The organism is Chitinophaga sp. HK235, from assembly GCF_018255755.1.
In the GTDB taxonomy this organism is placed as follows: Bacteria; Bacteroidota; Bacteroidia; order Chitinophagales; family Chitinophagaceae; genus Chitinophaga.
In genome coordinates, this window is sequence record NZ_CP073766.1 from 1,499,459 (window position 1) to 1,614,801 (window position 115,343).

Sequence of the window (115,343 nt, forward strand, 5' to 3'; positions counted from 1 at the left end):
AGCCGCAGAAAGGCTTTTATTTGTCGAATCCTTTACAGGTTCATTTGCCCTGTTGAAGGAAACCGTGAAAGACCTTGCAGCAGCAATCACCTGTTTGCCTCCCTCCTTCACCGTGACTTCCATTCTTATGCGTTTTTCCTCTGAGTACTGTGCGGAGACTGTTTCAACAGAAAGATAGAGAAAAGCCAGTACAAAACCCCAAAACTTAATTTTCATAGATGAATATTTTTAACAAGATTAAAAATTTGCATACAGGCCGCCTGTCATCAATTGGCATTTGTTCACTTTGATTTGTTGTTTGGAAGAATACCCCGGAAATCCGGTAAACGGAGAAATTCCGGCGTTTAATAGCCTGCAAAACATAACGCCGCTATATTTTGCAGGTCCTGATACAATCTATATCTTAGCCATTATTTGCCTATATGTCTGTAAAAAGATGCTTAAATATATGGTGGCTGTTATGCTGCAGCGTTATATACGGTATCCTGTTGTCCGGCACAGTCAGGGCGCAGGAAATTTCCATCTGTGAAAAAAATGCAAGAGAAGGTTATGCCAAACGGTTTACCGACTCAACTGCCAGCATACAAATACAGCTGAATGCCCTCCGGCTTGCCGAAGAAAAAAAGAGCAGCGCCGATCAGGCTATTTGTTACGCCTATCTGGCCATGACCCACAGGCGCCTGTTACACCTGAAGGAATTCACCCGATATGCCGAACAGTCCTGGCATATTGCCGGCACCACCACCGATGACCGGGCAAAAGCCTTTGCGTCCTGGGCTATGGGGGCGCTGAAGTCATACATAGACGACAAATCCGGGGCGCTGGATTATCTTCTGGAAGCCTATGGACGCTTTGTCCGGCTGGAAGCCTACGACCATTGTGCCAAAATCGGATCCGATATCTCCTACCTCTTCTCCCCTGGCTCAGAAGAAAAAGTAAAAAAGTATGCTGATACGGCACTCGCATATGCAGAGAAATCAGGCGATCCTGAAAATATACTTCATGCCCGCCTTGCAGTTGGCAGCTACCTGCTGGACCGTGTCGCTTCAGGCAACCCTGACCAATGGCTGGATGCCATTGCTTTTTTCAGACAGACCATAGCCCTCGCAGAAAAAGACGAAAAAAGGATCATCAGCAAGAGTAATATCGGCGTCGCATATATCAACCTTGCCGTGCTTTATATGAATGGCCCCAAGCCTATCGACGAGCCTGCATTTTTATCCTATCTGGAAAAAGCCACTGCCATCGCCCGGCAATTTGACCTTAAAAACATCTACCGGAGCGCTATCGGACTACGTGGACAGTATCACATGGAAAAAGGTGAATACAGAATAGCCGAACACCTGTTCAAGGAAGGAATCGCCTATCAACAGACCCTTCCCTATAAAGACAATTATATGCTGGCATCCTTCTACGGATCCCTCAAAGACCTTGCTGCCCGTGAAAAAGACTATGCTGCTTATCACACCTACGATATTCCGTTTGCCAGATATAACCAGCTCAAATATGATGAATCCACCCAGCGTATGTTACAAAATGCCGATGCCAGGTTTGAGTCTGACAAAAAGAACACCCGGATCAGACAATTGGAACAGGAAAATCAATTGCAGAAGAAAAACAAGCTGCTGGGATATGGTATTTCGGCGGTGCTGCTGATAGGACTTGTATTTATGTATCGGTCTTATTATTACCGGCAGCGGTATTATCAGAACAGGGAAGATGTTCTGCAGCAGCAACAGGCGAACGATCAGCTCAGGATGCAGCTCATGGAAAAAGAAACGCTGGAAAACCTTGCTGACAAACTTTCACTCGAAAGGCGATTGTTACAATCACAGATGGACCCCCATTTTATTTTTAATGCACTGGGAAATATTCAGGGCATGATCCTTCAGCAAGACAACACGCTGGCCGTTACCTATTTGTCCAAATTCGCGCGGTTGAGCCGGCAGGTGCTTGAGCACTCCCGAATGGAAAACATTACGCTGACGGAAGAAATCGAAACGCTGAAAAACTACATCGAACTACAACAGCTGCGATTGAACAAAAGCTTCGATCACCACATTACCTGCGACGAAGCCGTGGACCAGCAGCTGCGCATCCCGCCACTATTGATACAACCTTTTGTGGAAAATGCCATTGAACATGGATTAAAACCGCTGGCATCCCCGCATCGTGGCTTGTTGAACATACACTTTGAAGAAAACGCCACTGATCATATTCTTGTCTGTACCATTACAGATAATGGCATCGGGCTGACAGAGTCCAGACACCGCAAAACAAATAACGCACACCGTTCCCTGTCAACAAAGATAACGGATGAACGCCTGCAACTGATGCTTAGAGACAATCCACACACCCGTCTTGAGATCAGAGAACGGGATGTAACCACCGAAGGACAAGGCTGTATTGTAATATTATATATTCCCCTATCATAACATGATGTACAAAGCGATTATAGTAGAAGACGAATATCACCTGCGGGAAGCCCTTTCCATCCTGATAGAGATGGTGGCCCCGGAAGATGTACAGATCGTTGGATATGCCGAAAGGGCGGATGAAGCAGTGAAACTCATCGACAGGCTCAAACCCGATCTTGTATTTATGGATATTATGCTGAAAGAGGGAACCGGATTCGATGTACTCAACAACGTTTCCCACCGGGCATTTCATCTTATATTCACAACGGCCTATGAAGAACACGCTGTCCGGGCCTTTAAATTCAGCGCTATTGACTACCTGCTAAAGCCCATCGATGCAGAAGAACTTAAAATGGCGCTGGACCGGATTGCTAACCTACAGGAACGTTTTCTCGCAGAAAAGCAACTCACGGAATTAAACAGCAATCTGGATAAAACGCCGAAAAGACTCATCCTCCCTACGCAGGAAGCGATGCATGTGGTCAAGATCGATCAGATCCTGCGCTGCGAAACATCCGGCTCCTATACTACCTTCTATTTCACTGACGGAAAAAAAATTATCGTTTCCAGACCATTGAAAAACTATGAAGATATCCTGCTGCCACCGGATTTTTTCAGGGTACACCAGTCGCATCTGATCAATATCAATTATATCGTCAGCTATTCCCGGGAAGGCCTCGTGCAAATGGAAGACAATACAGCAGTTCCCATATCAAGGGGCAATAAAGAAGCTTTTTTCAAACTCATGAAAGACGGATAACGACGGATACAAAGCCAAAGCAGCAGAAATTAAAATGACGATACCCACATTTGCCGCCATGGCTACCTTTGGCAGCAAATGATCTAAACAATGAATAACAAAACCATTTCTATCCTGAGTTATGTGACAATTATCGGATGGGTAATTGCCTATGCCAAAAGCAAAGATCTCTCCCCTAAAAGTGATCTGGTCGCTTACCACCTTAAACAAGGCCTGGGCATTTTTATATTGTCAGTCCTCATCAACATTATCCTTACCGTCATTGTGGCGATGATACCTTCGCTTTACTTCCTTACCTATATCGGCCTCGCGTTGTTTATCCTCTGGATATTCGGTATCATCAATGCTGTCAACGAACAAAAGAAACCTATCCCGGTAGTGGGAAAAATATTTGAGGATAAGTTTTCCTTCCTCGACTAATAACAACACATCAACCGGCTTTCTCCATTTGTTGCCAAGGCTGTTCTATTAAGTGGATTTTCAACTAATAGAAACAGCCTTTTCTTTTTTCTCCAAAATCTTTAAACGAAATTTACGTCTCAGTTTGAAAGCTGTCTGTGAGCCTGTTCGGATTATTTCTCAAACCATTTTCCTATATCCTGCAATATCACAAATGGATCCATATATTACAGGCGAACTTTGTGCCTGCTGTTACAGGTGCTCCCCCATGCAAGGAATAGATCAGATCCTTGTTCTGTTCATCAAGATTTACAAAGGACAAAGCCATTCCCTTCTTAGGACTTACACTAAAACCTATTTCCGGGAATATTGTTTCCCCTCCTTCGAAATTATCATTCAGATAAACCAAAAGAGTAGCCTTGCGTTTCACTCCTGTTTCGAAAGAGTCAAAATGTGGTTTAAATTCCTGCCCTTCTCCATAACGTACACACTGTAAATCTTCAATGCGTGCTGTTTCCACTTCCATCAAGTCAGCCGCTCGTTCTATGATGTCATTAAATAATGAATCCTGTCTGCTGGTAGTAATAAACGCCGAGTAGCTGGTTCTGTTCCCCGTTATCTCGCTGGTACCGTCCGCAGCCCCGGTCATGCTTCTGTTGAACAAGTTGTGTTGTTCACAATAATCAATCATATAATTACACTCCTCATCTGACAAAAAATCTTCCACTGCAAAAATTGTATCAGCATAAGCTTCCCGCTCAGATAAATCTTCCTGCTCGCATGCTGCACAAAATTCTTTGTCAACAACAATTTCCTTTATGTCCAGGTATTGCAGCACTGTTAACTCAGTCACAGAACAGGTGACTGTATCTGCAAAAAAATATTGTAAGTGTATCTGTTGTTCTTCCACCTTTTCTATTATTGCCAATACCTCCTGCTCATGTATCCGGATAACAGCCATAGTTGGAAAAATAATGGCATCTGTAATGTTACAGGGGGCCGTTTTCAGCTCATGCCGGATACCCCATTCCTGTAATTCCATGCTTATATCCTGCATAGACGTTTCCGGGAACGCTTCTTTCTCGTATAGGGCAGTCCGTACTTTTAAGCGACCCATATTAATATTGTGCAAACCAAGGAAATGAATCACTAAATTAATAGCATAATGATGTGCTATAGTATGGAATTTGGGTTTCATAAATACTATACGTAATTGCTTTCTGTTTAATCATCATAACAATCAGAAGCAAATAACACCCCTGAAGGAATGTTATTTGCTTCTGATCCGGGTGTGCATCAAATAGGACAACAAGGGCCAACATTACCATTGCTGATTTGACAAGGAGATCCGTTACTGATCAGGCAGGGAGATCCTACCGGAGGCATTGGACCAGTGGGGGCTGTTGTATAACCACCACCTATGGTGGGAGGACCAGCAGGACCGGTACCAGTACCTCCCCACAAGTTTTTCTGTCCTTCAGGACTTAGACTCGCAATTTCCATTTTGCGCAGGCTGAGCTTTTTGAATGTTTGTTTTTTCATTTTTTACGCTATTTAAATGATAAGTAAAACGAATCCATAGTCTCCATGGTATACACTGACAATATCAGTTATACTGTTGATTAAATTGTATGGGAAAACCATCCGGCTTATACCTGATGTGTAAAAAGAATGCTACCTTATATATTAGTGAAGGGTTCCATAACGTAACGCGTGCTGTTTTTACGGAGAGCCGTTACCGTTATCCATTGATATTTTAAACGATTGTCTTTAATATACCGCTGGCATGAATCAAATAATATTTAGCTGTTAACATTTCGTACAATGAATGTAATATTACGACATCCCGTATAGGCTATATAGTTAGAAGTTAACCAGTTTTTCACCGATGTTAACAATCCCGGAAATTTCCGGTTACTCAATAGAAGGACGCTGTAGTAGACAATTAGTAAAATAAAAAAGAGGCTGCATCATTTATTTATGATACAACCTCTTTTTTCCAATATTGCTATATGCTATTTCGTTTTGTATTGCAGCACCAGGCGTGGGAATTTAGTATTATCTGCCTGGTCAGTTGAACAGAAAATTCTAATGTTATATTGCTCAGATTCATCTACCAGTTGTGCCATAAAACCAAGAGCACCAGATTTATCGCCATCTGCAATTACCTGTTTTACGATATCGGTTACATCAACTTCCAAATCCAGGTAACCCTGATTAGTATGTGGCACTAATACCTGATTGACAGTAGTGGTACCTGGTTGATTAAGCCAACCAATGGAGCTGATGGTGGTGATGTCCTGGTAGCCGTTTACTCTCCTGATGTAAAACGCATTGTTTGAGCCCAGGTTGGCAGCAGTACCGTCGCCATTGCCAGCAGGATGTGGGTCAGAATAGAGCTTCAGCTTAGCGGATTTCAGTACAGAAGAATCTTTTACAGGCAATGGGACAGTTGTATAAAACACACTTCTGTAGGTATACCAGGTACCATTTACAGTCCATCTGCCGGCAATGAAGGCTCTGTATGGGTAACTTGTTCCATTAAAGGCTGGCCTACCAAATAACATCACAGTTTTTTCTACATAAGGACCAGTCGGAATTACTGTACCATGTTTAGTAGTATCACGTTTAGTAGTATCGCAACAAGTTCTGCAGGAATCACTGTAGACGTTGGTGATATAAACTTTTTTACAACCGGTTGTTGCAAAATACAGCGGCACTGCAAGGAGTGACAGTTTACAGATTAACGAGAATTTCATTGGATCGGGATTTAGAATGACAGAAAATAAAATAGGCGTAATTTTAACCGCGCAAATGTAGAATAAACATCTATTATCCCCAACTATTTCACTTCACAAGGAAACTTTGCTTGATTTGGCGCAAATTGCTGTTAGCTTTACATTATGCAGGTCATGATAAAAATCTTGCCGGCTGCAAATGTCTCCTCTAATTTTTCTTCCATACAACTTTCGCCACCGCAGCGCCCCCGTTTGTGGGTGTAGTTACAGTATACGTCAGAACATTATTTTTCAATGAATAAGTACGCACTTGCGCAATTCCCTCCCAATTTGGATAAAAAGCATGTTGGACATTGAATACAATTACCTGTTTATTCTCATCAATAGTATAGGTTCCAAAATGAGAATTATTTCCTCGCACTAACGTCGCATTTTCTTCCGTTGTAGCTTTATCTTTATCATTGGCAAAAACTTTACTTCGATTAGCTTTTAATATCTGGATCGCGTACTTTCCTGCCTTTGTAAAAATGAGCATTCCTACGGGATGTTCGCCATAAGGAGAAATTTTACTGCCATCAGCATTTATATTTTCAACTGAGATAAGTGACCAGGTGCCCCAAAATCGCTGCTGGGTCTTATAAACTGACATTCCTTTATTATTTTGTCCCTGTACAAAAGAGAAGGACATTGTAAAGACGAGATATACTATATTCTTCATTTTAAATTACTGTTTATTATAACCTACTCTTATAATTTCCCCATTCATTTCTGTTTCAAGACATCTTACATAAGCTTCTATTAATTCATCCCCACCAATATCCGAAACTTTAGAAGGGCTGATAACATTTAGTCTTATTCCTCTGGGCATTTCCTGCGCCGCAGCCATTACAAAGCTATTGATCGCTCCATTGACAAATGCTTTTCCCGACGAACCTTTAACAGGAAATTCACCCATTTTTCCGGATATAAGTGTGAACGAACCATTATCCTTCAGATACTTCATACCGGAAAGTACCAGGTTAATCTGTAGCCATAGCTTCTGCTGAATACCAACCATGAATTGCTCTTTATTCATCTCTGACAGGTTATCTGTAACACTATCACCAGCGGTACAAATGACAGCATCAATATTTGATACTTGTTTAAATAAACTTTCCACGGCAGTTTCTAAAGAGATATCAGCCATAATAGTCCCGGTGTTTCTTCCCACTGTGATGACTTCATGCTCTTTCAGTGCCGCTGTAACTATCTTACCAATAGTGCCACCTGCACCAATCATTAAAATTTTCATTTTTATTAAAATTTATATTAGCAAAAATATACAAGGCGACTACTATTCCAGTTGTACATTGTTACACTAATTTTGTATTTTTATAACATGGGGCGGGAAACTTTACACCAACAATATGAAATCGAATGGAAGGAATTACAGCGCTTTGAAAAGCCTTTAAAACGCAATAATTTCTTTGAGCTCATCTATGTTATGGAAGGGACCGGCGTACAGTTTGTCAATGACCACCAGTTTAATTATCGGAAAGGAAATTTATTTTTATTAACCCCACAGGACATTTACTCCTTTGATATTGACCAAAAGACCAGTTTCTTTTTTCTAAGATTTAATGAATCATATATTAGAGAAAAATCAGGTAAGGATCAGGATACGGTGACGCATGTAGCGTACATTTTACAAAATGCCAGCCACAGGCCGGGATGTATCTTAAAAAACAAAACGGATAAACCTTTAATTTTTTCCCTGGTAAATGCTATCCTTGATGAACAGACCAGACAACAGATCTATTATACTCGTATTTCAGAACAGATTATTAGTACCATCATTAGTGTGGTAGCTAGAAATATTGCGTTAAAATTGCCCAAGAATATAAAGGAAAATACAGGTGAGCCTATTTTGGAAATATTGAATTATATACAACTAAACATTTTTGAACCCAAGAAACTTAAAACTGAAAATTTAGGCCGTCATTTTAATATTTCAACAAATTATCTGGGCAGGTATTTCAAAAAGCAAACCGGTGAAACGCTTCAGAGCTATATTACTCACTACAAAATCAGATTAGTGGAAACCAGACTATTACACAGTGATATGCGCATGAGTGAAATTGCCTATGAGCTTAGCTTTACGGACGAAAGTCATCTAAACCGTATTTTTAAAAGGTATAATGGAATAAGTCCCACGGAGTTTAAAAAAACAGGGAAGAAAATATAACAGGAAAGCAATTTTAGCATCTTCAACTCCAACCCAAATATCGCCGCCTGCGGCACCGGGATTCTTTGTTGAATTTTGCGGGGTCAACTTTGTAGCCCAGTGAAAAAAACATCCCGTGGAAAACCCCTTTTTGTATCCTTTCTGGTTCGTTTGATATGATTTATCTTTTTATCTCAAAAACAGAAAAGCCGCATAAATCCTACGATTTAAACGGCTTTAATTTTCTTTGATAATCTTGTTGTGAGCCTGTTCGGATTATTCTCGAACCATTTCCTCGAAAATTTAAAGCTATTGGCAGCGTTATACTCTAATCAAAAGCTTGATAATTTTAAGCAAATAACTGCTTTACTACCAATGTATTCATAAAATGGGGCATTATTCTCCAAGGAATTATAGGCAACAAATGGAATAATAACAATATCTCCATCTTTTATTTTCCTGTTGAAAATGGCTTCCTGCCGAAACTACCCCGCCCAATTCTTTGAATTTCACAATTATTGGTTTGATAAGACCAACCGGTAAAACAGCCTGAGGTCATACCTTTGTATCATCAAAACCAAACATGGTATATCACCGCTGCGTTCAAAGGAAATGCTATTGATCATCCCGATCCAGGCAGAACATTTACAGAAAGGGAGTTGAGCAATAGAGTTTTACAATTGGACAATCCTTTTCCTTAGGTTGTCATCACTTAGTACCGAATATACATTTGGAAAGTTTAAAAAAACAAATAACTTTTTGACAAAAATTATGAAAACTCTAGCAAGCAAAGTCGGCGTAGAAGACGAAAAGCATTTGATCCTACTTACTCTTAATGATTATCTTCAAGGGCGTCCGGTAAAAGACATCGAAAGGCTCCGGGGGGCGTTTCACTCCGATGCGTACATCAGGACCATCATAGAGGGAAAGTTGGTTCAGTGGACACTGCCACAATATCTGGACCTGGTTGCCCAGGCAACATTACAGGAATGCCAACCCGAACTCCTTTCATATACCTGGGATGGAGATACTGGGTCTGCTCACGTGCAATTGACTTTTGCCACCTTTCGGTTCATTGATCGGTTTAACCTGATAAAGTTAGACGGGAAATGGCTGATCGTGGATAAGATCTCGTATCGGGAAGAATTACAGTGAGAGGTCATTGAGTAAAGAGTTTAGTTTGAGATCATTTTGTGCATATCGAAAACAACCTATTTTAAAAATTATATTCATGAATACTGATAACCTGTGGGATTACACGCCACTAAAATCATATTTAAGTGAACTTGCAACATTTGAGGAGCAGGAATGGGAATTCCTGAATGAACTATTATATATCAAACAATTTGATACAAAGGAATATTTTCACAGAGCAGGCCGACAATGTAAAACAATCGGATTTATCTTAAATGGTTGCTTTCGATGGGTGAAAAACCTGAACGGTGTTGAACGCACATTTGATTTTGCGATTGAGAATGATTTTGTGACAGACTATGTAAGTATTATGATGCAAAAGCCGGGCGAAATGGATATTATTGCCGTTGAGAAAACCACTTTGATCTGTATGGATGCTGACCGTATGCTTAAGTTATTTGACAGATCTTTTTCATGGCAGAAAGCAGGCAGACATCTGGCAGAACACACTGCATGCTATGCAATGGAACGACTGGTAGCGTCTTACTATGAAACACCTCAAATTCGGTATGAGCGGCTAATCCAAACTTCCCCGGAGCTATTTCTGCGAATACCGCATCATATCCTTGCCAATTATCTCGGAATAACAAAAGAGACGTTAAGCAGATTGAGAAATACAAATAAGTAGGAGTTATTTGTTGATGCAAATCAACAATTCCTTTGCGGCCTGTCTGTAGTTTGGGCAAAAAATAAGTTATATGGAAAATAATTTGTCGCCCACGAAACAGGAGATGGAAGCCATTTTTACTACTCCCAATACTTTTCCAGGCTTAGCGATTCGAAAGACCGTTATACCTATCCCTTCTCCCAATCAGGCGCTGATAAAAGTGAAGACCTTTACCCTCAATCAAGGCGAAACCCGTACTGCACTGGCAACAACAAAAAGCTATATACCAGGATGGGATTTTGCTGGTGTTGTAGTGAAAGCGGCCGAGGATGGCAGCACACCAAAAGCAGGCGCGCGAGTGTTCGGCTACATAGCGCAAGGATCGTGGGCGGAGTATCTTGTTGCCCCTGGTGGTCTGATGGCTGAAATTCCGGAAGCCCTTACGGATGCACAGGCAGCCTGTTTGCCAATAGCCGGACTTACAGCCCTGGATTGCCTGGATGCCAGTGGTAATATTCGAAACCTACGTGTTCTAATAACAGGTGCTGCAGGCGGAGTTGGGCGTTTTGCGTGTCAGTTAGCTGCTATGGCTGGTGCAAAAGTATTTGCAATAAGCCGACGTGCGGGATTGGCACATCAACTGGAAATAGATGGAATAAATACATCCTGTGTTTTTAAGGATATAGAAGAAGCCAAAAACGCTGGCGAATATGATATAATCTGGGATTCTTTAGGCGGTGATGTATTAGCAACCGCACTCACTACGCTGACTCGTAACGGCATCTGCGTCAATTTTGGCAACTCTGCACGCCAGGCTACGAGCATAAACGTGCGTTCGGCTGAATGGCCGTTACATCGCGTACAATGCATATGGCTGGGGCGAGAACCAATGTATCCAAGCACGCCATTGTTAGATCGTCTTGCTGCCATGGTGAAAACCGGAAGCCTGCAGACACCTATTGACAGTGAACAGCCTTGGACCAGTATATCCAAAGCCGTTGACAAATTAATACAGCAGCAAGTGGATGGTAAGATTGTACTGTATGTGGAAAATTCAGGGAGAAGGAAAGACTTTGAATCATCCATTTTATAGCCCGGTAAAACAGACAACGATCGGTTCATAAGACCTTAAATCCTTTATTGAAAAGCCTTTCCCAGAAAAAAGGATACGGTAAACTTAGCTTTTTTCACTGTATCCTTTTTTGTATCTTCCCAGATATCGTTTGATATGGTTTACCTTTCTATGGTAAAAACAGAAAAGCCGCGTAAATCCTACGATTTAAGCGGCTTTAATTTCCTTTGATATTCTTGCAGTGATCCCGCTGGGATTACGCTTAGCCATATTCAACTGGCGGCCCTATTACGGAAGGCAAGCGATATTATCACCCATGCGGTGAAAAAGAAAGTACAAGACATACCCGCCTTTGTAAAGAAAACCTTTCACCCGGCCTTTGATACTGCCACACTGGAAGAAAAGGCCCAACAGGCGGCGGCCCTCAACCCAAAAAGCAACACCTGATAGCATTGAGAAAACAACAGCTAAATGGAATAAATTATAGGTAAAAACACAAAACCCGCCGTAGTGGCGGGTTTGCAAAAGTCTGTTACTGATCATTATCAGTTCTTAATAACTTCAAAGTTTTGTATTTGACCATCTGTTCCTGTGATTTTTACGACGTATACACCATTTGTCCAGTTGTCTGTACCAATGGTTTTCGTTGTTTCAGCAATTGTTGCCTGATAAATGCACACGCCAATACTGTTATAAACAGCAATTATCTTTTTGCCTGTCATTCCTGTAATGGTGAGCACATTATGCACAGGGTTAGGATACACTGATATTTTTTCCTTGGCATTGAGCAGGGAAGCTTGCGTACCTGCTAACCGTGCTGCTGATCCAACAGTTAAAGTAACGCTGTTGGAAGTAACCTTAGGGCAGGAACCATTGGTGACAGTGAGACGCCACTGCCGGCCATTTTGCGTAGCAGCATTCACTGTTTTCGTGAGCGTTGATGTGGTAGAACCGGAAGCAGTGCCATCAGACCAGGAGCCATCGGCTTCATTGTACCAATCGGATCCCCATTTGGTTTCCCATTGATAGGTATTGCCGGAACCAGCAACTCTAGCACTGAAAGTGGCTGTACTGTCAATAGGTACCGTTGCTGAAACAGGTTGTATAACGATGGCAGCACCTGCAAGGGTAAGCATTACCTCTCTGGAACTAATCGAACTACAAGATCCATTGCCAACCATCAGTCGCCGCAACTGGTTGTTTTGCGTAAAAGCATTCACTGATTTCACCAGGGTTGGTGTAGTTGAACCTGTAACGTCTCCGTCGTTCTTGGAACCATCGGTTTCATTAACCCAGATGCCATCACCTTGGTAGGCTTGCCATTGGTAACTAGTGGCTGTCCCCGATATAATTGCACTAAAGGTAGCATTGCTGCCCATGCATGTTGTTGCAGACACCGGATCTGATGTGATAGCAGCAGTACCGACCACGGTAAGCTTTACCGTATCAGAAGTAAGTGCACCACAAGTTCCATTGCCACTAATCTGGAGACGCCACAGCTGGCCGCATGGCGTAGAACCATTCACCTCTTTCACCAGGGTTGGTGTAGTTGAACCTATAACGTCTCCGTTGGTCTTGGGACCATCGGTTTCATTAACCCAGACCCCACCCTGGAGGGTTTGCCATTGGTAGGTAGTATTCCCCCCTGTAGCTGCACTAAAGACAGCATTGCTGCCCACGAGTGCTGCTGCAGACACCGGCTGTGATATAATAGAAGCATCGGCAAAGGTAAGCATCACCGGATTGGAAAGGATGGTGCCGCAAGTAGGATTATTAACCTGCAGGCGCCATTGCCGGCCATTTTGCGTAGAAGCATTCACTGTTTTAATCAGCGTTGCTGATGTTGAACCTGTAACAGCACCATCTCCCCAGTTGCCATCTCCTTCATTGCCACCGTCAATGCCTTGCCATTGATAGGTATTACCTGTTCCTGCCACGGTGGTACTAAAGGTGGCTTTGTTACCAATACAGATTGTTGCTGAAACTGGTTGTTTCGTGATCGCTATACAGGAAGACGAGATGCTCACACTGTCGAAAACAGCAGTTGCGAGCTGGCCGTTATAATGATTCGTAACAGCAAGGCCAATCCTTACAGCAGCATTCATTGTTACGGTAGTAGTATTAGTTAAGGTCCAGTTGATCCCATCGGGTGAACTGTAACCTGTGAACTGGTCACCTGCCCGTACAAGTTTTACCCAATATGGTGTAGGCGTGCTTGCAACCCCTTGTACGTTTGAAGAAGAACCACCGGTAGAAGCTCTGTGCTGCATATTAACACCGAAGCCTGGTGTTACTGTAATGAACACATATTTACTATCAGCACCGGTAGTTTCCCGGATCATCACACCAGCCTTTGACCAGACGTTGGCACCATTAAGGCTTACTACTTTTGCAGTAATTTGTCCGTTACCGTTCAGCGTAGTGTCATTGAACCTGAACTGGTCTGAATTATCCCACACATCAGCACCAGATGCATAAACCGTGAAACGTTTTTTGACTGACTGATAACAGGTTGATCCAGCTATTGCCGGGCTTCCAATATCTTCGGATGTCCAGCCTGGCGCACTGTCTTGACAGCAAATGGGATCATAAGTGATAAACTTGGAAAGTGTTTGTGTACTGGTTCCATACTGGTCTGTAACGGTTAATGTCACATCATAACTACCTGCCGAAGTAGCAGAATAGTTGACCACCGGTGTCTCTGAGGTAGAAGTAGATGGTGTGCCTCCGGGGAATTGCCAGGAATAGGTCGCCCCGGTACCTCCATTGCTCACCACACTGTAATCCCGGAATTGTACAGTTGGAGATTGGCAACTGGGATTTTTTGTACTGGCAGATATTTGTGCCTTCGTGGAAGAATGTTCGTACAGGTCATGATCCCAGGCACCTCTGGTGGTACCGATCAATAATTTTTCTTTGTAATAATTGATAAACAGGTTACTTACGTCCAGCATCGGTAGTCCTGTGCCTAGTTTCTGCCAGTCGGGCATACTATTATTCCTATAGAAAACACCTGATTTATTCCCCACATAAACACCGCCACTGGTGCCCCGTTGAAAAATTATTTTTGAAATAGGATCTGAACCAAGCCTATTTGTAGTGAGGTTAGTATAAGTAACACCACCATCTGTTGAATGTAATACTTTGCAGGTGCTCTGCACTCCCGAATAAGTTACCCATATCTCATTAGGATTCGCATCGCTCACTGCCACATCACTGATGTTCCTTACATCTGCGCCGGTTACTGATGTATTGGGTGTGATATCAGTCCAGGTTACGCCGCCGTCAGCAGTTTTCCATAAATAGTTACTGGAAGGGGAAACGATACAATAAATGCGATTGGTATCACTCATACAGATTTTTTCGCTCATTAACCTGTCGTTGAAAGTATACACCACCTTGCTGATAGTAAGGCCATTGTCGTCGCTTCTGATCAGGGACCTCTTCCAGGTTTCTCTGGTGCTGGCAGGAATAGTATTGGGGCTTTCCCCTTCAGTGTGGCTTACCATCGTATTAAACAGATTAGGATGATATGACAGGTTATTGATCCAGTACTTGCCAGGATCCACCTCGGAAGGAGCGGCTGTAAATGTCCCGATTCCTGTTCTTGTTACATAAGTAGCACCATATCCCCTGGTAATCACATGAATACTGTCGAGTGGGTTCACATCAGTACTTTGCTGATCGGCTCCCAATACAGTGTACCACCCCCCGTTCCCGGCATGATCGCGAATAGTAAGAGGGCCGTGATTACAGCCGGCAGCCAGAATATCAGACTTAAAGGAGGCACCAAAACCCCAAAGTTCAATATTTGAAATGCCGGCAGAAACATTATAAAAAGTGGCGCCTTTGTCGCTTGATACAACGGTTTCTCCATCAGTCCCCACCATCACTTTACCATTGACAATATGTATTGACCTGATATCGGCGTGCATCGCGTTGGAAGTAGCAAAAGTTTGCCCGTTATCTGTTGAATAATGAACTTTAGATTCGCCATAGGTACCATAAACGATGTTATTGGAATTATTGATATCCATGGCTATGGCTTCACATCCTGAATTATTGACCATATTTTTCCGCAGGAGCGTTGTAAATCCCGTGTTCACATCCGTTTGATACAACTGCATATAGGAATAATCGCAGTCTAAAAAAGCAAAAACAGCAGATGGTTGATCTGTTGCTGTCGCAATTGTTATGTATTTTAAGTTTTGACTCGGAATGTCTGATGGAATAGTAATACTTGCCAACATAGTAAAGTTCGCACCCTTGTCTGTGGATGCATAAATGGTAGCTTTGTTGCTATTCTCTGATCCATCTATAAAAAAAACATGGTTTTGGTCGTTATTGCTCCATTCCATGATTCCGCCGGCATTATTGGTATAGCCATCTGCCCTAATGTTATTCAGGGAAGATAAAACGGAAGTCCATGTGGTACCACCATCCGTTGACCGGTATACTGAATTACCCCAGCGAGCCACAACAATATTTGGATCGGAAGGAGACACTGCGACATCGGTTCCCTTGCCTGAAGAATAAGCAGCACTATTAAGTCCGGTCACAGCCCAGGTATAACCTCCGTCAATGGACTTGATGACTGCAGATTCTGAAATGGCATATACGATGTCTGTGTTGGCGCGGCAAACAACGATATCAAAATACCGGTTATTGGGCATGTTACCGTCTACAAGATGCCATGCAATTCCTCCATTGGATGATACCCAAAGGCCACCGGTCACAAAACTGATGAACATTTTTTGCTGGTTGGTTGGATCCATCCGTACACAATAAGAGTATCCTCCCCTTACAGATGCATAACCACCTGGTAATGTTTGATTACGCGGACCGATCATACGCCAGTCTCCCGCCATCGTGTCCGTAACATTGGAGGTTGGAGCAATACCTGCACGAAGGTGTTGATAGTCAAAAGCAGGAGGCGCCTGTACTCTTCCCTTACTATCCAGGTAATAAATATTTTTCCTGAACCACACTTCTCCCGTTTCCCTGGGGCCTTCCGCCTGCGGATGCCGCTTCATATACCGGTCAAATTTTTTCCGGATGCTGAAATAGTTGGCATGTGGCTTTTGCATTGATTTATACCATCGGGTTTTCTTAAATTCCTGGTCATGTTGCTCATCTTCTTCGGTTTCATGATTAGTCTGAACCGTTCGTTGTGAATGGGCAAATTGAAATACTCCCAGGCATAGTACAGTAAGGATAAAATTTTTGATCATGAGGGAACAAATTCGTAAGGTTGTGAAAATAGATTGTTTGATAAATACCAGCCTCAAACCGGCATAAGCGTAATGGCTGACAGTTTTTTGTTGAGACGATACAATACAGTATACTTTCAAGACGGGGGTCAATCCTAAGAAAGCAAGCCTACATCATTCATTGTGATTTTTTTGTGTGCAGTCGGGTTTGTCATTGTTTAAATTGTATTTAGGTAAAATAGTCACTGTTTTGTGCTCCGATACAAAATATTAATACTGATAAACTGAGATAGAGAATGAACAAACAAGAGGGCTTATCAACACTTCTTTTGTAATGATTCAATATCGCTTTTTAGATTGGGTAATCAAAGCCTGACATACCTTTTAGGGAATGTCAGAGGATTAGGGATTAGGGATATCAGATTCCCTACCGGAAAATAATATTTTTTTTTCTATTCCTATTCGATTTCTAAATATTTTTTTGAAAGCATGGACACATGATGGGGAATAGCCTGAGTGGCCACGATAACGATAACCATAACGGATGTACGTAATCCTGATAAGAGTATCTGGCAGTATTGAGAAAACAACGGCTAAATAGAATACATTATAGACAAAAACACAAAACCCGCCGTAGTAGCGGGTTTTGCAAAAGTCTGTTACAGATCTTTATCAGTTCTTAATAACTTCAAAGTTTTGTATTTGACCATCTGTTCCCGTGATTTTTACGATGTATACACCATTTGTCCAGTTGTCTGTACCAATGGTTTTCGTTGTTTCAGCAATTGTTGCCGAATAAATGCACACGCCAGTACTGTTATAAACAGCAATTATCTTTTTGCCTGTCAATCCTGTAATGGTGAGCACATTATGCACAGGGTTAGGATACACTGATATTTTTTCCTTTGCATTGAGCAGGGAGGCTTGCGTATTTGCTAACCGTGCTGCTGCAACAGTTAAAGTAACGATGTTGGAAACGACCTTAGGGCAGGAACCATTGGTGACAGTGAGACGCCACTGCCGGCCAGATTGCGTGTAGGCATTCACTGTTTTCGTGAGCGTTGATGTGGTAGAACCGGAAACAGCGCCATCAGACCAGGATCCATCGGCTTCATTGTACCAACTGAATCCCTGATTGGTTTCCCATTGATAGGTATTGCCGGAACCGGCAGCTGCAGCATTGAAAGTGGCTGTACCGCCAATGGGGACCGTTGCTGAAACAGGTTGTGTAGTGATGACTGTACCCGCAACGAAAAGCGTTACTATATTAGAAATAGCACTACAAGTTCCATTGTTAACCAGGAGGCGCCACTGCTTACCGTTTTGCGTAGAAGTATTCACCACTTTCACCAGAGTTGGTGTAGTTGAACCTGTAACATCTCCGTCGGTCTTGGGACCATCGGTTTCATTAACCCAGACGCCACCTTGGTTGGTTTGCCATTGGTAAGTATTGCCTGTCCCCGATGTAGCTGCACTAAAGACAGCATTATTGCCCATACAGACTGTTGCAGACACCGGCTGTGATGTAATAGTAGCACCGGTTACCGTAAGCGTTACCGGATTGGAAAGGATGGTACCGCAGGTAGAATTAGTAACCTGCAAGCGCCATTGCCGGCCATTCTGAGTATTACCATTCACTGTTTTAATCAGCGTTGGTGATGTTGAACCTGTAACAGCACCATCAGACCAGCTGCCATCACCTTCGTTGAACCAGCCATTACCGTTATTGCTTTGCCACTGATAGGTATTACCAGTTCCCAACACAGCGGCGGTAAAGCTGGCATTGTTGCCAATACAGGTTGTTGATGACATCGGTTGTGTGGTGATTGCTATACAGGAAGACGATACACTCACACTGTCGAAAACAGCAGTCGCGAGCTGGGTGTTATCATGATTGGTAACAGCAAGACCGATCCTTACTGCAGCATTCATCGTTATGGTAGTACTACTAACTACGCTCCAACTGATTCCATTGGGCGAACTGTAAGCAGTGAACTGGTCACCTGCCCGTACAAGTTTTACCCAATATGGCGTAGGCGTGCTTGCAGTCCCTTGTACGTTTGAAGTATAACTACCGGTAGTAGCCCTATACTCCATATTAACTCCGAAGTTTGGCGTTATTGTAACGTACACATGTTTACTATCAGCACCGGTAGTTTCCCGGATCATCACACCAGCCTTTGACCAGACGTTGGTACCATTAAGGCTTACTACTTTTGCAATAATTTGTCCGTTACCGTTCAGCGCAGTGTCATTGAACCTGAACTGGTCTGAATAATCCCATACATCGACACCAGATGCCTTAACCGTGAAACGGTTTATGCTTGACTGATAACAGGTTGATCCAGCTATTGCCGGGCCTCCAATGTCTTCGGATGTCCAGCCCGGTGCACTGCTTTGACAACAACCGGTTGGATTATAAGTGATAAAGTTGGAAAGTGTTTGCGCATTGGTTCCATATTGGTCTGTAACGGTTAATATCACATTATAACTACCTGCCGCAGCACCAGAATAGTTGACCACCGGTGTTTCTGAGGTAGAAGTAGATGGTATGCCTCCGGGGAATTGCCAGGAATAGGTGGCCCCGGTACCTCCATTGCTCACCACACTGTAATCCCGGAATTGTACAATTGGAGATTGGCAATTGGGACTTTTTGTACTGGCAGATATTTGTGCCTTCGTGGAGGAATGTTCGTACAGGTCATGATCCCAGGCACCTCTGCTGGTACCGATCAATAATTTCCCTTTATAATAATTGATAAACAGGTTTCGTACTTCCAGCATCGGTAGTCCTGTGCCTAGTTTCTGCCAGTCGGACATACTATTATTCCTATAGAAAACACCTGATCTATTCCCCACATAAACACCGCCACTGGTGCCTCGTTGAAAAATTATTTTTGAAATAGGATCTGAACCAATCGTATTTGTAGTGAGGTTAGTATAAGTAGCACCGCCATCTGTCGAATGTAATACTTTGCAGGTGCTCTGCACTCCCGAATAAGTTACCCATATCTCATTAGGATTCGCATCGCTCACTGCCACATCACTGATGTTCCTTACACCAGTGCCGGTTACTGATGTATTGGGCGTTATTTCTGTCCAGGTTACGCCACCGTCGGCAGTTTTCCATAAATGGTTATTGGAAGGGGAAACGATACAATAAATGCGATTGGTATCACTCATACAGATTTTCTCGCTCATTAACCTGTCGGTGAAAGTATACACCACCTTGCTGATAGTAAGGCCATTGTCGTCGCTTCTGATCAGGGATTTCTTCCAGGTTTCTTTGGTGCTGGCAGAAACAGCATCCGGGTAGTCACCTTTAGTGTGGCTTACCATCGTATTAAACAGATTGGGATGATATGACAGATTATTGTACCAGTCTTCCCTGCCAGGATCCACCTGGGAAGGAGCGTCTGTAAATGTCCCGATCCCTGTTCTTGTTACACAAGTAGCACCATATCCCCTGGTAATCACATGAATACTGTCGAGCGGGTTCACATCAGTATTTTGCTGATCGGCTCCCCATACAGTGTACCAGCCTCCGTTCCCGGCATAGTCGCGAATAGTGAGAGGGCCGTGGTTACAGCCAGCAGCCATAATATCAGACTTAAAGGAAGCACCAAAACCCCAGAGTTCAATATTTGAAATACCGGCAGAAACATTATAAAAAGTGGCGCCTTTGTCGTTTGATATAACGGTTTCTCCATCATTTCCCACCATCACTTTACCATTGACAATATGAATTGACCTGATGTCGTAGTGCATCGCGTTGGAAGTAGCAAAAGTTTGCCCGTTATCTGTTGAATAATGAACATTATATTCGCCATAGGTACCATAAACGATATTATTGGAATTACTGATATCCATGGCTATGGCATCACATCCTGAATTATTGACCATATTTTTCCGCAGGAGCGTTACAGCTTTCGTGTTCACATCCGTTTGATACAACTGCATATAGGAATAACCGCAGTTTAAAAAAGCAAAAACAGCAGATGGTTTATCTGTTGCTGTCGCAATTTTTATGAATTTTAAGTCTTGCTTCGGAATGTCTGATGGAATAGTAATATTTGCCAACACAGTAAAGGTCGCACCCTTGTCTGTGGATGCATAAATGGTAGCTGTGGAGCTACCCAATGCTGCATCTATAAAGAAAACATATCTTTGGTCGTTATTGCTCCATTCAAGGATCCCACCGGTACTATTGACATAGCCATCTGCATTAATGTTATTCAGGGAAGATAAAACGGAAGTCCATGTGGTACCTCCATTCGTTGACCGGTATACTGAATTTCCCCAACGAGCCACAACAATATTGGGATCGGCAGGAGACACTGCAACATCGATTCCCTGGCCTGAAGAATAAGCAGAACTATTAAGTCCGGTCACAGCCCAGGTATAACCTCCGTCAGTGGACTTGATGACTGCAGATTTTGAAATGGCATATACGATATTTGTATTGGCGGGGCAAACAACGATATCAAAATAATCGTTATCGGGCATGTTGCTGTCTACAAGATGCCATACAATTCCTCCATTGGATGATACCCAAAGGCCACCGGTCTGAAAACTGATGAACATTTTTTGCAGGTTGGTCGGGTCCATCCGTACACAATAGGAGTATCCTCCTCTTGTAGATGCAGCACCACCTGGTAATGTTTGATTACGCGGACCGATCATACGCCAGTCTCCCGCCATCGTGTCCGTAACATTGGAGGTTGGGGCAATACCTGCGCGAAGGCGTTGGTAGTCAAAAGCAGGAGGCGCCTGTACTCTTCCCTTACTATCCAGGTAATAAATATTTTTCCTGAACCACTCTTCTCCCGTTTCCCTGGGGCCCTCCACCTGCGGATGCCGCTTCATGTACCGGTCAAATTGTTTCCGGATACTGAAATAGTCGGCATGTGGCTTTTGCATTAATTTATACCATTGGGATTTTTTAAATTCCTGGTCATGTTGCTCATTTTCTTCGGTTTCATGATTAGTCTGAACCGTTCCCTGAGAATGGGCAAATTGAAATACTCCCAGGCATAGTGCTGTAAGGATAAAATTTTTGATCATAAGGGTACAAATTCATAAGGTTGTGGAAATAGATTGGTTGATAAACACCAGCCTTAAACCGGCATAAGCGTAATGGCTAAGCTAACAGGGTCTTGTTGATGCGATGCAAACAATATACTTTCAAAAAGGGGTCAGTCCTAAGAAAGCAAGCTTACATCGTTCATTGTAAATTCTTTGTGTGCAGTCGAGTTGGTCATAGTTTTAGTTGCATTTAGGTAAATAGTCACTGTTTTGTGCTCCGATACAAAATATTAATACTGATAAACTGAGATAGAGAATGAACAGACGAGAGGGGCTTATCAACACTTTCTTTTGCAATGATTTAATATCGCGTTGTAGATTGGGAAATCAAAGCCTGACACACCTTTTAAGGAATATCAGTGGATTAAGGGATAATGGATTCGATCGTATCAGATTCCCTACTGGAAAATAATAATTTTTTTCCTATTCTTATTCGATTCCTGCATATTTTTTTGATAGCATAGGCACATAATGGGGCTAAGCAATTATTCTGCAGATATATAACATAGTACACTACTGCTGGTTCTGTATTTCCCATAACAGCAACCGGTGCGAACATATCAGGGTATCTGAGGCTTAGATAAAAAGCATATCGATGTAGTGTATTAATGATATCTCCTGTATTAGCAGTGGGGGTAGTGCGCAGGCTGGCCATCAACATATGTGATACATGATGTTGACGCAGATTTTCTAACAATTGGGGGATCGAATAGATGACAATTTCCCGGTGGCTATTATTTTGATAATCTGATCCTTTTGCTGTAAAACCGGCTAACTGCACACTTTCCCTCTCCCATGAAAGTTTGAAATATTTTCTCTACATTCACTCAAACCTCTCCCTATGCGTTTAAAGTTGCTGACTTTATCGATCCTGTTATTCATAACCACCGAAAAAGCACACCCCCAATCCCCCATTCCGCCAGCCAAAGAAAAAGTCTTGCTGCAGATGGACTTCGACGATCCCGCTAATCCAATGGTGCCCAATATCATTCATGGTGATACTGCCTCCGCCGTCGTGCAGAACGGGTACTATGTCCTGGATGCCCAAAAGGCCAACCGCTTCTGGGCGCCGAGATTGAGTACACCTGCCGAATACGTGCCCACCTGCAACATCCTGGAAATGAAAATGAAGGTAGTTGCAGATTCTCCCCAGGCCAAATACGGGATCTTGTGGAATTCCGTCCAAAAGACACCCGGGATCTTCAATGAATTTGACTTTTGGGTCTATTCAACAGGTCAATATATCATATTTGCAAAGGCGAATGACTCCGCCTATAAGGTCTCTGAATTTACAGAATGCCCTTGTATAAATAAGGGAACTTCGGCATATAACACTTTACGCATCGAAGAAATACATAGCGGGGAGTTTCGATTTTTCATCAATGGTCAAATGGTACGCCAGGCAGTGTTAATGGTTCCCCAATTTACTACCTTTGGATTTTATTCAGATGCTCATACGACATTGTATGTTGACTATGTAAAATTTGCTGCGCGAGCCGATCAGAATAACTAAAACAACATTTACAGGGACAATCTATCCAATACTTCGGATCAATCCGTCCTCCACAACTTTTTGACTTAATCCTCTATTTTACATTTTTCTTCAAATGATCACATAATAGTAGGAAAGTGCGAAAATCTCCCTATGGATATTTCGTATCTAAATATGAGAAACAAATTGAGGTTATATAGAAGGAATTTGGCTAAACGCTCAACTAAAAAACAAAACCCCGCGCCATGCGCGAGGTTTGTAAGTTGTCTGTGATCCCGCTGGGACTATATCAAAGGCTTAATTAGCGCTGCTTTTCGAGGATTTATAAGCTAGTGTATCCGAATTTGTATCCTTCTGGAATAGTTTTCTTTATACCGGAGTGAAAACTCATGCTCAATTTTATACATCAATTATCATTTTTACATTAAAAAATGTTATTGGTGAGTTAACCTTCTTTTATTCACATAACGAAGAGATTTCCTGCACAACTACTTATTAATTTTCACCTGTAAGGACGACGATTGCTATCAAATGCAAAACAATTAAAATGACCAACAAAGCTTATAGAGAATGGCTGGTGGAAATAAAAAACAAGGTAAAACAAGCTCAATTAAAGGCAGTTTCCAATTTCAATATAGTTTTAATAGAACTTTATTGGGAGCTGGGAAAGGAAATTATCTCCAAACAAACTGAATACAAATGGGGAGAGAATTTTCTGGAACAATTGTCTATCGATCTCAAAAAAAGTTTCCCACAGATCAATGGTTTCTCTCGCAGAAATTTGTATACAATCAGACAATGGTATATTTTCTTTTCTCATCAATTTGAATTTGTGCCACAGCCTGTGGCACAATTGCCCTGGTCGTACCAACGACTGTTAATTTCTAAAATTAAAGACCTGGAAACAGTAGTTTTATATGCCAAAGCCACCCATAAAAATGGTTGGTCAAGGAATCAATTAGAAATTAATATTAAACATAATTATCATTTAAGACAAGGAAAGGCTGATCACAATTTCGAATCAACTCTTCCTAAACCACAGTCTGATCTGGCAGCAGAGACTATTAAAGATCCATACCATTTTGATTTTCTTGGATTGGAAGAGAATGCGCAAGAGCGAGAGATTGAACTTGCCCTAACGCAGAAGATTACCCACTTTATGCTGGAGCTGGGAAAGGGTTTTGCCTTTGTTGGCCGTCAATATAAATTAGAAATCAGTGATTCAGATTATTTCCTGGATTTGTTATTTTATCATCTGCACCTACGCTGTTTCGTAGTCATAGAATTAAAAGCAGGAAAATTTCTACCTGAATATGCAGGCAAATTGAACTTTTATCTTTCTGCGGTAGATAGTAAATTAAAACACATAACCGATAGCCCATCTATCGGAATAATATTATGCCGATTAAAAGATAAAATAGAAGTGGAATATGCGCTTCGCGATTTAAATAAACCTATTGGCATTAGTTCTTTTGAGTTATCAGAAATAATCCCTGATGACCTTAAAACTCAACTCCCCACAATTGAAGAAATGGAAAGGGAATTAATGGACAAGTAAGGTATTTTTCCTTATTTGAGACCAAGTAATATTCTTTGCTGATATGACTTTACCAGAAAAAGGGATACATTAGACGAGAATTATTTACTGTATCCTTTTTTGTATCCTTTCAGATTCGTTTGATATGGTTTACCTTTCTAAGGTAAAGCAAAAAGCCGCATAAATCCTACGATTCAAACGGCTTTAATTTTCTTTGATAATCTTGTGGTGATCCCGCTGGGACTCGAACCCAGGACCCATACATTAAAAGTGTATTGCTCTACCAACTGAGCTACGGAATCCTTTACTGTATTGCTGTTTAGCGGGTGCAAAAATAGGAATTAAATTATCACTTCCAAATTTTTTTCAAAAAAACACCCGTCTAAACGTCAGGCATATACGTTATTCATCCATACCGCCACTATCATCGCCGCCAGCGGTCTTACTGCTGGAAGCCACCATGGTATTGATATTGGCGACTTCTTCCTTAGTGAAGTAACGCCACTTTCCGGGAGCTAGATCTTTCAGTGTCATATTCATGATACGCACTCGTTTGAGTGTCTCCACATTATATCCGAGCACTTCGCACATACGGCGGATCTGTCGGTTGAGGCCCTGGGTAAGGATGATACGGAAACGGTTAGGACCTTCCTGCTGTACAAAACATTTCTGTGTAACGGTACCTAGGATCTTCACACCGTTGCGCATCGCCTTCACAAACTCCAGGGTAATAGGTTGGTCTACCGTTACGATATATTCTTTTTCGTGCTGGTTGCCGGCACGCAGGATTTTGTTGACGATATCGCCATCGTTGGTAAGGAAGATCAGTCCTTCCGAACGCTTGTCCAGCCGGCCGATGGGGAATATGCGGGATGGAAAGTTAACGTAGTCGATGATATTGGTTTTGTCTTTCAGGTCGGTGGTACAAGTGATACCTTTGGGCTTGTTGAGTGCGATGTACACAGAAGTTTTCTTTTTCTTCAGTGGCTCCCCGTCTACCTCTACCACGTCGCCGGCCTTTACCCTGTTACCTTTGGAGGCGATGTTATCATTGATGGTCACACGGCCCTGTTCAATGTATTTGTCTGCCTCTCTCCTGCTGCAGAAGCCGGTTTCGCTGATATATTTATTAATACTGATATCCATAAAGATGCTTAAAATGGAACGCAAATTACTTAAAACGATCCAGAATTACTTCCACACTCCATTCGCTGCCGCTGCCAATATGATAGGTTTCGGCCAGGGAGGCCATATTAAGGGCAAATGACAACTGCATCAGACTGTTCAGGTATGCGAGGGGTTTACCTTCGGGAACGGCTCCGAAAGTCTCGCTGTAGGGCGCTTTCAGGGTGGCTATTTTTTTATGTTGATGATAGAAGGTGACTTCCAGGATGTCACCGTACTTTGGATGCAGCTGTTCCAGCAGCGATGCGTTGATGTTGGTCCATACGTTTCCGTATTGGATATCGAGGATGGGAATATTGCCTTTCAGCACTTTCCCTTCCAGAGTGGCCTGCTGGTAGGGCAGCGTCACCACCTGTGCGGGCAATGCAGGCCCTACCTGTTCAAAGGTGATAGTACCTGCTGCCAGGCGGGCGGCGGTGTAGGCGTATACATCACGTCCATGGAAGGTGTAGGACTGACCGGAGCCTTTGCGCCGGTTGACGGCTTCGTCTATCTCCCTCACTTCAGCAATCCCTTCGGAGGCAGCCACCAGCGTGAGAGTGCCGTTATCCGGCGTGACAATAAAATGCCCTTTGCGTGTTTTCAGTACAACCGACTTGCGGCTGGTGCCTACACCAGGGTCTACCACAGAAACAAACACCGTCCCTTCCGGCCAGTAAGGTACCGTCTGTTCCAGCCGGAATGCGGCCTCCCAGATATTATAAGCCGGTATTTCATGGGTGAGGTCATACAGCTTCAGATCGGTGGACACGGTGTTCGCTACGCCTTTCATAGCAGATACGGCTCCGTCTTTTAATCCGAAGTCGGATTGAAAAACGACAATTTTATTTTGGGCCTTCAACGAATGGACCACCAGCAGCATACCCAGTGTTATCCAATAAGCGATAAATTTTTTCATCGTTATATATAGTTAGAATATAACGAATTTAACTGCTTTATCAACACAGCGCGCCTCTTCACGGAAAAATGAAATAACGTAAATTTAGATTGGAAGAAACAATCAACCGAAAAACCTCAATTCATAACGATGAGTAAAACAACACGCGACTACAACACTATCAGTCCCTCTGCCAGAAGCCTGCTGCTGATGAAAGGCCTGACAGACATCCCCTATGCCCGTGAAGCTGCCCAACTGATGATGGCCCCGGAACCGTACATCCCTGACTACAGCCGCACTGAGCCTGGCTTCTGGGCACGGGTGGTACATTTCGAAAACCGCTACCACAGCATCGATCAGCTACTGAATGGCCTCCCCGTGAAGAATATCCTGGAACTCTCTTCCGGGTTCTCTTTCCGCGGACTGGCTGTCACCCGGCAGCAGGATGTGCATTATATTGACACCGACCTACCTGATCTGATTGTTACCAAACAACGCTTTACCCAGGCGCTGCTGGAAAACCATCCGCCACTGACCGGCCAACTGGAAACACTGCCGTTGAATGCACTTGACGAACAGCAGTTCAGCGCTGTCATCAGCCGCTTTGCCCCCGGCCCCGTGGCGGTTGTCAACGAAGGACTGCTGATGTACCTCGACAATCAGGAAAAAACAGCACTGTGCAACATGATCCGGGGTGTGCTCGAAAAACGGGGCGGGTACTGGATTACAGCAGATGTGTATATCAAAAGGGACCGCGCCCTGGAAGCATTCCTGCCCGCCAACGATCAGCTGCACAACTTCTTTGAACAACATCATATTCACGACAACATGTTCGACAGCTTTGAGGCGGCGGCCGCATTCTTTGAAGAAGCCGGCTTTGTTATTGATCAGGAAGCACAGATTGATTATACCCGTCTCACCGCTTTCGATCATCTGCTTAAAAACACCTCCCCGGAAATACTGGGCAGAATGAGGCAGGGAGGCCGGACACAAACCACCTGGCGACTTAAACTTCCTTAAAAAAACCTAAATGATGGAAAAACATTTTAAGGTAGGCGATCACGTTACCTGGAATTCGGAAGCCGGCAGGGTCACCGGTACTATCATCCGCATACATACTTCCGACTTTCAGTACAAAGGATACACCCATCATGCGTCCCGTGAAGACCCGCAATATGAAATCAAAAGTGATAAAACCGACCATATCGCAGCCCATAAGGGCCAGGCCCTGAAGAAGCTGTAAGGCCGGTACTTTCATAAAGAACAAGTCACTTTCATGGAGGAAAGGGATAGTGAGCCTTCAGACACAATCTTCCATCTTTGTGGTGTCAATAAAAACATCCACATGAAAGCGATTAATATCAAGGCTTACGGCACCCCCGAAGTACTGGAGGTGACCGAACAGGAAATGCCCGTGCCTGCACCAGATGAAGTACTGGTGAAAGTAAAGGCTATCGGCATCAATTATGCAGACCTGCTTATCCGCAAAGGCATATATCCTATGATCCCACAGTTTCCGGCCATTATGCCCGGGGAGATAAGCGGAGAAGTAATACAAACCGGCAGTGCAGTATCCCACCTGCAGCCAGGTCAGCAGGTTACCGGATACGCTCCCGGCGGATATGCAGCCTATGCAGCTGTTCCCGCCGCAGGGCTCACTGTGCTGCCCCACGGTCTGGAACCATCCAGGGGCCTGCTCTCTCAGGCACTCACCGCGCAACATCTCCTGGAACAGGCAAGCGGGTATCAGTCAGTGGTGATCACGGCAGCAGGCGGCGGCGTAGGCTCCAATGCCGTACAGCTGGCCAGGATCAGAGGCGTAAAACAGATCATTGCCATCACAGGTAGCACCCATAAACATGACTACGTACGCTCCCTTGGCGCCACACATACCCTCAGCACTGAAGATCCATCCTGGCTTCAGCAACTCACTGCCATTACCGGCCACGGTGCCGATCTGATCCTCGACGCCACCGGCGGCGATACGACCTCCGCACTGGTACAGGCCCTCGCCGTCAACGGGACGCTGATCGTATATGGCAGCACTTCCACTCAGCCTGCCAACCTGAATCCGCAGGAGCTCATCATGAAATCCGCCAGGGTAATCGGTTCTACCGTATATAATATCCCTCCCGAACAACGGCAGCAATGGCTCGCCTATCTCATCGGACTGACAGAAGCGGGTCAGCTGAAAGGACAGGTCAACTCCTACCCTTTTACCGCTGTAGCCCAGGCCCATCAAGACATTGAGCAACGGCGCACTACAGGCAGAACCATACTGGTGTTTCCCGATTAAAAATTTTTTTCATCCTGCTGACATAAGGTTGTCACCACCCTTCAGTTACCTTTGGATTGTAAACAATATCACACTATCTAAAGACATTACAACTATGGAAAACACCATCGCTACCAACGAAAAGACCATCACCGCCCTCACCAGCAAAGGATTACGGGAACACTGGGAAGGACACCGCCGTCTCACCCGCCGCCTGCTGGAGGCTTTCCCGGAAGAACATTTCTTTAGCTATTCCATCGGCGGTATGCGCCCCGTTGCTGCGCTGGCCATGGAGCTCATTAACATTACCGGCCCTGGTATTCCCGGAGCGGCCACTGGCAACTGGAACCTTGTAGCCAGACACGACCTGCCCAGCACCAAACAGGCGATCCTCGACCTCTGGGACCAGAACACCGCCCTTATCAGCGAATACTGGCCACAGATCACAGAAGAACGATTCCAGGAAGAAGATGTGGCCTTCGGCAACTATCCCGGAACAGTCATCTCTCTCCTGATGTATTTCATCGATAATGAAATACACCACCGTGGTCAGATATATGTCTACTTCCGTGCTCTCGGACTGGAAGCCGCACCTTTCTACGAAAGATAAGTCAGTAGCGGAAACATGCATGCCGAGGACTTCACAGACCACACACCGGTCTGTGAAGTCTTCGGCATTTCAGATATAGAGCTATCCAAAAAGAAGCTGCCGGTAGTCTTCCAACTCGCGGAGCTGCATATTGATCACCCGTGCCGGTGCTTCCGATAACATATTCCCCTATCCCTTTAGCGGATCATAGGGAATAATTTCTCCTTACTGAATAATTATTCCCTTATTGTCCAGGGCTAATGGATGGCGCACTTTTGCATAGTAAAAATGAATCAGCTATGCAAACAAAAACAACCAACAAAGTGACTGTTATCGGTCTGGGTATGATGGGATCTACACTGGCACAACTGCTGCTCGACAGCGGCCATGCCGTTACTATATGGAACCGCAGCAGCAACAAGGCAGCGGCACTTATCGAACAGGGAGCTGTGCTGGCAGCCAGTCCGCAGGAAGCCGTGGCGGCCAGTCCCCTGGTAATCATCTGTGTAATGGGTTATGCGGCCACCATGAATATTCTGGATACACCAGCCGTGGCAGCCGCCCTTGCCGGGAAAACGGTGATACAACTCAGCAGCACCAGTCCCAACGAAGCACAACAAACCGCCGACTGGGCTATTGCACAGAGAGCTATTTATCTGGATGGCGCTATACAAGCGGCTCCCAGCCAGATGGGCCGGCCCGATACGCCTATCTTTTTCTCCGGCGACCAACAAGCCTTTGAAAAATATAACGACACCCTTCGTGTATTTGGCGGAGGTCTTACTTACCTGGGACCTAAGGCCAGCCAGGCTTCTGCAGTAGACCTGGCCACCCTCTCCTATATCTATGGCTCCGTGCTGGGATTCTTCCACGGCGCCCATATCATGGAAGCCGCCGGTCTTTCTGTGGACGATTACAGCACGCTGGTAGCGGGCATCACGCCTTCTTTCGGGGATTTCCTGCAACATGAAGGCAAAATGATACATCGTAATGACTTTTCTATTTCCGAAAGTCCGCTCAGTATTTCTATTGAAGCCGTAGGACGTATCCTGCAACAGGCCAGGGAAGCCGGTATCAACGACAGCTTCCCCCAATATGCCAACAATATGATGCAGCAGGGAGCTGCCGCCGGTTATGCAGGGGAAGAACTGGCAGCACTGATCAAAGTACTGCGCCAGTAATAAAAAAACCGTGTGCGTCCCTAAGTGAGGATGCACACGATTTTACGTATAGCCTTGACAGTGATAAGCCTACAGCTCCATTTCCAGCTTCACCAGATGCAACCCTGCCAATGGTCCACCGGGGAAATGCTGCATCACACCACCCTGCACCAGTCCGCCCAGGTCAACGCCGGCAAGCCCCATTTTGTCGAGTAACTGACCGGTGACTACTTTGGCATCCTGGTCATCTCCCGAAAAAAATATGACCCGCTTACCTTCCTGAGAAGCAGGCGTAGCACTGATCAACGCAGGAGGCAGGGTATTGAATATTTTCACCACTGCGGCTCCCGGTACATGAGCAGCCACGATTTCACTGGAAGTTTTACCGCCCAGGTCGGGGATAATAAATTCAGGGAGGATTACGGGATTGAGCGTATCCAGCACAATTTTGCCGCGGAGGTCCGGCAGTCCGGCCGTAGCCGCCTCCAGGTACTGCCATTGTACAGACAGCAAGATAATATCAGCAGTGGCAGCGGTGTGCCGGTCGGTAGCCGTTATGCCCGGATGTGAAGCTGCAAACTCCTGTAAGGAAGCCGGTCCCCGGCTGTTGCCGATCATCACTTCATAACCAGCTGCTGCAGCCGCTTTTGCAAAAGCCTGCCCAATGGCACCGGCTCCGATAACACCTATCTTCATACTTTTCATGGATAATTGATTAAAACAATACCGCAAAATTAGGAAGAGTGTGAGGTGGTGACCAATGATAAATGATAGGAAAAAACCTTGACAAATATCAAGACTTATGGCGGTTTTGAGTGGCACGGACACGGCTCAACGTTTCCGGCGTTACGCCCAGGTAGGAAGCAATCATATGTAGCGGCACCCGGTTCAACAGGCCGGGATATTTTTCCATAAACTGCCGGTAACGTTCTTCCGCACCCATACTGATAGCCGCCTGTATGCGGTCGTTGGCCGCCATCAGGCTCCGGTGGATGAGGGTTTCCGCCATCTTCTTCAGCTCCGGTATCTGTTGTTGCAGTCGTTCAAAATCTTCTCCCGTAAACATCACCACAGTAGTATCTTCCATCGCATCAATATTAATAGTGGCTGGAAGTCCTGACATCAGGCTTTGCCGGTCACCCGCCCACCAGTTTTCGGGTGAGAACCGCATGATACGTTCGATCCCCTTGTCATCAATAAAATAGGCTTTCAAACATCCCTTACATACAAAAGCATAGTGCTTCCATACTTCTCCCTGATGCAACAGAAACCGGCGCCGCCTCAGCAGCCTGACTGTGCTGCAGGATCTGATCAGGGCAATATCTTCCGGGGTGAAGGTACCTTTGTTTTGCAGGTATGTGGTGAATACGTCGAACATGATGCTGAATAAGAACCTCCAAATGTAAAGTTGATTTTACAAACAGCCAAGTATGCCGTACCTTTCAAGCGGAAAACCTACTGTATGCATACCCTTCCGGACATCCGGCAGCTGTTCAGGCCAGTACAGCCTGCAATAGATCAGGAGCAGGTCAGCTACCAGGAACAGCCACCTTCACTCCTGCTGTCAAAATATATTTACTGCTACTGGCAACTAAGCTCCTGTGGCCCGCTGGCTACTCCTTTCACCTATCGTGTGGTAGCAGATGGCTGCATAGATCTGTTTTTTAATACAGATACACCGGAAGATTTTTATATCATGGGATTTTCCACCACTTATACGGAGTTCCCGCTGGACAACCCTTTCAACTATATCGGTATTCGTTTTCTGCCTGCAGCCTTTCCTTTGCTATTTCGTATCGATGCAGCCGAACTGACCAACCGGTTTGAAGCGTTAAAAACCGTAGCACCGGCTTTATCAAAAGGGCTGACACAACAGGTACAGACCCATCAGCAGCTTTCCTCGCTGCAGCCATTGCTGGATAACTATTTCGGAGCTATACTATCCCAAACGTTTCATGAAGCAGACAGTCGTTTTTTTGATGCACTGGACCTGATCCTGAAAGCCCATGGTACCCTCAATCTCAATACCGATCTGCATACCGGTATCAGCCCCCGGCAGCTGCGGCGTCTGTTTGATTTTTATATCGGCAGCTCACCAAAGACTTTCAGTAAAGTAGTACGGTTCCAGCATATTCTGCATGCCAAACCTTCTGCGCGGAGTCTTCGGGAAAACAAATTTTTTTATGATGCCGGCTATTACGACCAGGCCCATTTCATCAAAGAATTTAAAACCATGTACGGCCTCACACCCACCATCGCACTCCGGTAAAGTTTGTCCGTTTTTTACAATACCAGCCAACGGGATTCCCGCAATTTTGTATCATCAACAAAAATGAACAAGATGAAATTAAACGCCGGTATCATTACCCACAAGATTAAAGAAAGCAAAGATTTTTATACACAGGTGCTGGACTTTGGTGTCACCTTCGAAAATGATTTTTACCTGCTGATGCATACCCCCGGCCATGAAGCAGCGCTTAGTTTCCTACTGCCGGAACACGCGTCACAACAACCGCTGTTCCAGCCAGCCTTTCAGGGAAAAGGTGTTTATCTCACCATTGAAGTGGAAGATGTAAAAAGTGTATATGAAACAATTCAGAAAAAGGGAGTACCGATCAAAATTGCATTGAGGGAAGAACCCTGGGGCGACCATCATTTTGCGATAGAAGATCCTAATGGTGTAGGTATCGACATCGTTCAGTATACCGCACCAGAAAACTGAATCAATTTTTTGGTACATTTAGCAGGACTGTAAAAACCTATGTCAATGCAACGTTTTATCCTCCTGCTCCACGTAATTATCTTGTATAGTCAACTGCCACTGAAAGCACAACAAACAGAAAAAGGATATTTCAACCCGAAAGATTCAGGCAATTGCTACCTGGCCATTCCTCCGCTTTCAGGAAAAATAAAGGGAACACTCGTGCTGTTTGCCGGTTTCACCGGCATGCTGTGGGTAAGTACCAGCTGGATACTACCCGCATTGCATTCGCCGGCTTTGGCATTCCGGGCAATCTAATTATCCGGTATGCAGAACTGTGCTTCGAAAAACCTGCACAATTTCCGGTACGCCCCAGGGCGGTGATCGGTGTGGACTGCAACCTGGACCTGCCCGAACTCTGGCGCTGGAGCGAACGACAGGCACAACAAAATTTTAACCAGGAAGATGTGGAGACAGGGAAATTTTTGCTGGGAATGCTGAAGGAGCAGCTAGGCTCCCCAACAGACAATCCCACTGCCTATGCGGCCGTTACACCCTACCAGCGCGCCATCAAAACCATCGGCCATGAACAATACCTGAAAAATGTGCCGGTGAGATTGTATTACGATACAGACATAGAATGGCGCATCACCAATAACCGCCAGGCTTATGATGACACCAACCTTCCTGAAGGTTCCGATTTTATTTGCCGCTTACGAGCCTTAGGCAATGCCGATGCAGCATTCGTCAGCGCCAAACATCCGGGTTACAAGAGTAATGGCATCAGAACGGTGACTACCTTATCTATTGTAGACGAAATTGACTGTATCAGATGGCTCAAAGAGAAGATGAATATTTTTGATGCCGCCACCTGGGTGCCGCCATACACTTTATCTGTCCCCGATAAATGGGGTACAGAACGTTTTGACTTTCCGGTGGAATTTGCACCTGGTATACCCTACAAAGGAGTGGAAGACCTGCGTTTTGCCCCGGGATGGGGAGAGACAAGCAGCCCCGAACACTGGAGCTACACCTTCCTCTGGTGGCTGGAAGGACAGCCAGTCATCAACGCAGCCAGTATCCGGCAACACCTTACGGAATACTACAACGGACTTGTAGGCAGAAATATCATCAGCAGAAAAATACCCGGGGATAAACTGGTGCCGCTCAAAGTGCAGATTACATCCACCCAAACCCAGCCCAATGATATAGCGACCTACACAGGCACTGTACATATGCTCAATTATATGGCCCAGACGCCCATCACACTGAACAGCATTATACATGTGCGGTATTGCAACACACAACAGCGCACTGCCGCATTCTTTGAAATATCACCCAGGCCTTACACAGATACTATTTGGCAAACCATGAACGGACTCTGGACGGGCTTCTCCTGCGGGAAATAAATTTTGTCGTTTTTTTCCAAAATCAGCCATCATCCACCTCCTACTTTTGTATAAAAAACAATATGGAAAAAAGATGGCACTTAAGCCTGGCCCTGCTCCTGTTGCTTTTCACCAGTACCAAAGCTCAAACAGTAAAAACGATTACAATGGCACTTCCCGCACAAACATTAAGCATTACTGTACTTCGTCCGGCAAACGACGTGTATACGTACCTGTCAGCGCCTGCTAATTTTTCCGAATGGGCTGCCGGCCTCTGTAAATCAATAACCCCTTCGGCACAGCCAGACACCTGGAACATTGTCATGGCCAATGGTAACAATGCCACGGTACGTTTTACACCATACAACGCATTCCGTGTTCTGGACCACTACGTATATCCTCCATCCGGACAGGAAGTGTATATGCCTATGCGGGTACTGGACAACGGCAACTCCAGTGAGATTCTGCTCACCGTCTACCGCCAGCCGGACATGACCGATGAGGTGTATGCATCAGATCTGAAGACTGTAAAACGGGACCTTGAAAAGCTCAAGACGGTATTGGAACAAAAAACACAATAACAGCCAACGGCGCTCTTCACGGGGCGCCGTTTTTATAATCCGTAAGTCATATAAAACGCTACTTCGCCGGGACAGGACACCGGATCATACAGCTTGAGGTGAACACCCGAAACCGAGAATCCATGCTTTTTATAAAATGTCACTGCCGGTACATTGGTGTTCTGCGTTTCCAGCTCCAGCAGCCTTACGCGCAGTTTTGCGGCATGTTGTATGATCGCCTGCATCAATCTGGAGCCAATCCCTTTTCGTCTTCCGGTGGCGGCTACCGTTAACTGTGCAATGTAGAGCGTATTGTTCCATTGCCGCTCTTCCCCGATGATGAAGCCCAACAATCCTCCTTCTTCATAGGCTGCAAAAGAATGTCCCTGCGCCAGCACTTCATTCAGTTCATCCAGCTCCTCATCGCTGGTATGCCAGGTTTTATGGACAGGCTTGTCCAATGTTGTCAACCGGAAATCAAAAACAATATGTTCATTGTCAGGCTGCGGCACAGGTATATACGCCAGTTCAGAGGTATAACCATTACGCCCCAACGATCGTATATCCGTAATGGTGAGGTTTTTAAGTGGTGAGATAGTAAGCATGAAAAGTCCTTTCCGTTTTCCTGAAAATTACATCATCCACTGCAAAAAAGAGTGATGAATAATTATTATAACTAAATTTTTAGTTTTAAAACTAAATAGTTAGTTTTATGATAAATCTCTCAGCTATGCGAAAAATCTTAGGGACCATCGGCCTGGTATTATTATGCATGATAACCCGGGCACAGGGCATAGACAGGAACAAAGTAATGGAATACCTCCAGGACCAGCAGTACGAAGAAGCTATTGCTTACCTGCAACCGGCGGTTAACAGTCAATCGCCGCGGGAAATGGCTTTGCTGGCCTATACCTACTATCAGTCCGGCAAGCTCGCCGATGCTGCCGCTACCTACGAAAAAGTATTACAGCTGGACAGTAATCACATACCGGCACTGCAGTACCTGGCCTCCATCCGTTCGCAGCAGGAACAATTTCCGCTGGCACTCACGCTGTATCAACGAATCACCCGGCTGCGGCCTAACAGCGCCCCGGCATGGAAACAGCTGAGTTTTACTGCATTCCTGGCACAGCAACCGGATTCCGGATTTACCTGGCTGTGCAAAGCCTATCTATTGAACCCGGCAGACCCCAAAGTGGTGTCCCGCCTCGCCGAAGAATGGATAGATAAAAAAGCCTATCCACAGGCCGACTCCATCGTTAAAGCCTTTCTGATAAGAGACTCCACACAGTCTACCGTACTGATGACTGCTGCCAAAACAGCTTATCTTGTGAAAGACTACCGGCGCACGGTTTCTATCGGAGAAAAGTTACAGGGCCTTAATATCGTTTCTCCCAATACGTTTATCTATGTGATAGCAGCCAGTTACAATCTGAAAAAATATACAGACTGTATCCGTATTTACGATTATATGCTGAGCGGCAACGCAGCGTCTGAAAACATTACCTATTATGCTGCCCTGGCTCATACCGCCCTCCGCCAGTATAGTGAAAGCAATGAGCTGCTGCAGCGGTGTATCACCATGGCCAAGTCTTCAAGCCTGGAGAATTATTACAACAGCACTTCCGTCAACTATGAGGGTATGCGTCAGTACAAGCCTGCACTGGCAGCGCTGGACACGTCGTGGTACCTATCGCACAAGCCTTTGCGCCAGTACAGCATGGGACGCATATACGAAACCGGGTTAAAAAATGACGCCGCTGCGATGAAGTATTACAAGCGTTATCTGCAGCTGTACAAACCCGGCTCAACGGATGAAGATGAGATCTATCGTTATCTACGGGACAGAGTGAAGGTTAAGACCCTGCCGGCTTTAATATCCGTTCATCAGAAGGATCAGCAAACAGCCAAACAACAACCTTAGGAATCAGTGGTTCAGCATACTGCCGCGTGCGGCCAGCGTAGCGTCTATCTTCACTTTCAGGTAACTGGTGTACATGACCATGGCGTGTTGTGCGCCCAGCTGATAGAAGTAGTCGGTTAGTGTATTATTCCGGTATCTGGGGTCCAGCGCTGCGCCAAAAACAATATAGTTCCGTTCCTGCCTGGTATACCCGTAGGCATACAGGATGCCCGCCAACAGTACATAAGCGTCCCACAGGCTTACCTCCAGACCTTCGTAGGTAACGATGATTTTATCGGAAGCCGGACTGGGCACATATAGTCTTGAAGCATTTATCAGACCGGATACAATCGGGCATTTCGGTATCACATCCTGTACATTTTCGAAATGCCAGGCCTCCGTGATTTTATTGTCCAGGTCGGTAGCAAAGCCGCTGTCGCCTGCGGCCGGGGCTGCAAAGGTAAACAGGTTGGTATTGTTGTAGTTAATACCTTCCTGTTTCAGCGCTGCAACGAAATAAGATGCATAAACATTGGCAGTGTTGCCTCCCAGACTATGCCCTGTGATGATTACTTTTTTATTTTTGGAAACAGCCTCGGTCTTCAGGAAATTGAAAATACGGGGAGAGCCCGGCCTGAGTCTGTCCTGCATTTCAGCCACATTGTTAAAAGCCCTGCTGGCTCCGGCACTGATCCTGGCAGCACCGCTGCTGGTATAATGCCAGGTAACCGTGGAGAGCACGTCCAGATCTTCCAGTATCCAGTTGGCAAAGGCATCCCAATCCTTGAAAATATCAATAGGTGACAATGAGCCCCTGATGGCCAGCCCATAAAACTCCCCGCTAGGATCAGACGCAATAAAGGCAAAGTTGCCGTCGGTCGTTTCAATACCTTCCCATAACAAGGTCCACCCCGGAAGATAGGTATTCAGATCAGCTCTTACATTTTGACTGTAGGAGATGGCAGACAGCAACACCGCTGTTTTGGCCAACGCTGGCACGGCTTCCACGGCAGAAAGGGTTTCTTGTAATTCCATGACTTTCGGGGTTTAGAGGTGATAAAATCCGGAGATAAAAAGATGGGGGCGTCTGGAGCTTTGTATAATCAGGATTTCATGGCCGGCATCTCCGCTCAACTAATTTACCAAGAATATACCGGAATAAAAAACGTTGCGGAACCTTTAGCAGCCTTTATTAACAGGCACTGCGGGCATTTGCAGTATGCTGATAAAATTATGAAGACTACTGTATCACCTGCTGCAATGCCAGAACAAACTCATTCCGCTCTACAGGGCTGATCACCAGCTTTTTTTTGTTTTTCAGGATGATCATCACCATACTGGTCCTATCGGTACACCACATTTCATAAGCACCCTGCTGCTGTGACGCAAAATATCCCAGATACCCAAACAGGCCTCCGGAACCAAAGGAGCGTATGCTACCCTTCAGCTCATCCGCCGCCAATGGGAAAACCTCCGCTATATCTGCCAATAAAACCCTCTTACGGGACAATGGGCGTATGATAATGAGTGCATCTGCCGTCAGTTCATATGCCAGCGGCTTTACCGACCAGGTAACGGTTACAATAACCACCAATATCAGTGCCGGCACAATAGAAGCCACTGCTCCTTCCCGCCCGGTAAAAACAGAAACCGTCAACAATACCAGACAAACTCCAATCAGTAAACTGGTAATAATTCTGGAAGTAGTATCCAATCGGGTTGAATATTTCATAGCAACAATATGTACAAGACAATTTACGCTAATTGCACCAATAACCGGCGAAGAAGCCGGGATCAGCCATGTTTACGTCTACCAACCCCGGCTATACGGCAACGAAATTTATGGAAGCGTGAAATGTTCCATGAAAGCTTTTGCAAAAGCAGAGGCAAAAAGATCTTTGTTGAGATTATTACGGAAGGGATTAAACATAGGCAGTATTTTCATGACATGATAAAAAGGGCGGCTCAGATCCTGAGAATTAGCCAGTATAATAAAAGTGAGATCTTTCTGCGGTATCCTGACAAACAGGGCCGAATAACCGGTCCACCAGCCAGTATGCCATATCACCTGTACACCTTTGTAGTCTTTAATAAACCAGCCCAGGCCATATTGAATGGTTTTTCCTTTCACCGTTACAAAAGGTGTAAACACTTTTTTCCAGGTGGCTGAATCCAGGAAACGTTTTTCATCTATAGCCCTGGCATAGACAGCCAAATCGGCCACACTGCTTTCCATACCGGCAGCCGGTCCGAAGCCATAGGAGAATTTCACCGGCACCAGTTTTTTATACTGCCAGTCGTAAGGTTTGGCCACCAGCCGCATAAAGGAATCACGGCTGTATCCTGTAAGCCGGAAGCTGGCACTGTCATCTGTACTGGGGACCGTTCTTGCTAACCCTAAGGGCTGTACGATATTTTGCAGCAGCAGCTCACCGAAGCTATGTCCGGAAGCTTTTTCAATAACCTTCCCCAGCTGGTTGTACCAGCCTCCATTATAGCGGAAAGTGTAACCAGGCTTAAACGCGTTGAAGGAGTTCCCCATGGCGGTATGGGTCAGCAGGTGTTTGATCCGGATTCTTTCATCGCTGCCCCAGCGGGCTCCCAGATTGATACCATACCGGGCAATGGGGTCATCCAGATGGATACGGCCGGCTTCTACCTGCTGCATCAGAATAACAGCGCCGAAGGTTTTGGTGACGGAAGCGATCTGATATACTGTATTTTCATCCGGCGGCAGCTTCCCTTCTACGTCTGCATATCCAAAGCCTTTTTTCCAGACCAGCTGCCCACCATTCACGATACCGGCAGACAAACCCGGAATATGATAACGTCGTCGCAAGGCTTCCAGTCTGTTTTCAAAAGCTGTAATATTGTCAGCGTCCCATACGCTGTCGGTCGCTTTCACGGGAACGGACGTACGAACAATGGCATGCCGGGTTTGGCATCCGGTCAACAAACATCCGGTCATCAACAGAAAAAAAACGAAAAAAGTGATTCTCATGCGGTACTGTTTTTCCCGCAAAATTCCTTTTCCTGTACCTGCCAACCTACTCAAATCCGGATATGAGCACTATTTCAAGTGGCTTCCATGGCTTGTTTCCGGTAAGCTGACGGGGAGAGCCCTGTCATTTGTTTGAACACCCGCTGAAAGGTGGCCAGTGAACTGAAGCCACAGTCATAGGCTACACCGGCAATGGTCCATGCCGCTGCTTCCGGCAGCAGAATCCTTTCTTTAAAGGCTGCTACCCTATAGGAATTGATATACTCGTTGAAGTTTTTTTGCAGACACTGGTTCAACACTGCAGAAATTGTTTTCTGTGGAAGCCCTGTATGCAGGGAGAGGCCGGCCAGGTTGAGCTCAGCGTCCAGATAAAGCCGGTCTTCTTCCATGGCTTTGTTCAGCAAAACAAGTGTTGCCTGGCTCACTGCTTCGTCCGGCGCAGCATTGACTGCTGCCCTTCTGACAGCGGTCGTTTCCTGATAGGTCATGATAAACCCCTGTATCCCCAGCCAGTAGATCATCACCGCCAGGGGCACATACACCGGATACCAGCCGAAAGTGTCCAGCATAAAATCGGTATAACGGGGAAGGACATACGGAATCAGATACACCAGCCAGATCAGCTGAAATACCAGGAACACCCTGGTAAACCGCTGCAGCAACCGGTAACGGGGCAGAGCAGCCACATCAGGCGCTTTCGTCTTTACAGCAACCAGGTAACGCACCGACCACCACAGATAACCCGTCAGCGATATCCAGCGCGGAATATCCGCGTATACATTCCAGGTATCCATAAAAACAGCCCAGGGCCCCGGCTGGTTGCGGATGATACCCATCAGCACTCCACCCACAAAGATGTAGGCTGTCAGCACCGGTACCAGATCAATGATCACCGGAACAAAGTGTATCCGTGACCGTTGGATAATCCGGAAATTGGTATCCAGCGAAGCTTTTATATAAAAATAAATCAGGGGACCAAAGGGCATGGTGATCACCCAGGGAATAAAGCTGGATATAAACTGCAGGAGGCGTGAGTTAAACCAATTTCCATAGGAAGCATATAAATTAAAGGCAGCCAATGACAGGATACCCAGTAAAACCGCCAGCAGCCGGTTGGGCAACCGGTTTCTGCTGCCGGCCCAAAGTAACACACCCGACACCACTCCCTGTACAGCACCTAATAGAATAATTGTCCTGAAAAAATCTGTTACCAGTGACATCACTTATTTGTATAACTGTTTCGTACAAATTATTTCACCAGTGCGGCCAGTGCTTTGATACCCTCTTCCAGCTCTTCCGGGGCCAGGGAGGCGTAGCCCAGGCGCAGCGCATGGAGCGGCGTATCATCAAAAGCATATCTTTCGGTAGGCATAACGGAAACACCTTTTTTCAGCAGCCGTTCCGCCAGTTGTTCCGTATTGACTTTGCGGACAAACTTCACCCAGTAGGCCAGCCCACCTTCCGGTTTGCGGAAAGACACCTGCTTATCAAGATAAGTATGCAGCAACTGGTCCATCCGTTCCCTTCGTTCCCTGTAAATATTAATAGCCCTTTTGGCGTGCCTGTTGATGGCACCTTCTTCCATCAGCTCCGCTACGGCCTGCTCCATGATAGGATCACCCTGACGGTCTACCAGCCTTCTGAGCTGCGCCAGTGCATGGATAAACGCAGGCGGGCCGGTAACATAACCAATCCTTACCGCCGGAGCCACCAGTTTACTCAGTGAGCTGATATAAATAACATTGTCGGCGTTTTCATTGCTGGCCAATGGCAACAGGCTTTTGGCGCTGAAATGAAACTCATGGTCGTAATCATCTTCTATAATGGCAAAACCATAGCGGTTGGAGAGTGCCAGCAGTTTCAGACGGCGTTCCATCTTCATGCTCACAGCCGTTGGAAACTGGTGATGCGGCGTTACATACACTGCCTTCAACGGCGTGGTTTTACAGACCTCTTCCAGCGCTTCCACCACCAAACCTTTTTCATCCACCGGAATATGGACCATCCGGGCACCGGCCCTTACAAATGTTTGCCAGGCAGGCAGATAACCCGGGGATTCTATGGCCACCGCATCACCGGGCTGCAGGAGGGTTTGCGCCGTGAGGTACAGCGCCATCTGGCTTCCGCGGGTGATACAGATGTTTTGTGGATCAGTATTCATACCTCTTTTAAAAGAGAGCATGCTGCTGACTGCCATCCGCAATCTTTCAATGCCCTGCTCATGTCCGTATCCCAGCATACACCAGCGGGCTTTCTGCTGAAAGATCCGTTTGTAGGCTTTTGCCAGTTCCTCCATTGGTGCCAGCCTTACATCAGGCCAGCCATCATTAAACACGATCAGGTTAGAAGCCACTGCATGAGCAATAGGCTGCAGTTCTTCATGATCGTTAAAAACAAAATCATGATGTTTTTGCTGCGCCTTGCCTTTCATGCCGGGCAGTTCATGAGATACGAAGGTGCCGCTTTTATCGGTCGTTGCCAGCCATCCTTCGGCGATCAGGTCTTCGTAGGCCAGCACCACTGTTTTGCGATTGACCCCAATATCAGCCGCCAGTACACGGGTACCCGGCAAAGGTGCGCCGGGCTTAAGCCTCCCTTTTTTTATCTCCGTAATAATACCCTCCGCTATCTGCCGGTATACAGACAGCTCATTGTTAAAATCAAGTGACAGTATTGTCTTCCACGGCCTTAGCATCTGGACCATCTATTTAAGTTAAAACTGGATTACCTAGATCATCCAAAATTAAACAAATTTTGTGTCATCAAATCAGCTGATGAACATTATTTTTTAATCAATTAATTACAGTTATCATGGAAAAGAAAAAACAACATACCGCTTTCTCATCAAAAGATTTTCATCAGACTTTTGCCCGTCCTGTATATGTAAAGCCGGAGAAGCTGCTGCATAAGAATGTAGAGCAGGCCGGCGTACACGATCAGTTCTCCACTGAACGTAAGCACCCTGTATTTTTCGTAGACCTGCCCACCAAAAATGTGAGCATGACCATCGGCGGTTTGCTGCCGGGCCAGTTGACCAACAGACACCGTCATACCTACGAAACCGTATTGTATGTGATTGAAGGAAAAGGTTATACTGAAGTGGAAGATGAAAAAGTAGAATGGCAGGCCGGCGACGCCGTATACATCCCCAGCTGGGCCTGGCACCGTCACCAGAACTTAAGCGACAGCGAACCCGCCAAATACATTGCCTGCGAAAACGCGCCACAGCTGCAGAACCTGGGCGTAGCCCTCAGAGAAGAAGAAGGCAGAGACCTGTAGACAATTACGAATTAAAAATTACGAATGAGGAGCAGGGAGGAATCCTCAAAACAACCTCCCTGCACTCATCTTCAAAAAATCACAACAAACATGAATAACAACAATACTTTCAGCGGCATCATCGCCTATCCCATCACACCATTTGACAAACAGGAACGGGTAGATATTCCGCTATTTAAAAAACTGCTGGAACGCCTGATACAATCCGGCTCGCACGGCATTGCCCCACTGGGAAGTACCGGCGTACTACCTTACCTCAGCGATGAAGAAAAGGAAGCCGTGCTGGAAGCAGCCATACACCAAGTAAAAGGCCGGGTACCTGTACTCGCAGGTGTCTCGAACCTCACCACCGAACGCACCATCTACCATGCAAAATTTGCAGAAAAAGCAGGTGCCGATGCAGTAATGATCATCCCGATGAGCTACTGGAAACTGACCGACGACGAGGTCTTCCGGCACTATGAAAAAACAGCTGCCAGTATATCCATTCCCGTTATGGCATACAACAATCCCGCCACCGGTGGTATAGACATGTCTCCTGCCCTGCTCAAACGTTTGTTGAAAATACCCAACGTAACCATGATCAAAGAGAGCACCGGTGATGTACAACGTATGCACTACCTGCGTCGTGAACTGGGAGAAGAGGTAGCGTTTTACAATGGCTCCAATCCCCTCGCCCTGGCCGCTTTCGCCGCAGGTGCCAGAGGATGGTGCACCGCCGCCCCTAACCTCATCCCCGATCTTAACCATCAGTTGTACGAAGCTGTTTGCAGCAACAACCTCCCCCAAGCCAGCACTGTCTTCTATCAGCAGTTTGAACTGCTCCGCTTTATCGTAGCCAAAGGACTCCCCAAAGCCATACAGGCCGGCCTGAAAATACAGGGCATCGAATCCGGATACCTCAGAAGCCCGCTACAGGAGCTTACTCCGCAAGAATACGCTGAACTGGAAAATATATTATCCCATGGTTCCCAGGGCTGAAGCCCTGGGCTATGATAGAAGCCCAGGGAATACCAAAATCCCAGGGCTTCATTCCAGCCATCAACGCTATTGTAGCCTAGGGGTTAACAAAAAATACAGACTGAAAGAATAACCCGCAGCCTTTGTTTTAATCTATTATAGCCCAGGGCTTCAGCCCTGGGCCCATCGTTTATTTGGTTATTTGATTATTTTTAGCTTCCTTGGCATATAAGACCATATGCAAGATCAGGCTGATATAGAACTGTTACACCGACTCCGGGAAGGAGATGAAAATGCTTTCACTACTATCTACAAGCGTTACTGGAAACTGTTGTTTACAGTGGCGGCCAATAAACTGGACAGTCTTGCTGAAGCAGAGGAGCTGGTACAGGATATTTTTTCTGACCTCTGGGACCGGCGTAATACACTGGAGCTGACAGGACAGCTGTCTTCCTATCTGGCTGTGGCTACGAAATACCGGGTCATTAATTTACAGGCGAAGAAAAAAAGAGCCCGGGCTTATTCTTCCTATGCGCGCGGGACCATGTCTCCGGAAGATCACTCCACCGAGCAGTGGTTGAGTTTTGAAGACCTGAAGGACCAGTTATCCGGACTGGTGGCTGCTCTCCCCGAACGATGCCGTATCACCTACCAGCTTAGCCGCGAGATGGGCCTTTCCCATAAAGAGATCGCGCAACAGATGAATATTTCTGAAAAAGCCGTGGAGCATAACCTTGCCAGAGCGGTAAAAACGCTGAAGACTGGCCTGAAACACTTTTCTGCCTTGCTTTTCAGCATTTTCCCCTGATACAATTTTATCTATTATTAATTTTTATTTTTGATTTAAGGATAATTTTTAATTTTTTTTAGAAATATATGGGGATTTGTTCTTTTCGATTGACTTAATATAAAAGAACCACTTTTGTATGGGCCAGGAAAACGAACAACACCGGTACGAAGTGCTGGCTGAAAAATGGCTGAAAGGCACTATCACGCCGGAAGAAGCAAAAGAGTATGCCGATTGGTATAATGCCAGTCAGGATGATGAGGTAATGATACCCGTTTCTTTTGCAGCAGGGGAAGCTGTGCATGAAGAAAGAATATTACGCAAAATAGAAGAGAAAACCGGCCTTCAGGGCAGAGAAATAACGTCAACGCCCATACGCCGGCGCCAATGGTGGAAAGCTGCAGCAGTAATAGCCGCCATTATTACTGCCGGCTACACCTGGCATCACTGGTCTGCCGTACCTCCTCAAAACCGGCTACAGGCCTCAACTCCGGATATATTACCCGGATCAGATAAAGCCGTACTCACCCTGAGCAACGGCCGGCAGATCCTGCTCGACAGCGCGGGCAACGGAGCACTCGCACAACAAGGGAATGTAAACATCATCAAAAAGGATGATGGCAGTATCCTTTACGTGAACGCCCCTACGAACAACGCTACCGACACCTTATACAATATCCTCAATGTTCCCAGAGGCGGCCAGTACAAGCTGACCCTCCCCGATGGATCACGGGTATGGCTCAACGCAGCCAGCACACTACGTTACCCTGTGGCCTTCAGCGGCAGGGAGAGAATGGTAGAACTCAGCGGTGAAGGTTACTTTGAAGTAGCTGCTAATGCAACAAGGCCCTTCCGGGTGAAAGTCCGGGATATGCAGGTTGCCGTACTGGGTACCAGTTTCAATGTGATGGCCTACCCCGACGAACCCGGCATGCATACTACCCTCCTGTCCGGAGCTGTAAAAGTTAAACAGGGCAATACCGAAAAACAGCTCACTCCCGGCCAGCAGGCTGTGGTAGATAATGTCAGCGGCAGCATCTCCGTTGAAGCTGCAGCCACCGAACTCGCCACCGCCTGGAAAGACGGCCTGTTTCGTTTTTCAGGCAACAACATCCCGATGGTACTACGCCAGGTAGGACGCTGGTACAACATCGACATCGTTTATCAGGGAGCTATTCCCAAAGGCCATATAACGGGTAAGGTGCCACGAAATATGAAACTGTCCGGTGTCATCCGCATCCTGGAGCTCAGCGGTGTGCATTGCCGGCAGGAAACAGGCAGGCTCCTTGTATTTCCCTCATCATAAATTCCACCGTCACATTTTATTCACCTTAAAAACAACAGTATGACCATTCAGTATTAACCAAAATCAGTTTACGTTATGAAAAAACGCGCGACAGACCGCGCTGCGGCCACCCAATAAAAAACCAGGAGCGCTTGGACCCGCCCCTGGCCGAATGTCCGGGTTGCCGTAAAACAATATCCGACTAAGATTATTGATCTCTAAACCCAAACACTGCAAATCTATGCAATTGGATTGTTATGCCGAAACCGTGCCTGCACCACGGTTCTTATTCACCATTCGCCGTAACAGGCGGCAGGCAATAACGCACAAAGGTTATTGCCTCAGCAATAAAGTTATCAGGGTCATGAAACTAATCACCATACTGCTGACCGTCTTCTGTATCAACGTTTCAGCAGGGGTATTTGCCCAGCATATCACCGTGTCAGTGAAAAACAAATCGCTCGAAAGCGTATTTGCCATGATTGAACAACAGAGCCACTACACCTTCGTATACCGCGATGAATGGCTCGCCGGCACCAAACCGGTCAACCTCAGCATCTCCGGCGGCTCCATCGATCAGGTCATGAAAGCAGCCCTGCAACAACAGCCACTGGCCTACGAAATCATCGATAACACCGTGATCGTAACCCGCAAGGCATCCAACAGCAGCCATGCCCCGGCACAGGTACTGACCGGCATCAGCGGAAGAGTCACCGATGAAAAAGGCAACCCGCTGGCTTATGTCAACATCGGCATCAAAGGCACCCAAAAAGGCACACACACCGATGACCAGGGCAGCTTCAAACTGGATGTCCGTGAAACCGATGTACTGGTGTTCTCCCTCGTAGGATACACACCGCGGGAGATCGCTGTAGGACAGCAGACCGTTATCAATATCTCCCTCGTGCCCGCCATCAGTGACCTGAACCAGATAGTGGTAGTAGGTTACGGCACCCAGAAAAAAGTCAACATCACTGGTTCTGTAGCCTCCATAAAAGGTCAGGAGATCGCCAAATCACCAGTCACCAATATCAGCAACTCCCTCGCCGGCAGACTGCCTGGCATCCGCGCCGTCCAGAACAGCGGCGAACCTGGCAAAGATGGCGCCCGTATCGATATCAGAGGATTCGGGGCTGCACTGGTCATTGTAGATGGTGTACCCTCCACCTTCGAACAGCTGGACCCTTCTGAGATAGAAAGCATCTCTATCCTGAAAGATGCGGCTGCCGCTGTATACGGTATCAAAGCCGCCAACGGCGTAGTGCTCGTAACTACTAAAAGAGGTAGCCTGTCCAGACCTAAAATCACCTACAGCACCTATGCAGGCCTGCAAAGCAATACCCGCTATCCCCGTTATGTGAACGCCGCTGAATTTGCAGAACTGACAGACGAATCGCAGGTGAACCAGGGCCTGGCACCGGTATATGGTGCCGACAAAGTACAGCAATACCGCGAAGGCAAGCCCGGCTTTGAAAGCACTGACTGGTACAAGGCTGCCATCCGTAAAAACACACCACAACAATACCACAACCTCAATGTCAACGGTGGCACGGAAGCTACCCGCTACTTCTTCTCCCTCGGTTATCTCAACCAGGAAGGCATGTGGAAAAGCGGCGATACCCGTTTCAACCGCTACAACTTCCGCAGTAACATCAGCACCAAAATCAGCAAACGCCTCACCGCAGAGCTGAACCTGGGCGGACGCCTCGAAAACCGCCACTATCCGGCCGCCGAAGCCGTTACGCTGATGGACCAGGTACAACGCGCCTACCCTACCTACCCGCTGTATGCCAACAATAACCCCGACTACTACGCAGTGACCAACTTCAGCCAGAACGTACTGGCCTCTATGAACAGTGACTATTCAGGATATTCCGCTCAGAAATTCCGCTACCTCAGCGGCATTGCAGCCCTTACCTACGACATACCGTTTGTGGACGGACTGAGCGCCAAAGCACTCTACTCCTATCAATCAGGTACAGCCAATAATAAAAAGTGGGTAAAACAGTTTAACCTGTATAACTATAACGCCGCTACGAAAAAATATGAGCCGGGTTATGTAGGCAATTCTCCTTCCAATCTGTCACAGGACCAGCAACAGGAAGATAACAGCCTGCTGCAGCTGTCGCTCAACTATACCAGGACCATAGCCCGTGATCATCACCTCAAAGGCCTGCTGTTGTTTGAACAGAACCAGACGACCAAAAGTGAATTCAGTGCTTATCGGGAGTTTGCGCTTGACGCCCTGGACCAGCTGTTTGCAGGTGCCAGCACCAACCAAACCAACAACGGTAAAGCCAGCGAAGCCGCTTACATGGGCTATGTAGGCAGGGTCAACTATGACTACAAAGACCGCTATCTGCTGGAACTGGGCTTCCGCTACGACGGTTCCTACAAACTGGCACCTGAGCACAGATGGGGTTTCTTCCCTACTGTATCTGCCGGCTGGAGACTGAGCGATGAAGCCTTTTTCCGGAATATAGCCCGCACCGTCAACAACCTCAAAATCAGAGGTTCCTGGGGCCAGATGGGTGATGACGGTACCACGCCGCCTTTCCAGTATCTCACGGGTTACAAATATCCCAGCGGTGGTTATATCTTCGGTAAAAATATCGTGAGTGGCCTCAACCCATCCGGTATACCCAATCCGATGATCACCTGGTTTAACGCTACCACAGCCAATATCGGCTTTGAAGCCGGCTTCCTGCAAAATATGTTCACCATTGAGCTGGACTATTTCTCCCGTAAAAGGACCGGCCTGTTCGCCCAAAGGTCTCTCTCCCTGCCTGGCACTTACGGCGCCACCTTACCGGAAGAGAACCTTAACAGCGACCGTACACAGGGCTTTGAACTGGTGCTGGGCTACAACAAAAAAATCGGTGACATCGTACTCAATGTATCTCCCAACATCACCTGGACCCGCACCAAAAATATATATGTAGAACGCGCCAGCTCCACCAACGCTTTGTCCAACTGGAGAGACAACACCTCCGACAGATGGACCAACATGATCTGGGGATATAAGGCCGCCGGCCAATTCCAGAGTCAGGAAGAAATTGCCGGTTGGGCTATCCAGGACAGAAAGGGCAACACCACGATCAAACCAGGCGATATCAAATACGAAGACCTAAACGGCGACGGCATCATCGACGGCAACGACCGCACTGTCATCGGAAGAGGCAACAACCCTGAATTATACTACGGCCTCAATCTTTCCGCCTCCTGGAAAGGATTCAGTCTTACCATGCTGTTTCAGGGCGCAGCCAACTACAGCGTACTTATAGACGGCGCCATGAGAGATCCGTTCAGCAACGGCAGCAATGCCTATGCCTTCTTCACCGACCGCTGGCATCGTAAAGACATCTACGATCCGCAAAGCGAATGGGTGCCAGGCAAATATCCTTCCACCATCGCCAATGGCCTCGACAATAACAAAGGCGTGTCTTCCTTCTGGCTGAAAGATGCCTCCTATCTCCGTCTGAAAACACTGGAATTCGGCTACACGCTGCCTAAATCCATCCTCAGCGGCGTAGGCATAGAACAGCTGCGCTTCTATTTCTCCGGCCAAAACCTGTTCACCTTCGACAACCTGAAATTCATAGATCCGGAAATGCCGACCAACGACGGCACCAACGCTGCAGGCAATGGTAAATACTATCCGCAGCAAAGAGTGCTGACACTGGGCCTCAATCTGCAATTCTGATCATCTATTGATTCATTCAACTTAACATCATGAGAAAAGTATATAAACATATATCCTTTGCGCTGCTGCTGACGCTATCAGCTTCCTGCAACAAAGACTTCCTGGAAAGAAAAGCGCAGGACATCATCTCCGATGATGCGGCCTATGGCTCACTTTCCGGTATCCAGGCGCTTACTGCAGCCTTGTATAACAACATGCAGACCGAAGCCTTCGATTATACCGTAGAAGGTAATCAGGCCGCTTTCCCCAGCCAGGCCAGTGACGAAGCCGTACGATCCTACAGCTGGGGTGCCACACTGGACCCTATTCTGGGTGATGAGATGTTTGGCTGGTGGAAATATGACTATGTAAGAAATGTCAATGACTTCATTGAAAAAATACCTGAAGCCAAAAGTATCAGTGAGGAACAGAAAGCCCGCTTCCTCGCAGAAGCCCGGTTTGTAAGGGCTTTTTACTACTTCTCTCTGGTGAAACGTTATGGCGGTATACCACTGATCACCAAAGTGCAGAAATTCAGCGGTAATCTGGACGAGCTGAAAGTGCCGCGCAACAAGGAACAGGAAGTATACGACTTCATTGCGTCTGAACTGGATGCAGTTGTAGACCAGTTGCCCGAGTCCTATAATACAGAAGAGCGTTACCGGGCCACCCGCTATGCCGCACTGGCCCTGAAAAGCAGAGCCATGCTGTATGCCGCTTCCATTGCTAAATACGGGACCGTTCAGCTGGGCGGTGCTGTAGGCATAGCAGCTAACGCTGACGGCTATTGGCAGAAAGCCTACGATGCAGCCCAGAAAATCATCAGCAGTGGTAAGTTTCAGCTGTTCAACGGCTACAGCGACAAAACCACCAACTTTCAGCAGCTGTTTTTAACCGGCGCCGACCTCGATAAAAACAAGGAAGTCATCTTTGTAAAAACCTATCAGTCGCCCGACCTGGCCCATGGCTTTGATTTCTACAATGCGCCGCAGAGCTTCAAAATAGACTATGGCTGTGCTACCAACCCAACCCTCGAACTGGTGGAATCCTTTGAATATACAGATGGCACACCGGGCAAACTGCGCATACAGGATGATGGCGGTAACCCCATCATATACAACAGTCCGGCAGACCTCTTCAAAGACAAAGATCCCCGTTTCCTCGCCAGTATCCTGTATCCATCTGCTCCCTGGCAGGGCGGTGTTGTAGAGCTGAGAAGAGGGGTAATTGACAACGGCATCCAATACACCGCTGCCAACCTCACAGATACCTATGGCAGCGGAGCCAACAGCATTCCGCGGGTAGGCAAGGACGGGCCACTGCTGAGCGGAGATCCCACCAAAACAGGATTCTACCTCAAAAAATACATGGACCCTGTCAACAGGCTGGCCGACAACCGTTCCAGCACGCCCTGGATCGTATTCCGTTATGCGGAAGTATTGCTTAACTACGCAGAAGCCGCCATCGAACTGGGTAAAACAGCCGACGCGCTCACCGCTATCAATCAGGTACGCGACCGTGCCGGTATCAAAACGCTGGGGGCTGTCACCCGTGATCAGGTAAGACATGAGCGCCAGGTGGAACTGGCCTTCGAGAACCACAGATGGTGGGACATTTGCCGCTGGCGTATAGCCACCGACGTATTGAACAACACTCAGTTCCATGCGCTCTACCCCTGGCTGATGTGGGAAAACGGGAAAGCACCGGCACAGATGAAATACACTTTCGGGATAGTGCCTGCGCCTAAAAACACCCGCACCTTCCTCTCCAGAATGTATTATCAGCGTATACCCGCCGGCGAGATCGACAAAAACAGTAATCTGGTACAAAACCCGGGCTTCTAACCAACAACAAAAAAATCATTCATGAAACAATATATGCTCCATACCTGCATGGTGCTGCTAATCGGAAGCACCCTGCTCTCCAGTTGTAAAAAAGACAACTATCCTGCTCCGGATGCAAGTCTCCAAGGCAGGTTAACAGATGTCAAAACCAATGAGCCGGTGCCTGTGCAGCCATTGAACGGTGCCGTGATCCGGTATTACCAGATAGGATATAGCAGCAATAACCCTAATCCTATCAATACCGCCGTACATCACGATGGTTCCTATGCCAACAATCTGCTCTTCACCGGAAAATACAGAGTGGTGGCCGAAGGTCCGTTTTACTACAAAGACACCCTCACCATCGACATCAATGGCAACACACAACGTGATATCCCGGTAACACCGTTCCTGAAAGTAACTGCAACGGCCAGCAATATCACCGCCGGCAGCGTGACTGTCAAATACAGTGTAAAACACAACGAAAACACCCGGAAAATAGCCAGGGTAGCCACTATCATTGGCACTACAGAAGGGATCGATGTAAACAGTTATGCTTTCAATGATATGCAGGACGTGCAGAATGTACCAGATGAAACGATTGAAGCGACTACATATGAGAAAGTTTTTACCGGGTTGAAAGCCAATACGGTCTATTATATCCGGGCTGCAGCCCGCATCAGCGGAACAGACAATCCGGCAGGATATTATAACTATACGCCGGTTATCAAAATAACAACATCAAAATAAACATATCCCTACCCCAATGCTAAAATAAAACAGGGCGGGAGTGTCTTATCATCCTACGCGCTTCGCTGTATTATTATTCAGTTCAACCTTCAGGTCCGCGGACCTGAAGGTTGCTGATTTTAATTACATCCACAGATCTCCGCTCATCAGGAGCATCATCACATCCATCACAGTCAGATAAGCCTTTTCACTTTAAAGATGCCGTCTATTTTGTGTTCTGCATATACTGTGTGATCTCCCACCTTTTTCTGCGAGCTGGCCTTGTCCAGACGGAAAGTACCAGTGATATCACCTCCCACTCCGCCTACACTTACAGCATGAAAGTAGCCAGGACTGGGGCGGGACGTTTGTCCAACCTGGTAATAGGCGAGGAACAGATGCTCCGGAGATTTCTGCAACGTAAAGTAAGTTGTTTCCGACCAGGGCCTGCGGCCTTCCGGAGCACCCAGCCAGGTGAGGTTGCAGCTAGGGAACGATCCCTCCCCGGGCGTTGCACCGATGCCGCTCACACCGTTCCCGCTATGGCCGGAAGCGGCGGGCAGCAGCTCCCATTGTCCACCATCGATCCTGTAGGCAATGCCTTCCTGCGCTACAAACATATTCGCTAATATCAGTCCTAATGCGCCGTTCTTCAGCTTCACACGAACGGTTACTACTGCCGGGTTGCTGGCCGGCATGGTAGCGGGTGCCTGATAGGCAGCGTGGCCGCCATTGGAAGATAAATTTCCGGCTCCTGCCAGCGCCCATCCGTCTATGTATTCCGCAGAGACATCGTTTTTAGGATTACCAATGTAATGCTCCACACCTTCCTGAGTAAGCGGATAAAGCAGGTCGTTCATGGAAGCATTAAAATAACTTTTCACCGCCAGGGGCATGCTCTGGCCCAGGTCCAGGAAAGCGTTGGCCGGTTCCAGAAAAATCGCTTCAAAAAAACTCCAGTCACTGAAGTGGGTCGTTTTCACCGTAACGGTTTTATTCGTTTTATTCAGCTGTATGCCGCCTACGGCTTTCCATTTACCGCTATTATCCTGATAGGCGATGCCCAGCGCTTCTGCGAAGGTATTCGCCAGATCGGCGTCCTCATATTGAAAAGTGATGGTGGCCGGTTTGGTCAGCACCTGATGTGGTGTAATCCGAAAAGCCTTGCCCAGTCCGGCTTTGTTGGTATTGGTAATAGGCTGCACCGTAAATCCGGTTTCTGCTGCCAATGCACCTGCGGGAATAACTACTGTTATGCGCCCGTCTCCGGTAGCGATGGTGCCGCCGGTGGGGCCAATCACTCTCGTAACGGGATCTCCGTCTGCTACGCCAACTGGTACCACCATACCGGTATCAACCGGAGGGTTGTCGATGGGGTCTGGTTGCGGGACAATCTTTTCCTTGCCCTGGCAAGCCGCCAGGAATGCCACCAGCAAAGTGGCCTTCAATACATGTTTCATTGGTCTGAAATTGAGTTTGGGGTCTTAAATGAGGCACAAAAGTATTACGCCACCGGAAAGTGCTTCTCAGTAGAACTACGGGAAAAAAAAATTAAGGGATTGTTTATTTGCCTGCCAAAAGTATCAGATCTGTCACGGGGCTGCCATCATGGGCAGGATATATTTTACGTTGCAGGTCTATCAGCTGCAAACCATTGTCAGCAAAGGCATTCAACAGATAGTCTGCTTCGTGGAAATATTGATACAACTGATGATCACCGGAACTGGAAGTCCTGATACCGGAACGGGCATAATCATCTTCCATGGTGCTGAGATACAGTATCCCACCGGGATTGAGGGTGGCAGCCGCATCGCTGATAAGCGTAATCGTTTCTTCACGGGAAAGATAGGGCAACAAAAAACCGGCTACAATACCATCAAACTGCTGTCCCAGTGACCGCACTTCCCTCCCGTCCATCAGTTGGAAAGTAACGCCGGGATTGTTTTCCCGGGCAAGTGCCAGCATGTTGGGCGCCAGGTCTGTGGCCAATATTTGGAAGTCGGGCCGCTGCTGTAACAGATAACGGGTCACATTACCGGGGCCGCAACCGATCTCCAGTATGTTTGCATGCTGCCGGGATATGCGCTGGCAGAGCAGGTCCAGTGTATCATGGTACAACTGTATATCCATAAATTTATCCTGGTACTTGCGGGCATTTTTATCAAATACCCCAACGGCCATGGCGGTTTTGTTTGACGGAAAATGTTCTTCCATGAGACCTGTTATTTAACAACAAGATACAGTAATAGCCACGCTTAATAAAGCGTATTTTTTTACAAGAGGCCTGCCAATGCAGGCCCATACAACGAAATGGCTGACTAGATCTTCAGTTCAAATGTTTTTTCAGCCAGGATCTTTCCATTCACCTGTATAGCGATCACGTGTTTTCCGGCGTAATGCTTACGTGTAGTCATATCTTTAAACTGTTGTTTTTTGGAGAACCGCATTGTTTCTCCGGGAGGAAGCACTGCTTCCTTCAGTTTAAAAACCTTCTGTGACCGCTCTCCGGATGATTTGGGATAATGTACTACATAGTCGATCACCAGCTTCTGCGGGGTAGATTTTTCACTGGTTAGCTGAAAGGCAAACTCCAGTGTATCACCCAGCTGTATGGCAGAATGGCTCAGCTTAAATTTGTCCGGGCGTACTTTTACATTTTTTTCAAAGTTGAAAACACTGAGCGAGTCCTTGTTTCCTTTTTTGATGAGTGTACGGCTGGCATGTTTAATAATCCAGCCGGTATGCGGATGATCAGCATCCCAGCCCTTCACCAGCTGCAGCATATAACTGCTGTTATCTTTGGAGATATCGTTGAGATGATTGGCCACTGATTTTCTTACATACTGTGATTCATCTGCTTTCAGCGCTTCCAGTATACCCCGCGTCAGGGAAGGATCTTTAATGATGGCATCGAGCTTAAAAGACCAGGGAAGCCTGGGCCTGCTGCCTTCAGAAGCCAGTCTCCTCACATGGTGATCATCATCTTTTGCCCATTGATGCATAACCTTCAGGGTCCTGGTAAAATCCTCCTTCAGGAACTCCCGGATGGCAAACTCCGCAGAGCCCAGTGTTGTAAAGTATTTCAGGGCCTCCATGGAACGATCAAAATGAGCTTTTCCATACAACGCCACAAAATCAGGCAGCACCAGCGCCGTATAACCTGTTTTCAGGGAAGGTGCTGCACGAAACAGGATGTCTGTTGCTTTGGAAAAATTTTGGGGAAGATGTTTACCCAGCATCAATGAAGTATGCCGCAAGCGAGCATTCAGCTCGCGGCTTTCCAGCTTTTCCGTTACGTCCTTCAAAAACGCTGCTGCATTAAATTTTTTATCCGCATCTGCAAAAACACCGACAAAATGCCGGTAAAATGCGTGGTTGAACATTTCCTTCAGTGGTTCCATCCCTGCAAATTAATCAAATTTCTGCCTTATGATTCAATATTACAAAGTACACTAACCGGCCATTTGTCATAGATACCCAGCTTCTCCGCATCAATATCTTTCTTTATTCTGAAAAAACTCGCTTCCAGCTCTTCAAAACTACTTTCATAACCCAGGATGCCGGTTTCCTTCAACCCTTCTACTATCTGTAAAGTACCTATTTTCTCCAGCCGTTGCGAAAATGCAGCCAGGTCTTTGTGATCAACACCCAGTTTATAAACACCACAAAAGAAGTTTGTTTTTCCTCCTACATAATTCCATACTCTTTCAATGCCGGGTTGCATGGCTATGATTTCTTCCGGCGGAAACCCGCTACCAATCCGGTGTCCCAGAATATCCCGGGAATACAGGTCGCTGAGCACCGGCTTTTGTGTGTTATAATAAGTAGTAGGCACCAACATATAATGGCATTTACCTCTGTACTGGTCTATCGTTGCACAGATAGCCACCACGTAATGCCCATCGCTCAACTGAAAAGTCAGCAGATCATCCGGTTGAAAATGAAAGTTGGTGATTTTCCTATATTTTTTTCTGGCCCTGATCTTAGCATTAGGCTGGCTGATTTTCTGCCAGTAACTGTTCAGCACCCGTTGTCTGGCTTTTCCCTCCTTTTCGCTGTAGCTGTTCCACTCCTCCACACCTGCGCCTTTATCGATGACAGCACGGATGAATTCCAGTCTGGACGGAGTCATCAGCCCTATCTCCCAATAGGCCAGCCCGCAGCTGGTCACATAAATTTCATCATCAAAATCATCATAGCTGTCATCTCCATTATCCAGTGGGTATTTCCTTTCAATGTCAGCAAGGTCACACCCGCTATCGTATAAGTCCATGATACCCCAGTAGGTATCGTGCGCAGTGTCTCCGTCAATTATTTTAACGCCGTCGGTAGCCATATTTACTGATTTAATTAGTGGGTAACAGTGTTTAATCGTAGTTCCAGTTCCTTCAGCTTTTTATCCTGCGACTGCAGTAAGTTTTGCTGGGCCTGTAGTTGCTTACTTTGTTCTATCAGGTACAAAGTCAGTTCCTCTATTTTCTGCAACAGTTTCGCCTGGTTATCTCCCACGTCCAACCCATGTTCCTTCACTTCCGCTGCAGAAGGGATTTCCGGCAAACGTTTATTTTCCTGTATGAATTTTTCAATATGGGTAAGGGAGGGTAATTGATAGCCAGGATCAAATACGAAGTCAGCCCAGTTATCCTGAGTAACTTTTACCCTGGTGGAAGTAATTGTTCCTTTTACAGCGAGTTTGGATTGAGGTAAAACGGTACCAATACCTACGTTACCCTCCTTAGTAATCCTCATCTGTTCAGCATTCCCACTCCAGATAGCAAAATCAGCCCCTGTATTAATAGTACCTACATAAGGGGTATAATTCGTTGAAACATCCCATGCCAATATAGAATAGTTGCCGTTGGGTGCAGCAACCGCCATTGCGTGAGCGCTACGTACCATGTCACTCGCATTGACCACTCCATTCACATCCAGTTTACTGGTTGGGTTAGGCACACCGATCCCTACGTTTCCCTCAGTAAAAACATGATTGGTACCATTTTCACCGGAATAGTTAATCGTATAGTCATTTCCGTAACCAATGATACCTTTACGTACACCATTAGGCCGGAAAAACTCCACAAAACCGGCATTGCCCGCGTCACCGGGGTGCAGGCTGACAGCCCCTCTTGTACCGGTGTAATCCGCACCGATTTTGGCTGTCCCGGAAATAAACAGATTGGCTTCCTGCGGGCCACCAAACTGATTTTTAATATAGTCCTGCCCGTTAGATAACAGCGGACAAGCTGTGATACCTGCTACCAGTATCCAAATATGCTTCATGATATAGGTTTTAAATTTCGGGCAAGATAATCAAATCATGTAATGGGTATGCTTTTCCGCATTTATTTTTTGCCTCATATCCACTGTCTGGAAATAATGGTTACATTGCTATACAGATGTAGCAACCATGAAAATAATCCTCACAGAATGGTATCGTGAATGGCAGGAAAGTATGTCACAACAACCGGACCCGGTTACGTTGGACCTCACCAACAAAACCCAGCTTCAGTTCCTGGTGCTTTCCCTCGGCAGGGGCAACTTTGATGAAGTAAGTATTGAAACAGACAGTAGCGAAACATTGACCTATATTACCGAACTGCTGAAAGGTACCGGTGGTGCAGAACCCGCAGTGGCGGATACTCTCGTTACAGCCAGCAAGCTTTACCAGGCGGGTTATCATATCTTTAGACAGGAACCTTACGGTATTTTCTTCGTCAATCCGAAGCCTCGTCCTGATTTGTTTGCAGCTACTGACCAGGGAGAATATGCAGGCCGGCAGGATCCTTAACGGTGGGGTGTTCCAGCTCCCATACCCTGGCAAAATAACGGCCGTTATCGCGGATATAGAGATAATATTCATAGTCGTTCCGAAAATAACGGAACATTTCATAGGAAGGCCGGTACTGCTTCATAAAAGCATCCAGTGCCGGTGATTCCAGGCCGGTGATTTTTTTGACAAGTACTTTAGTGAACCGGTGATCTACATATTTCTCCTGTTCATCCCGCTCGAGCAGTTCCCGGAAAGCCTCCATGCGCTTGATTTTTTTGGCATTGAAGATCATATCCAGATTGATGCCCACTCCTGCCTGACCACTGTTGGCTCCGGTGAGCAGCTGCGGTGCATAATCAAATACTTTCCGGTATTCGTTGCGGTGTTCCAGTGAGTCCTGGCTATAATCTTTCAGCTTGTTGGCCGATACATCCACCGTGGGCAGCATCCGTATATCCACATGCAGTTTCATGTCAAACGGACGGTTGGGGTGTATCTCATTGACCGGAAATTTCATGGTGGCCTTGCCCTGGTAGGAAAAACTGATGGAGTCTGTGAGCGGTAGTCTGATACTATAGCGGCCTGCTGAATCTGTTACGGTTCCCGCGCCGGAATTGCTCATCACACTTACACCAACCATACCAAAACGGCCAGTACGGTCGTATATGGTGCCGCTCACACGTACCTGCCCTGTTGCAGCCAGCTGCAACAGGATCAACACAAAGAGTAATATCGTTCCTTTCACCAGATGTAAAATGCTCATTGCTGCTTCAATACCCTATTTTTTCATTTTTCTGTCGATCTTTTCCTGCAGGGAAGCAATAAGAGCTGTACACTCTTCCAGCCGTTGATAATTGGAGCTGCCATCTACTGCCAGGTCTTTTTTGGTGACATCAACACCACCCAGGAAAGCTTCCAGGTTGGAGAGATAACGGGGCTCCTGTCCGTACAGGGCATCGTATATTTCATCATTCAGCTTATCACCTTCTGCCCTCAGATCATTGCTTACCAGATCAGTAACGTTGCGCATGCTGTTCATTACCGCACCCATTTTGTTTTTAAGGGCCTCCAGGTTATCCGGATCTTTTTTCCCGGGCGCGATGTTATGACGAAACAGGCTGTCAGAAAGCGTCTTCCTCGTTTTCATATACACACGCAGGTCTTCCTTCAGCGTTGCCAGGTGCTGCCCCAGGTCGGCACCTTTCTCGCGGGTAAAATACTTATCTACATTGCTGTTGAGGTGCTTCACCCAGGTGAGCAGGCCGGTAGTGATATCCAGTACGGCGGGGTTCTCTGACTGTGCCATCACATTACCGGAAAAAGCCAGCAATACCAGTAGTGCCAATGTTATACGTATACTTCTGAAGGTCATCTTTTTCACTGATTATGATATCCAAATTTTTTACAAGATAATAAAAAACAGCGCAACGGGCCAATATAAACCGGAATGCCGGTTTTGTTCGGCTTCATCCATAAAAATTCAAAAAAATATTCCGGACTTTTGTCCAAATCCTGTCAGGGGATTCCGTCATAGTGTTATAAAATCAATAGACTATGACACATAAGAACATCGTAAAACAATACTTTGACAGCATCAATGCCAATAATTTTGATGCCATCCGCAGCATACTGGCTACCAGCCACCGTTTCTTTAACCCAGCCACAGAACAGCCGCTGGGCGTGGAAGGACATCTGAAAATGATGCAGGGCCGGGCCGCTGCCTTCGATGGGAGCTACGAGCTGGAACAGCTGCTGGAAGACGGCAACAAAGTAGTTTTTATTGGCAGCTGGACAGGTATCCACAAAGGTGAATTCAATGGCATCGCCGCCACCGGCCGAAAGGTAACCTTTCCCTTCATAGATATCCTGGAGGTGAAAGACGGGAAAATTGCCGATGAACACATCGAGTTTAACCTTTCCGCTATTGTTACACAGATAAAAGCAGTAGAAAAAATCTGATAGGTATGAAAGAATTTCTCTTTATCATCCGGGGCGAAGATGAGCCCGGCATAGAGTCTCCCGCTGAGATGGAGCAACATCTTGAGCACTGGCAGCAATGGCTGGGCGAACTCATTCAGACAGGTCATTTTGTAGCAGGCCAACAGCTGGCATCGGAAGGTAAAACTGTGCTCAGTACTACAACCATCACCGACAGGCCGCTGGCAGAAGGGAAAGAACTGATAGCCGGTTATCTGATCATCAGGGCATCCGACGCGATTGCGGCCGCTGAACTGGCCAAAGCATGCCCCAGCCTGCGCTACGGCTGTACTATTGAAGTCCGGGAAATAAGACACCTTGAAAAGTGAGTAAGCCATCACATATTCATCAGGTAGTCAACCATCTTTTCAGACAGGCGTCCGGAAAGATGGTGGCTGTGCTGGTGAAAATATTCGGTCCGGAAAACTACAGCCTGGTAGAGGATGTGGTACAGGATGCCCTGTTGACTGGCCTGGAGACCTGGAAATTCAATGGAATTCCGGACAACCCCGAAGCCTGGCTCTTCCGCGTGGCTAAAAACAAGGCCATTGATATTATCCGCAAGGAAAAACATCACTATAACTTCGACTTTTCCGATACCGAAAGACTGGCCTTGTCTACAGAATACACACTGGCCACCACCATCGACCACTACTGGCAGGAACAACATATTAAAGATGATTTTCTGGGGATGATGTTTGCCTGCTGTCTGCCGGAAATTTCACCGGAAAACCAGATCACTATCATGCTGAAATCACTCTGTGGCTTCAGCACCAAAGAGATCGCCCGTGCTTTCCTGACTACAGAAGATACCATCTCCAAAAGACTGTACCGTACCAAAGAATATTTCAGGACTAATCATATCAAACCCCGGATACCTGCACCAGATCAGCTTCCGCAGCAGCTCCATGCAGTACTGAACTGTATCTATCTGCTGTTTAATGAAGGATACAGTGCCACCCAAAACAATAAACTGGTCCGCGAAGATATCATTGAACAGGCCCTGTTTCTATGTCAACAGCTGCTGGACAATGCATACACCCGGCAACCACGTACCTGTGCACTCATGGCCCTGCTTTGTTTTCATGCCGCCCGTGTTGCAGGCAGACTTACACCCGACGGGGCTCTCATCCCGCTGGCAGCCCAGGATCGCCGGCAATGGGACCAGTCGCTGATCCGTGCCGGCAACGACTGGATGAACAAAGCCGCCTCCGGCCAGGATGTCTCCCCTTTTCACCTGGAAGCTGCCATTGCCTACCAGCACTGTATCGCACCGGATTATGCAGCTACCAACTGGAAAATCATCCTCACTTATTACGACGCGCTGCTCAGTCTCGCCCACGATCCGGTAGTGGTACTGAACCGCAGCATCGTACTCCTGGAATCAGCCGGTCCTCAACAGGCCCTGCAGGCCCTCCAAACACTGGAAGGACACCGGCAGATGGCACGTTATTATCTTTATCATGCTGTGCTGGGAGAAATCTACAAACGCCTGGGAGAAAAAGAAAAGGCGGTAGCCTGTTTTAAACAGGCAAGGGTACTTACCACCTCCACACAGGAACAGGGTTTTCTCGCTAAGAAAATAGCGGAATGCTGAATTATACGGCTGCAGCGGCTGCCGTTGGATAGTCAGTGTAACCTCTTTCTTCTCCCTGATAAAAAGTGGCCGCATCGGGTACCGTCAGCGGGATATTGTGCCGGAAACGATCTACCAGATCAGGGTTGGCAATAAACGGTCTTCCGAAGGCAATCATATCCACCAGTCCGGCCTGTAGTAAAGTTTCTCCAGACGCAGCGGTTTGTCCGCCTGCCAGTATCACCAGGTTGTGAAAACGCTCACGCACTGCTTTCAGATAATCTGCTGTAATAGGTGCAGACCCACCTCCAGACTGATCTGACAAATGCACATACAGAATATCCAGCTGCTGCAGCGCATCGATAATATACATATGCGTCGCTTCCTCTTCTTCATACACCGGCAAACCATTCAGCACCGCAAAAGGAGATAAGCGTATGCCTGTACGTTCCTTACCGATAGCAGCCACCACACCTTCCATAATCTCCAGCAGAAAACGGCTGCGGTTAGCGATACTGCCACCATAGCGGTCTGTACGCTGGTTAGTGAGCGGATGCAGAAACTGTTCCGGCAAAAAACCATGTGCACCATGTATCTCTACTCCGTCAAATCCAATAGCGATGGCATTTACAGCGGCCTGCACATGCGCCTGTACCAGCGCTTCGGCTTCAGCAGTACTCAGCACTTCCGGTTGCGCCATCGGTAAATGAAGATCTCCCGGCACACGAATCTTTTCTTCGGCTTTTAAGGCAGAAGGTGCCACCAGCTGTTCTCCGCCCTGATTCAGCGGATGCCCGATACGGCCGGTATGTACCAGCTGCACAAAAATTTTCCCGCCCTGCTGATGTACTTCATCCACCACCTTTTTCCAGGCTGCCAGCTGTACATCGTTATAAATACCGGGTGCGTCCAGATAGCCGACACCGTTAGCTGCTACGGCACTGTTTTCGGCAATGATCAAACCGGCACCTGCCCTTTGTCCGTAATAGCGGGCTACCATAGGCCCAGGTATACCCTGCCTGGAACGGCGTCTGCTCATCGGTGCCATCACTACTCTGTTTGCGAAGCTGTGGCCGGCTTTTTCCAGCGGCGACAGCAGTTTCATTTCATCTGTCATATCCTTGTTTTGATGTCAAAATTATAACAGGCACCGCGGCAAAAATTGGATAAATAAGGGTTTGTACGGTATATTTAGAGGTTGGGAGATTTATTCATTAACTGGCAACCATGACACAATTATATCCCAGGGATCAAAAGATTTATTCGCGACCATAACACAATTATAGCCCAGGGCTTTAGCCCTGGGATCAAAGGATTTATTCGTTAACTTGCGGCCATGACTCTGGATGAAGCACTGATCACCGCAGCCCGCCGTTATTGCAAAGACAATTATACCTACTGGGCCAACCGGTACGCCAAAGAACGTTCCGGCTCAGACTTTCCTGAGTACGCCTATTCTGATAAAGACTACGATCTCTTCCCGCGTTATAATGTACTGGCAGCGATACTGGGAGAAGTGGAGATGCTGGTAGGCAAATCCTTTCCTGCCCTGCTCTCCTGCCGCGAAACACTGGCCCATATCGGCCATGCAGCCCAGTCACTTTTTACCCTCAGCGACAATCCGATAGAAGCCGCTGCCATACAGGGCGAAAGGGAAAAGTTCATTCATTATGTAGAAACAATCACGCCCGAAGAGCTGACAAAAATAACGCCACTGCCCTATCGCAGACGCCTCAACGAAAAAGAGCGGGAAAATGTCCGGCAACATCTGCTGGACCGCTGGAACTATGATGGAGATTATTGGGACCCATTAGTAGAAAAAAGCCCCGGTAACATATTGTTCCTTGCCAAAATGCATCTCACCGATGCTGATTATCAGGCTATCAAGGATTATATATGCAGTCATTCCACTCCCTACCTGCTGGAGATAACGGAAGAAGCTACAGATACAGAGATCACCTGCAGCGAATTTCACCCCGACTGCTACGAAACAGCGTACTGTGATTACAGTTATGACTGGCTGTTGTATGGTTCGTATGAGTCTACCATCACCTTTGCAGGTGAACAGCTACTGAGCTTTATCAGACAGCTGTTCGCCGGACGCGAACAGCTGTTCAATCAATGGCCCGAATAAACCGGATGATTTAGTTTAGCCCACCGGGCTGTTGCCGCAGGCTTTTGGCGATGGTTACTTCATTAAAATAACCGTTGGCCATAGCGGGAGGTAATTTTACGCCTTTGGGGGCAGGCCATGGCAGCTGGGCCATCGGCCATTTACATTCCTCTTTAAAGAGGTTATAGTATTTTATTTTTTCACTGGTAACATCATAGGAATTACTCCAGAAGGCATTTCCCAGCCGGTAGTTGTTATTGAAATCCTCAAAGCTGTCGAATAACTCAAACGCATAATCGGCGGCAAGCAGCATATCATGCCAGGCTTCATCTGCTGTGATATGACCTGCCATAAACGCATTTCTGGCCACCACTACAGCACGCCAGCATTCATATCCCCATATCAGCTTAGGCGGACGGCCACCAGGGCGCGATTGCAGGCAATCGAGGATATAAGCCTCAGGAAGATGGGTGAGCGCTGCCAGCCGCTTACTCACCGCCTGGTCCTCGTTCCGCAGGTTCAGCGTCACTGCAAAGATTTCTGCATGATAACCTTTGGTGAGAAGCTGCTGAGCCACTTTCCGGTAATTCTCTTTGGTCAGTACACCCCAGTCCTGGTCCAGCGACTTCTTGTAGGTGGCCGCATCCGAAGGTCTCAGCGAATAATATTTACCACTGCCCTGCAAAGCAGCCAGGGGATAATATTCCAGCGTTTCGCTCCAGTAACCGGAGTAAAACATATCTACCACATGCAGGCGCAATGCCTGTCTTTTATCTTCACTCAGCCAGGTACTACCGCTGGCTTTATAATATTGCAGTTGCTCCCTTACCGGCAGGCTGCAGAGGTAACGGGCAATCAGGATAAAAGCGCTTACCAGAAACAGGAATACAAAGATGGCGATCCACTGTGGCTGGGTAGGCGTGGTGTGTTCGTTCATCAGCTTTTGCAGCAGCACAATGACATAAAAGAGAGATACTGAAGCCAGTGTGAACACAAATACTGCCAGGGCGTATAATAGCGGATGAGCCGTTTTGGAGGCTTCAAAATTACGCCGGCGGGCTTTTACAGGGAATGGTCTTTCGTATGGGTTGTTTTGTAACAACGGGTTCATATATACGTTATTTCGAAATGCGAAGGTACAATAAAACAGCAGTTTTTGTTAACAGGTGCTAAATCAAAAAAAGACAAACCCTGTAAAAGGATTTGTCTTTTTTCGTATAGCCGACGGCATTAATGCAGGGGGGTATCACTGATGCCGGACGTTCCATTGATCACACCAGCCAGTTCGGGCTTATGTTTCTTTTCCCGCGTAAGTACCTTGTAGGTGATGATGATGCTGAACAACATACATACGGCACCGATCAGGAAGTGCATACCAGGAAAATAAAAAGGCGCTTTGTCGGTGGTAAAATATGCGAAGGTGCTGCTCATGATCAGCGGGCCTATAATGGTAGTAAGGCTCATCAGGCTGGTCAGTGCACCCTGTAACTCACCTTGCTGGTTAGGCGGCACATGTCCGGAAATAACGGACTGTAGGGAAGGGCCACAGATACCGCCGAGACAGTAAGGTACCAGGAAAGCAAACATCATCCATCCCTGGGTGGCAAAGGCAAACAGTACCAGGCCCAGTGTATATAACCCCAGTCCCAGGTAGATGCTCTTTTCATTGCCTATCTTGGGATTCACCACTCTGGTGAGTCCTGCCTGTACGCCACCTACCAATACACCTACTACTGCCAGGGAGATGCCCACCATTTTTTCGCTCCAGTTAAAACGATAGATAGTGAAGAAGTTCCAATTACCCTGTACAGACTGGCTTCCCAGGTATATGAGGAAGAAACTGAGTGCCAGCCCGCCGATTTCAGGATGCCGGGTCAGGAATCTGAGGGAGCCAAATGGGTTGGCTCTTCTCCAGTCAAACGGACGACGGTTTTCTTTACTCAGCGATTCAGGCAGCAGGAAGTAACCATATAAGCAGTTCAACAGGCACAAAGCAGCAGCAGCATAGAAAGGTGCGCGGATACCCCAGGTAGCCAGCAGAGCGCCCAATGCGGGCCCCAGCACAAAACCAAGCCCAAAGGCAGCGCCTATCAGGCCAAAGTTTTTGGCTTTGGAAGTTTCATCAGTGCTCACATCGGCGATATAGGCCGTGGCTGTTGTAAAGCTGGCGCCGGTCATACCGGCGATAACGCGGCCGATAAACAACCAGCTATAAGCAGGCGCCAGGGCCAGAATGATGTAGTCAACACCAAAGCCCAGCAGGGAAAGCAGCAGCACCGGACGACGGCCGTAACGGTCGCTGAGGTTACCCACTACCGGAGCAAACAGGAACTGGGTAATAGCAAAAACAGATAATAACAGGGCGCCGTAGGTACTGGCTTCATTAACGGGAATGCCTTTCAGCTGGGCTATCAGGTCGGCCATCACCGGGATGATCAGCCCCCAACCCATTACATCGATTAGTAACGTAATAAAGATAAAGCTGATGGCAGCTTTTTTGGAAGTGGTATGCATAGTTGTGAATTACAAAAGGATTTGTTTTATGTGGGGAACAATATTCGTTCCTGATCAAACGCAAACTACGTTGCCCGCGCAAGTTATTCAATCATCGTTATGGTATTTTTCATGGTCTCCATCTTCAGGCAAGGCATCAAAGGTACACTGGTTACAGCTATTGTAAAACACATTCCGGCTAAAATACCTCCCCTGCCGGTAAAAGCCACCATTTCGCCGGTGAAAAGCAGCGTTTAGGGAAATCTTAACATTTCAATGTCTGATCATTAATGACTAATCATTAAATTTGATGAAAACAGAAATCATGAAACGTTTTGAGAATAAGGTAGTGCTGATCACCGGTGGCAACTCCGGCATAGGCAAGGCATCCGCCATATTAGCCGCCCGTGAAGGCGCCAAAGTGATGATTGCAGACCTCAAACTGAATCAGCAGACACTGGATGAGATATTACAGGAAGGAACAGCAGCAGCCTTTGTGCAATGCGATGTGTCCAAACCGGAAGATATGGAAAAGGCCGTCGCGGAAACGGTTGCCCTCTTTGGCAGACTGGACGTGGCGCTCAACAATGCCGGCATTGTTGATGCGGCCCCTATCCATGAAAAAACCATTGAAGAATGGCATAAGGTAACTAGTGTCAATCTCAGCGGCGTATTCTATGGCATGAAATACGAAATTGCCCAGATGCGCAAACAGCCCGGTGGTGGCGCCATTGTCAATGTAGGCTCTATCATGAGCCAGGTCGGTGAAATCGGCATCGCTGCCTATACCGCTTCCAAGCATGGGCTGGTGGGCATGACCAAAGTGGCCGCGCTTGAAAACGGTACTGCCAATATCCGTATCAACACCATTGGCCCGGGTTATATAGAAACGCCTTTACTGATGGACAACGCATCAGCTGAAAGCAAGGCCTACATGGAATCTAAACATGCCATGAAACGGCTCGGCAAACCGGAAGAAATCGCCAAAGCCTTTTTATTCCTGGCCTCTGATGATGCCAGTTTCTGCACAGGCGCTTATCTCCCGGTAGATGGCGGTTATCTGTGTCAGTAAACAACTTTTTGTAGTTTTAGGCTATGAAAAACATGGAAATACCTGTCCGGAGAAAACTGGGCCTCAACCTTCTCCGGACTTTCAACTGGTCCTACGATCAGTCACAGCTTTTTTTTGCCCATTATGAACTGACATCCCAACAGTATAATGTTTTAAAAATACTCCATACCGCCGCGCATGCGCTCTCCACTTCCGAAATACTGGAACAGATGGAAGAAAAAAATGCGGGCGTATCACGGCTGGTAGACCGGCTGGTGGCCAAAGGTTTTGTAACAAAAGTCCCCAACCCCAGCGATAAGCGCCTGGTGGCTGTCAGCATCTCCGCCACCGGAATGGAACGCCTCAAAAAAGTAGACCGCAACCTGGACAAACTGGACCATGTATATGCAGCCCTGGACGATCACGAAGTAGCACAGTTAAATCGTTTGCTGGAAAAAATCAGAACCACACCCTCACTCTTCTTATAGCTAAAACCGTTTGTTATGAAACAGGAATTCATGCTTTACATCCGCAATGAAGGCGACGCCAAAGCTGCTATGACAGCAGCTCAGCACCTGGAATTCGTAAAGAAATGTGAAGTATATATCAAACGTCTGCAGGAAGCCGATCAGCTGATAGCAGCCCAACCACTGTTACACAGCGGCTGGCTGCTCTCTAAAAGTAAGACCGGCTGGAAAAGCACCGCCATCGATCCTGCAAAGGAAATACAGGTGGGCTATTATCATATCAGGGCTTATGATCTGGAAGAAGCCATCGCTATTGCCAAAGACAACCCTGAATTTGAATATGTGCCTTCCGCTACTATTGAGGTAAGGCCTGTTAAAATCAAAGAAGAAGAGACGGGGTTTGAGTACCCCGAAAACGAATGACCACTTATGCCTTCTTGCCCGTAAACAACGCGTAGATGGCCATTGCATGGCCATGACCCAGCGCGTATTCTTCCTTCAGCCAGGCAACGATCTGTCCTGCTTGCACCCCGGAAGCCAGTGCTCCCTTCTGCAGGAAACCTTTTTGCTCACCAAGCTTTTTAAAATCCTCCGGAGATTTTCCGGTTTTAGTGTGGATATTATCGAGATATGCTTGAAAAGACATGGTACTAATTGTTTTGAGGATAAGTGTAATTGAGCATCCATTTAATGCCGAATTTGTCTTCACACATGCCGAAATAAGCGCCCCAGAAGGTTTTATTGACCGGCATCTCTATCTTTCCGCCTGCTGAAAGTACTTTAAACAGGCTGTCCACCTCTTCTTCTGAATCTGTATGGATCACCAGATGTATGTTGTTGCCCAACTGTACCTGCTGTTCCATAGACTCCAGAAAATCTGTGGCCATCAGTATAGCGCCGCTTTTGGTAGTCAGACTGATATTCACGATTTTGTTCCGTTCGTGTGCCGGCATATTTTCACTACCGGGTGTATCACTGAAACGGGCAAACGTAGTAAACTCTCCGCCAAATACTGATTTGTAAAAATTCATGGCTTCTTCACTGTTGCCCATGAAATTGAAGTAGGTTGTAATTGCCTGCATGATTTTCTTTTTTTAGGATATCACCACAAAGGTAATAACAGAAACCAATAGATCTAACGGGTAAATACGACAACCTTAGGTGGGTATTTGCGTCATAAATTACTTTTAACTTTGGGTATGATCCGGATATACATTCTCACCCTCCGCAGAGCGGTCATAGCGTCCATCGCCGATTGTCAATATGTTTTCGCGATGGTGAATTCCTTTCTTGCAGAAAGCGGCAAAGCTCCCTTATTTGACATCAAACTGGCCGGTATTAGACCGGAGGTCAGCTACAACAATGGGGCCTTCTCTATCAAACCGGATGTACAGCTGGATGCAGTGAATGATGCAGACCTCATCATTGTGCCGGCACTCACTGGAGATATGACCACAGCCGTTATGCTGAACAGGGAATATTCCCTGTGGTTGGCTGAACAATATAAAGAAGGCGCAGAAGTGGCCTGCCTGGGCTCCGGCGTATTTCTGCTGGCGTTTTCCGGCGTAATGAAAGGAAAACAATGTACTACCCACTGGAACTATGCCAATGAACTCAAATATTTTTACCCTTCCGTAGAAGTGGTGGATGAGCGCATGATCACCGACCAACATGGGCTGTATTCCAGCGGCGGCGGCAGTGCACACTGGAACCTGTTACTGCATCTGGTAGAAAAACATGCAGGTCGCGAAATCGCTATCTATACCGCCAAATACTTTACCATAGATCTCGACAAAAACATCCAGTCGCCTTTTATTGTCTTCCATGGCCTGAAAGACCACCACGATGAAGTCATCAAAACTTCACAGCAGCATATCGAAAAAAACTACAAACAGCGGCTCAGTGTAGATGAACTGGCCCTGCGGTTTAATATGAGCCGGCGCACTTTTGAACGTCGCTTTAAAAAGGCCACCCGCAGTACAGTAGCGGAGTACATTCAACGGGTCAAAATTGAGGGAGCCAAAAAACAACTGGAGATCGGCAGAAAGTCCATCCAGGAAGTAATGGTGAATATTGGCTACACTGATACCCAAACTTTCCGCGATGTGTTTCGCCGCATCACCGGTATGACACCGGTGGAATACAAAAACAAATACGCCCGGAAGATGCTGGAATAATTTTAAAGAGCCATTGCCCCCTACTCTTCCCATTCAGTCCTTCTTACACTAATATATTTTCAGAAATTTTTGAAAATACCGAAACTTTAAATACTTTTGACATCAGAAAAGCAACTGCACTGTTATGAACATCCTTGCTTACCTGATCTACTTTGCCATTACCTACATTATCACCGTACAGGTAGGATTGCGTTTTTACCGCAACGGCAGCATCTTCCTCCATGGCCTCATCCCCCACGACACTACGCTCTGTGAAGCGATTAACAACATTCTTCTGGTGGGTTATTACCTGGTGAATATCGGCTATGCCACCCTCATGATCATCTTCTGGGGCACCATCCACAACTGGACGGAAATGCTTGCTGTCATTACCGGCAGCACCGGCTTCATCATTCTTTCCCTCGGTATACTGCATTGTTTCAATATGCTCACCATCTATTTTATCAGCAAACGGAATCAATTATTTCATCCCATAAAATAATAGTATATGCAAGCTTCCCTGAATTTTGCGACCTATGTGATTTACCTGCCGGTAGTGATTGTAGTCACCTGGCTGGTAGCATGGATACTGTTTAAAAACAGCAGCGTATTCATGCTCGACATTTTCCATGGCAAACAAGACCTGGCCATGGCCACCAACGCTCTTTTTGAAACAGGTTTTTATCTGCTCAACATTGGCTTTGCTTTTCTGATTATGAAAGTAAGCTGGAAGGTACCTGACGCACAGACCCTTGTGGAAGTACTAAGCAGCAAACTGGGTGGGTTCTTTATTTACCTGGGCATTATGTTGTTCTTCAACCTCTATCTTTTCTTCCGTGGCAGAAAAGTATCCAAAGCCCGCAGCCAGCAAGCCGGCCTTCATCCAGCCCAATAAAATAAAAACTATTGCCTGCAAAAGAAAAGCTGCTCCTTTATCAGGAACAGCTTTTCAGTATTGAAGGCAAGTTAAAAAATGGATGTTATAAGAAGATTAGTATAAAGTAAATTCTACTCTTCTGTTTTGTTGACGGCCTTCGGCTGTTTTATTGGAAGCGATAGGCTGTGCAGCACCATATCCGGTAGCTTCGATCCGGGAAGGATTAGCGCCTTTAGACACCAGATAAGCTTTGATAGCTTCAGCACGTCCTTTGGACAGACGCAGGTTAGTAGCGGCAGAACCGGTATTGTCAGTATGACCGGCCAGTTTCAGGCTGAAGTTTTTCTCTACCAGCAGCGCAGCTACTTTGTCCAGGCTGGAGAAAGAAGTAGGTCTGATGGTAGCTTTACCCAGGTCAAATTCCAGGTTATCGATCGCATCTTTTACCACTTTTTTATCTGCTTCAGTAACGATGATTTTTTCTTTCACCACCTGTACCTGAGGAGTGGGTAAAGGACAACCAGCACCATCTACTTTAGTACCGGATGGTGTGTTAGGGCATTTGTCCAGATAATCAGGAACGCCGTCACCATCAGTATCCTTTTTCATATCAGCGATTTCACCTTTCAGCTGGCTGATAGCAGACTGGTTGCGGGAATCGCTTTCTGCCAGAGAGTTTTTCAGGGCAGCATTTTTATCCTGTAAATCCATTGCCAGTTGAGCAGCAGGATTTACAACAGCCAGTTGTGGCTTTCTTTTCTTGCCAAGGGCAAATTCAAGACCCAGACGCGCAGTAGAGAACTTGTCTTTATTGCCGCTGTTAACGCCATCAAACACTTTGCTGTCCACAAAATTCACGGTGTAACCCAGATCGATGTTTACACCAGGAGCTACTACGAATTTCGCACCTACACCTACCGGAATAAACATTTCAGTATGTGTGGCTTTACCACCGGAAGTCATTACTGCAGTCTCAGTACCATCGGCTGCTGTCACCACAGGTTTGAAGCCCATTACACCAGCACCTGCAGAAACGTATGGTATTACAAAACTCTGTTTGTTGATCCAGTTGATAGATCCCAGGCTAAACACACCACTCATTGACGCGGACCAGTCGATATCTGTTTTAAAGGATTTAATGCCACCTGCAGCCGCATTACCATGTATATCAGTTAATGCCTGCGCTGCTTTGGTAGCTCCTTTTACCTGACCACGCATGAAGTCTGCCTGCAGGCCGAAGTTGTGAAATATTTGTTTTTTCACATAAGCACCATACACAAAACCAACATTCTTAAAGTCGAAATTATTAAAATAGTAAGGACCTCCAAACGGACTGATAGCAGCGGAACCACCGCCCCATACGCCAACAGACCATGTACGGTAATCTTTCACACCATTAAAGGGAGTAACACGGGTAACCTTTTGGGTACTATCCTTTTCCTGCGCAAACGCAGTTCCAGTCAATGCTAATACAGAAGAAGCCATCATGAGAGACTTCCCAAGAGTTGTAAACATCCTCATAAAAATTGGATTGGGTTAAATTATAATATTCTGTCCTGTTGCTAATAACATTCTAAAGTTGTTAATATATACGGTACCGTTGTTAGAACAGGGAGGCATTTTGCAAAGTCTGTGCCAAGAGTTAACAAAAACATAAAAAACAAATAGTAGAAATATTCAAAATGCTTACTGGCAAACAGTTTCAGCGAAATACATTTTTTTCTGTGGAAATTTTAGTTGCCATGATGATAATTTTTCACTTTTTATCTGTAACCCGTTGCATTGGCAGATACAACATTTATAAAACATCTTTCAGGATACCATAAGGATCGTACGGGGTCCGTTTGCTGTTGTTGATAGCCCATAACGCCATCGCCTGTACGACGGGTAAAAGGGAATGCCCTTCTTCCGTCAGCTCATAAAAAACAGAAGAAAAAGGGCCGGTGCCCGGATGTTTTTTCACCAAACCATCATTCTCCAGCTGTTTCAGGCTCTGGGTCAGCATTTTCTCAGTAATGGAAGAGATATCCTTTTTCAGCTGGCCATAACGTTTGGGACCAGGCAGCAGATGATAAATAATACTCGGTTTCCATTGCCCGCCTATTTTGTCCATGATGTAACAAACGGGGCAGTTGAGCATTCCTTCAGCTTTGTTTTGCTGATAAGTGGAGTTTTCCTTGATGGCGGTCATACTACATACTTTCGGGTAAGTCCTTGTCAGGACGAATCAACAAAAATAATTTTGCTGCTATCATAATCATTTATCTATGCGATACACAATAACAGGCTCACTTGGCAATATTAGCAAATTATTGGTTACAAAATTAGTAAGGGAAGGACACCATGTAACCCTTATCAGCAGCGATCCTCAGAAAGCTCCGGCCATTAAGGACATCGGTGCTGTTCCTGCAATTGGTGATATACAGCAGATTGATTTTCTGACAGATGCTTTCAGAGATGCAGACGCAGTATATACCATGGTTCCCATTCAATTTGATCATACTGATTGGAGAGCGTCTATCCGTCAGACCGGGCAGATATACGCACAGGCTATACGTCAGGCGGGCATTAAACGAGTGGTCAACCTCAGCAGCATTGGCGCTCATTCACCAGACGGATGCGGGCCTGTCAGCGGACTGTATGATGTAGAACAGGCGTTGGATCAGCTGGAGGGGATACAGCTCACTCATTTGCGGCCGGCTAATTTTTACATCAACTTTTTTGCGGAGATCGCGCAGATCCGGCATCAGGGCGTTATTGGCAGAAATTATCCCGCCAGCACACCTGTTGTAATGGTAGATATACCTGCTATTGCAGACGCAGCAGCGGCGGCACTCACCACGACAGCGCAGCACCAAAGGAGTATTCAGTATATCGTCAGCGATATACGAACAGCCGGCGAATCAGCAACTGTACTCGGACAGGCGATCGGCCGGCCGGGGCTGCCATGGGTAGAATATCCGGACAACGAATACTTTGACATGCTGGTAGCCAACGGGCTGCCAGCCCATATTGCAGCCAACTATATAGAGCTGGGTGCTGCTATCAGGACAGGAAAACTTTTCGAAGACTTTTATCAACAGCCCGACATTCCCAAAACCGGCAGCAGGTTGGAAGCGTTTGCACAGGTATTTGCAGCAGCCTATCATGCAGAGAATAGGTAACGGGATAATACAAAGAGGCGTGGTTGCCCACGCCTCTTATCTTTCAAACAGTATAACTATTGTGACAATCAGATATTGATCGCTCCTTTTCCGGAAGCCATCAGGAACGCATCTTTCAACGCTTCAGAGTAGGTGGGATGCGCATAGCTGAGGTGCGCCATTTCATCAGCAGTGGTTTCATGTGCCATTCCCACTACTGCCTGGCCGATCACATCAGCTGCTCTGGGTCCGATAACATGTACGCCCAGCACCTCGTTGTATGCTTCTGCTACCAGCACTTTCACAAAACCTTCCGTGTCCATGGAAGCCCTTGCACGGGCGCTGGCCATATAAGGAAACTTACCCACCCGATAAACAATACCTTTGGCTTTCAGCTCTTCTTCCGTAGCGCCTACACCGGCCACTTCCGGCCAGGTATAAACAACACCGGGGATAAGATGATAATTCATATGCGGCCTTAATCCATGGATCACTTCCGCCACCAGCGTACCTTCTTCTTCCGCTTTATGCGCCAGCATAGGACCGCTGATCACATCACCGATGGCATATATATTCGGTGTAGTGGTTTGCAGGGTATTATTTACTTTGATCTTTCCATTTTTTTCTGCTTCCACTCCTGCTGCCTGCAGGTTTAAGCCGTCTGTATAGGGACGTCTGCCTACTGCTACCAGGCAATAGTCAGCTACCAGTTCCTGTTGTTTACCGTCTTTGTCCAGATAGCCCACTACAGCCGCTTCTCCGGTATTAACGGCTGTCTGCACCTTGCTGCTCAGCTGTATATCGATAGAGAGTCCGGCCAGTGATTTCTGCAACGCTTTTCCCAGATCCCTGTCCATAGTAGGAATCAGCGAATCAGCATACTCCAGGATAGTCACCTTTGTACCAATGCGGGCATATACAGAAGCCAGCTCCACTCCTATCACACCACCGCCGATAATGACCATGGAGGCCGGTTGGGAAGGCAACGACAAACTTTCCGTAGAGAAGATGATTCTTTTTTTATCGATAGTAATACCTGGAAGAGAAGATGGTTTGGAACCAGTGGCAATCACAAAATACTTACTGGCAAGCACCTGCTCAGCCTTGTCAGAAGATACTTTCAGGTGCGTGGCATCAATAAAACTACCCAGCCCATGGTGTACATCGATTCTATTTTTTTTCATCAGATATACCAGACCGGATGCATTTTGTTTTACCACCTCGTTCTTGCGGTGAATAAACTGGTTGAAGTCGAGCTGCAATGCAGACAATTTAATTCCATGCGTTTTAAACTGTGCATCTGCTTTATGATAATGCTCTGAACTGTCCAGCAAAGCCTTGGCTGGTATGCAACCCACATTGGTACAGGTACCTCCCAGTGTATCATATTTTTCTACCAGGGCTACCTTATATCCCAGTTGCGCCGACCGGATAGCAGATACATAACCGCCCGGACCGGAGCCTATCACAACAATGTCGTAATTGCTTGTATTCATCTTACATAATTTAATCTCAGATAATGAGGCGGCTTATGATGCCGCTACCCGGCAAAGGTAAGGCAATTTTACTAAAATATACCATTCGGTATATTTTAGTAAAATTACTGGAAGGCATGTTTATGTGCGGATACAAAGGAGACCACTGTTCGGGCCGGTTTACCCAGCAAAGCGGGCAGATCGGGGCTTATCCAGCCCGCCTGATGCTGTCGCTGTTCAGCTGCATAGGCCAGGAAGGTTTCTATTGCCCAGGATGGCAGACCACGCTGTTCCATTTTTTGTCTTGCCGCCTCTTCACTCACCGGCACATAAACGACGTCTTCCTGTAAAACCGTGCTGAGCAAGGCAGCCAGCTCATGGTAACTGATGGCTTCGCCACCGCTGAGCAAATAGGCCTGCCCCATATGCTGTGAAGGCTGCATCAGTATCTTACAGGCCGCTTCCGCAATATCGAGCATATCGATATAAGTCCTTTTACCATCACCGGTGGGTTCGAATATCTTTCGTTGTGCCTTGACGGTATGGGCTACTCCCAGCAGCCAGTTCTGCATAAAGCCATTAGGCCGCAGCAGGGTGCCTGCCAGTCCGGAAGACCGGAGCTTTTCTTCAATCTGGCCATGGGCTCTGGCGATAAAAAGGGATGCATTCGGATCGGCCATAGCTGATGATAACTTTACGATATGCTGCACACCTTGTTCCCTGGCCACTTCTATCACATTACACTGGGCCTGGACCATCTGCTCGTCTGTGGCCGAGGCTAGAAAAACCGTGCTACTGTTTTCCATGGCCCGGTATAATGTTTCCCTGGTGGTCATCTCAGCGGCCATCCATTGGACGCCTGGTATTTCGGTTGTTTTGTTAAGGTTACGTGTTACTGCGATGACGGGTATCTGTGCCTGAGAAAGCAGCCGGAGCACTGCTCCCCCTACCCTGCCGGTGGCTCCAAACACCGTGATGTACTGTTTGTTTTCCATATGTATTCATTATTTTTATGGGCACAAACCTAACACTACAAACAGCGGGGCTGTTAACGTGAAACGACGCAATACCAACGTAAAAAGACGAAATGAAATCAGGGCATCCATCTCCATTGTACGAACAACAGCAGGTTATCTGTGAAGAGCCAAGCTATCAGCTTAGCATGCACACTATTGGCTTCCATCAGATCGATCTACGGTGGGCCAGCTATGTGAACCCGCAGGAAAAGATACTGGCCTTTCAACCACAACGCCCATCTGTCGTCTCTCACTTTCGTTTAGAAGAGCCACTGGGCTGTATCCCTGTCAGCACCCGCAGCTTCGGCGGGCAACAGTTTGTTGTATACCGTGAAGACACCCGAGCCTACGACCTGAAGGTATCTGCCACCGGCAACAAGACCAGGTCCTTCTTTGAGCTTGCATTGCCGGAAGATTTTTTTGACCAGCTGTATACGGAAGACAGCCGTTTTATGACGGCTTTCCGCGACACCACTTTCGTACAGGCGCCAGCGTTTGATTTTGTAGCCTCTATAACACCTGCGATGCGTACCATCATCCATGATATGCAGCACGCGCCCTACTCCGGCCACCTCAAGGGTATATACCTGGAAGCTAAGGCCACAGAGCTGTTTCTACTGCAGGTGCAGCAGCTGGATAACCAGCCGGCCGGTATAAAACTCAGCGCTGTTGACATCGAAAGTCTGTATGCCGTTAAAACCTATCTGGACACGCACTTTGAAGAGCCCTGTACCCTGCGCTTCCTGGCACGCATGGCCTGTATCAACCAAACAAAACTCAAAGCCGGCTTCAAGGCATTGTTTAACCGTACGGTTTTCGGCTATCTCAACGATCTGAGGATGGAGGAAGCCAGAAGGCTGTTGCAGGATGAAAAATGGTATGTCAATGAAGTGGCAGAGCGGATGGGTTATCAGCATCCACATCATTTCACGGCTGCTTTTAAAAGAAAGTTCGGTGTACTACCGGGCGGGTTGCGGCGTTGAGGTTATGATGCCTGTTGTTGTTTACAGTATATCCGTTGACGTTAATGCATCGCCGAAGGCTTATGCAAAATATCCAAAAGTACAGACACTAATTGTTGATGCTCCAGGGGCTTGCTAAGAAAACTATTGGCCCCGGCCTTAAAAAACTCATCTCTGAAGAACACCTCCCCACTCACCAGCACTACGGGGATCTCTTTCAGTACATCATCTTTTCTAATATGCCTGAGCACTTCAAGACCGGTGATCTTACTCATTTTATGATCCATCAGAATAAGATCCGGATGAAAGGTCCGGGCTTTCATCAAACCTTCTTCTCCATCCTCCGCCTGTATCAGCGAGCAATCCCGGGTCAGTATCTTTACACTGTTAAAGGTAGACAGGTCATCGTCAATAATCAGAATTCTCTTGCCGGAAAAAGAATGGGAGGCTGGCTGTTGTTCATCATCAATCAGTGTAGCATTATCCATCATTTCACTTTTCACGTCCTTTAGAAGAACCCGAAAAGAAGTGCCGAAGACCGGATTGCTTTTTAGTGAGATCTGACCATTCAGCCGGGTAATGATGTTTCGTACGATGTCCAGGCCAATGCCGCTGCCATCGTTGTTATTCTCATTTGTAGTCAGGTAACGTTCAAACAAGCCAGCCTGCAATGCTTCGGGGATATAACCTTTGTTATGCACTTCCATACAAAACCATCCTTCAGGACTGTTGGACAGGGAGAGCGTAATATCAGCGTCCTTTTCCCCATATTTGATAGCGTTAGCCAGCAGATTGATGAGTATCTGGCTGACCATTAGCCGGTCTGTACAAATGACCGGTGCTATTTGCCGATAGGTCAGTTTAATCTGCTGATGCTGATTTTCCGCGAGCGGGGCCAGCATATCCATAATGGAGCTGGCCCAGGGCACCACCAGAAAATCGGTCTTATTGACCGGGTACTTCCCATTTTCGATCTTCGACATCTCAATCACACTGTTCAGTATCTGTATCGCGTTGAGCACGGCCGGCCGGGTACTTTTGATGTACTGTTCAAGGACCACTGCATCCTTTTTATTTTCGATATTGTTCAGATGCCGCTGCGCCTGTTGCACTGACTGGAACACCGCGTTGACAGGTGTTCTCAGTTCATGGCAGGTATCTGCCAAAAACTTGCGCCGGGCATTATCATGTCCTTTGATGGCATCTACCAGCAACCATATCACTGCAATGATCAAAAACAAAGTACCACCATTGCTCCACCATCTAAATGTGTAATAGTTTACAGGATTGAGCGGCAATGGCCTGATCACCTGATAATAACTATTCACCTCCATCAGTATCACGGCGCCTATCAGCACCATCAGCCATTTATCTCTGTTTTTCCGGAATATCAGGGAGGAGCCGCCGATCAAAAACACAAAGAGGAAAGCTTCCATCAGTGTAGTAGGCAATACCGTCCCCAGCAAGGCCCCGAAATAAATGGCGCCTACACAATGTATCCCCAGCACAGCATATTTTGTGATGCTGCTTAGCCCCTTATGATTTAAATAGATTAAAAACAAAAACGCAGTACCCTCCCCGATTACGCCACATAACAAGGCCAGAGACGGGAGCATCGAATAAAAATACAGGCCTATGCCCAGCACCATCACACCCGTTAAAAGTCCTAATATATTAATAATCCGGATGGCCGGTTTATCCTCTGCAGGAGCTGATTGGGTACCGATATTAATGAAATTAAGATATAAACCAGCTATATGGGTTTTGATCGCGTTATGCATTACCGATGCCATTATTTTGAGGTTACAGTTTCCGATGATAGGTTTATATCGCAAGCCAACTTTTCAGGAAAATTACAGATTAGGATTAATTATACATTAGATTTAAATTTACTAAAATTACTATTACCACCAAAAGAATAAAATTATTTATAGTTTCTATGATAGCAATCCCATTCGACGATAGGTTGGACACCGCTATATTAAACAGGGTTTACGCCGGAAACGCCCAATATGCCGAACATATATTCGCCCATTATCTGGAAGGTATCGACCAGCATCTCACACAAATTACGGTCTCTATAAAGAACTGTGATTACAACCAGGGCGCCATTACCAGCCATCAGCTGGTAAACTGGGTGAATGCTGTGGGCCTGACCGAATTACAGCCACTCTTAAAAACCCTGGAAGAACAATTTCAGCAGGGTAAAAACGAAGATCTCCCCAAGAGCCTCGCCGCCTTTACTATCGCTGAAAAGGAGAAAAGACCCATAATTGAAGCACAACATATTAGATTACAGGAGCTGCTGAGCATGCGTTAACAAGGCTCCCCGAAAGAATAGGCATAAGTCCTCAGATTTCTTCTACAACAATATTTTTCTGAGACAACTGTTCTTTGATGGCCGGGAGGTCCGCATCATAAAAAAGCGTCATGTTCCGCAGGTTGGGAAAATGTTTAACATCTTCAAAGTTCCTGATATTAAACGTATCATCCTCTCCATCCCAGAATCTCAGCAACTGACCATAAATTTCATCTCCGCCATCCTGTTGTATTCCGGTGATCTTTTCAGCATATTTTTTATCTACCTCCAGGGACTGGAAATAGGCCAGCACTTCGGGTATGAATGCATATCCTTCTGCTTCAATATCTATTTCCCGTTCCTGGTGGTTCTCTGCAAACTCGTATAAATCAAATTCCGGCTTCAGCAGTTTTTGTTCATACATCAGTTGCTGTACCACCGCCAGCTTGAAGTTAAAATCTATGAATTCAATTTTTTCACCCTCAATTTTCCGGTACTTGTATTTATCGGAGTAAACTTTCGGAGCAGGAGCAACATATTTAGTGATGACCACTGCGGTGATGGCATTATCTTCTATATCAAACCACAGGTCCAGATCCCCGACTACCAGGCTTCCGCTGTCATCGTTTTTTACCGTTTTTCTTATGCGCCCGATATTTTGCTGATAGTACTCCTGGTAAGCGGTTTCCTCTACCCTGAACTCCGCCGTAAAAGCTTCAGTGGGAGAAAAGGCATAACCCGCGGGTAGCAAATCCAGCGTAAGTCCTTCCACTGCCTGTCCATTCTGGGAATAGGCCAGCACGCCCAGCTCGTCCCAGGTATAGATATGATTATACTTTGTTTTGGTATACCTGGCTTTGCCCAACACTTGCTGCAGTATTTGTATGTTTAGTGGGAACTGCATCCTGTCTCCATTCATCAGGAGGCTGTTATCGGTTATTGTTATTTGCATGGTTTTACAAGGATTGGTGTTTACAATACAATTATAATTCAGATCGCCGTATCATAAAGTACGCCAGCTCCGCCTCACCTCTCATTAAATTATCCTGGCGCCTAAGCCCTGCTTTTTCCAGCACTTTCTGAGATCCGATATTGTCCAGGTCTGTAACGGCCACTACTTCACCGGTGTCTGTATTGGCAAAACAATAAACCACCAATGCTTTGCTGCATTCAGTTGCAATGCCTTTTCCCCAATACGCCGGGCTAAGCGTATAGCCTATTTCCACTTGTGCAGGCACATCTGTAAAAACCCTTGCCAGGCACATTCCGATAAAATCATTGTTTACAACATCAAATATCCCCCAGCGACCGAACGGTCCTTTTTTATAATCTTCCAGTGAATCATGAAATGCCTCTATATACCATTCCGGCGAGCGATAAGGCAGATAACGGGTTACGTTTTCATCTTCAAACAACTTGCTGAATATAGACAGCTCTGCAGGCAGAAACTCACGGATGATAATCGTATTACTTTGATAAAGGATACGCATAGGTTAATCAATCATTTATGATACTAATAATACAAATGTACCGTTTTCCGATATCTTATCAAGGGAGACTATCCTGAACACATCTCTCCGGGCGGCTCGTCATTTCTGCGTATCTTTAATCCAGTGTTAACATTATACAACTTGCAGCGATGAAATATAGGATTAACGGAAAGGAATACACGTACAGTTCCAATGTCAGAAACAACGATCATATCAGATTAAGTTTTGATCAGCTCAGTAGTACCGTTTTTGACTTAAGTTTCGAAAACTGGTACCGCAACGGATACTGGGACAATGATTATGTTCCCCATGTATTGATAAATGAAGACAACCAGGTGGTAGCCAATGTATCCGTGAATATTATGCATATCCTGTATCATGGGCGGCCTAAGACCTGCCTGCAGTTAGGTACTGTGATGACACATGCTGACTATCGCCATCAGGGATTGTCCAAATGGCTGATGGAGCGGGTATTTGAGGAATGGCAAGGCAGGTATGAAACCATGTATCTTTATGCCAATGACAGTGTGCTGGACTTTTATCCCAAATTTGGTTTTGTGAAAGCCTATGAGTACCGCCATCGTACCCGTAGCCTGCAACGCAGGACCGGTAAGGTACGGCAGCTGGACATGCAGATGGAGTCAGACAGGCAGTTATTAAACGATCAGTACACCCTGAACAACCCCTACTCCGTTCTTTCGGTGATCGGCAACAAGGGGCTGCTGATGTTTTATTGCACCCAGCTGATGTCTGAGCACATTTACTATTTAGCGGATTTTAATGCAGTAGCCGTCGTAGAATACCATGGAGACACCATGATGTGCCATGACATTTTCTGTGCAGACGGGTATAACATGACCGATATACTCTCTGTATTGATGAAAGACAATACGACAGAGATTATTCTGGGATTCACGCCCAAAGACTTCACAGGCTTCCAAAGCTTTCTGCTCAGGGAAGAAGATACCACCCTGATGATACTGGACAACCCGGAGAATTTTTTCCCCGGGAATCAAATCCAGTTCCCGAGTTTGTCACATACATAATAAAATTGACAAGTAATTTACTTATATTCGTCACCATTAGCAGATAAAATTATTATATGAAAGGATACGCTTTATTACTTCTTTTATTCGTTTCATTGTCCGGGTACGCCCAGAACACGATCAATAACTACAAATACGTGCTGATACCGGAGAAATTCAGTTTTTCAAAGGAAGAAGACCAATACGGGCTAAATAGCCTGACCAAATCCCTCCTGGAAGAAAAAGGATTTACCGCTTATTTTGACAATTCCGAAGCACCCAAAGAACTGGCCGGCAATAAATGTAATGCCCTCAATGTGGAGGTGTTACAGAGAAAATCACTCTTTGTTACCAACCTCACAGTCCTATTAAAGGATTGCCAGGGAAATATCCTTTTTAAAAGTAAAGAAGGTAAAAGCAGGGAGAAGGAATTTATGACCTCCTATAATCTTGCGCTGAGAGATGCCTTTGAATCGCTGAAAGAAGTACCGTATGCTTATAACGGCACCGTTCATACCGTTCCTCAGGTAGTGGCCCTTACCCCTGCTCCAACTCCAGTTCCTGCCCCTGCTCCGAAAGTGGAAGAGTTAAAGGCAGCCGCTGGAACCCTCTATGCTCAGGCAACTGCCAACGGATATCAACTGATAGATACCACGCCTAAAATAGTTTTAACACTCCTCAAAACTTCCGCGCAGGATTATTTTATAGCTGACAATGGTGTATCTCATGGCATAGTGCTGAAAAGAAACGGGGAATGGTACTTTGAATACTATAAAGACAATACATTTTTTGCACAGAAACTGATGATTAAATTTTAAGCGATAAAAGCATTTCTAAAATCAAAAGAGGGGTTGAGCACAATAGCTCACCCCTCTTTTGATTTATGATCTATCAACAAACCCCCACTAGATATTTTTTATCATTAAGCAATTGACTGCAAATATAATGCAGCAGTGGCAAACACAATGCCAGTCGAACTTTCAATACTACTACTGTAAAATATCTGCACTCCTTACAATACAACCATTCATTTACACTGCCATCACTGCAAAATTTACACTGAAAATTCATCGCAGGAGGCATTTTGCAAACACAATACAGTAAAGGATTACAAGCAACTCAATCAACACTGCAGCTTTATCTCGACCATACAAATATTTGGTTATTTGACAAATTATTGTAATTTTGATTGCATTCATGTCACCAAATCATTCACAGCGAATAGTTCTTTTCATTAACAAAACACACATTTCATACAGGAATCCTAATGCCCATAACTGTTCCTCCCCCCGGAACAAACGGATTACCTCAATCATTTACAGAAAAGAATTATAGCTGATTATATATTCCAATCAAAGGAAAATACTCGGCCTTATGTGTTAGCCATTTAAAACAAAACTCAAAAATAACTATTATCATGTTTCAACAAAATCGGACCCTATTTCTATCATGCGCTTATTTAGTTTCCATTAAACCCGGAATATTAAGTAACTCTCACACAAAAGAACCCGTATCCAACAGGAGATCTTTGTAACACCTGATGTTTATTTTCCTTCAGAAGTGACAGTGATCATTTAAACATTTCCTTTGAAAATGTATGTCGCCGTATTGTGCTTAACCACATTACCGGTGCCTTATTCCCTACCTGCAAGGGAATGAGGATTGTTTGCGCCGACAATAATTGCTACTTATGAAAATCATATCGAGTGTCCGGAAAACGATCTGGATTACCCAAAAAATATTTCCTGCATCTGCCCTTTTTAATGCAGGCGACAATCCTTTATTTGATGGATACTCCATGTCCCTGTTCTTTAACCAAACAGCACGGCTGTATGAAGGAAACAGCGATGCTCGTTGAAGAATGTAGCAAAAGCGGAATTATTGCGGAAAGGCTCTTTGGCGAAAAAGAATTACGGTATGAATATGCGCAGAAGTAGCTGCATTATAATTTTTTCTAACAACACAAAACCTTAACCGTAAAACTGGTAGTTCTCTACCGGTTCTCTTTTTACCTTAATATCTTTGTCATGAAACAGATACTTTATTTGATATCACCGGGTGTTTGGCAAGAGCAGACAACCATCCCTTTAACGTCCTCTACCCTGCTTCTGTAAAATTTTAGATAGACCTCTCTATTTTTATAAAATTTCCTACATTTGCTGCATAATCGAGTTTATGCCTGAAAAAGTAAAAGTGAGGGACCGGATCCTGAATGTGGCCACCAAATTGTTTTACCACCAGGGATTTAATCAGACAGGGATCAATCAGATCATTGCAGAAGCTAATATCGCGATTGGTTCCCTGTATAATCATTTTCCCTCCAAAAACGATTTGCTGCTGGCTTATCTGAAAAAGCAGGAAGATGAATGGTTTGAGGGGCTGGAGAAATTCAGTGAAGGTGCAAACCATCCAAAGGAAAGAATACTGAGATTTGTTGACTTTAGGATTGAGCAACAGCAGCAATCTGACTTTTCCGGCTGTCCTTTTATAAAGATCATCGCAGAGATAGGTACCCAGGACCGGAAAGTACAACAACTGGTGGAAGACCATAAGTACCGGCAGCGCATGCTGTTGCACGGGCTGTTCCGGCAGCTGGACTACGATGGCCCGATGGATAAAAAACTGCTGGCGGATAATTTCTTTTTAATGGTGGAAGGAGCTACCGTCAACTCTACCATTTCCAGAAATATACAAGCCCTGGAAAGCGTGAGGAAGTTTATCAAAAAAATGATCTCCTGATTTTTCAAGTCCCTTCAACGGGACTGTTTTTTTAAGCAGTAACAAATAGATATATCTATCTATTTGTAAAATTCATAAAATTAAAACTATGATACACCGTCACGAAACGTTTAACGGCACCTATCCGTTTGCGGCACGCTTTACAGCGGCCCCGGGTTTTAACATGCACTATGTGGATGAAGGCGAAGGTCCGGTAGTACTGTGTTTGCATGGAGAACCCACCTGGGGTTATCTGTTCAGACATCTGACCGCACAACTTTCCACCAATCACCGCGTAATTGTGCCAGACCATATGGGGTTTGGGAAGAGCGAAACACCGGCCGACAGAACCTACTGGCTACAGGACCATATCGACAATCTGGAGAAACTGGTACTGGACCTGGATCTTCACGACATCACCCTGGTCATGCATGACTTTGGCGGACCAATGGGCATGGGCCTGGCAGCCAGGCATCCGGACCGTATAGCCAGGGTACTTAGTATCAACGGCCCCGTAGCATTTGGCCAGCCCACGCTGGGAGCCGCACTGGAAGCCAATACCGCGGAATCGCCCTGGTTCAACTGGATCATCCGGGCTGCACAGGAAGGCCGGCTGGAAGGCGTATTAAATGAAAGTCATTATAATATCCTGAGCACCCTTAAACTCAACGGATTTGAACGTAATGAACTCATCACGCCTACCTGGTTGAAAGCATATGCCGCGCCATTTGCCACACCTGCCGACTGCCGCGGAGTGCTGGGATGGGCCGCCGGTTTTGCAGCAGGCAGCCATCAATTCGAAAACCCCGATGCCATCGCTAAGGAGAAAATCAGCCACCTGCCTGCCTTGTGTATCTGGGGCACCGCCGACCAGACACTGCACGGCAAATACTTCATTCCCCTGTTCCGCTCCCTCTTTCCCGATGGACAAGTGTATGAGCTGCCGCAGGCCGGCCACTACAGCCCCGAAGATGCACCCGATGCCATAGGATGGCTGCTCAGCCGTTTTCTCGGTCTCAATCCGGCAGGTAAACCCGCACAACACATCATTCCGGTTATTTAATTTTTTTACTTTAAAATAGATAGATCTATCTATATATTATGAAAACGAAAGTTTCAAGATGGTTATCCATGATCATAGTATCTTCCGCTATCTTCCTGGCGGTGATCGATATATTTGTGGTGAATGTGGCCTTGCCCGCCATCAAAAGAGGACTCCACGGAACAAATGGTGAACTACAACTGGTAGTAGCCATCTATTTACTCGGCTATTCCTGTCTGCTTATCACGGGAGGCCGCCTGGGCGACTATTACGGCCGGAAAAAAATATTTGTCGCCGGCATGTTGTTATTTACGATCAGCTCCTTCCTATGCGGACTAGCACAATCACCATGGCAACTGAATGTCGCCCATTTCTTTCAGGGCATCACCGCAGCGATGATGACACCACAGGGCGTCTCCTATATTCAGGTTTTATTTCCGGAAGAAAAAGAACGGATGAAAGCCATCGGTATCTACGGTATCATCGCCGGCTCTGCATCGGTGATAGGGCAGTTTCTGGGCGGACTGCTACCAGACACTCATTTTGCGGTGGAAGGCTGGCGGCTGATATTCTTTATCAATGTACCGGTTGGCATAATTGCCCTGGTATTTGCTTTACTGTTTTTAAAAGAAACTCCCCGCAACACTTCCCTGAAATTTGACTACGGTGGCGTGGTATTGCTCACCCCTGCCCTCTTCTGCCTGGTTTTCCCGGTGATACAAGGCCGTGAACTGGGCTGGCCGGCCTGGAGTATAGCCATGCTCCTTGCGGCCATCATCCTCTTTTTCCTCTTCAGCCGGGACCAGCAGAAAAAACTGGCTCAGGGAAAAGAGCCGCTGATCAATGCACGCCTGTTTCATTATAAGGACTTCCGTATAGGACTATACGCCTCTATATTTTATTTCCTGGTACAGGAGTCGTATTTTCTTATCACCGGCGTATTCTTTCAAGACGGCCTGGGTATACCATCGTATACAACCGGCACCTATTTTGTTTTTCAGGGTATCGGTTATGTGATCGCCTCCATTCTTTCCGTAAAACTGATTCAGTCCTATGGCAAAAAAGTCCTGGTAGCGGGCGTGCTGATCATGATCCTGTCTTTTATGCTGCATATATTTTTGCTGGTCAGCAAAGAGGCATCTTCGTTTACTTTCTCATTCGTCCTGCTGTTGTATGGTGTAGGATGTGGTTCTGTGCTGCCTTCCCTGCTGGCCTTTTCCTTAAAAGGCATCCCGCACCAATTTGCAGGAGCAGCATCAGGTACCTATTACACGGCACAACAATCGGCCATTGCCATGGGCGCCGGTATTGTAGGCGGCGTATTTTTCTACTTCACGGGTGACAGCCCATTACTCGCCGATTATCTTATGGCCTACAAAGCAGCCGCCATCCTGAGCATTTTTATGCTGTTCATAGTGATTGGCTTTCTGCTCATCATGCCTGATTATCAGGTCAAAGCCACCAAAAAAATACCAGAGGAAGAATTTTTTGTCTGAGCATGTCCAAATTTATGCCGCTCATCCGTCATAGGAAAAAGTCATACCGGCAGCAAGTAATGCTCCGCTAAACATAAACAGGACAAGTCCCGGAATACAGGACTTGTCCTGCTTCTTGATACAACCGGGAATATTTTTTATTTTGCGTAACATGCTCTTCCGGCATGTTATAAAATAAAGCAGCATGTTCAACACACTTACCGATCTGACAGGATTAAGGATTGATGATAGCAGGATGATTGAATTTATGGAGAAGAATGGATTCAAGTACCCCAAGAAACCCTTTATTTCCAATCGCTCCACAGAAACCACCTACTGGGTAGAAAATAAAAAACTGGGCATTGATTTATTGTTCAGTGCGCGCACTTATCTGGATAATTATCCACTGATACCAGGAGATAAAAAAGGAATTTATGTACCGGTGCTAAGTAGGGCAAGATGGTATAACAATAAATCGAATACTACCTTTCCACAGGACCTGGATTTCAATCATGATTTTGAGTCCCTGAAGCTGAAACTGGGCGAACCCACCTTAAAAAGCAGCGATATCTCACCTGTATGGCTAAACGATGATGGCAGCGAAAGTTTTTACCGCTGGAGCATCTGTTTGGATGAAGGCAAAGACATTTTCCTGGGCCTTGAGTTTACTGACGATCAAACGATCAACGACTTTACCCTTGGACTGAAATATCAAAATCCGCTTTTTTATCTATACGATGAATGGGTATACGAAGATGTTGACCGCTTTCTGCAATGGAAAAATTTTCACAAGACTGCTCATTTGATGTTCCTGCAATGGGCCATCGAAAGGGATTTAATAAAAACAACTGACAGTACGACCGAAGCAATACAGCAGGTTAAAGCTGGCGCAGCACCTGTTACAGCCTGGGTCAGCGCCCTTAACAGAGGATATGTGCTGGCATCGGATTTCTCTGCTGAAGCTCCGTTCATCAAAGCATACATTAACAACTTAAGTGGACACGATATACTGTATAACCGGGATATTTCATACACCTTTTTAAACAGCGCTGAATTAAAACAAAATTATTTCGGGGAAGCAGCGACTCAACAACTGAATGAAGTTGTTTATAATGAAGCCAACTATACCCTCGTAAAATCCTTAATTGACAGTCGGCTGGCGGAATATAAAATTCACCGGTTCAGCCGGAGCAAACAATTATAGTCTGACCTAACGGTTTTCCATCCACTGCAGGAAATGGGTGATCTTCTCCTTCCCTACCAGCAGTGGTTCCGGCGTAGGTGTCGTCAGGTGTAAAGCCAACTTCCGGGCTGAATAATGTTCCACTTCCTTTATAGCATCAAAGTTAACCAGGTACTGTCTGTTGAGCCGGTAAAACTGCCTGGCAGACAACTGGGATTGCAGCTGCTCCAGTGTTTGCGAAATGGTATATTTCTGCTCCTGGAAGGTAACGATGTACGGAGAATCATATTTGATATAGATGTATGCAATATGTTCCGTACGCACCGTAATGTACCGGTTGTTATGAAAAACCAGGAAGCTGGTTTTTCCATCATTCCGGTCCAGACGCCGGACCAGCTCTTGCCAGTCTGGTTGGGACTGTTGCTGAAAGAAACTCCGGAAACTATCTATTTTTCCGAAGGCCGCTTCCAGATCTGCAGCGGAATAGGGTTTCAGCAAATAATCAACGCCATTCGATTTAATGGCTTCCATGGCGTATTCACCAAAAGCAGTACAAAAAATAACCGGGGACGCCACCTTTATCTGCCTGAAGATTTCGAAACATAAACCATCGGATAGTTGTACGTCCATAAATATCAGGTCTGGCGGTTCATGCGTTGATAAATAGGCCACCGCGCCTTCGACACTCTGTTGTATGGGTTCCACAACGGCTTCAGGCTTTATTTTAGCGATCATACCTGCCAGCGATTTTGCTGCTTTTATTTCATCTTCAATTATGAGTATCTTCATGGATTATCGGCAATTTAACTACAAATGTTTCCGTACCGGGTGTGATCACAATATTTTTATTGAGCAGATGATAATACCGTTCATTGATATTATCTAACCCAATCCCGGTAGATGATTCCGGCGTAATCTTCGGTTGGATGTTATTCTTTACAACAATATAATTTTCCTCTGAATAAATCGCTATACGCAATGGTTTATCCAGTGATACGATGTTATGTTTGATGCAATTTTCCACCAGCAGCTGTAAGGTAAACGGCGGAATCATGGATTGGTCATGACTGTCCTGCACCTGTATGTCCACTTCAATGCCTTCCTCAAAACGGGCCTTCAGTAAAAACAGGTACGCCATCAATATCTTCATCTCTTCTGAAAACCTTATCAGGTCCATTTTTCTATTCTCCAGGGTAAATCTGTAGAAGTCCGACAGTTTAAGGATAAAATCGACGGTATTCTCATCCTTGTCCTCTACCATGTATTTCAGGGTATTCAACGTATTAAACAGAAAATGGGGATTCACCTGTTGTCTCAGTAATTCAAACTGGGCCGCCAGGTTGTCCATCCGGGTCCGTTCCAGTTCAATGCTCACCCGTTGGTTCTGATACGTTTGATACAGCAGATGAATAAACATATAGAACGTTAGATTAATCAGTACTCCCCTTACCTCAAACATCAGCATTACCGGCCCAAAGTTAAGGTGGGTGAGCAGTTGCTGCTGTAAATAAGAAAGCAGGAACATCACCACCAGGCCCACCACCAGATTTTTTATCAGTGGATAAACAGCGAAGCCCCGGTTTACTTCCTGAGAAGTATATACCGGTAAGGTGAAGATATTATAATACCAGACAAACAGGGAGAATACAAAGGTAATCACCGAGTTGGCGATGGTTTCATATATATTGAACTGATGCTGGATCAGGCTGGGCAATGATACAATCACACCCAGAAACAAGGAACTCAGCCAGATGATCCTGCCAGAAATTTTAAATGTCTGTCTCTTCTTCATAACAGGTCAAAGATATACGGATTTTAGGCTACTGAGGACAAAAATCAGGGCCAACCCGGCATATTAGCCCCTGATCCCGGCATTCTCCGGACTAACCGGGCAACAAAGGCCATGTGGCTGCATACAGGCCGAAAAACGCCCTGTTTTTTCAGCGCCGATTCTGTCCGGCACAACCTCTCTTTTGCCGGGTACAGGGTATTTCGTTTTCAGGGGCAGCCGGATTCGAGTCTCTTTGTGTTGTAATACAACGAAACATGAAAATATCCAAGCCGCTTAGAATCCTTTTCATCACCGCAGGTGCGATAACATTGGTAACAACAGCCATGACTGTTAGCTCCAAGGTGGTGGACAATCCGCCGGTAACCGGCGAAATACAGGCACCTGCCGAAGTACAACAGCTATTCAGACATGCGTGTTATGATTGTCATTCCAACACCAGCAACCTGAAATGGTTTGATAAACTGCCTGTTGTGGCAGGACTTGTGCGGGAAGATATTCTTGCCGCCAGAAAGCATCTCAACTTTTCTGAATGGGACAAACTTTCCCCTTCGGCCCAACAATCAGCACTATGGGAGGCCTATAATATGATCCGTTCCGGTAATATGCCGCTTCCCTCCTATGCCGCCCTGCACAGCAATGCCAAAGTCACCACTGAAGAGCTTTCCGCCCTGCGTAATTATCTCAATACCATGCGGGTGAAAGTAAAGCCGGACAGTATTAAAGATGCTGAAGCCAGACAGCAATGGGAAAAGCCGGCATCCAGGGCCACCAACTATCCGGTATCTGCAAACGGTATCCGCTATATGCCTGAATACCGCCAGTGGCGGGTAATGAGCACCACTTCCCGTTTCGACAACACCACCATGCGTGTGATGTATGCCAATCCTGTAGCGATGAAAGCTATCCGGGAACAAAAGATACAACGCTGGCCGGACGGTGCCATCATCGCCAAAGTGGTTTGGGAAAAAACACAAGACAGCAGCGGCATCATCCAGCCGGGAAAATTTCTCAACATACAGTACATGGTCAGAGATACAAAACGCTACAGTGAAACAGATGGATGGGGTTATGCAAAATTTGAAACACCGGCCTTAAAACCCTACGGTACAGTGATGACCTTCCAGGGATGCAGCTCCTGTCACCGCGCTGCCAACAAAACAGGCGGCATATTCGATCTTTCCACTCTCTAAATAAATCATATATGCGTATCATATATCTGGCCCTTGCCACCGTAGTTTTTATGAGCTGTTCCCAGACAAAACGGGAGCTCCCAGCCATCAGGCCCTATGTTTTCAACGACAGCGGTCTTCGTGTAATCACCACCGTTATCAACGAAAAAGCCGGTACCGTATCTATGCTATACGGCAACAATGCAGCCATGAATTTTCATACACAGCATGCCACTGTCAATTCCCCGGAAGAGCTGTATAAGTTTGTCACCTACCGGGAACAGGATAATCAATACTGGTATGGCAGCTATATCAATGGTGAACTGCTCAGCGTGGAAACGGTGGATATGGCACCCATAGCCAAAGGGCAAACACCCCACTACAGTATTCAGCAGTACAATGGTTCTCCGGCAACAGACAACAATGCCGCCGCCAGAACAGCATTCATCCAAACATTACAACCAGCCTGGTATCCCTGCGATCCACAATAATTACAATTAAATATTTTTAAATCATGAAATCACTTATCATATCCGCTATCAGCATGTGTTTCACCAGTCTTTCCGCGTCCTGTTCAGGACCGTTGATCAACACAACCGACAGTACCAAAGGTTTTGCGGTGGTAGAACTATTCACATCAGAAGGCTGTTCCAGCTGCCCGCCGGCAGATGCACTGCTCTCCAGGCTGGAGCAGGAAAGTAACGGCAAGCCGGTTTATCTGCTCGCCTTCCATGTGGACTACTGGGACCATCAGGGATGGCGCGACAGCTTCAGCCAGCATATCTTCTCCGAAAGACAACAGCAATATGCAGCATGGTTAAGACGCCCTAATATCTACACACCACAGATGGTGATCAATGGCAGCAGTGAATTTGTAGGATCAGATGTATCAGCCGTTAAATATGCTATCAACGAATCCCTCAACCAACCGGCATCTTCCAGCCTGTTACTGCAAACAAAACTGGAAGGCCAACAGCTGGAAGTATCCTGGCAACTGTTACCAGTACCTAAAAATACCCGGTTGCTGCTTGCACTCGTTCAAAAAAACGGACAAAGTCAGGTAAGAGCGGGCGAGAATGCAGGAAGAAAACTCTCCCATGTGCAGATCGTACAACAGCTCACTACCGCAGATCCCGGACGAAGCGCCCGCACCGTGCTGTCACTTCCGGCAGGATTTAATACGCAAGACTGGGAACTGATTGGATTTGTACAAAGGGATACTGACGGCCGGATCATCGCTGCAGCAAAAGCAGCACTCAGATAATTTAACTAAAAAGACAACAATAAAACTTCACCATAAAAACACATACAGATGAACACTATCAGCAATGACCAGAAAGTAATATACACAGGGAAAACACGTACTACCGGCGGCCGCGAAGGGAAAGCTTCCAGCAACGATGGCCAGCTTGATATTTCGCTTGGATTGCCGGGTAGCAGTAAAGGCTCCAATCCGGAACAGCTGTTTGCAGCCGGATGGTCCGCCTGTTTTATAGGCGCCATGGGACTTGCCGCACATGCCCATCAAATCAGGCTGCCGGAAAATACGGCCGTTAATGCAGAAATAGACCTCGTAACAAAAGACGGTCAATATAGCTTACAGGCACGGCTATACGTTGAATTACCCGGACTGGAAACTGCACTGGCTCAACAGCTTATTACCAGTGCACATGCCACCTGTCCCTACTCCAAAGCCACCCGGAACAATATCCCGGTAAGTATCGAACTCGTCAGCTAACCAATCGTTCATACCTGTTCAAAGGGCTGCCCCAAAAGCATCATTTACTTTTGGGGCAGCCCTATACTTTTGGGTCCTATTTGACACCTGTATACCACGCAGGCCTTTCCAGCTCATTGCTCCAGAAAAGTGCTGCCTGTCCGAATGGTGATCCATCCGGATGACTTAACCGCCATACCACACCATCGTAAATCGTAAAAGTATTTCCGTGTTTATCAATGCGCGGACCGGTATAATGATAGGCAATGCCATGGAGCGTCACGTCCTGCAACAGCCGTTCCCGTTCACTCCTGTCCTGTGGCGCTGCACTTAACCGGGAAGGAAGCTGCAACAATTCTTCTATACCATATTTAAAACAGGATAAGGCAAATTGATTGGCATAAATGAAATGCGGATCTGCACCGGTTCCATGTGCCAGGATACTATAAGGTGCTTCTTCGTGCAGCCACTGCGCACGAGCTGAAACATCCGTTGGCGCAGGAAGTGCCTTACCATTCCTGTCGAGAAAATTATGATCTATTTGCGTAATTAATGAAAGGAGCGACGATGTCATTGTGGATAGTTATAAATTTTTGAGACGGGGATTCTGGCCCAGCTCCTGCTGGTGATCTACGGGTACTTCTATGAGCAGGGAACGTTGCCCATCCATTTCCATGCGATGTAACAGTTCCTCCAGATTACTCAGATCAGGCTGTAGCCGTGCGGCCTCCCAGCCACAGGCCCTGGCGATCGCGCAATAATCGATAGCGGCAACACGGGCATGATAATGCGGTGCTGCGATTTCGGGTAATACTTTTTCCAGTCCCTGTTCAACGATAGATAAGGATTCATTATTCAGCAGAAAAACAATGATGCCCAGCTGGCTCACTTCTCCTAAAGAACCGGAAAACAGGCGGAAACATCCATCGCCGGTAAACAAAAAAACCGGACGACCGGGATCTGATAATTTCGCTCCTACCGCTACGCCAAAAGCTCCGCCCATAGCAGAACCACGATAGAGTGAATAAAAATCGATATTGTCGTTAGGGCGTTGTGTTACATATTGACGGTCTTTATAAGCCAGACAAACATCATCTATTCCCAGTGAGTGCGCGGGCCACCATTTATTGAGCCGCTGATATAAAGTGGCCATATTTACATACCCTTCCCGTGGAGTGGTAAATGGCCGGTCGTTCAAATCTGCCGGCGCCTTTGCAACAGGCCTGTTAGTGAAGGGATAACGCTGTCCGGCGCTTATCAATGCGTTTAATAAAATATCCAGCGATCCGTAAATATGATCATACCCACCTGTGGCCACATGACGCAAACTATTTTCCACTAAGCCATACGCCTGAAAAATATTCCCCAGAAAAAAAGTATGAGCAGCCTTAAAACCACTGAAATTAATGGTGTATTCATCCGGGCAGGCACCTAGTACTACCAGCACATCCTGCTTGCCAAGCGAATTAAACAGTGACATGGCTTTATCATTTCCTCCAAAAGAAATATAGCCGTAACCGTAAGGATTATCCTGGCTCACGGCGTTGGCGCCATTGATACTCCAGATAGCGGCCGCCTGTAATTGTTCACAGAGCTGCGTGGTGAGTTGCTTCGCGTTGGGATGACGGGCCATTTCTTCTCCCACCAAAACCACTACCCGCTTATCATCCGTCGTTTTCCGGAATGTAGCCACAAAAGCATCCAGGTAGTCGTCTTTTATCGATGGTGCACGGCATACTCCACCACAGGGTTTCCCACAGCTTCATTGTCCAATACCAATACGACCGGTTTGGAGCGGTCCAGGGTAGCTTTTGCAGCAGCCAGCTGCGCGCTTAATGAAAACGGATCATTCAATACAAAGACAGCATCTCCCAATTCCGCCCGCAATTGCGCTACGATATTACTACCGTGAATGGAAGTATCCTGTAGTGGTGAGAAACCCTCGGTATTACTACCGGAAACAGGGACAATAAAAACGGCCGGTATGTCGTGCAGCTTGGCATCACTTAATCCGCAAGTGATCAACTTGGTAGCAGCCCCGGTGGTGGCCACTGCAGCGGCGATTTTACCACTTGCCAGATAATAACCCAATGGAACAAAACCAGCACTGTATTCTCCCAACGTCAGAAATGAAGGATCATCGGAGTGCAGGTCATCAAGAGGTTTCAGGTGCTTTAGCAGATGAATAACACCACCACCTGTAACGCCGGTGTATAATGTTATACCCCAGTCGGTAAGGGTGTCGATAATGAGCTGATAATTGTCAGCCACGCATGGAGGGCTTCCATAAAGGTTATTGGGCCTCATAGAATAGTGATTAAAATTGATATGGTTTATGAAATAAAACTATCGCGGTTCCTCTGTACAGTTTTGTATAAGGGCTTTTAAGAAGGGTTGTTGATATGGTTTTTTCAAAATGGGTTTGACGGGTACATTGCTCACATTCACTGATACTACAAGATAAGTAGTATTTCTTATATAACAAATTTTTCTCAATAATATAACTGCTATTTCTCCAGGGGAAATAAAGGAGAGTTATTTGTTACCTGGTCGGGCGTATTGTTTATCTTCTTCTGATACCGGTCCTGTATATCTGAATTTCCGGTGATCATCATTTATGTTGATTACAGCGCTATCGCTTACCAGGAAAGGTATACTGTCGAATACCGGTTTGCCCAGGCCATCGCCGGGTGCGATGAGTACTTTATTAACGTTCTCTGGCAGGGTATATTCGGAAAATTCAGTATCGTACATGGTATGGATCAGCCACAGATGCCGGGAGGCAGGCTGGTTGACCAGGGTTTCAAAGCCTTCTGTTGTTTGTGTCATTTCAGGATGCTCCGTTACGGCAGGATGTGGTGCGAAGCTAAAATTGATATACGGTGCATGTTGATAGCCGAACTTAAATACCAGCAGCATTTTACCAGTGGGTACTTTTTCATCTGTTGAAGAAGTGAGCACATACTTTCCCTTCACTTTATCGGTGGAGAGGTAAATAGTGTCGTGCTGCTGTGTCCATATGCCTTTCACAAAGACATCGAGGGCGCCATAGCTCATGGCGTATACAAAGCGGTTGTTTTCAAAAATGCAAAGTTCTTCCGCCACCTCCATACGGCTGGCATTGTAATAGCCCGGCATCACGCGGCTATATTTCTGCCCCTGCGCATTATTTTCCATGATCAGTAAAAATAAAATCAGTAAACCAGTTACATGCTTCATTTTAACAGTGTCTGGCGTTGATTGTTACAGCTGGTGTCAGACATCCAAAGATACTAAAGGTGGGTGATTTTGAATGACTCAGCTTTTTATCTATCTTTCGCTATTCATTTTATCACCCTCAACAAAAGCAAGAACATGTATTCCCCGCTTATAGCACTTTTGATGTGCTGTTCACCATCGGCAGATACCACACACCAGCCACTCTTTACCGCAGGGGTAGCCAGTGGATTAATGGGTGGCCTGTATGAAGGATTTTATCCGATAGATTCACTGAAAACAAAAGGCGATTTTGGATTGGGAGCGCCGGATAAAATAGATGGAGAGTTGCTATTTTTAGACGGAAAGGCTTATCAGACTCAGCATACCGGGAAAACAGCAGAAGTATTGCCCGGCCAGCGTACACCTTTCAGCATGGTCAATTTTTTTCATACGGACATGGTTTTCCGGGTACATCAACCAATGGACAAAGCTGCGTTGTATCACTACCTCGACAGCCTTCTACCAAATGTAAATGGAATGTATGCTATTCACCTGAAAGGTAAGTTTACCCACCTGAAAACAAGGGCTTTTCCGCCGGTAAAAGAGCACCCCTATCCCCCGCTGGCCAGTATGCTGGATCAACAGCGCTTCTTTTCCTTCGACAAATGTCAGGGTGATCTCGTGGGATACCGGTTACCTTCTTATATGGACAACACCAATATTGCCGGCTATCATTTCCATTATCTGTCCGACACTAAAGATGCAGGAGGGCATATCGTAGATGTTGTTGCGGAAGATGTAACCATCACCATCAGTATACTCGACAGCTATACCGTGCAAATTCCGTCTACGCCGGCATTTGATCATTTTGACTTTAAGAAAAACAGACAGGAAGATATTAAAAGTGTAGAGCGGGGTTCCAAATAATATTCAAAGAGGACGTCTCAGTATTTGAAACGTCCTCTTTCTATTTAATTTCCTATCTGCAAAACTAATTCCATCCACCGCCTAATGCCTGGTAAATATTCACCATCGCATTTAACTGCTGCTTCTTTGTTTCGATCAGTTCAAACTTCGATTCCAGTGCATCACGCTGTGTCATCAGCACTTCCATGTAATCAGCGCGGGCCGACTTGAACAGGTCGTTGGAAATGTCAATCGACTGGGTAAGTTTCTCCACCTGTTGGGATTTCAGATCGTAGCTTTTTTCAAGATTATTGATCTTAGCCAGCTGGTTGGCCACTTCCACATATGCGTTCAGGATAGTACGCTCATAATTATAAACAGCCTGTATCTGCGTAGCATTGGCGCTGTAATAGGTCGCTTTGATCGCGTTCCTGTTGACCAGCGGAGCCACCAGCTCTCCTGCTAATGAATACAGCATGGACTCCGGCGTTCTTAACAGATAGCCCGGGTTAAATGCCTGATAACCGAAGGATGCGGAAATGCCCAGAGAAGGATAAAAACGGGCTCTTGCCACCTTCACATCCAGTTGTGCAGCAGTCAGCGCCAGCTCCGCCTGTTTGATATCGGGGCGGTTGGCCAGTAACTGTGAAGGGATACCGGCATGAATGGAAGCCGGCACCAACTCATCAAAACGTTGTCCGTTTCTGGTGACGGGCTGCGGATACCGGGCCAGCAGGTAGTTGATCCTGTTCTCCGTTTCCGTGATCTTCTGCAGAATACCATACTGGAGATTTTGTGTATTCAACACCTCTGCTTCAAATTTACGTACAGCCAACTCCGTTACCCGGGTGGCTTCTTTCTGCAGTTTTACGATCTCCAGGGCATTATGCTGTATCTCCATGTTCTTTTTTACAATGGCCAGCTGGTTATCCAATGCCAGCAGCTCGTAGTAGGAGTTCGCGATTTCAGCCACCAGGTTGGTGATCACGAAATTCCGGCCTTCCACCGTAGACAGGTAGCGGGCCACAGCCGCTTTGCTGGCATTATGCAGCTTATGCCAGATATCCACTTCCCAGTTGGCGTATACCCCTAAGAGATAGTCCGGCAATGGGTCAGGCATTTCTTTTCCCGGCTTGATCTCTGTATTGGCTTCCATAGCGCCGATATTGGTGTACCGGGCTGATTTATCCAAACCAGCAGCGCCTTTTATACCAACGAAAGGTAAATATTCACCCTTTCTGGCTCTTACCTCATTTCTGGATATTTCTATTTCCTGTAAGGCAATATTCAGTTCCTGATTATTCTTCAGCGCTGTATCAATCAGGGCCACCAGGTATGGATCGGTAAAATACTGGTTCCACTTCACCTGGGCGGTATTGACGGAGTCCTGCGAGTTGTTGTAACTCGCAGGAACAGTCTTGTCAGCTGTTTTCCCAACCAGTTCCGGCACTTTACAGGCCGCATAGGTCAAAGAAAGACAGGCTATTCCTATGTATTTATATTTTCTTCTTGGCATTATGGTCAGTTTCTCGCGTTAATGGTATCTTCTTCCAGAATGATGATCTTGCGTTCGGTCAACGGTTTCTCGTCCTCATCTTTAATGAGCTTGCGTTTCGCGGCGATGCTGCCGAATATGTAGTACAATCCCGGAATGAGGACCACCCCGAACATCGTTCCGATCAGCATTCCGCCCAGCGATGCCGCACCGATGGTACGGTTACCGATAGCACCCGGACCGGTAGCAAACACCAGCGGGATCAGGCCTGCGATAAAGGCGAGGGAGGTCATTAATATCGGACGGAAACGGGTGCGGGCACCTTCTATGGCCGCCTGGTATACGGACACGCCTGCACGATGACGCTGTGCAGCAAACTCCACGATCAGTACGGCGTTCTTACCCAGCAAACCTACCAGCATGATCAGTCCCACCTGGGCATAGATATCATTTGACAAGCCCATTACCTTAAGCAGCAAAAAGGAACCGAAAACCCCGGCCGGCAGCGAGAGTACTACCGCCAACGGCAATACGAAACTTTCATATTGTGCCGCCAGGATCAGGTATACAAAGAACAGCACCACCAGGAAGATGTAGAGTGCTTCATTTCCCCTGCCGGATTCATCTTTGGAAAGACCTTCCCAGTCAATACCATAGCCGTGTGGCAAGGTTTTGGCCGCCACCTCCTGGATGATTTTGATCGCCTCACCACTGCTGTATCCTGCTGCAGGCTCCCCACGGATAGCGGACGAGTTGTACATATTATATCTGGTGATCTCATTCAGTCCATGAGTTTTTTTGATGCTCATGAAAGCGGAATAAGGCACCATCTCATCACGGTTGTTTTTTACGTACAGGTTCATCAGGTCGTCGGGCAGCCTTCTGTATTCGGGTGCGGCCTGTACATATACCTTGAAGAAGTTGCCAAACCGGATAAAGCCCAGCTCATAGGTACTACCGATCAGGATGGAAAGGTTGTCCATCGCTTTGCCGATAGAAACACCTTTCTGCATGGCAGCCTGGTTGTCTATCTGCAGCTCATATTGCGGATAGTTGGCACTGTAAAAAGTGAATAAGCCGGTCAGCTCCTTCCTTTTTCTCAATGCCGCCATAAACTCATCGTTCACCTTTTCCATCTCCTTATAGTCGTCCCCGTTAGTCTTGTCCAGCAGACGCAGTGAGAAACCACCTGCTGCCCCATAGCCGGGTACTGCCGGTGGTCCGAAGAATTCGATGGTGGCTCCCGGAATATCCCGGCACTTTTCTTCCAGCTCTGCGATGATCTGGTTAACGGAATGTTTACGTTCAGACCAGCCTTTGAGGTTAATCAGACAGGTACCGGCATTGGAGCCGCGGCCTTCGGTCAGCACCTCATAACCTGCCAGTGCGGAAACAGACTGAATACCATCTACATGTTCTGCAATCTCCTGTACCTTCCGGGCCATGTCGTTTGTTCTTTCCAGCGTAGAACCGGGCGGGGTCTGGATAATAGCGTAGATCATGCCCTGGTCTTCACTGGGGATAAAGCCTGAAGGAAGCGTTTTGCCGACACCGAATATACCGAGCCCAAAAGCCAGCAGGATACCGAAAGTGATCACCCGGCGGTTCACGATCTTTTCCATGAGTCGTGTATACCTGCCCGTTAGTTTTTCGAATCCTCTGTTGAAAGCGTCCAGGAATTTGTCGATCGGTGTTTTTTTCTTTGGCTGTCCGTGGTTATTCTTCAGCAGGATAGCGCAAAGCACCGGTGTAAGCGTCAAAGCCACGATACCGGAGAGCACAATGGAGGTAGCCATGGTAATGGAGAACTGACGGTAGAAAATACCGACAGGGCCAGGCATAAACGACACCGGAATAAATACCGCCGCCATTACAAAGGTGATGGCCACGATAGCACCGCTGATCTCATGCAATACTTTTTTGGTGGCTGCATAAGGCGAAAGATGTTCCTCCTCCATTTTGGCATGCACCGCCTCAATCACCACAATCGCATTATCTACCACAATACCGATCGCCAATACCAGCGCGAACAAGGTGATGAGGTTGATCGTAAGCCCGAAAAGCTGCATAAAAAAGAAGGCCCCTACCAGTGATACCGGAACAGCCAGTGTAGGAATCAGTGTAGAACGCCAGTCACCCAGGAACAGGAACACCACAATGGCCACCAGCACAAAAGCCTCGGCCAGTGTATGGATCACCTTTTCTATAGAGGCATCGAGGAAAGTGGACACATCATAACTGATTTCATAGTCCATCCCCGGCGGGAAAGAGCCTTTCAGTTCTTCCAGTTTCGCTTTTACTTCCTTAATTACCTCGCTGGCGTTACTGCCATAGGTCTGCTTCAACACAATCGCCGAAGAAGGATGATTGTTGAGGTTGGAGTAAATATCATAGAACTCACTACCCAGCTCCACGTCTGCAATGTCTTTCAGCCGCAGCAGTTCTCCGTTGGGATTAGCCCGGATGATCACATCCTTATACTGTTCCGGCTGATTATACCGGCCCTGATAAGTGAGTACATATTCCAGTGCTTCCGAACGTTTACCATCACTTCGGCCAAGACGTCCGGGAGAACCGATCACGCTCTGGCTTCCCAGTGCGGCCATCACTTCATCCGTTGACACGTTGTAGGCGCGCATCCTGTCTGGCTTCAGCCATATACGCATGGCATATTGCCGGCTACCCAGGATCTGGGCGTTACCGATACCTTTTACCCTGCTCAGCTCGCGCAGGATGTTAACGTTGGAAAAGTTGTACAGGAAGTTTTCATCCGCTTTGGGATCTTTACTGTATACGTTAACATACATCAGCATGTTGGGCTGCAGGATGTTCACCACAATCCCTTCACGCTGCACCAGTTCGGGCAGGCGGTTTGTTACCTGCTCAATGCGGTTCTTTACGTTTACCACAGCCTGGTTGGGATCTGTGCCCAGATCAAAAACCACCTGTATGTTTGCTTCACCGGCGCTGGTAGCGTCGGAAGTCATGTATTTCATCCCTGGCACGCCGTTAACCGACTTCTCCAGTGGGATGAGTACCGATTTGACCAGCACATCTGCGCTGGCCCCCGGATAGGCTACACTCACAATAACCCTTGGAGGCGCAATGGAAGGGAACTGTGAGGTAGGAAGTGTATTAATGGCCAGTACGCCCATGAAGATAATGACAAGGGATATCACTATCGCAAAGACAGGCCTTTTCATGAATATATTGAACATGGCTATTGCTTTTGGAGGTTTACATTATTCCGTTGGTAACTGTAAATGGGAGATCACCTTCGCTGGTTCTTCATAGTCAAAGGAGATCTTATCATTGTCTTTCACCTTCCGTAAACCCTCCAGCAATATTTTATCGTTTTCAGATACACCTTCCTTCACTACATACAGATCGGGCATTTCAGCACTAATGGTGATGGGTTTTAACTTCACCACATTATCTTTATTCACTACAAAAACATATTTCTTGTCCATGATTTCCATAGTAGCTTTCTGAGGAATGATCAGCGCGCCTTTCAGCGGCATGTTCATGAGTATGCTACCAGTTTCCCCGTGTCTCAGCAGTTTATCGGGATTAGGGAAAGTAGCCCTGAACGCGATGTTGCCGGTTTCATTATTAAACTCGCCTTCAATGGTCTCTACTACACCAGGGTATTTGAACACCTGTTTATTCGCCATCAACAGGTTTACCTTCACTTCTCCTTTTGACTTCAGGCTGGCCTGATAGTCCAGGTATTCAGGTTCAGAAACATTAAAGTACACCCACATGCGGCTGTTGTCAGACAAGGTGGTCAGCAGATCTCCATCTCCTACCAGGCTTCCCAGTTTTAAATGGAGGCGGTCGATGATACCGTCGAAGGGAGCTCTTATTTCGGTGAAGGCCAGGTGCACTTTAGCCAGCGAGAGTTCTGCCCTGGCCTTTTGCAGCTTGGCATTTGCCAGCGCCAGTTCATTTTTGGATACTACATTTTTGTCGGCCAGCGTTTGTGTATTCTGTACTTCAATTTCTGCTGCCTTGTTTTCAGCCTCTGCCTTGGCCAGTTCAGCCTCATAGAGCTTAGGCATGATCCTGAACAACAGCTGTCCTGTTTTCACGGCCTGGCCTTCATCTACGGCAATACCCTGCAGGTACCCCTTTTCCTGGGCCCTCAGTTCAATGTTTCGGATAGAACGTATCTGACATACATACTCCCTGGTAACGGAAGTATCCATTTTTATAGGACTGGTAACCAGGAACCTGGTATCAGCTTCCTTTTCTTCTCCTTTTGATGATTTACAACTTGTATGGCATAGCAAGGCATACAAGCCCATGAGCATGGTGATTCTTTTCATAGTATGTTATACTTGATTCAGGTGGGTTTGATCATTGTTATTGATAGGCACATGACATCCCGGACTACACAGCAGCGTGCCATGCAGACAGTCGGATAATGTTTTGTAAATAAAATATGGGAAAGGTCAGACGCGTGCTTTCAGCCTGCCTTGTAAGACAGGCATCAAATCCTTATAACACGGTTTACGATAACCTTATCAGTAGCCGCATAGGAAAACAGTGCGAAGAAAGGTGGGTGGGTGGTGTTCTGACTGGGAAAAATACATCCAGGCTCGAGTGCATAAAAAGAGGAAATATGGCAGGTACCGGTCTCCAGCAGTTTCTTGAAGCCCGATTCACTTTCCTCTTCGATTTCCGTTTCTTTTATTCTATCACTTATTTTTCTTTTACCGGAGGATGGTACTTTGCTGAGATGGTCTTTGTGGCCTTGCATGCCTTCAAACTCCTTCTGGACTGATTTTCCAAAGTTCTGTTTGAAAGAATAATCCCTACTGGCTCCATGCGTATGCGCATACCCCTTCAATAAAATAAAACATAATGACAGAATACATCCAATTATTATTCTCATCATTTGGGCTCAAAAATAATATCAAATTGATTAAGTAGGTAACACTAAAAATTAAATTTACTTTAAAATCCGGGCAGCCTGAAAAAAAGGAAGCCTATGTTGTAAGTTGGTAGTCGTTGCATCTTCCACAATTGTTGTATCAGACAACTTTTCCTAATTTACAGTACAATGCAAAAAATTCCGGTTCGATATATCAACGAAGCACTGAAAGAACCCGGCTTCTCCGGTGGATTCAGCATGCGGACACTTGAAGACTTCATGGAAGGACAGGATATGCTGCAGGAACTGCACCGGCATAACTTTTACTACCTATTGGTACTGGAAAAAGCCACAGGCGAACACAGCATCGATTTCATACCATACCCTGTCAAAGATGATACAATATTTTTTATGCGGCCCGGGCAGATACATCAACTATTTCTGAAAAAGAGCAGCCGGGGTTACCTCATGCATTTTACGGAAGATTTCTACGCACCGGCTGAAACAGGCACCAGGCAAGTATTGCGGCGTATCAGTGCCAGGAACTATTTCCCTATGGAGCAAGCGCAATTCAGAAGGCTATACCAGGTGCTTGAAATAGTACACCGCGAATACACCGAAAAACAGGAACGTTATAAACAGGCGATAAAATCCGCGCTGGATATCGTCTTCCTGGAACTGCTGCGGCAGGGCGGACAGCAGGAATCCCCCGATGAACGTCAGGAATATATGCAGAAACGGTTAGATGAATTGCTGGAACTGATAGAAAAACATCTACCGGAGCACAAACAGGTTGCTTTCTATGCTGCGGAACTGCATCTCAGCAGCTACCAGCTGAATGCGGTCACCAAAACACTGCTGGGTAAAAGCTGCTCAGCACTCATCAATGACATGATTATTCTCGAAGCCCGCAGACAACTACTTGCCACTCCCAACCAGGTAAACCAGGTCGCCGCAATGCTCGGCTACGAAGACATTTCCTACTTCATACGCTTTTTCAGAAAGCATACCGGCTTCTCCCCTAAATCCTATCGCAACAACTTCAGATAAGTCCTATCAATTCCGATTTTTGTCCTACTTCCGGCCATTCACATCCGGTAGATTTGTATAAAATAATAACTATCTACTATGCAAAACATGTGGGATGAACGCTACGCGAGACAGGAATTCGTCTATGGCAAGGAGCCTAACGAGTTTTTTAAATTACAGCTTGACCATCTCCCCGTGGGATCCATATTGATGCCGGCCGATGGGGAAGGCCGCAATGGCGTGTACGCTGCTGTAAATGGCTGGACTGTTACGTCCTGCGATCTGAGCCTGGAAGGTCGCAACAAAGCCCTGCAACTGGCCACCGAAAGAGGCGTTACACTGGAATACCTGGTGGGCGACTTCGAGACGCTCAGTTTTCCGGAATCTGAGTTCGATGCCGCAGGGCTCATCTTTGCGCATGTTCAGCCGAATCAGAAATCACTTTTATTCCAGCAGGTAGACCGCTGCCTGAAGCCCGGAGGATACGTGATCTTCGAAGCATACTGTAAACAACATGTAAAGTACCAGCGACTAAACCCTACTGCTGGCGGGCCAAAGGAGGAGGAACACCTGTACTCCGCCAAAGAACTGCTGCAAAGCTTCGGACATTATAATATACAACTGCTGGAAGAAACAGAAGTACAGCAGAAGGAAGGCATTTATCATACCGGGCCTGGCTTTGTTGTGCGGTTTGTGGGCAGGAAGCCGGTTCTGTAAAAAGCCCGCTGACACTTAGTATCAAGGTCTGCTTTGAAAAAACAAAGACCCAGGGAACGCCCCCCTGGGTCTTGCTATCAAAGAAAGAAGTCTTATTACGGCTATTAATACAGTGCGACAAAACTATCGGATAGGATCATAGTCCCCAAGCCCGCGTCCTTCATAGTCATTGATTATAAAAATCGTTTGTTTCATACTAAATCCAACATAAAATTCTTTTATTTCTTTGCGATTAAGAAAAAAAGATGTGTCCTTGTTGTTGACCTTTATCTTAACAAAAACAGAGTCTTTATCAACACACAACATTTTAATCCGGTCCCTGCTACTCCTCAAATTCCCTTCATAATACTCTTTAAATATTTTATCGAAGATTAACTTTTCATCGACATAAATTTTAAAAGAGTCATTTGGATTTGCAAATATAAGTGACAAAGGAATCTTCTTGCCGTTATCAGACCTATTAAATACAATTTCCTGGTATTATCATTCATCCGGGAATTTAGAGGCTGTTGTGAAAGCATTCAAACCTCCAATGAAATATAGGCAGAGACAAACAATGGCACAGTTCTGGTGGTTAAATGCATGATTCTCTATGCTATCCGCGCCACTTCATTCAATAATACCTGCTTCTCCATGGGTGACTCGCTAAGTTGGATAGCTCTTTCATAGTACGCTACAGCCTTGTTGCTATCAATGCCAATATAAAGATGACCTAACATGGCATGGTAGTACGCATGGCCTGTTAAATTCAATTTATTTATTTCCAGAATGGCATTTTGATTTCCATACACCTTTGAGAATGCAAAAACCCTGTTCAATGCCACTACTGGCGAATATTCAATTTGTATAAGCTGGTTATACAGCTGTAATATTTGTTCCCATTTGGTATTACCCGCAGGAGTAGTATGCCAATAGGCAATGGCCGCCTCCAGGTGATATTTCGAGACCTCTTCACCGTTGCAGGCGTTGATCAGATGATAATTGCCTCTATCAATAAGCGATTGGTCCCACAGACTTCGGTCCTGTTCATCAAACAGGATAACCTCACCATTTGCATTTAACCTTGCTTCCAGTCTTGAGCTTTGGTAGCACATCAAGGCAAGTAAAGCTTGTACCTGGGTTATGTTAGTCGATTCATGACCAGTCAGCAGAAGTGTTAGCCTCACTGCTTCTGAACATAGCTCCCTACGGATCAATTGTCTATCTGATTTAGAAAAATAGCCCTCATTGAACAATAGGTATAGGGTTTTCAAAACTGTATCCAACCGGGATTTTATCGTATGCTCATTTAGTTCATTCAGTTGGAAGTTACCGTTGCGAAGATCAGCTCTGGCTCTCAAGAGCCTCTTTTTTATAGTCTCTTTCCTGGCCAGAAATGCGTTGGCTATTTCTTCCACACTAAAACCGCATAGCACCTGTAGTGCCAGGCATATCTGGCTTTCTGGTGCGATTAAAGGGTTACATACGGCAAAGATCATAGCAAGTTGACTATCTTCAATAATCCTGCTGTTTATCTCAAAATCCAGTTCAGACAGTACTTCATCTTGCCGCTGACTATCTTTTACACGATTTTCAAAATTGGAAATTCTCCGGAGATAATCCCTGGTTTTATTTTTAGCTACAGTGTATAACCAGGCTGCAGGATTATCGGGAATGCCATTTAGCGCCCAGTGTTCGGAAGCCCGCAGGAATGTATCGCTGGCAATATCCTCCGCCATTTCAATATGCTGCAATCCAAAATGACGGCATAACAATGCCGTCATCCTGCTATATTCCTGCCGGAACAAATGTGGTAATAGATTATTGACCTTCTGTTGATCCAAGCTAATCCCGTTTTAGTATTTCCCTCACTTCAACAGATCCTCCAATTTTGAAGATCGGGTTCTCTTTCGCCATTGCTACCGCTTCATCTATATCTTCTGCTTTAACAATCACATAACCAACAATAAACTCTTTGATTTCCGTATAAGGCCCGTCAATGACCACATTAACAGCCTTCACCGTTTTTGCGCTTCCGGAAGTTGGTAGCAGCGTGTTTCCCTTGTCTGCTAATTTATTCTGAGCGGCAATACCGGCTAACCAACTCATACGTTCCTGCATCTGTTCAGGAGATGGTTTAAAATCGGCGATATCGTTTAATCTAAATATTAATGTAAATTCTGTCATGGTCTTATATTTTTACAAGTTCTCTAAAATCTTTTGATAGTCTGCCTGAAAACCTGGCACTGCTGTTCCTTCTACCCTGAATGTATGAACTTCTGTAATTCCTACATACGCATTAAACGTGGCGCTGACATGGGAGGCGATGAACTCATGATCCCCAGGCCAATATTCCAGTTTCCCGCCTGAGGCTATAGCCAGGTACACTTTTTTGCCATTCAGGTTACCCTTTCTGACGCCATTTTCATCATAACAATAAGTAACGCCAAAGCGAACCAGTTGGTCTATCCAGGCTTTTAGTAAGGCCGACATTCCCAGGTTGTGCACGGGAGTACCAAGTACCAGAATATCTGCATTGCTTACATCATTGACCACAGAATCGGCATATTCCAACAATCGGCGTTCCTTTTCATTTACTGACCGGGGGTCCTTATAAAAAGCTCCGATCAAATTCCCGTCAAGAAATGGTGGTAATTCCTTTGTTAAATTCCTTTCAATTACAGCATCAATATCATGCTTCCTGATTAATTTATCAACAATAGCCGAACTCAGGCCCTTACTGTATGACTCGCTTTCCCGGGCACTGGAAATAATGTGCAAAACTGTCTTCTTTGTCATAGAATGATATGTTTATTACCATGACGATTGAATGTCCAAAAAGGGGACACGAAAAACCGTTTTTTTAGAAAAACACTGTCATTTCTTTGTCAGGTAGAAACTGATAAGCGGACGGGGGCAGCAGAAGGAATTGTGTGGTGGATTTAACCTAAAAATTCCAGTAGGGTTTATCAAAAATAGTTAAAAACTAAAAAATCATCTGATAAGAAGTCTTCTGTTTGCATAAAACTGTGTGTTATATGAAATAAAAAAATCGAGGCTCATTTAGAACCCCGATTTCATATGTTTACACAGTTTTTTGAGATAGTGTCATTACGCCAAAACTATCAGATAGGATCATAACATAGTCAGCTGCCAAAATTGGATTATATTGGGCACTTTGAACAGTAAAACCGGCTTCTATTTCTTCCGTGAGCGCTGTTGAACAGGTTTGAATTCCAGCATCTCTCCAGCCAAAGTATTCATATTTAACCATTCGCCTTCTACGATTCGGGTACCTCTTTTATTCGAACAGACTTCCACACTCCTGCCGGGCCAGGGGTTCCGTAGGTTTAAGGGTCTGCCTTTCTCACTTTTTGCCCGAACAAATATAACCTGATTCTCCTCTATTGCGGATGATACCAGGAACGCACCTCTGGCCCTGATGTTTTCAAAAAGAGCGTCCCTATTTTCCGGCCAACACGCAAAAACGCGCAGGCCTTTTCCATTCGACATACACAGCATTTCATTAACCGTATTCGGAACAGTACTGCAATTTTCAATTCCATGCGGATTATTGAGCTGGAAGCCATTCGGGTAAGTATGGGTACTATATGTCCGGAGTTCGTTCCAGATAGTGTCTGCCGGATAGCCGATACGTACAGCAGCGGGAAAGAAGCTATTTGATCCATTAAAATCGCGCCAGCGTTTCATTATATCAACCGTATTGAAGGCCGTGCGAAGTAAGGATGTATCGCTGTCGAGCCCGATTTGTCCGGCTGGGTAAATATGCTGAATTCCGAGCGTATTATCACCCCACCAGGCAGTGCCTTCCTCTGTATATCTAAAAACGTTTCGACCTTTCAGTATTTGTTCGGGGTAGGCAGCCATCTTCTCCTGCATGTACTGCCACTGTTCCAGCAATTTTCTGTCCTTCCCCAGGAATTTCGCCATATCCGTCGCTGTTGTAAATACCATCCTTACAAGTCCTAAAGAAAGAATGGGATTAACGGTCCCTATTGTCCCTTCATGTATGGCGTCATTTTTTATTACATACCTGCCGTTCTCCAGCTGCAGGTATTGTCTCCAAAATTCAGCTACGGCCCTGATGAAGGGGTAGACTCTTTCTGCAAATACAGGGTCATATGTAGTATAGAAGGCGAAAGACAAATTGGTCACGCAGTAGGCTGCATTGCTTTTCTGTCCAAAGAAAAGTCCTTCGTCCTCCACTTGTCCCCCGGAGATATAACCCGGGTGCTGTCGCTCCATGATTCCATTTTTCCTGGTTGTTTCTATACCACACGGCCCAATTCCCACTGGATACAATATACCGTTCGATATCCCTGTAATGCAGGCCGCATAATATTTTCCACGTTCCATAAAATCGAGCAGCGGCGCTTCATAAGGAATGGCCTGCCGGAGATGATTACTCGAATACAATGCATAAAATGGAGCAATATAGTTGTAGTTGAGATGGTAATCGCCGTTCCACGCTGGAATTTCGCGTGTGACCCAGCTTCCAAAAATCCCAGGTGGGAATTTTGGATCGCGGCTACAGGAAGCCATTGTATACTGCGACCTGTAATATTGGGCTTCTACCACACTATCATTGACAGAAACATAGCTTTGATGCCAGAAGTTATGCCACCAGTCTTTATGCTCTTTTCTGGCAGTCCTGATACCTTCCTGGTTCATCTGCCGTAGCTCCGTCATCACCTTGTCCATAGCTTTATTACCGTTGAAACCCGATGTACTGGCGCAAATGATGGTCCTGGACTCACCAGGCTGAAGGCTTATCTTTCCTGAAGTACCTCCGATTACACGAAAAGAAACACAAGCGCGGGTCTTTATATCAACATCCTCATAAAACCCACGTTTCAACCACTGTATGCCATCGGGGCCAACACCTTTTGTTATGCTGTCTACAAACTTATGGTCACCCTTCTCCGGAGGAAACAATTCGGTATCACCTGTGAGAATCGTATGCCCGGTATTCTTTAACTCAATAATCAACCAGTCATGCTGTGCAGCCATCCAGGCAACCATATGCAATGCTGTATCCCCATTGAGAAAATCCCCGGTGGTTACTGCATTGTAGAAGTCTTGCTCCACATGATAGGTCGCGGAATTTAAGGAGGGTATATGAATAACCAGGCTGGCAAGAGATGCTGGAAATGATTCATCGAACCCAGACTTCAATCTCCAGAAATCGTTCCTCGCCAGGTAAAACGATAAGCGATCCGGAGCTCCGCCAAGAGCAGCGGCTCCGGAACCATTGCCCAAAAGAGGACCGTCAACGGCAACACTATTGGGTGTTTTTGCAGGAACTGCATTAAATACAGATTTGTGACGACTGATAATCATCTCCGCCATATCCTGAGCGTCAACAACCAACCGGATCGACAGGAAAACCAGGAAACAAACGACGAACCTGGAAATCGTATTCCGTGATGTAAGCAGAGAAACTATCCATCGAAAATGTACCAATATCATGCGAAATTTATTAAGTAAAGCAGGGAACCTTAAATATCGGACAGAAGTCGGCATAATACTACAAGGATATTGACATAATTACATGTTATTTATGCACTGGGAATTATCAGGTCTGCCGTTCATAAAAAACTCATTTCTTCCTCTTGAATACATATGTAAGTACCCCATCTAGGTAACAGTGATTAATTGGAGTTTCTGGATTTTTGCAACTCCGCTTTCCATTCGCAAGGCGTCATGTTCTTCAAAGATTCGTGAGGTCTTCTTTGGTTATATTCTTCCATCCAGGTATAGGTTAATTCCCTTACCTGGTGCAAGTCCTCAAAGATATAGGCATCGAGGACAGCTTCTCTGTAAAGACGATTAAATCGTTCGACATAACCATTCTGCATTGGTCGGCCTGGTTGAATGTATTGTAGCCGGATACCGTGCTGGTGGCACCACTGTTCAAAATAACCTGAAGTAAATTCCGGACCATTATCAGTTCTTATCGCGGCTGGTTTGCCTCTGGATTCAATAATTCTTTCCAATACCCGTACAATTCGGTATGACGATAGTGAAGTATCGACTTCTATACCCAAGACCTCCCGGGAGCCATCATCTATCACGTTAAATGTTCTGAAGCGTTTGTTTCCAATCAGGCTATCACTCATGAAATCCATGCTCCAGATGATATTAACATTGGTTTGCTGTTGTAATGGTTGTTTAATGCGTGCTGGCACTCTGCGTTTCAGCTTCCTCCTCTTATTCAGCTTAAGCAGCCTGTATACCCGGTATACTCTTTTATGATTCCAGTGATGACCTGCACGCCTCAAATAGGCGAAAAGCTTGCGAAAACCGTAGGAAGTATGCTTAAAAGCAAGGTCCTGAAGGGCATCAATCAGTACCTGGTCATTTCTACGACTACGATAATAAAACTTTGAACGGGGAAAGGAAACTATTCGACAGGCCCTGCTCACAGAAATACCCTGATCTGCGACCAATTCTTCTGCTACTTGTCTTTTTGTGGAAGGGCCCAGCCTTTTTTTGTGAATAGATCCTTCAGTATCTGATTGTCAAGGGATAGGTCAGCATACATTCTTTTGAGCCTGGAATTTTCTTCCTCCAGGTCTTTGAGGCGCTTCACATCTGAAGCCTCCATGCCTCCATACTTGCTTTTCCAGTTATAGAAAGTAGCTTCAGAAATGCCATGTTCGCGGCAAATGTCCTTTGTGGCAAGCCCATTTTCCTGCTGCTTCAAAATAGACACAATCTGAGTTTCTGTGAATCTGGTCTTTTTCATGATAGTAGTTCAGTTTAAATTTAGCCTTTTTTATCTAAGTTTAAACTGTCACCAGAAAAGGGATACTTACAAGTGGAACCGATTTCAGGCAGACAATCGGTTATCAGCTACTGGAACAGAATGATCGGCAAAAAACAATGTTGAAACAAACGGCAAACGTCCGGGATGGTGGATGATGGGTTACAGAAGCCGGGCCTATGTTCTTTCGCTGGTCAAAGTGGTGCTGTTGAGCCTTTGTTCAATTGTTGCCCCCATCATCTGCCAGCACGGACGCCGCGCGATAGTATAATGTTGACCAGGGTACAAATGCTGGTGTTCGCGCGCCTGGTCCTCCCGTTGGTCGCCCAATCAGGGTACTATCCTCTGGCAGCTATAATCTCCCGCTAAATAGGATTACTGTCGCCCCGCCCCCGCCGCCCTTCCACCCCCGGCCGCTGCGGCGGCAGCCAGAGCGCAGGCCCCGTAGCGCAGCGGAGGGGCCAAGCGAGGGCGAGCCGCAGCAGGCCGCGCCTTCGACCTTTGTCTAGCCGGGAGCGCCAGCGGACGGCAAATCAAAAATGGAAGGCCGGGGGTGGCGGGCGGGGGGCGGACAAAATGGGTAGCGAAGGGATGGCGGGCATAAAGGCCACCAATATTAAAAACAGCCCCTAGCCAGACCGGGAGCTACCCGAACGGAGGTGGAAGGAGCGCAAAAAGGGTGACAGGGCCGAGCGCAGCCCCTGAAGCGCAGCGGAAGGGGCAAGCGAGGGCCTGGCGCCCTTTTTGCCGACTGACGCCGGAGTGAGACCTTTTAACCCGCTTAGTTCTACGCTTCGATCCGGTAACTAAAATCCGCATAGATCTGCGACTCTGCTGATAGTAGTACTACGGCTGAAGAGTGCGACGCAAGGATGCCTAATAGAATTCGAATTGCTGGGTTCATAATAATATCACAAAAGGCGGCTGCAGCTAGAAACAAACAGGTACACGTCATTACATAGGGTGTCATGGATAACACTATGTAACCGCTTACTGCAGTAAAACTAAAATCCTCGAGTGCTTATAGAAAACCATTGATGTGTGGTTGAACGAATAGAATACAATATTTCGGGCTATTGGATTTATTTTACCTCTTGCCTTAGAAAAACCCTATCGGAAAGGCTCTGCATAACGAAAGATTTAACCTGGTCAATTACCTTAAATGTAGCCTTTCTAATTGTATCATAAGTATTTTCATCTATGCCATCTCTTTTTTCACCATGAGCAATTGCATTTCGATAACCAAGAAGTTTACTAATATCACTTTCAATTTCACTAAATGCGGTGTGATCAAGCCCTAACCTGAAAAGAATTTTCCTTAGTACTACTGGTTTAAGGTTTGATTCTGTATCAATTAATTTTTCCGGAATTTCCAGTGTTTTCTCATTGATGTCCCCCAAAGCTTCAAGAAATTCAATATCCCTTGCAGAACGGTGCAACTGTGTATCATCAGGTAGCTCCCGTTTAAAATGGTCTGACCTTCTATTTGGATTTCGGAGATCTTCGAATAGTTTTGCCAATCCAGAAGCTGCAATTGTGTGTGTTACATCTCTACATTTGAGTTTCTCCTTATTAATTGAAGTAGTATAGAGTAGAAAGGCAAATTTGCAAAAACCCTCAAAATGCGCATAAAGCATGAGTACAATAGCTCTTCTGAATTTATCTTTATCTTCAACAGAACTCAGATGCAGTAGTTGGTTAGTAAAAAAACGGATTTCATCCGATCTCCATTTATATTCCTCTTCAATTTCAGACCAGATTTCGTCTAAATTCATATAAACAGATTTTCTACCTTTTCTTCTACAAATCCGATTCGACTAATTAGTAACCCTTTGGAGTTTTTACCCCCACCAGTTGTCATGGCAATAAAATCTGCATCATGTTTGATGGCAATTAAAATATTTTTAAGGCTCTCCATTTGCGCATCGTCCTCTGGTTGCATTTGATTTATTCTCTTCTGTAATCCAATCGTAAAGGATTCAAAATGATAAATGCCGAATGCCTTTGTCAGTTCGCCTTCTCGTTTTTTATTCGCATAACCAAATGAAAACTCTCCAAGTGTTTTATAAAGGACAGTAAAGGTTTTCAAAAAATTGGTTTTCTCTTCATCGTAATTAAATGAGGTATCGTCCGGCTCTGAAATAGCCTCCATATAATCTGTTAAAAAATCGCCAACATCATGCTTAAACTCCTCCCTATTGTTTTTTAAAGCAAAGAATCTCAAAACTAATTCTTGATCGAAGGAGGCCATTTTTTGCTCATATGTTAGGTACTCAGTACATTGTTTGAAAATACCTTCTTGGCTCAACTCTTTAATAAAATCAATAAATTGCGGATTTAGAAGGCGTATTGTACAATTTCGGATTTGCTGTGGACTTAGAACTTCCCCACCAGTATTCAATCTTTTGAACATGTGATATTTAAAATGAGGGTCGCTTCCCTTTCTAACAACCTCCACTCGAACAAATGCTC

111 protein-coding genes and 1 tRNA gene (2 of these 112 running past the window's edge) are annotated in these 115,343 nt (G+C 46.1%); 57 read left to right on the forward strand and 55 right to left on the reverse strand.

What is annotated here, in order from left to right:
• Positions 1-216, reverse strand: the 5' portion of a protein-coding gene (locus KD145_RS04510) for a hypothetical protein (RefSeq protein ID WP_212004717.1). Its footprint begins 264 nt before the window's first position; 216 of the gene's 480 nt are visible here — the first part of the coding sequence; it begins with the start codon at positions 214-216; its stop codon lies off the left edge, out of view.
• Between the two features lie 206 nt (positions 217-422).
• On the opposite strand from KD145_RS04510, the gene KD145_RS04515 reads away from it, so the two are divergent.
• The 3 genes from KD145_RS04515 to KD145_RS04525 all read left to right on the forward strand — a co-directional run bounded on the left by KD145_RS04515 (position 423) and on the right by KD145_RS04525 (position 3,597).
• A complete protein-coding gene (locus tag KD145_RS04515) occupies positions 423-2,435 on the forward strand; it encodes a sensor histidine kinase (protein WP_212004718.1) in 2,013 nt (670 codons plus the stop codon).
• 1 nt (position 2,436) lies between these two features.
• Entirely contained in the window at positions 2,437-3,177 is a 741-nt protein-coding gene (locus KD145_RS04520; protein WP_212004719.1) for a LytTR family DNA-binding domain-containing protein, read from the forward strand.
• 90 nt (positions 3,178-3,267) lie between these two features.
• Positions 3,268-3,597, forward strand: a complete 330-nt coding sequence (locus tag KD145_RS04525) for a DUF4870 domain-containing protein (protein WP_212004720.1) — start codon at positions 3,268-3,270, stop codon at positions 3,595-3,597.
• 187 nt (positions 3,598-3,784) lie between these two features.
• Here the strand turns inward: KD145_RS04525 and KD145_RS04530 are convergent, their stop codons facing one another.
• The 5 genes from KD145_RS04530 to KD145_RS04550 all read right to left on the reverse strand — a co-directional run bounded on the left by KD145_RS04530 (position 3,785) and on the right by KD145_RS04550 (position 7,605).
• The gene (locus KD145_RS04530; protein ID WP_212004721.1) at positions 3,785-4,774 is read right to left on the reverse strand and encodes a 2OG-Fe(II) oxygenase; all 990 of its coding nucleotides are present in this window, start codon (positions 4,772-4,774) and stop codon (positions 3,785-3,787) included.
• A 98-nt stretch (positions 4,775-4,872) separates the two neighbouring features.
• Positions 4,873-5,118, reverse strand: coding sequence for a class I lanthipeptide (locus tag KD145_RS04535; RefSeq protein ID WP_212004722.1), 246 nt, complete (start codon positions 5,116-5,118; stop codon positions 4,873-4,875).
• Between the two features lie 473 nt (positions 5,119-5,591).
• Positions 5,592-6,335: a hypothetical protein gene (locus KD145_RS04540; RefSeq protein ID WP_212004723.1), complete on the reverse strand. Its 744-nt coding sequence runs from the start codon at positions 6,333-6,335 to the stop codon at positions 5,592-5,594.
• Positions 6,336-6,522: 187 nt separating this feature from the next.
• On the reverse strand, positions 6,523-7,032 hold the full coding sequence (locus tag KD145_RS04545; RefSeq protein WP_212004724.1) for a lipocalin-like domain-containing protein: 510 nt from the start codon (positions 7,030-7,032) through the stop codon (positions 6,523-6,525).
• Between the two features lie 6 nt (positions 7,033-7,038).
• Positions 7,039-7,605, reverse strand: a complete 567-nt coding sequence (locus tag KD145_RS04550) for a short chain dehydrogenase (RefSeq protein WP_212004725.1) — start codon at positions 7,603-7,605, stop codon at positions 7,039-7,041.
• 87 nt (positions 7,606-7,692) lie between these two features.
• On the opposite strand from KD145_RS04550, the gene KD145_RS04555 reads away from it, so the two are divergent.
• From KD145_RS04555 to KD145_RS32440, 5 genes are all read left to right on the forward strand, one after another.
• Positions 7,693-8,538 carry an AraC family transcriptional regulator gene (locus KD145_RS04555; protein ID WP_212004726.1) on the forward strand — a complete coding sequence of 282 codons (846 nt, stop codon included), beginning with the start codon at positions 7,693-7,695 and terminating at the stop codon, positions 8,536-8,538.
• Positions 8,539-9,288: 750 nt separating this feature from the next.
• Positions 9,289-9,672, forward strand: coding sequence for a nuclear transport factor 2 family protein (locus KD145_RS04560; RefSeq protein WP_212004727.1), 384 nt, complete (start codon positions 9,289-9,291; stop codon positions 9,670-9,672).
• 76 nt (positions 9,673-9,748) lie between these two features.
• Positions 9,749-10,339, forward strand: coding sequence for a Crp/Fnr family transcriptional regulator (locus KD145_RS04565; protein ID WP_212004728.1), 591 nt, complete (start codon positions 9,749-9,751; stop codon positions 10,337-10,339).
• Positions 10,340-10,409: 70 nt separating this feature from the next.
• Positions 10,410-11,411: a zinc-binding dehydrogenase gene (locus KD145_RS04570; protein WP_212004729.1), complete on the forward strand. Its 1,002-nt coding sequence runs from the start codon at positions 10,410-10,412 to the stop codon at positions 11,409-11,411.
• 300 nt (positions 11,412-11,711) lie between these two features.
• Positions 11,712-11,837, forward strand: a complete 126-nt coding sequence (locus KD145_RS32440; RefSeq protein WP_256441268.1) for a hypothetical protein — start codon at positions 11,712-11,714, stop codon at positions 11,835-11,837.
• A 98-nt stretch (positions 11,838-11,935) separates the two neighbouring features.
• Here the strand turns inward: KD145_RS32440 and KD145_RS04575 are convergent, their stop codons facing one another.
• Together KD145_RS04575 and KD145_RS04580 are read right to left on the reverse strand one after the other, a co-directional pair.
• Positions 11,936-16,477 (reverse strand): PKD domain-containing protein, encoded by a 4,542-nt coding sequence (locus KD145_RS04575; RefSeq protein WP_212004730.1) that lies wholly within the window; start codon positions 16,475-16,477, stop codon positions 11,936-11,938.
• Positions 16,478-17,272: 795 nt separating this feature from the next.
• On the reverse strand, positions 17,273-21,664 hold the full coding sequence (locus KD145_RS04580; protein ID WP_212004731.1) for a T9SS type A sorting domain-containing protein: 4,392 nt from the start codon (positions 21,662-21,664) through the stop codon (positions 17,273-17,275).
• Positions 21,665-22,526: 862 nt separating this feature from the next.
• On the opposite strand from KD145_RS04580, the gene KD145_RS04585 reads away from it, so the two are divergent.
• Positions 22,527-23,198, forward strand: coding sequence for a hypothetical protein (locus KD145_RS04585; RefSeq protein ID WP_212004732.1), 672 nt, complete (start codon positions 22,527-22,529; stop codon positions 23,196-23,198).
• 526 nt (positions 23,199-23,724) lie between these two features.
• The gene (locus KD145_RS04590; protein WP_212004733.1) at positions 23,725-24,735 is read left to right on the forward strand and encodes a YhcG family protein; all 1,011 of its coding nucleotides are present in this window, start codon (positions 23,725-23,727) and stop codon (positions 24,733-24,735) included.
• A 205-nt stretch (positions 24,736-24,940) separates the two neighbouring features.
• On the opposite strand, the gene KD145_RS04595 is transcribed toward KD145_RS04590, so the two are convergent.
• The 3 genes from KD145_RS04595 to KD145_RS04605 form a co-directional block, all read right to left on the reverse strand.
• Positions 24,941-25,016: transfer RNA gene (locus KD145_RS04595), tRNA-Lys, on the reverse strand.
• 100 nt (positions 25,017-25,116) lie between these two features.
• Complete coding sequence (gene rluF / locus KD145_RS04600; protein WP_212004734.1) at positions 25,117-25,860, reverse strand: 23S rRNA pseudouridine(2604) synthase RluF; 744 nt, start codon at positions 25,858-25,860, stop codon at positions 25,117-25,119.
• A gap of 25 nt (positions 25,861-25,885) precedes the next feature.
• Complete coding sequence (locus KD145_RS04605; protein ID WP_212004735.1) at positions 25,886-26,797, reverse strand: S-adenosyl-l-methionine hydroxide adenosyltransferase family protein; 912 nt, start codon at positions 26,795-26,797, stop codon at positions 25,886-25,888.
• A 129-nt stretch (positions 26,798-26,926) separates the two neighbouring features.
• On the opposite strand from KD145_RS04605, the gene KD145_RS04610 reads away from it, so the two are divergent.
• The 5 genes from KD145_RS04610 (at position 26,927) to KD145_RS04630 (ending at position 30,821) form a co-directional block, all read left to right on the forward strand.
• Complete coding sequence (locus KD145_RS04610; RefSeq protein WP_212004736.1) at positions 26,927-27,796, forward strand: class I SAM-dependent methyltransferase; 870 nt, start codon at positions 26,927-26,929, stop codon at positions 27,794-27,796.
• Positions 27,797-27,806: 10 nt separating this feature from the next.
• Positions 27,807-28,019 carry a DUF2945 domain-containing protein gene (locus KD145_RS04615; protein ID WP_249219739.1) on the forward strand — a complete coding sequence of 71 codons (213 nt, stop codon included), beginning with the start codon at positions 27,807-27,809 and terminating at the stop codon, positions 28,017-28,019.
• A gap of 102 nt (positions 28,020-28,121) precedes the next feature.
• The gene (locus tag KD145_RS04620) at positions 28,122-29,072 is read left to right on the forward strand and encodes a zinc-binding alcohol dehydrogenase family protein (protein ID WP_212004737.1); all 951 of its coding nucleotides are present in this window, start codon (positions 28,122-28,124) and stop codon (positions 29,070-29,072) included.
• Positions 29,073-29,166: 94 nt separating this feature from the next.
• Positions 29,167-29,661: a DinB family protein gene (locus KD145_RS04625; RefSeq protein ID WP_212004738.1), complete on the forward strand. Its 495-nt coding sequence runs from the start codon at positions 29,167-29,169 to the stop codon at positions 29,659-29,661.
• Between the two features lie 239 nt (positions 29,662-29,900).
• Complete coding sequence (locus KD145_RS04630) at positions 29,901-30,821, forward strand: NAD(P)-dependent oxidoreductase (protein ID WP_256441269.1); 921 nt, start codon at positions 29,901-29,903, stop codon at positions 30,819-30,821.
• A gap of 69 nt (positions 30,822-30,890) precedes the next feature.
• On the opposite strand, the gene KD145_RS04635 is transcribed toward KD145_RS04630, so the two are convergent.
• Both KD145_RS04635 and KD145_RS04640 read right to left on the reverse strand, forming a co-directional pair.
• Entirely contained in the window at positions 30,891-31,505 is a 615-nt protein-coding gene (locus KD145_RS04635; protein ID WP_212004740.1) for an NADPH-dependent F420 reductase, read from the reverse strand.
• An 88-nt stretch (positions 31,506-31,593) separates the two neighbouring features.
• Positions 31,594-32,178 carry a Crp/Fnr family transcriptional regulator gene (locus tag KD145_RS04640; protein WP_212004741.1) on the reverse strand — a complete coding sequence of 195 codons (585 nt, stop codon included), beginning with the start codon at positions 32,176-32,178 and terminating at the stop codon, positions 31,594-31,596.
• Positions 32,179-32,262: 84 nt separating this feature from the next.
• Between KD145_RS04640 and KD145_RS04645 the strand changes: the two genes are divergently transcribed.
• The 5 genes from KD145_RS04645 to KD145_RS04665 all read left to right on the forward strand — a co-directional run bounded on the left by KD145_RS04645 (position 32,263) and on the right by KD145_RS04665 (position 35,470).
• Complete coding sequence (locus KD145_RS04645; protein WP_212004742.1) at positions 32,263-33,069, forward strand: helix-turn-helix domain-containing protein; 807 nt, start codon at positions 32,263-32,265, stop codon at positions 33,067-33,069.
• A gap of 72 nt (positions 33,070-33,141) precedes the next feature.
• A complete protein-coding gene (locus KD145_RS04650) occupies positions 33,142-33,522 on the forward strand; it encodes a VOC family protein (protein ID WP_249219740.1) in 381 nt (126 codons plus the stop codon).
• Between the two features lie 45 nt (positions 33,523-33,567).
• A complete protein-coding gene (locus KD145_RS04655) occupies positions 33,568-33,819 on the forward strand; it encodes a hypothetical protein (protein WP_212004744.1) in 252 nt (83 codons plus the stop codon).
• Positions 33,753-34,910, forward strand: a complete 1,158-nt coding sequence (locus KD145_RS04660; protein WP_212004745.1) for a hypothetical protein — start codon at positions 33,753-33,755, stop codon at positions 34,908-34,910. The genes KD145_RS04655 and KD145_RS04660 overlap by 67 nt, the downstream gene beginning before the upstream one ends.
• Before the next feature lie 62 nt (positions 34,911-34,972).
• Positions 34,973-35,470: a hypothetical protein gene (locus KD145_RS04665; RefSeq protein ID WP_212004746.1), complete on the forward strand. Its 498-nt coding sequence runs from the start codon at positions 34,973-34,975 to the stop codon at positions 35,468-35,470.
• 32 nt (positions 35,471-35,502) lie between these two features.
• Here the strand turns inward: KD145_RS04665 and KD145_RS04670 are convergent, their stop codons facing one another.
• The gene (locus KD145_RS04670; protein WP_212004747.1) at positions 35,503-36,054 is read right to left on the reverse strand and encodes a GNAT family N-acetyltransferase; all 552 of its coding nucleotides are present in this window, start codon (positions 36,052-36,054) and stop codon (positions 35,503-35,505) included.
• 125 nt (positions 36,055-36,179) lie between these two features.
• Between KD145_RS04670 and KD145_RS04675 the strand changes: the two genes are divergently transcribed.
• Positions 36,180-37,373 carry a lipopolysaccharide assembly protein LapB gene (locus KD145_RS04675; RefSeq protein ID WP_212004748.1) on the forward strand — a complete coding sequence of 398 codons (1,194 nt, stop codon included), beginning with the start codon at positions 36,180-36,182 and terminating at the stop codon, positions 37,371-37,373.
• A gap of 3 nt (positions 37,374-37,376) precedes the next feature.
• Here the strand turns inward: KD145_RS04675 and KD145_RS04680 are convergent, their stop codons facing one another.
• The 5 genes from KD145_RS04680 to KD145_RS04700 form a co-directional block, all read right to left on the reverse strand.
• A complete protein-coding gene (locus KD145_RS04680; RefSeq protein WP_212004749.1) occupies positions 37,377-38,387 on the reverse strand; it encodes a hypothetical protein in 1,011 nt (336 codons plus the stop codon).
• Between the two features lie 205 nt (positions 38,388-38,592).
• A complete protein-coding gene (locus KD145_RS04685) occupies positions 38,593-39,084 on the reverse strand; it encodes a PH domain-containing protein (RefSeq protein ID WP_212004750.1) in 492 nt (163 codons plus the stop codon).
• Positions 39,085-39,192: 108 nt separating this feature from the next.
• On the reverse strand, positions 39,193-40,353 hold the full coding sequence (locus KD145_RS04690) for a serine hydrolase (RefSeq protein WP_212004751.1): 1,161 nt from the start codon (positions 40,351-40,353) through the stop codon (positions 39,193-39,195).
• Between the two features lie 74 nt (positions 40,354-40,427).
• Entirely contained in the window at positions 40,428-41,573 is a 1,146-nt protein-coding gene (locus tag KD145_RS04695; RefSeq protein WP_212004752.1) for an AraC family transcriptional regulator, read from the reverse strand.
• 29 nt (positions 41,574-41,602) lie between these two features.
• A complete protein-coding gene (locus KD145_RS04700) occupies positions 41,603-43,048 on the reverse strand; it encodes a PLP-dependent aminotransferase family protein (RefSeq protein WP_212004753.1) in 1,446 nt (481 codons plus the stop codon).
• A 116-nt stretch (positions 43,049-43,164) separates the two neighbouring features.
• Between KD145_RS04700 and KD145_RS04705 the strand changes: the two genes are divergently transcribed.
• The 7 genes from KD145_RS04705 (at position 43,165) to KD145_RS04735 (ending at position 52,919) form a co-directional block, all read left to right on the forward strand.
• Positions 43,165-43,632, forward strand: a complete 468-nt coding sequence (locus tag KD145_RS04705) for a cupin domain-containing protein (protein WP_212004754.1) — start codon at positions 43,165-43,167, stop codon at positions 43,630-43,632.
• A 90-nt stretch (positions 43,633-43,722) separates the two neighbouring features.
• Positions 43,723-44,613, forward strand: coding sequence for a dihydrodipicolinate synthase family protein (locus KD145_RS04710; protein ID WP_212004755.1), 891 nt, complete (start codon positions 43,723-43,725; stop codon positions 44,611-44,613).
• A gap of 217 nt (positions 44,614-44,830) precedes the next feature.
• Positions 44,831-45,400, forward strand: a complete 570-nt coding sequence (locus KD145_RS04715; protein WP_212004756.1) for an RNA polymerase sigma factor — start codon at positions 44,831-44,833, stop codon at positions 45,398-45,400.
• Positions 45,401-45,518: 118 nt separating this feature from the next.
• Complete coding sequence (locus KD145_RS04720) at positions 45,519-46,685, forward strand: FecR family protein (RefSeq protein ID WP_212004757.1); 1,167 nt, start codon at positions 45,519-45,521, stop codon at positions 46,683-46,685.
• A gap of 220 nt (positions 46,686-46,905) precedes the next feature.
• Positions 46,906-50,367, forward strand: coding sequence for a TonB-dependent receptor (locus KD145_RS04725; protein WP_212004758.1), 3,462 nt, complete (start codon positions 46,906-46,908; stop codon positions 50,365-50,367).
• Between the two features lie 29 nt (positions 50,368-50,396).
• On the forward strand, positions 50,397-52,190 hold the full coding sequence (locus KD145_RS04730) for a RagB/SusD family nutrient uptake outer membrane protein (protein ID WP_212004759.1): 1,794 nt from the start codon (positions 50,397-50,399) through the stop codon (positions 52,188-52,190).
• A gap of 21 nt (positions 52,191-52,211) precedes the next feature.
• The gene (locus tag KD145_RS04735) at positions 52,212-52,919 is read left to right on the forward strand and encodes a DUF3823 domain-containing protein (RefSeq protein WP_212004760.1); all 708 of its coding nucleotides are present in this window, start codon (positions 52,212-52,214) and stop codon (positions 52,917-52,919) included.
• A 173-nt stretch (positions 52,920-53,092) separates the two neighbouring features.
• Here KD145_RS04735 and KD145_RS04740 read toward each other — a convergent pair whose 3' ends face one another.
• From KD145_RS04740 to KD145_RS04760, 5 genes are all read right to left on the reverse strand, one after another.
• Complete coding sequence (locus KD145_RS04740; protein WP_212004761.1) at positions 53,093-54,358, reverse strand: hypothetical protein; 1,266 nt, start codon at positions 54,356-54,358, stop codon at positions 53,093-53,095.
• A gap of 103 nt (positions 54,359-54,461) precedes the next feature.
• Positions 54,462-55,112, reverse strand: a complete 651-nt coding sequence (locus tag KD145_RS04745) for a trans-aconitate 2-methyltransferase (protein WP_212004762.1) — start codon at positions 55,110-55,112, stop codon at positions 54,462-54,464.
• 104 nt (positions 55,113-55,216) lie between these two features.
• Entirely contained in the window at positions 55,217-56,299 is a 1,083-nt protein-coding gene (locus tag KD145_RS04750) for a DNA alkylation repair protein (protein WP_212004763.1), read from the reverse strand.
• A 26-nt stretch (positions 56,300-56,325) separates the two neighbouring features.
• Positions 56,326-57,234 carry a hypothetical protein gene (locus KD145_RS04755; RefSeq protein ID WP_212004764.1) on the reverse strand — a complete coding sequence of 303 codons (909 nt, stop codon included), beginning with the start codon at positions 57,232-57,234 and terminating at the stop codon, positions 56,326-56,328.
• Positions 57,235-57,248: 14 nt separating this feature from the next.
• A complete protein-coding gene (locus tag KD145_RS04760; protein WP_212004765.1) occupies positions 57,249-58,178 on the reverse strand; it encodes a hypothetical protein in 930 nt (309 codons plus the stop codon).
• A gap of 127 nt (positions 58,179-58,305) precedes the next feature.
• Here KD145_RS04760 and KD145_RS04765 point away from each other — a divergent pair, with 127 nt between their 5' ends.
• On the forward strand, positions 58,306-58,686 hold the full coding sequence (locus tag KD145_RS04765) for a hypothetical protein (protein WP_212004766.1): 381 nt from the start codon (positions 58,306-58,308) through the stop codon (positions 58,684-58,686).
• Here the strand turns inward: KD145_RS04765 and KD145_RS04770 are convergent.
• The gene (locus KD145_RS04770; protein WP_212004767.1) at positions 58,646-59,431 is read right to left on the reverse strand and encodes a carboxypeptidase regulatory-like domain-containing protein; all 786 of its coding nucleotides are present in this window, start codon (positions 59,429-59,431) and stop codon (positions 58,646-58,648) included. The two genes, KD145_RS04765 and KD145_RS04770, sit on opposite strands and share 41 nt — an antisense overlap.
• 15 nt (positions 59,432-59,446) lie before the next feature.
• Positions 59,447-60,040, reverse strand: coding sequence for a hypothetical protein (locus tag KD145_RS04775; protein WP_212004768.1), 594 nt, complete (start codon positions 60,038-60,040; stop codon positions 59,447-59,449).
• A 182-nt stretch (positions 60,041-60,222) separates the two neighbouring features.
• Here KD145_RS04775 and KD145_RS04780 point away from each other — a divergent pair, with 182 nt between their 5' ends.
• The 3 genes from KD145_RS04780 to KD145_RS04790 are packed head-to-tail and all read left to right on the forward strand — an operon-like array spanning position 60,223 to position 62,242.
• Positions 60,223-60,627: an ester cyclase gene (locus tag KD145_RS04780; protein ID WP_212004769.1), complete on the forward strand. Its 405-nt coding sequence runs from the start codon at positions 60,223-60,225 to the stop codon at positions 60,625-60,627.
• Between the two features lie 5 nt (positions 60,628-60,632).
• Entirely contained in the window at positions 60,633-60,974 is a 342-nt protein-coding gene (locus KD145_RS04785) for a YciI family protein (RefSeq protein ID WP_212004770.1), read from the forward strand.
• A complete protein-coding gene (locus KD145_RS04790) occupies positions 60,971-62,242 on the forward strand; it encodes an RNA polymerase sigma factor (RefSeq protein ID WP_212004771.1) in 1,272 nt (423 codons plus the stop codon). The genes KD145_RS04785 and KD145_RS04790 overlap by 4 nt, the downstream gene beginning before the upstream one ends.
• Before the next feature lies 1 nt (position 62,243).
• Here KD145_RS04790 and KD145_RS04795 read toward each other — a convergent pair whose 3' ends face one another.
• Entirely contained in the window at positions 62,244-63,338 is a 1,095-nt protein-coding gene (locus KD145_RS04795; RefSeq protein WP_212004772.1) for an alkene reductase, read from the reverse strand.
• 219 nt (positions 63,339-63,557) lie between these two features.
• Here KD145_RS04795 and KD145_RS04800 point away from each other — a divergent pair, with 219 nt between their 5' ends.
• Entirely contained in the window at positions 63,558-64,355 is a 798-nt protein-coding gene (locus KD145_RS04800; RefSeq protein WP_212004773.1) for a hypothetical protein, read from the forward strand.
• 10 nt (positions 64,356-64,365) lie between these two features.
• Here the strand turns inward: KD145_RS04800 and KD145_RS04805 are convergent, their stop codons facing one another.
• Together KD145_RS04805 and KD145_RS04810 are read right to left on the reverse strand one after the other, a co-directional pair.
• The gene (locus KD145_RS04805) at positions 64,366-65,445 is read right to left on the reverse strand and encodes a DUF1266 domain-containing protein (RefSeq protein WP_212004774.1); all 1,080 of its coding nucleotides are present in this window, start codon (positions 65,443-65,445) and stop codon (positions 64,366-64,368) included.
• 119 nt (positions 65,446-65,564) lie between these two features.
• Positions 65,565-66,848 carry a TCR/Tet family MFS transporter gene (locus tag KD145_RS04810; protein WP_212004775.1) on the reverse strand — a complete coding sequence of 428 codons (1,284 nt, stop codon included), beginning with the start codon at positions 66,846-66,848 and terminating at the stop codon, positions 65,565-65,567.
• Between the two features lie 99 nt (positions 66,849-66,947).
• Here KD145_RS04810 and KD145_RS04815 point away from each other — a divergent pair, with 99 nt between their 5' ends.
• From KD145_RS04815 to KD145_RS04830, 4 genes are all read left to right on the forward strand, one after another.
• Positions 66,948-67,085 (forward strand): hypothetical protein, encoded by a 138-nt coding sequence (locus KD145_RS04815; protein WP_212004776.1) that lies wholly within the window; start codon positions 66,948-66,950, stop codon positions 67,083-67,085.
• Between the two features lie 67 nt (positions 67,086-67,152).
• Entirely contained in the window at positions 67,153-67,899 is a 747-nt protein-coding gene (locus KD145_RS04820; RefSeq protein WP_212004777.1) for an SDR family NAD(P)-dependent oxidoreductase, read from the forward strand.
• A gap of 32 nt (positions 67,900-67,931) precedes the next feature.
• Positions 67,932-68,366 (forward strand): MarR family winged helix-turn-helix transcriptional regulator, encoded by a 435-nt coding sequence (locus KD145_RS04825; RefSeq protein WP_212004778.1) that lies wholly within the window; start codon positions 67,932-67,934, stop codon positions 68,364-68,366.
• A 15-nt stretch (positions 68,367-68,381) separates the two neighbouring features.
• On the forward strand, positions 68,382-68,768 hold the full coding sequence (locus tag KD145_RS04830) for a YciI family protein (RefSeq protein ID WP_212004779.1): 387 nt from the start codon (positions 68,382-68,384) through the stop codon (positions 68,766-68,768).
• A 4-nt stretch (positions 68,769-68,772) separates the two neighbouring features.
• Here KD145_RS04830 and KD145_RS04835 read toward each other — a convergent pair whose 3' ends face one another.
• Both KD145_RS04835 and KD145_RS04840 read right to left on the reverse strand, forming a co-directional pair.
• On the reverse strand, positions 68,773-68,991 hold the full coding sequence (locus tag KD145_RS04835; protein ID WP_212004780.1) for a DUF4287 domain-containing protein: 219 nt from the start codon (positions 68,989-68,991) through the stop codon (positions 68,773-68,775).
• A gap of 4 nt (positions 68,992-68,995) precedes the next feature.
• Entirely contained in the window at positions 68,996-69,427 is a 432-nt protein-coding gene (locus KD145_RS04840) for a VOC family protein (RefSeq protein WP_212004781.1), read from the reverse strand.
• Positions 69,428-69,544: 117 nt separating this feature from the next.
• Between KD145_RS04840 and KD145_RS04845 the strand changes: the two genes are divergently transcribed.
• The 3 genes from KD145_RS04845 to KD145_RS04855 all read left to right on the forward strand — a co-directional run bounded on the left by KD145_RS04845 (position 69,545) and on the right by KD145_RS04855 (position 71,396).
• Positions 69,545-70,522, forward strand: a complete 978-nt coding sequence (locus KD145_RS04845) for a GlxA family transcriptional regulator (RefSeq protein ID WP_212004782.1) — start codon at positions 69,545-69,547, stop codon at positions 70,520-70,522.
• Positions 70,523-70,646: 124 nt separating this feature from the next.
• Entirely contained in the window at positions 70,647-71,003 is a 357-nt protein-coding gene (locus tag KD145_RS04850; RefSeq protein WP_212004783.1) for a hypothetical protein, read from the forward strand.
• Positions 71,004-71,009: 6 nt separating this feature from the next.
• A complete protein-coding gene (locus KD145_RS04855) occupies positions 71,010-71,396 on the forward strand; it encodes a hypothetical protein (RefSeq protein WP_212004784.1) in 387 nt (128 codons plus the stop codon).
• 96 nt (positions 71,397-71,492) lie between these two features.
• Here KD145_RS04855 and KD145_RS04860 read toward each other — a convergent pair whose 3' ends face one another.
• Positions 71,493-72,893, reverse strand: a complete 1,401-nt coding sequence (locus KD145_RS04860) for an OmpA family protein (protein ID WP_212004785.1) — start codon at positions 72,891-72,893, stop codon at positions 71,493-71,495.
• Positions 72,894-73,176: 283 nt separating this feature from the next.
• A complete protein-coding gene (locus KD145_RS04865; RefSeq protein ID WP_212004786.1) occupies positions 73,177-73,569 on the reverse strand; it encodes a helix-turn-helix domain-containing protein in 393 nt (130 codons plus the stop codon).
• Positions 73,570-73,645: 76 nt separating this feature from the next.
• Between KD145_RS04865 and KD145_RS04870 the strand changes: the two genes are divergently transcribed.
• On the forward strand, positions 73,646-74,542 hold the full coding sequence (locus KD145_RS04870) for an NAD(P)H-binding protein (RefSeq protein ID WP_212004787.1): 897 nt from the start codon (positions 73,646-73,648) through the stop codon (positions 74,540-74,542).
• Between the two features lie 68 nt (positions 74,543-74,610).
• On the opposite strand, the gene lpdA is transcribed toward KD145_RS04870, so the two are convergent.
• Positions 74,611-76,017: a dihydrolipoyl dehydrogenase gene (gene lpdA, locus KD145_RS04875; protein WP_212004788.1), complete on the reverse strand. Its 1,407-nt coding sequence runs from the start codon at positions 76,015-76,017 to the stop codon at positions 74,611-74,613.
• 104 nt (positions 76,018-76,121) lie between these two features.
• Positions 76,122-76,991 (reverse strand): SDR family oxidoreductase, encoded by an 870-nt coding sequence (locus KD145_RS04880; RefSeq protein ID WP_212004789.1) that lies wholly within the window; start codon positions 76,989-76,991, stop codon positions 76,122-76,124.
• 92 nt (positions 76,992-77,083) lie between these two features.
• On the opposite strand from KD145_RS04880, the gene KD145_RS04885 reads away from it, so the two are divergent.
• The gene (locus KD145_RS04885) at positions 77,084-77,995 is read left to right on the forward strand and encodes an AraC family transcriptional regulator (RefSeq protein WP_212004790.1); all 912 of its coding nucleotides are present in this window, start codon (positions 77,084-77,086) and stop codon (positions 77,993-77,995) included.
• 41 nt (positions 77,996-78,036) lie between these two features.
• Here the strand turns inward: KD145_RS04885 and KD145_RS04890 are convergent, their stop codons facing one another.
• A complete protein-coding gene (locus tag KD145_RS04890) occupies positions 78,037-79,767 on the reverse strand; it encodes a hybrid sensor histidine kinase/response regulator (RefSeq protein WP_212004791.1) in 1,731 nt (576 codons plus the stop codon).
• A gap of 146 nt (positions 79,768-79,913) precedes the next feature.
• Here KD145_RS04890 and KD145_RS04895 point away from each other — a divergent pair, with 146 nt between their 5' ends.
• Positions 79,914-80,294 carry a hypothetical protein gene (locus KD145_RS04895; protein ID WP_212004792.1) on the forward strand — a complete coding sequence of 127 codons (381 nt, stop codon included), beginning with the start codon at positions 79,914-79,916 and terminating at the stop codon, positions 80,292-80,294.
• Positions 80,295-80,325: 31 nt separating this feature from the next.
• On the opposite strand, the gene KD145_RS04900 is transcribed toward KD145_RS04895, so the two are convergent.
• Together KD145_RS04900 and KD145_RS04905 are read right to left on the reverse strand one after the other, a co-directional pair.
• Positions 80,326-81,225, reverse strand: coding sequence for a hypothetical protein (locus KD145_RS04900; RefSeq protein ID WP_212004793.1), 900 nt, complete (start codon positions 81,223-81,225; stop codon positions 80,326-80,328).
• Between the two features lie 31 nt (positions 81,226-81,256).
• Entirely contained in the window at positions 81,257-81,763 is a 507-nt protein-coding gene (locus KD145_RS04905) for a GNAT family N-acetyltransferase (RefSeq protein ID WP_212004794.1), read from the reverse strand.
• Between the two features lie 149 nt (positions 81,764-81,912).
• On the opposite strand from KD145_RS04905, the gene KD145_RS04910 reads away from it, so the two are divergent.
• The 7 genes from KD145_RS04910 to KD145_RS04940 all read left to right on the forward strand — a co-directional run bounded on the left by KD145_RS04910 (position 81,913) and on the right by KD145_RS04940 (position 89,227).
• On the forward strand, positions 81,913-82,809 hold the full coding sequence (locus KD145_RS04910) for a GNAT family N-acetyltransferase (protein WP_212004795.1): 897 nt from the start codon (positions 81,913-81,915) through the stop codon (positions 82,807-82,809).
• Positions 82,810-82,865: 56 nt separating this feature from the next.
• Complete coding sequence (locus KD145_RS04915; protein WP_212004796.1) at positions 82,866-83,606, forward strand: hypothetical protein; 741 nt, start codon at positions 82,866-82,868, stop codon at positions 83,604-83,606.
• Positions 83,607-84,478: 872 nt separating this feature from the next.
• Entirely contained in the window at positions 84,479-84,646 is a 168-nt protein-coding gene (locus KD145_RS04920; RefSeq protein ID WP_212004797.1) for a hypothetical protein, read from the forward strand.
• 317 nt (positions 84,647-84,963) lie between these two features.
• Positions 84,964-85,527, forward strand: a complete 564-nt coding sequence (locus KD145_RS04925; protein ID WP_212004798.1) for a TetR/AcrR family transcriptional regulator — start codon at positions 84,964-84,966, stop codon at positions 85,525-85,527.
• An 88-nt stretch (positions 85,528-85,615) separates the two neighbouring features.
• A complete protein-coding gene (locus KD145_RS04930; protein ID WP_212004799.1) occupies positions 85,616-86,569 on the forward strand; it encodes an alpha/beta fold hydrolase in 954 nt (317 codons plus the stop codon).
• A 38-nt stretch (positions 86,570-86,607) separates the two neighbouring features.
• Positions 86,608-88,044 (forward strand): MFS transporter, encoded by a 1,437-nt coding sequence (locus tag KD145_RS04935; RefSeq protein WP_212004800.1) that lies wholly within the window; start codon positions 86,608-86,610, stop codon positions 88,042-88,044.
• 184 nt (positions 88,045-88,228) lie between these two features.
• Entirely contained in the window at positions 88,229-89,227 is a 999-nt protein-coding gene (locus KD145_RS04940; RefSeq protein WP_212004801.1) for a hypothetical protein, read from the forward strand.
• A 6-nt stretch (positions 89,228-89,233) separates the two neighbouring features.
• On the opposite strand, the gene KD145_RS04945 is transcribed toward KD145_RS04940, so the two are convergent.
• Together KD145_RS04945 and KD145_RS04950 are read right to left on the reverse strand one after the other, a co-directional pair.
• Entirely contained in the window at positions 89,234-89,995 is a 762-nt protein-coding gene (locus KD145_RS04945) for a LytTR family DNA-binding domain-containing protein (RefSeq protein ID WP_212004802.1), read from the reverse strand.
• Positions 89,976-90,998, reverse strand: coding sequence for a sensor histidine kinase (locus tag KD145_RS04950; protein WP_212004803.1), 1,023 nt, complete (start codon positions 90,996-90,998; stop codon positions 89,976-89,978). The genes KD145_RS04945 and KD145_RS04950 overlap by 20 nt, the downstream gene beginning before the upstream one ends.
• A gap of 254 nt (positions 90,999-91,252) precedes the next feature.
• Here KD145_RS04950 and KD145_RS04955 point away from each other — a divergent pair, with 254 nt between their 5' ends.
• Genes KD145_RS04955 through KD145_RS04970 form a run of 4 tightly spaced genes read left to right on the forward strand, consistent with a single transcriptional unit; the run spans position 91,253 to position 93,905 of the window.
• Positions 91,253-92,188, forward strand: a complete 936-nt coding sequence (locus tag KD145_RS04955) for a heme-binding domain-containing protein (RefSeq protein WP_212004804.1) — start codon at positions 91,253-91,255, stop codon at positions 92,186-92,188.
• A gap of 11 nt (positions 92,189-92,199) precedes the next feature.
• Positions 92,200-92,658, forward strand: a complete 459-nt coding sequence (locus KD145_RS04960) for a hypothetical protein (RefSeq protein WP_212004805.1) — start codon at positions 92,200-92,202, stop codon at positions 92,656-92,658.
• 23 nt (positions 92,659-92,681) lie between these two features.
• The gene (locus KD145_RS04965; RefSeq protein ID WP_212004806.1) at positions 92,682-93,431 is read left to right on the forward strand and encodes a thioredoxin family protein; all 750 of its coding nucleotides are present in this window, start codon (positions 92,682-92,684) and stop codon (positions 93,429-93,431) included.
• Positions 93,432-93,479: 48 nt separating this feature from the next.
• Positions 93,480-93,905 carry an organic hydroperoxide resistance protein gene (locus KD145_RS04970; protein ID WP_212004807.1) on the forward strand — a complete coding sequence of 142 codons (426 nt, stop codon included), beginning with the start codon at positions 93,480-93,482 and terminating at the stop codon, positions 93,903-93,905.
• A 76-nt stretch (positions 93,906-93,981) separates the two neighbouring features.
• Here KD145_RS04970 and KD145_RS04975 read toward each other — a convergent pair whose 3' ends face one another.
• The 4 genes from KD145_RS04975 to KD145_RS04990 form a co-directional block, all read right to left on the reverse strand.
• Positions 93,982-94,458, reverse strand: a complete 477-nt coding sequence (locus tag KD145_RS04975) for an MEKHLA domain-containing protein (protein ID WP_212004808.1) — start codon at positions 94,456-94,458, stop codon at positions 93,982-93,984.
• A 9-nt stretch (positions 94,459-94,467) separates the two neighbouring features.
• Entirely contained in the window at positions 94,468-95,577 is a 1,110-nt protein-coding gene (locus tag KD145_RS04980; RefSeq protein WP_212004809.1) for a thiamine pyrophosphate-dependent enzyme, read from the reverse strand.
• Positions 95,578-95,600: 23 nt separating this feature from the next.
• On the reverse strand, positions 95,601-96,191 hold the full coding sequence (locus KD145_RS04985) for a thiamine pyrophosphate-binding protein (RefSeq protein WP_212004810.1): 591 nt from the start codon (positions 96,189-96,191) through the stop codon (positions 95,601-95,603).
• Positions 96,192-96,419: 228 nt separating this feature from the next.
• Positions 96,420-97,061: a hypothetical protein gene (locus KD145_RS04990; protein ID WP_212004811.1), complete on the reverse strand. Its 642-nt coding sequence runs from the start codon at positions 97,059-97,061 to the stop codon at positions 96,420-96,422.
• A gap of 177 nt (positions 97,062-97,238) precedes the next feature.
• On the opposite strand from KD145_RS04990, the gene budA reads away from it, so the two are divergent.
• Entirely contained in the window at positions 97,239-98,009 is a 771-nt protein-coding gene (gene budA, locus KD145_RS04995) for an acetolactate decarboxylase (RefSeq protein ID WP_212004812.1), read from the forward strand.
• Between the two features lie 64 nt (positions 98,010-98,073).
• On the opposite strand, the gene KD145_RS05000 is transcribed toward budA, so the two are convergent.
• From KD145_RS05000 to KD145_RS05015, 4 genes are all read right to left on the reverse strand, one after another.
• Positions 98,074-99,504 carry a TolC family protein gene (locus KD145_RS05000; protein WP_212004813.1) on the reverse strand — a complete coding sequence of 477 codons (1,431 nt, stop codon included), beginning with the start codon at positions 99,502-99,504 and terminating at the stop codon, positions 98,074-98,076.
• 5 nt (positions 99,505-99,509) lie between these two features.
• Positions 99,510-102,701 (reverse strand): efflux RND transporter permease subunit, encoded by a 3,192-nt coding sequence (locus tag KD145_RS05005; protein ID WP_212004814.1) that lies wholly within the window; start codon positions 102,699-102,701, stop codon positions 99,510-99,512.
• A 24-nt stretch (positions 102,702-102,725) separates the two neighbouring features.
• A complete protein-coding gene (locus KD145_RS05010; protein WP_212004815.1) occupies positions 102,726-103,811 on the reverse strand; it encodes an efflux RND transporter periplasmic adaptor subunit in 1,086 nt (361 codons plus the stop codon).
• Between the two features lie 164 nt (positions 103,812-103,975).
• Complete coding sequence (locus KD145_RS05015; RefSeq protein ID WP_212004816.1) at positions 103,976-104,383, reverse strand: hypothetical protein; 408 nt, start codon at positions 104,381-104,383, stop codon at positions 103,976-103,978.
• Between the two features lie 165 nt (positions 104,384-104,548).
• Between KD145_RS05015 and KD145_RS05020 the strand changes: the two genes are divergently transcribed.
• Together KD145_RS05020 and KD145_RS05025 are read left to right on the forward strand one after the other, a co-directional pair.
• Positions 104,549-105,409, forward strand: a complete 861-nt coding sequence (locus KD145_RS05020) for an AraC family transcriptional regulator (protein ID WP_212004817.1) — start codon at positions 104,549-104,551, stop codon at positions 105,407-105,409.
• Between the two features lie 78 nt (positions 105,410-105,487).
• Positions 105,488-106,105, forward strand: coding sequence for a class I SAM-dependent methyltransferase (locus tag KD145_RS05025; RefSeq protein WP_212004818.1), 618 nt, complete (start codon positions 105,488-105,490; stop codon positions 106,103-106,105).
• Positions 106,106-106,695: 590 nt separating this feature from the next.
• Here KD145_RS05025 and KD145_RS05030 read toward each other — a convergent pair.
• The 7 genes from KD145_RS05030 to KD145_RS05060 form a co-directional block, all read right to left on the reverse strand.
• A complete protein-coding gene (locus tag KD145_RS05030) occupies positions 106,696-107,928 on the reverse strand; it encodes an RNA polymerase sigma factor (protein ID WP_249219741.1) in 1,233 nt (410 codons plus the stop codon).
• Position 107,929: 1 nt separating this feature from the next.
• Complete coding sequence (locus KD145_RS05035) at positions 107,930-108,271, reverse strand: YciI family protein (protein WP_212004819.1); 342 nt, start codon at positions 108,269-108,271, stop codon at positions 107,930-107,932.
• A 12-nt stretch (positions 108,272-108,283) separates the two neighbouring features.
• Entirely contained in the window at positions 108,284-108,883 is a 600-nt protein-coding gene (locus tag KD145_RS05040) for an FMN-dependent NADH-azoreductase (RefSeq protein WP_212004820.1), read from the reverse strand.
• A gap of 399 nt (positions 108,884-109,282) precedes the next feature.
• A complete protein-coding gene (locus tag KD145_RS05045) occupies positions 109,283-111,574 on the reverse strand; it encodes a hypothetical protein (RefSeq protein WP_212004821.1) in 2,292 nt (763 codons plus the stop codon).
• Positions 111,575-111,756: 182 nt separating this feature from the next.
• Positions 111,757-112,853, reverse strand: a protein-coding gene (locus KD145_RS05050) for an IS3 family transposase (protein ID WP_374223485.1) whose coding sequence is annotated in 2 segments (ribosomal slippage) — positions 111,757-112,607 and positions 112,607-112,853 — 1,098 coding nt in all. Because the reading frame shifts where the segments join, the coding sequence is not laid out codon by codon here.
• A 1,100-nt stretch (positions 112,854-113,953) separates the two neighbouring features.
• Positions 113,954-114,646: an MAE_28990/MAE_18760 family HEPN-like nuclease gene (locus tag KD145_RS05055; RefSeq protein WP_212004822.1), complete on the reverse strand. Its 693-nt coding sequence runs from the start codon at positions 114,644-114,646 to the stop codon at positions 113,954-113,956.
• Positions 114,643-115,343: the 3' portion of a DUF262 domain-containing protein gene (locus KD145_RS05060; protein ID WP_212004823.1), read on the reverse strand. The gene runs 445 nt beyond the window's last position; the window shows 701 of its 1,146 coding nt (coding positions 446-1,146); its start codon lies beyond the right edge, outside the window — the gene reads right to left on this strand; the stop codon is at positions 114,643-114,645. The genes KD145_RS05055 and KD145_RS05060 overlap by 4 nt, the downstream gene beginning before the upstream one ends.

Coding starts and splice junctions, on each gene's coding strand:
- KD145_RS04515 (WP_212004718.1), top strand. CDS start 423: ATGTCTGTAAAAAGATGCTTAAATATATGGTGGCTGTTATGCTGCAGC.
- KD145_RS04520 (WP_212004719.1), top strand. CDS start 2,437: ATGATGTACAAAGCGATTATAGTAGAAGACGAATATCACCTGCGGGAA.
- KD145_RS04525 (WP_212004720.1), top strand. CDS start 3,268: ATGAATAACAAAACCATTTCTATCCTGAGTTATGTGACAATTATCGGA.
- KD145_RS04530 (WP_212004721.1), bottom strand. CDS start 4,774: ATGAAACCCAAATTCCATACTATAGCACATCATTATGCTATTAATTTA.
- KD145_RS04535 (WP_212004722.1), bottom strand. CDS start 5,118: ATGAAAAAACAAACATTCAAAAAGCTCAGCCTGCGCAAAATGGAAATT.
- KD145_RS04540 (WP_212004723.1), bottom strand. CDS start 6,335: ATGAAATTCTCGTTAATCTGTAAACTGTCACTCCTTGCAGTGCCGCTG.
- KD145_RS04545 (WP_212004724.1), bottom strand. CDS start 7,032: ATGAAGAATATAGTATATCTCGTCTTTACAATGTCCTTCTCTTTTGTA.
- KD145_RS04550 (WP_212004725.1), bottom strand. CDS start 7,605: ATGAAAATTTTAATGATTGGTGCAGGTGGCACTATTGGTAAGATAGTT.
- KD145_RS04555 (WP_212004726.1), top strand. CDS start 7,693: ATGGGGCGGGAAACTTTACACCAACAATATGAAATCGAATGGAAGGAA.
- KD145_RS04560 (WP_212004727.1), top strand. CDS start 9,289: ATGAAAACTCTAGCAAGCAAAGTCGGCGTAGAAGACGAAAAGCATTTG.
- KD145_RS04565 (WP_212004728.1), top strand. CDS start 9,749: ATGAATACTGATAACCTGTGGGATTACACGCCACTAAAATCATATTTA.
- KD145_RS04570 (WP_212004729.1), top strand. CDS start 10,410: ATGGAAAATAATTTGTCGCCCACGAAACAGGAGATGGAAGCCATTTTT.
- KD145_RS04575 (WP_212004730.1), bottom strand. CDS start 16,477: ATGCAAAAGCCACATGCCAACTATTTCAGCATCCGGAAAAAATTTGAC.
- KD145_RS04580 (WP_212004731.1), bottom strand. CDS start 21,664: ATGATCAAAAATTTTATCCTTACAGCACTATGCCTGGGAGTATTTCAA.
- KD145_RS04585 (WP_212004732.1), top strand. CDS start 22,527: ATGCGTTTAAAGTTGCTGACTTTATCGATCCTGTTATTCATAACCACC.
- KD145_RS04590 (WP_212004733.1), top strand. CDS start 23,725: ATGACCAACAAAGCTTATAGAGAATGGCTGGTGGAAATAAAAAACAAG.
- rluF (WP_212004734.1), bottom strand. CDS start 25,860: ATGGATATCAGTATTAATAAATATATCAGCGAAACCGGCTTCTGCAGC.
- KD145_RS04605 (WP_212004735.1), bottom strand. CDS start 26,797: ATGAAAAAATTTATCGCTTATTGGATAACACTGGGTATGCTGCTGGTG.
- KD145_RS04610 (WP_212004736.1), top strand. CDS start 26,927: ATGAGTAAAACAACACGCGACTACAACACTATCAGTCCCTCTGCCAGA.
- KD145_RS04615 (WP_249219739.1), top strand. CDS start 27,807: ATGATGGAAAAACATTTTAAGGTAGGCGATCACGTTACCTGGAATTCG.
- KD145_RS04620 (WP_212004737.1), top strand. CDS start 28,122: ATGAAAGCGATTAATATCAAGGCTTACGGCACCCCCGAAGTACTGGAG.
- KD145_RS04625 (WP_212004738.1), top strand. CDS start 29,167: ATGGAAAACACCATCGCTACCAACGAAAAGACCATCACCGCCCTCACC.
- KD145_RS04630 (WP_256441269.1), top strand. CDS start 29,901: ATGGATGGCGCACTTTTGCATAGTAAAAATGAATCAGCTATGCAAACA.
- KD145_RS04635 (WP_212004740.1), bottom strand. CDS start 31,505: ATGAAAAGTATGAAGATAGGTGTTATCGGAGCCGGTGCCATTGGGCAG.
- KD145_RS04640 (WP_212004741.1), bottom strand. CDS start 32,178: ATGTTCGACGTATTCACCACATACCTGCAAAACAAAGGTACCTTCACC.
- KD145_RS04645 (WP_212004742.1), top strand. CDS start 32,263: ATGCATACCCTTCCGGACATCCGGCAGCTGTTCAGGCCAGTACAGCCT.
- KD145_RS04650 (WP_249219740.1), top strand. CDS start 33,142: ATGAAATTAAACGCCGGTATCATTACCCACAAGATTAAAGAAAGCAAA.
- KD145_RS04655 (WP_212004744.1), top strand. CDS start 33,568: ATGCAACGTTTTATCCTCCTGCTCCACGTAATTATCTTGTATAGTCAA.
- KD145_RS04665 (WP_212004746.1), top strand. CDS start 34,973: ATGGAAAAAAGATGGCACTTAAGCCTGGCCCTGCTCCTGTTGCTTTTC.
- KD145_RS04670 (WP_212004747.1), bottom strand. CDS start 36,054: ATGCTTACTATCTCACCACTTAAAAACCTCACCATTACGGATATACGA.
- KD145_RS04675 (WP_212004748.1), top strand. CDS start 36,180: ATGCGAAAAATCTTAGGGACCATCGGCCTGGTATTATTATGCATGATA.
- KD145_RS04680 (WP_212004749.1), bottom strand. CDS start 38,387: ATGGAATTACAAGAAACCCTTTCTGCCGTGGAAGCCGTGCCAGCGTTG.
- KD145_RS04685 (WP_212004750.1), bottom strand. CDS start 39,084: ATGAAATATTCAACCCGATTGGATACTACTTCCAGAATTATTACCAGT.
- KD145_RS04690 (WP_212004751.1), bottom strand. CDS start 40,353: ATGAGAATCACTTTTTTCGTTTTTTTTCTGTTGATGACCGGATGTTTG.
- KD145_RS04695 (WP_212004752.1), bottom strand. CDS start 41,573: ATGTCACTGGTAACAGATTTTTTCAGGACAATTATTCTATTAGGTGCT.
- KD145_RS04700 (WP_212004753.1), bottom strand. CDS start 43,048: ATGCTAAGGCCGTGGAAGACAATACTGTCACTTGATTTTAACAATGAG.
- KD145_RS04705 (WP_212004754.1), top strand. CDS start 43,165: ATGGAAAAGAAAAAACAACATACCGCTTTCTCATCAAAAGATTTTCAT.
- KD145_RS04710 (WP_212004755.1), top strand. CDS start 43,723: ATGAATAACAACAATACTTTCAGCGGCATCATCGCCTATCCCATCACA.
- KD145_RS04715 (WP_212004756.1), top strand. CDS start 44,831: ATGCAAGATCAGGCTGATATAGAACTGTTACACCGACTCCGGGAAGGA.
- KD145_RS04720 (WP_212004757.1), top strand. CDS start 45,519: ATGGGCCAGGAAAACGAACAACACCGGTACGAAGTGCTGGCTGAAAAA.
- KD145_RS04725 (WP_212004758.1), top strand. CDS start 46,906: ATGCAATTGGATTGTTATGCCGAAACCGTGCCTGCACCACGGTTCTTA.
- KD145_RS04730 (WP_212004759.1), top strand. CDS start 50,397: ATGAGAAAAGTATATAAACATATATCCTTTGCGCTGCTGCTGACGCTA.
- KD145_RS04735 (WP_212004760.1), top strand. CDS start 52,212: ATGAAACAATATATGCTCCATACCTGCATGGTGCTGCTAATCGGAAGC.
- KD145_RS04740 (WP_212004761.1), bottom strand. CDS start 54,358: ATGAAACATGTATTGAAGGCCACTTTGCTGGTGGCATTCCTGGCGGCT.
- KD145_RS04745 (WP_212004762.1), bottom strand. CDS start 55,112: ATGGAAGAACATTTTCCGTCAAACAAAACCGCCATGGCCGTTGGGGTA.
- KD145_RS04750 (WP_212004763.1), bottom strand. CDS start 56,299: ATGGAACCACTGAAGGAAATGTTCAACCACGCATTTTACCGGCATTTT.
- KD145_RS04755 (WP_212004764.1), bottom strand. CDS start 57,234: ATGGCTACCGACGGCGTTAAAATAATTGACGGAGACACTGCGCACGAT.
- KD145_RS04760 (WP_212004765.1), bottom strand. CDS start 58,178: ATGAAGCATATTTGGATACTGGTAGCAGGTATCACAGCTTGTCCGCTG.
- KD145_RS04765 (WP_212004766.1), top strand. CDS start 58,306: ATGAAAATAATCCTCACAGAATGGTATCGTGAATGGCAGGAAAGTATG.
- KD145_RS04770 (WP_212004767.1), bottom strand. CDS start 59,431: ATGAGCATTTTACATCTGGTGAAAGGAACGATATTACTCTTTGTGTTG.
- KD145_RS04775 (WP_212004768.1), bottom strand. CDS start 60,040: ATGACCTTCAGAAGTATACGTATAACATTGGCACTACTGGTATTGCTG.
- KD145_RS04780 (WP_212004769.1), top strand. CDS start 60,223: ATGACACATAAGAACATCGTAAAACAATACTTTGACAGCATCAATGCC.
- KD145_RS04785 (WP_212004770.1), top strand. CDS start 60,633: ATGAAAGAATTTCTCTTTATCATCCGGGGCGAAGATGAGCCCGGCATA.
- KD145_RS04795 (WP_212004772.1), bottom strand. CDS start 63,338: ATGACAGATGAAATGAAACTGCTGTCGCCGCTGGAAAAAGCCGGCCAC.
- KD145_RS04800 (WP_212004773.1), top strand. CDS start 63,558: ATGACTCTGGATGAAGCACTGATCACCGCAGCCCGCCGTTATTGCAAA.
- KD145_RS04805 (WP_212004774.1), bottom strand. CDS start 65,445: ATGAACCCGTTGTTACAAAACAACCCATACGAAAGACCATTCCCTGTA.
- KD145_RS04810 (WP_212004775.1), bottom strand. CDS start 66,848: ATGCATACCACTTCCAAAAAAGCTGCCATCAGCTTTATCTTTATTACG.
- KD145_RS04815 (WP_212004776.1), top strand. CDS start 66,948: ATGGTATTTTTCATGGTCTCCATCTTCAGGCAAGGCATCAAAGGTACA.
- KD145_RS04820 (WP_212004777.1), top strand. CDS start 67,153: ATGAAACGTTTTGAGAATAAGGTAGTGCTGATCACCGGTGGCAACTCC.
- KD145_RS04825 (WP_212004778.1), top strand. CDS start 67,932: ATGGAAATACCTGTCCGGAGAAAACTGGGCCTCAACCTTCTCCGGACT.
- KD145_RS04830 (WP_212004779.1), top strand. CDS start 68,382: ATGAAACAGGAATTCATGCTTTACATCCGCAATGAAGGCGACGCCAAA.
- KD145_RS04835 (WP_212004780.1), bottom strand. CDS start 68,991: ATGTCTTTTCAAGCATATCTCGATAATATCCACACTAAAACCGGAAAA.
- KD145_RS04840 (WP_212004781.1), bottom strand. CDS start 69,427: ATGCAGGCAATTACAACCTACTTCAATTTCATGGGCAACAGTGAAGAA.
- KD145_RS04845 (WP_212004782.1), top strand. CDS start 69,545: ATGATCCGGATATACATTCTCACCCTCCGCAGAGCGGTCATAGCGTCC.
- KD145_RS04850 (WP_212004783.1), top strand. CDS start 70,647: ATGAACATCCTTGCTTACCTGATCTACTTTGCCATTACCTACATTATC.
- KD145_RS04855 (WP_212004784.1), top strand. CDS start 71,010: ATGCAAGCTTCCCTGAATTTTGCGACCTATGTGATTTACCTGCCGGTA.
- KD145_RS04860 (WP_212004785.1), bottom strand. CDS start 72,893: ATGTTTACAACTCTTGGGAAGTCTCTCATGATGGCTTCTTCTGTATTA.
- KD145_RS04865 (WP_212004786.1), bottom strand. CDS start 73,569: ATGACCGCCATCAAGGAAAACTCCACTTATCAGCAAAACAAAGCTGAA.
- KD145_RS04870 (WP_212004787.1), top strand. CDS start 73,646: ATGCGATACACAATAACAGGCTCACTTGGCAATATTAGCAAATTATTG.
- lpdA (WP_212004788.1), bottom strand. CDS start 76,017: ATGAATACAAGCAATTACGACATTGTTGTGATAGGCTCCGGTCCGGGC.
- KD145_RS04880 (WP_212004789.1), bottom strand. CDS start 76,991: ATGGAAAACAAACAGTACATCACGGTGTTTGGAGCCACCGGCAGGGTA.
- KD145_RS04885 (WP_212004790.1), top strand. CDS start 77,084: ATGAAATCAGGGCATCCATCTCCATTGTACGAACAACAGCAGGTTATC.
- KD145_RS04890 (WP_212004791.1), bottom strand. CDS start 79,767: ATGGCATCGGTAATGCATAACGCGATCAAAACCCATATAGCTGGTTTA.
- KD145_RS04895 (WP_212004792.1), top strand. CDS start 79,914: ATGATAGCAATCCCATTCGACGATAGGTTGGACACCGCTATATTAAAC.
- KD145_RS04900 (WP_212004793.1), bottom strand. CDS start 81,225: ATGCAAATAACAATAACCGATAACAGCCTCCTGATGAATGGAGACAGG.
- KD145_RS04905 (WP_212004794.1), bottom strand. CDS start 81,763: ATGCGTATCCTTTATCAAAGTAATACGATTATCATCCGTGAGTTTCTG.
- KD145_RS04910 (WP_212004795.1), top strand. CDS start 81,913: ATGAAATATAGGATTAACGGAAAGGAATACACGTACAGTTCCAATGTC.
- KD145_RS04915 (WP_212004796.1), top strand. CDS start 82,866: ATGAAAGGATACGCTTTATTACTTCTTTTATTCGTTTCATTGTCCGGG.
- KD145_RS04920 (WP_212004797.1), top strand. CDS start 84,479: ATGAAAATCATATCGAGTGTCCGGAAAACGATCTGGATTACCCAAAAA.
- KD145_RS04925 (WP_212004798.1), top strand. CDS start 84,964: ATGCCTGAAAAAGTAAAAGTGAGGGACCGGATCCTGAATGTGGCCACC.
- KD145_RS04930 (WP_212004799.1), top strand. CDS start 85,616: ATGATACACCGTCACGAAACGTTTAACGGCACCTATCCGTTTGCGGCA.
- KD145_RS04935 (WP_212004800.1), top strand. CDS start 86,608: ATGAAAACGAAAGTTTCAAGATGGTTATCCATGATCATAGTATCTTCC.
- KD145_RS04940 (WP_212004801.1), top strand. CDS start 88,229: ATGTTCAACACACTTACCGATCTGACAGGATTAAGGATTGATGATAGC.
- KD145_RS04945 (WP_212004802.1), bottom strand. CDS start 89,995: ATGAAGATACTCATAATTGAAGATGAAATAAAAGCAGCAAAATCGCTG.
- KD145_RS04950 (WP_212004803.1), bottom strand. CDS start 90,998: ATGAAGAAGAGACAGACATTTAAAATTTCTGGCAGGATCATCTGGCTG.
- KD145_RS04955 (WP_212004804.1), top strand. CDS start 91,253: ATGAAAATATCCAAGCCGCTTAGAATCCTTTTCATCACCGCAGGTGCG.
- KD145_RS04960 (WP_212004805.1), top strand. CDS start 92,200: ATGCGTATCATATATCTGGCCCTTGCCACCGTAGTTTTTATGAGCTGT.
- KD145_RS04965 (WP_212004806.1), top strand. CDS start 92,682: ATGAAATCACTTATCATATCCGCTATCAGCATGTGTTTCACCAGTCTT.
- KD145_RS04970 (WP_212004807.1), top strand. CDS start 93,480: ATGAACACTATCAGCAATGACCAGAAAGTAATATACACAGGGAAAACA.
- KD145_RS04975 (WP_212004808.1), bottom strand. CDS start 94,458: ATGACATCGTCGCTCCTTTCATTAATTACGCAAATAGATCATAATTTT.
- KD145_RS04985 (WP_212004810.1), bottom strand. CDS start 96,191: ATGAGGCCCAATAACCTTTATGGAAGCCCTCCATGCGTGGCTGACAAT.
- KD145_RS04990 (WP_212004811.1), bottom strand. CDS start 97,061: ATGGAAAATAATGCGCAGGGGCAGAAATATAGCCGCGTGATGCCGGGC.
- budA (WP_212004812.1), top strand. CDS start 97,239: ATGTATTCCCCGCTTATAGCACTTTTGATGTGCTGTTCACCATCGGCA.
- KD145_RS05000 (WP_212004813.1), bottom strand. CDS start 99,504: ATGCCAAGAAGAAAATATAAATACATAGGAATAGCCTGTCTTTCTTTG.
- KD145_RS05005 (WP_212004814.1), bottom strand. CDS start 102,701: ATGTTCAATATATTCATGAAAAGGCCTGTCTTTGCGATAGTGATATCC.
- KD145_RS05010 (WP_212004815.1), bottom strand. CDS start 103,811: ATGAAAAGAATCACCATGCTCATGGGCTTGTATGCCTTGCTATGCCAT.
- KD145_RS05015 (WP_212004816.1), bottom strand. CDS start 104,383: ATGATGAGAATAATAATTGGATGTATTCTGTCATTATGTTTTATTTTA.
- KD145_RS05020 (WP_212004817.1), top strand. CDS start 104,549: ATGCAAAAAATTCCGGTTCGATATATCAACGAAGCACTGAAAGAACCC.
- KD145_RS05025 (WP_212004818.1), top strand. CDS start 105,488: ATGCAAAACATGTGGGATGAACGCTACGCGAGACAGGAATTCGTCTAT.
- KD145_RS05035 (WP_212004819.1), bottom strand. CDS start 108,271: ATGACAGAATTTACATTAATATTTAGATTAAACGATATCGCCGATTTT.
- KD145_RS05040 (WP_212004820.1), bottom strand. CDS start 108,883: ATGACAAAGAAGACAGTTTTGCACATTATTTCCAGTGCCCGGGAAAGC.
- KD145_RS05045 (WP_212004821.1), bottom strand. CDS start 111,574: ATGATATTGGTACATTTTCGATGGATAGTTTCTCTGCTTACATCACGG.
- KD145_RS05055 (WP_212004822.1), bottom strand. CDS start 114,646: ATGAATTTAGACGAAATCTGGTCTGAAATTGAAGAGGAATATAAATGG.